The sequence below is a fragment of the Devosia lucknowensis genome, from assembly GCF_900177655.1.
GTDB lineage: Bacteria > Pseudomonadota > Alphaproteobacteria > Rhizobiales > Devosiaceae > Devosia > Devosia lucknowensis.
The window spans coordinates 1-111,604 of sequence record NZ_FXWK01000001.1 but is presented as its reverse complement, the minus strand read 5'-3'; the positions used below and the strand labels follow the sequence as shown (position 1 = coordinate 111,604).

The following is a 111,604-nucleotide window of genomic DNA, read 5'->3' as shown; positions in this document are numbered from 1 at the left end:
CGGTGGCCATGGCGGGGCTTTTGCTTCTCGCCCGGCCCGGTCTCCTGCCCTTTGCCGACAATGGTGGTGAGCGCCCGCCCGCGTTCATCGTCCCCCGAGGCGTGGTTCTGGCGATCGGCGTGCTCAGTCTTCTCGCCATGCTGGCCGAAGGCGGCGTGCTCGATTGGGGTGCCCTCTTCATGATCGAGGCGCACGATGCCGATCTCGGGCTGGCCGGCTTTGCCTATACCGCCTTTGCGATCACCATGACGGCGGGCCGATTGCTGGGCGACCGCCTCCGCACCGCGATCGGCGACCTCAGGCTGTTGATTGGCAGCGCGATGCTGGCGACGCTCGGTTTCCTTGTCAGCCTGCTCGTTACGTCACCCCTCATGGCGCTTGCTGGCTTCCTGCTGGTCGGAGCCGGCATTTCCAACATTGCTCCGATCCTCTTCACGCTGACCGGCAGAACCCGGCGCATGCCCGCCAATCTGGCCGTCGCATCGGTCCTGACGGTTGGCTATGTCGGCATCATCGCCGGCCCGGCCGCAATCGGCCTCATCGCCCACGCAACGAGCCTGCAGACCGCCTTCTTCACCCTCTGCGCAGCGATGGTGGTCATCGCGCTGTCGTCTCGCGCCATCTTCACCCGCGTCTGATCACGCGGCCTCATCCATACGAGTGTCTTTCATGTCCGACATAACCCATTCCACCGCACCCCTTCACGCGGCGACCGGCCAACGCGAGCAATGGGCCACGCGCGCCGTCTTCCTGGTGGCAGGTCTTGCCATGGCGGCCTGGGCGCCGCTCGTGCCTTTCGCCAAGGCACGGGTCGGCGTGGAAGATGGCGCCCTTGGCCTGCTGCTCCTGTGCCTTGGTCTGGGATCAATCATCGCCATGCCGATCACCGGCATCCTTGCCAGCCGTTTCGGTTGCCGCGCCGTGATCGTCGCCAGTTCGATTGCCGTTGCCATCGTCCTGCCGTTCCTCGCCATCGTCGACACCGTAGCCGGCCTCGCTATTGCATTGGCGCTCTTCGGGGCCAGCGTCGGCACGGTCGACGTGGCCATGAACATTCAGGCCGTCATGGTGGAAAAGGACAGCGGCCGCACCATGATGCCGGGCTTCCATGGCCTGTTCAGCCTCGGCGGCATCGTCGGTGCGGGCGGGGTGAGCCTCATTCTCGCGGCGGGCATGGCCCCGCTGGCGGCGACATTGGTCATCAGCGCCATGCTTGTCGGGCTTCTGGTGTTCTCCTTCCCCGGGCTCCTGCCCTATGGCAACCAGGAGGCCGGGGACACGCCCCTCTTCGTGGTTCCCAAGGGCATCGTCATCTTCATCGGCCTCCTGTGCTTCCTGGTTTTCCTCGGCGAAGGCGCCATCCTCGACTGGAGCGCGCTGTTCCTGATCGGCACGCATCAGGTGGACCCTGCGCAGGCGGGCTTCGGCTACACCATGTTCGCCATCGCCATGACGCTGGGCCGACTGACCGGGGATGTCATCGTCCGCACGCTGGGCGGCATGAAGGTCGTGGTGGGGGGCGGTCTCGTAGCGGCGGCCGGCTTCCTGCTGGCCGTCTTTGCGCCGGCGCAACCGCTTGCCTTTGCAGGCTTCCTGCTCGTGGGGATCGGCGCATCCAATATCGTGCCGGTGCTGTTCACCGCAGCCGGCAACCAGACCCGCATGCCCCCCAGTCTGGCGATCGCCGCCATTACCACTCTTGGCTATGCAGGCATCCTTGCCGGTCCCGCTGCCATCGGCTTCGTGGCCCAGCACTGGAGCCTCGGGATAGCCTTCGTCCTGGTGGCGGCCGGCCTGCTGTTCGTCGCCGTCAGCTGGCCCATCGCCAGACGGCGCTGACGGGAACTAGAGCCGGGTCGCGACAAACCGGTCGCGGCCATCGCTCTTGGCCTGATAGAGCGCCGCATCGGCGGCCTTGAGGAGTTCGGTCGCGCCGGAATGGATCACGTCGCCACTGGCAATGCCAATGCTGACGCTGACGACACCGGAGGCGCTCGCTTCATGCGGTATCTGCATCCCGGCGATGGCCTTGAGCAGGTTCCCCGCAACCACGGCCGCGCCGGTGGGATCAGTGCCCGGCAGGATCACCGCGAATTCCTCCCCGCCATAGCGCGCGGCGACGTCGCCCTCGCGCTTGCAGGCCTGGCCGATGCATTCGGCCACCCGCCTGAGGCATTCGTCGCCCGCCAGGTGACCGTAGAAGTCATTGAACTTCTTGAAGTGATCGATGTCGATCATCAGGAGGCTGATGATGCCGTGTCCGGCGCGTCCGCCGCTGAACTCGCGCGCCAGGGCCTCGTCGAAGTCGCGACGATTGTGCAGGCCCGTCAGGCCGTCCGTCGTCGCCAGCAGCCGGAATTGCCGCGCCGCCGCAGTCTGCTCGAACTCCGCGCGCTTGAACGCGCTCACGTCGGAAACGATGACCACAGCGCCTCCACCCATCAGCGGCTGGGTCCGGATGCGAAGCCAGCGGCCGTCGGCCATCTGCACCTGCTCTTCGCCGCCGGTGACTGTATTGGCGAGCACCCGCGCCTTCCATTCCGCACGCATCTCCGGATCGACGATCTGTTCTCCACTGGCGAGCACGGCATCGAGAATGTCCGCAAGGGCAGCTCCGGGCCGTCGGGCCGCCCCGGTCTTGGGGAAGAGCCCGGCATAATTGGCATTCTGGAACATGAGGCGGTTGTCCTGGTCGAACCGCGCGATGCCATCCGACATGCCGCTCAAAACCACGTCGAGGTCGTCCTGCTGCTCCTGGAGCCGACGCTCGAGCGCCACGCGCTCGGTGAAGTCCTTGGTGAAGCCCACGAGGCCCGCCACCGAACCATCGGCATTGCGGATGGCCGATTTCGTGGTGACATAGGTTCGCACCGTGCCATCGTGTGAGCGGATCGTTTCTTCCAGGTCGACGATCGGCTCGCCTGTCCGCATCACCTCTTGTTCGGCATCGAACAGGACGGCCGCGTGGTCGGGGGCGTCGAAATCGAAGTCTGTCTTGCCGAGCGCGTCATCGATATCGCGGGCGCCGAGGGCCCGGACGGCGCCGGAATTGGCCAGCACGAATCGACTGTTCCGATCCTTGATATAGAAGGAATCCGGCGCCTGACGGATGGCGTCCTTGAGCATATTGGCCAGCCAGCCCCTTCGGCGGCTCAGCTCGATACCATTGCCCGACAGCAGCGCTGCCAGGAACGACCACGCCATCAGCGGGAGAAAGACACCGTAAAACGCCAGCGCCCTGATCTCTGCGGGCAGGAACAGCATGGCACTGAGGGGAACCGACGCCTGCAACACCGAAAAGACAGTGAGTGCCGCTGGCCACGACCCGAATTGCTTGCGCAGGGCAAAGGCGATCCACCCGGACAGGCACCCGGCGGCAATGGTGACAAGCCCGGCTGTCAGTCCAGGACCACCCAACCAGATGCGATAGGCGGCCGCGATCACCCCTGAAATCACTGCCGCAACCGGCCCGCCGAATAGTCCCGCGAGGCCGAGCACGACGCTGCGCAGATCGAAGAGGACGCCGACGGTGAAGTGAACGGCCATCATCATGGAGACGACTGCAGCCAGGCCCATGTAGAGCCCGGCGCCGAGCATGCGCCACCGGCGCGGCCACGTCCGTATCCATTCCTGGCTCAGCGCCCAGATGGCAACGAAGAGGGCGACGACCGCAAAACTGGCGAACAGGTCCCTGGACATTGGCCCCACCTTTTCCGGGATGGTAGCGGATACGCCTTAGAAAATAACTATAATTTCCAGACAAATACAGTCCAAGCCCAGTCTGCGCCAGAACATTCGGTCGAGACCGCAACCGCCACTGAGACGCACCGAACATCCGCGCAAGGAGATCGTGGCGCGCTAGTGCCGCCACCTGCAGGCGTCGCCGCGGGTGCTTTTCGCCCACGCGGCTCAACTGGTGAGCACGATCCGCATCAGGTCGGCTGTATTGCGGGCGCCCAGTTTTTCCATGACGCGGGCGCGGTGCACTTCGATCGTCCTGGGCGAAATGCCCAGTTCGCGCCCCGCCTCCTTGTTGGACTGACCATTGGTGATCAGCTGCAACACTTCGCGCTCGCGCGGCGTCAGTTGAGAGAAACCGCGCACCTCCACCGGACGCGAGCCCGATTGCATGGCGCCCAGATGCACATCCTTGCGCAATGCATCGCGGACGATGGTGAGCAGGTGCTCGCTGTCGATGGGTCGCGTCAGAACGTCGGTCGCGCCCATTTTCATGGCGGTGACGGCGGCCTCGACCATGGGCTCGTTGGCCAGCATCACCACCGGCACGCCGGTGCGCATGGATTTCACGCGCCGCAGGATGGCGAGACCGCTTTCCTCGCCCTGTTCGAGATTGGCGATGACCACGTCGGGGTGGCGACGCTCGAGCGCGGCATGGAAATGCGCGGTTTCGAGCGAGAAAATGGTCTGGAAACCCTCGAGCCGGAACAGGACACTGAGCGCTTCGCAGACACTGGGATCGGGATCGGCAATGTGGACCAGGCGGTCCCGATTGAGAAAGGCGTGGTAGTATGTATGCGTGTTCATGCCATGGCCTCTTCGGCAGGTTCATCCAGAACTGGACAAGACCAGGCGCACAACGAGCCGCTCGGCAAACCGGAAGGCCGCCGCCGTTGCACCTCCGCCCAGGTGTCCCGCAAGTGTAGATTGACCTAAGTGGTGGCTCTGTCCGATACGGATGAACACGCAATAAACATAGGATCAACTACCTACGTATAGGGATATTTTCATTCAAATGCAAAGTCAATGACTTTATTCCTAAATCCCACGTAAAAGAAAGCCGGCGCGCGGCCGGCTCGTTGTTTCAGGGATTGCGGGCGCGCAGCGCGTCGCGGATTTCGGTGAGAAGCACCTCTTCCTTGGTCGGTGCAGGCGTTGTTTCCACCGGCTCCTTGGCGGCTTCGCGCTTCATGGAGTTGATGCCCTTGACCACCATGAAGAGCACGAAGGCGATGATCGTGAACTTCACCACGGCGTTGATGAAGAGGCCGACATTGAGCGTGGCCACGCCTGCCGCCTTGGCCGCGGCGACGGACGGAACGGCGACATTGTCCGGGTTGGAGAGGACGATGAACAGGTTGGAAAAGTCGATGCCGCCGATGATCAGGCCGATCAGCGGCATGAAGATGTCGTCGACAATGGAGGAGACGATGGCGCCGAAAGCGGCGCCGATGATCACGCCGATGGCGAGATCGATCATATTGCCCTTGATGGCAAAATCGCGGAATTCCTTGAACACGCTCATTTCAACCCCCTGAGGTTCCCTCGTGCGCCATGCATCGAGCCGGAATGGTAGCCCGAGCGAGGATTGCAGCGGTTCGAGGGCAAATGCAATGGGCCCAATGGCGGTCTTGCGCCGATGCCGGGCGGGGTCGATAACAGCGGCACACGCCGACCAGGAGGGCGAAGCCGCCCATGACGCTGCTAGACCACGATCCGGTGCGGGCCTTCAGCCTCGCCATGGACCATATTCCGCAAGGCGTCGCCGTGTTCGATGCCGGAATGCGGCTGGTCGCGTCGAACCGGCGCTACAATACGCTGCTCGACCTGCCGGCCGATCTGGTCCGTCCGGGATCGGCGTTGTTCGACATTGCCCTCTTCATGGCCGAGCGCGGCGATCTGGGACAAGGTGATGCGGCACAACTGGCCATCGACCGGATCAGGGTGCTGACCGGTGCGCCGACCACGGTCACCCAGCGCACCGCCAATGCCGGCCAATCGCTGGAATTCCATTCGAGCCGTCTGCCCGATGGGGGCCTGGTCGTCAGCTTCACCGATGTCACCGCACGGGTGCGCGCCGAACAGCAGCTCGAACAGATCAACCAGACGCTGGAGCTGCGCGTCGAAGAGCGCACGTCGGCGCTCAAGCAGGTCAATTCCGAGCTGGAACTGGCCCGCGCCAAGGCCGACGCCTCCAACCACGACAAGACGCGCTTTCTCGCCGCCGCCAGCCATGATCTGCTGCAGCCGCTCAATGCGGCGCGCCTCTACACCTCGACGCTGATCGAGCGCGCCAAGTCCACCGCCTTCGCCGAACTGGCCAATTCCATCGAGGCGTCGCTGACGGCGGTGGAAGACATCATGTCGGCGCTGCTCGACATTTCCCGCATCGACAGCGGCGCGCTCAAGCCTGCCCCGACGCCGATCCAGGCACAGGACCTGCTCAAGAAGATCGAGGTGGAATTCGGCCCCATGGCGCGCGAGCGCTCTATCTCGCTGCGCATCGTGCCCACCCGTGGGGCCATCCTGGCCGATCGGTCGTTGGTCGGGCGCATTGTCCAGAACCTGGTCTCCAACGCCATCAAGTACACGCCGGTGGGCGGGAAGGTTCTGGTGGGCCTGCGGCGGCGCGGCAACCGGCTGCGGCTCGATGTCGTCGATACCGGCATCGGCTTCAATCGCGATCAGCACCGCCTGCTGTTCGCCGAATTCTCGCGGCTCGAGCGGGGCGCGCGCATGGCCCAGGGGCTGGGGCTGGGGCTCTCGATCGTGCAGCGCCTGGTCGCAGCGCTCAAGCTCACGCTCGAACTCGACAGCAACGAGGGCCGCGGCTCGCGCTTTTCGCTCTACCTGCCTGCGGTGCGCAATGCGCGCCCGTCCAGCGAGGTGCAGGGCCCCGTCAACGAGCCTGGCTTCGGCACGCTCAATCTCCGGGTTCTGTGCGTCGATAACGAGCGGGCCATCCTCGAGGCCATGGAGGGGCTCCTCGTCCATTGGGGCTGCGACGTGCGCACCGCCCTGTCGCTCAAGCAGATCGATCGCGAGCGCCTGCTCGAGGGCTGGTATCCCGATCTGGTGCTGATGGACTACCATCTCGATCAGACGTCCGGCCTCGATGCCATCGAGTGGCTGCGCCACAATCTGGGCGGCCACCTGCCCGCGGCCCTCGTTACCGCCGATCGCAGCCCGGCGGTGCGCACGCTGGCGGAGGATCGCGGCATCGCCGTGGTCACCAAACCGGTCAAGCCCGCCGCCCTCAGGGCGACGATCAGCGGCCTCGCCAACCAGAGCGGGCGGTCGGGCTAGAAAGCGTCACGCCGTTGGCGGCGGCGTTTCGGGGCTGGCGTCGGGCGTTGCCGTCGCCTTGTCGGCCACGGGCGCCACCGGCGTTACCCGCGGCATGCGGTTCCAGGCGTCGAGCGCGGCGATCTTGTAAGCCTCGGCAAGCGTGGGATAGTTGAAGGTGTTCTCGACGAAATAGTCGAGCGTGGCGCCCAGGTTCAGCACCGCCTGGCCGATATGGATGAGTTCGGTCGCGCCCTCGCCCACGATATGGACGCCGAGCAGCTTACGCGTATCGAGCGCCACAATCATCTTCATCATACCCGATTGCAGGCCCATGATGTGGCCGCGCGAGGTCTCGCGAAAACGGGCGACGCCGCACTCATAGGGAATCTTCTTCTCGCGCACCTGCTGCTCGGTGAGGCCGATGGTCGAAATCTCGGGCACGGCATAAATGCCATAGGGGAAAAAGTCGGGTGCGGGCGGCATTCTTGCGCCGAAGGCGTGCAGCGCGGCAATGCGCCCCTGCTCCATCGAGGTCGAGGCCAGCGCGGGGAAACCGATGACGTCACCCGCAGCGTAGATATGGGGAATCTGCGTCTGGAAGGTGTCGGGATTGACCTTGAGCCGGCCCCGCTCGTCCGGCACCACGCCGCAGGCCTCGAGCCCGAGATCCGCGGTGGCGCCCACCCGGCCTGCCGCGTAGAGCAGCATGTCGGAGCGGATCTGCCTGCCATCGCCGAGATGGGCGATGGCCCAGCCCTGTGCGTCCTTCTCGACCCGTTCCACCTTGCCGCCCAGCCGCATGGTGACGCCGCGCTGGCGCAGGTCGTGGGTGAATTCCTCGATGATCTCGCGATCGATGAAATCGAGGAAGTTGTCGCGCGGCTCGATAATCGTCACCGGCACGTCCAGCGCCGAAAAGATGGTCGCATATTCGATGCCGATGACGCCGGCGCCGACCACGGTGAGGCTGCGCGGCACGCGCAGTTCGGTCACCAGCGTGTCGCTGTCCATCACCGTATGGCCGTCGAACTCGATATTGGCGGGGCGATAGGGCGCGGTGCCGACCGCGATGATGGCATGATCGAAGGCGAAGCCGTGCGTTTCGCCATGGTGGTCGGTGACGGTGACGTGGTGATCGTCCCTGAACCGCGCCATGCCGCCGAAGGTGCGCACGCCATTGCGGGCGAACTGGTGTTCGAGCACTTCGATTTCATAGTCCAGCGTCTTGCGCAGCCGCGCGCCCAGGTCCTTGCCTTCGATATCCTTCTTGACCCGGTAGGACAGGCCATAAAAGCCCCGCTCGCGCCAGCCCGAGAGGTTGAGCACCGTCTCGCGGAGCGTCTTGGACGGGATCGTGCCGGTATGCACCGAGACGCCGCCCAGTTGCAGGCGGTTTTCGATGACCAGCACGGACTTGCCCAGCTTGGCCGCCTGAATGGCGGCGCGCCGGCCGGCGGGTCCCGAACCGATGACGACGAGATTGAAACGTTCCACGAGCATGCCCCAGTTTGCGTCGGGCCACCTTAGAACCAGAGTGTGGCATTGCCGTTAAGCCGGCCGGGGCAACCGTGTTTCAGTCGCCGCGGGGGCTCGGCTCGCCCATCTGCGGAAGGTTGTAGAACTGGCGCACCACGTCCCATCCCTCCTCGGCCGTGTCGACCACGGTGAAGAGATTGGGATCGTCGGGGGCGATGGTGCCCGCTTCGGCCAGCGCATCGAGGTTGATGACCTTGGTCCAGAATTCCTTGCCGAACAGCAGCATGGGGATCTTGTCCATGCGCCCGGTCTGGATCAGCGTCAGCGCTTCGAAAAATTCGTCCAGCGTGCCGAAGCCACCAGGGAAGACGGCGACCGTCTTGGCGCGCATCAGGAAGTGGATCTTGCGCGTCGCGAAATAGTGGAAGTTGAAGCTCAGGTCGGGCGTCACATAAAGGTTCGGCGCCTGCTCGTGCGGCAGCACGATGTTGAGGCCGATGGAGGGCGCGCCCATGTCCGTGGCGCCGCGATTGCCTGCCTCCATCACGCCCGGGCCGCCCCCGGTCGTCACCACGAATTCCTTGTAACCGAGCGAAGCCGAGGTCTGGGAAGCGTACTGGGCGAACTTGCGCGCCTCCTCGTAGTATCGTGACGCGGCCTCGAGGTTCTTGCGCTGGGTTTCGTTCTTGGCGGCCCAGGCCGGCTTGCCGGGTTCGGGAATGCGCGCACCGCCGAACAGCACCACCGTCGAATTGATGCCGTGCTCACGCAGGCGGAATTCGGGCTTGAGATATTCGAGCTGAAACCGGACCCCGCGGGTGTCCTCCGAGGTCATGAATTCGTCGTCGGCGAAGGCCAGCCGATAGGCGGCGCTGCGCGTCTGCGGGGTATCCGGGGCCTTGCGCGAAACGGCAATGTCCTCGCCCGAGGTGCGCAGGGATGTCGGGTGGCGGCGTTTGGACAAGGCGAACTCCTGGATGTCAGGCGGCGCGCCACAATTCGGCGCGGATTGTAGATTGGCTTGGGCGCAAGGTGATCACCTTCTCCCGCCAATGTCTAAAAGGGCATAAACGCACGGAATGGTCGGGGCAAGGACGGGCATGGCCAATCGGTTCACGAGTGTGGAAGCGGCGATCGACCATGCCGCGCATGGCATTCTGGCCCGCATGCCGCGCGGACGCTTGGCCGACGGGTTCGTCGAATTCCTGGTCTTCGGCTGCAAGCAGGCCTGGGCCTGTCTTTTCGGTGGCCTGATGCTGGGCATGATCCTCGTCAGCCGTCTGTGGTGGCCCGATATCGGCATCCACCGCTACGACTTCTGGTTCGTCGCGGCGCTCGCGATCCAGGCGGCCATGATCGTCTTCAAGCTCGAAACGCTGGAAGAAGCGCGCGTCATTCTCATCTTCCACATCGTCGGCACCGGCATGGAGATCTTCAAGACGGCGGTCGGGTCCTGGATCTACCCCGACGACGCCCTCATCCGCATTGCCGGCGTGCCGCTGTTTTCGGGCTTCATGTATGCCTGCGTCGGCAGCTACATGGCGCGTATCCAGCGCATCTTCGACATCACCTTCACGCGCTATCCACCGGTCTGGATCACGGCCGTGGTCGCGGTCGCAATCTACGTGAATTTCTTCACACACCACTACCTGTTCGATTTCCGCTGGCTGCTGTTCGCCGCCATTGCCCTGCTCTACGCGCGCAGCTGGATGCACTACCGCGTGTTCCGGTTTCGCCATCGCATGCCCATGCTTCTGGCATTCCTGCTGGTGGCGCTGTTCATCTGGATCGCCGAGAACATCGGCACCTGGTCCCGCGCGTGGATATACCCCGATCAGGCCGACGGCTGGTCCATGGTCAGCTGGAGCAAGCTCGGCTCCTGGTACCTGCTGATGATGATTTCGGTGGTCCTGGTGACCCTCGTCCATCCGCCGCGGCGTTACGTTCCAACCTAGTGGAGGCCGGCAGAACTCGTCGATTTCAAATTTGGGTACGAAAATGACCGCGCCTGCCCACCCAAACGAATGGTAACAATAGCGGGTCGTACATCTAGGCTTCTCGCGCTGCTGCAAGGGGGCTTGTTGTAGCGCATGAGATCGAGGGTGGGGCGGGTCTCTTCAACCTGGCCAACCTCATCCTCTGACTGCACAGGGGCAATTGTGCAGTCCTCAAATGGACAGGCTGGTTTGAGCTCCAGCCTGTCCTTTTTTCATCCCCGATTGGGCAGTAGGTGGTGGCCGAGAAAGGCCAGCGATAGCGCAACCCACTCAGCGTGGTTTTTCCGCAGCAGATCGGTGGGCATCGGCACGCCGTTGCGCACCAGCATCAGACCCTTCTGTTCGCCCATGGCGATCAACTGGGTCACCTGGCTCTTTGTCAGGCCATAGCGCGATGCCATTTCGCTGCGGCTCAAAGGCGGCTGGCCCTGGGCATCGGCGACGAGCAGGCCCATGGTAAAACTGGCCCCACCTTCCTTGCGGCCGTAAAATTCCTGGAAGTCGGCCTGCATGGTCTGGGGTTGCGTGCCAGCGGCGAACTCGCGGCCGGCACTGCGCAGGAAATGCACCAGCGCTCCAGAGTCCTGGGCCAGGCGGCCGGACCGGTCCTGGCCCGGAAACAAAGCGTCGAGCGCGTTGGCCGCCGGCATCAGCCATTGCTGCGGAAAGGCAATCATCGCCGGCGTGGGTATGTATAGCCAGCTCCGTCCATCGGCAGGATTGGGCCGGCGCTCGAGAAATCCATAGAGTGTCGCCAGCGACAGCGTGGTCTTGAGGATCCGCGGCGAGATCTCGCCGCGACGGCAGATTTCGTGCAGTTCCCCATAGGTCATCGAGCCATCGAGGCCGTGACCCACCTTCTCCGCCCAGATCGTGAACAGGAAATTGAGCGCGCGATAGCGGTCCTCATTGGCGATCAGCTTGGCAAAGGGCCGGCTGGCTTCGCGGTAGAACGAGAGCGATGTCGTGTACCGATCATGGATCAGACCAAAGTCCGGATGATCGAGAACCGCGGCAGTATCTTTGCGGAACTGCTCTTCGGTGCGGGGTTGAGCAAGGGGCTCGGCATGCGTCATGGGCAAATGGCGACTTGGACTGTTGAGCGGGGTTGGTGATCCGGCCACAGGCCCGCGACCGCCGTCGAGGTCAAATGATCTCTGTGTGACCGCATGGTCAGGCCTGGTTTTCCACCGGTGTGGGCATGACCTTGCCGCGGCGCTGCAGCACGACGGCGACGGCGCTGCAGAGCAATGCCCAGGCGGCGCCGAGGCACCATCCGGCGAGGACGTCGCTGGGGAAGTGGACGCCCATATAGATGCGGCTCATGCCCACGATCAGCGTCAGAAAGATCGCGGTGCTGAAGATGTAGATGCGCTTGCTGCGGCTCGGGGCAAGCCGGGCCAGAAGCGCGCCCAGCGTCAGGAAGGTCACCGCGGAGAGCATCGCGTGGCCGCTGGGAAAGCTGGCGGTGAACTGGTGCGACATGGCAGTCAGGTCCGGTCGTGGCCTGTCATAGGTCATCTTGAGCAGCGTACTGATCAGCGTGCCGCCCAGCACCGATACGAGGATCAGCAGCGCCTCGGCCTTGAGTCTCAGCATCAGCAGATAGCCGCAGACGCCGACCACGATGAAGCCGAGGAGGATGAAGCTCCCCAGCGCCGTGATGTCTCGGACCATTTCATGCAGCCAGACCGGACCGATGACGTTGTCGATGTTGGTGGGGTCGCGGAACATCATCAGGATGGCGTTGTCGAACGCCACCAGATCGTCGTCGGCCACACCGTCAGCAATATTGAGGAATGCAAGCACGAGACCACTGACGATGGCGATTGACGCCAAGAGGCCTGCTTCTGCGGTGATGAACTTTTGAATACGGCGGATCGGGGTTGAGCGGACCAGTCGGTTGAGCATCGCAGATTTCCAGTTGTCGCTTACGCAACGCATTTCGCGCGCTATGCGTTGCTGACCAGCCCCACCGGACCGAGATCAGATGACCAGCCAGCGCTTCTACGTTCTCCTAAACGAAAACTCCGGAACAGCCCATGCCCTCGGCGTCACCAGGGAAACCTTGGGCGAACTGTTCGAGAAAAATGGGCTCGACGCGCGTATCGACGCAGACTGCAGCCGCAGCATGGACGAACGGATCGCCGATGCGGTTAGCAGTGATGCTGAAATCGTCGTCGCCGCGGGGGGCGACGGCACAATTACCGCGCTGGCCGGAGCGCTCGTCGGTTCGGAAAAACACCTGGCCATCCTGCCGCTGGGCACATTCAATGCCGTCGCCAAGGACCTGCACCTCCCCCTCGATCTGCCGGGCGCCGTCGCCGCCCTGACCCATCCGAGCAGCCAGCGCATCGACGTCGCCGACGTCAATGGCCGGGTATTCCTGCAGAAAGTCGTCATCGGCCTCATTCCCAGCTTGGCCGCGGGACGCGAGCACCTGCGCGGCCGGGAGACGCTTCCGGTCAAGATTGCCTTCATGCGGTTCCTGTTCCGGCGGCTGGCGCGGGCGCGACGGCTGGCTGTCGTCATCGACCCCAGCGATGGCGAGCGGCGTGTCGAGCGTATCCAGGCGCTGGCCGTGGCCTGCAATGCCTATGACGAGGGCTTGGGCAAGTTCTTCGCCCGCGAAAGCCTCGATCGCGGCACGCTGACGCTCTACATCCTCAAGCACCTGCGGGCGCGCGACTTCTTCCGCCTGGCGACCGGCATGATGCTGGGTCGCTGGCGTGACCACGAGGCGCTCAGCATGGAGAGCATTCAGCAGATCACCATCGACACCCGCAAGCCGCTGATCAAGGTGATGTTCGACGGCGAGATCGAGACCTTCCAGACGCCGCTGACCTTCACCATCCGGCCCAAGGCGCTGTCGGTGATCGTGCCGGCGGAAGTTTCGGCCGAAACCGAGACGGTGGTGGCCGCATGAAGATTCTGCACATCTCGGACCTGCATTTCGGACATCACGACCCGGCCCTCGCCGCCGGCTTTGCCGACGACATCAATGCCCAACGCCCCGATCTCATCGTCGCCAGCGGCGATTTCACCCAGATCGGCACCAAGGAGGAGTTCGAGCAGGCGCGCGAATTCCTCGACAAGCTCCATGCTCCGATCTTCGCAGTGCCCGGCAATCACGACGTGCCGGCGGTCAACATCCTGCGTCGCTTCCTCAACCCATACGGGCTCTACAAGAAATACATCGCGCGCGATCTCGAGCCCTATCTCGAAATGAATGGGGTCGTGCTCGTCGGCATGCGCACCTCGCGCCGGGCGCGGCTCGAATGGAACTGGGGCCACGGCACGATTTCGCGCAGCCAGCTCGAGGATCTCGAGGAACGCTTCAACCGTGCGTCGCCCGATGCGGTGCGCGTGATCGTCGCCCACCACCCGCTGCTGTTCCCCACCGAGCCGATGATGCAGAAGACCAAGCGCGTGAAGCGGGCCGACGAGGCTCTTGAATGCTTCGCCTCGCTCGGCGTGCGCCTGGTGCTGTCGGGGCATTTCCACCTGTCCTATGTGCGCAAGCACGAGGCCAGGGATGCGGCGCGCGAAGGGCAGCCGATGGGCCTGAGCAAGGCCGTTTCGGCGCCCATCCTCGTGGCGCAGGCCTCCTCGGCCATATCGACGCGCCTGCGCGGCGAGGCGAACGCCTACAATCTCATCGACATCGGCGATCAGATATCGGTCACGGTGCGGGAATGGCGCGATGGTCAGTGGCGGACGCGCGACAAGGCGACGGAGCCGGTCTGACCGGCCCTGCCACCGTCAAGCCTGCGGAGCGGGACGGCCCGAATAGGCGTCGACATTGTCGGAAAGCTGCGACACCGGCGCCTTGAGTTCGTAGAGAATGCCGCCGGGACGGAAATCAACCTGGGCCGTGCCGCCCAGTTCCGCCGAGGCGATGTTTTCGATCACCCGCGAGCCGAAGCCGCGGCGCTGTGGCGGCAAGACCGGCGGCCCGCCCATTTCGCTCCAGTGGAAGCGCAGCGTTTCGGTCTCCCCGGGGAGGAGATCCCAGGTGATGGTGACGCTGCCGTCTTCGCTTGAGAGCGCGCCATACTTGATGGAATTGGTCGCCAGTTCGTGAATGGTCAGCGACAGTGTCGAGACCGCCTTGGCGCCGAGCAGGACGCGCGGACCGGCAATGCGGAAATCGGCGCCTTCGAAGGGCGCGAGCGAGCGCTCCACCACATCGGACAGCGTGGCGCTGCTCCAGCCTTCCTGGGTCAGGAGGTCCTGCGCCGTCGCCAGCGAATGAATGCGGCCAACGGCGATCTGCTGTGCGTCGTCGAGCGACTTGGCCGAGCGCAGCGATTGCACGAACACCGACTGGGCGGTCGCCAGCATGTTCTTGACCCGGTGATTGAGCTCGCGCGAGAGCAGCTTGCGGTGTTCCTCGGCTTCCTTGCGCTCGGTGATTTCCATGGAGACGCCCGACATGATCGAGGGCGTATCGGTCAGATCGCGGTTGACCTGCCCGCGCACTTCCACCCAGCGCAGCTCGCCGTCGGGCGTGCGGATACGGTACTCGATCGAGAATTCGCCGCCGCTCTCGATGGCCTCGTCGATCACCTGGGTCCAGCGCAGCCGATCCTCCTCGACAATGGACGCCTTGAGATCTTCGTAGCTGAACGGCGCGTGCGGATGGCGGCCGAAATTGACCTTGCACTGGGGCGAGGAGATCAGCCGGCCCGATGTCAGGTCCAGCGTCCAGATGCCCATGCGCGCGGCATTGAGGATGAAGCGGATGCGCGTCTCGTTGGCCATGAGGTCGAGCATGCGCCGCTCGATTTCGCTTTCGAGTTCGCTGTGCGACAGCTGCAGTTCGGAAACGCGGTTGCGCTCGGGCGAAACGTCGAACTGCGAGGCGAAGAAATAGCTCAGTTCCCCGGCCTCGTTGAACACGGGCGAAATCAGCAACCGGTTCCAGAACGAGGTGCCGTCCTTGCGATAGTTGAGCAGGTCGATCTCGATCGACTCGCGCCGGGCAATGGCATTGCGGATGCGGGTCACGTCTTCGCGGTTGGTGCCAGGCCCCTGGAGAAACCGGCAGTTCTGCCCCATCACCTCGGCGCGGGTATAGCCCGTGAGCTTGGTGAAGGCGTCGTTCATGAAGACGATGGGATTGTCCGGCTTGCTGGGGTCGGTGATCAACATCGGCATGCGCGTGGCGCGAACGGCCGAGGCAAAGGGATCGTTGGATGCTGAGATGCGATGCAGTTCGCTATCGATACGGTCTTCCTGCGTCGTCAACACACTCTCCTTGCCGCGCATGTCGCGGACCTTGCAGCACCAGAACCGTACTTGGGCGGTTTACGCAAGTGCTGTGGGGGCAAAACGCATGGGGATTGGCTTGGAGCCAGCCTTGCGGCTGAATTTATTCGCCGGGCAAGCGGAACCCTTGAGCTCAGAGGAATTCGCTGGCGAATTCGTCCCAGCCGCGCAATTTCTGCCCCGTCGCTTCGTCGCGACCGGACTCGGGCGGCACGGTCGCGTTCTTTTTCGCCTCGCGCTTGAGCTTGGCCTTCCACAGCGCGCGACGGCGGTTTTCCGCCTTGGTCTCGGCGTCTTCCTCGCGCCAGGTCTCGACGCGGTCGCTGTTGAGAAGGTCTTCGACCATGCGCGGATCGAAGATATGGAAGGTGATCTTGCGCGCCCGGCCACGCAGCTTCACGGTCCTTGTGCCGGCGCTGGGCAGGCGCCCGTCCTTGAGCCAGCGATGCCGCTCGCTGGTCTTGATGGTGAGAATATCCTCGATCTCGCGAGGGATGACTTCGAGGCTCTCGATGCCGACCAGCGCCTTTTCGACACTCACCGACACAGCGGCGAAGTCAGCCTCCGCACCCTCCTCCATGCCCAGGACCAGCTCCGAGCCGCGCACGTCGAGACACTTGCGCAGCTTCACGGGCAGCCGGGCGCGGATTTCGAGGAGGATGCCCTTGGCGCGCACCGACGAGCCCAGCGTCGCCGCGGGCGGCAGCGACCATTCCGCGACAAGCGTGATATTGGGTTCGGGCTTCTTCTTGGCAATGCGGGGCATGACGCTCAAATAGCTGCGATTTCACACCGAGGGGAGAGGCGACACGAGGTAGTGATGCGGCTCGCCTCGGCTTCCTTCACTGCCCAAGCCGGAACGCGTCGTCGACCGTGCCGGCTCTGGCCCGCGCTACACTGGCCAGCCACTCGGCCCATATGGCATCGTCGGCTGGCCTGCCATCGGCCATGAGGCTCATGCTCCCCAGCAAAGCCCCGACATCGTCGGATTTGGTCCGCCGGTAATAGTCGTCGAGAAATGCGAACATCGCGCTATAGGCTTCTGCCTCGGTCATCATCGTCACGCTCCTCATCGCTTGTGGCAACCGTTGCTATCCTCATACCCGCTGGCGGTCGACCCCGACGGCCCGCAGGCTCCAGTCCAGCACCGCGTCCGACAGGATTGGGTCGGCGGCGTCGCCGCGAACAGGTCGTTGGCGGCCATCTTCGAAATAAGCGCCGCTGACATGCGCCACCGCCTCGGACAGCGCCAGCTTCACCAGGGTTTCAGCCGCCTTTTCGGGCGAACGTGCAAAGAGGCGCCGGGTCAGCTGGTAGTATGGCTCGAGCAGTCCGCCCTGCCCGCGTCCGAAACCGGTATTCACGAAGCCGGGGCTGAAGGCGTTGACCGTTATTCCAAGATCGCCCCAGCGCCGGGCCAGCGCGCGCGTGAACATGAGATTGTAAAGCTTGGTCGCGGCATAACTGCCATTGGTGGAAAAGCGACGCTCCGACTGCATGTTGTCCGGGCGGTAGCGGGCGCTCCTGTAGACGAACGAGCCGGTATTGATCACCCGTGCCGCCTGCGCCCGCAGCAGCAGCGGCTTGAGACCCAGCGTCAGGCCGACATAGGCGAGGTGGTTCACCGCCATTGTCCGCTCCACGCCGTCGACGGTCACGTCCCGGCGCTGAAACCAGGTGCCGGCATTGTTGGCCAGCACGTCGATGGCATCCTCGGACTTCGTCAGTTCGGTCACAACTGACCCGACCCCTTGTCGTATCGACAGGTCGGCAGGGAGGTAGCGGTGTCCGCCCTCCGCCGGCGGCGCCAGTCGGGACAGGGCCTCCGCCCCCCGCCCATGGTCGCGGCCTATGAGGATCAGCCGGTGTCCGCGCGCGGCAATGGCCGTGGCGGCAGCCAGACCGATACCGGCGGTGCCACCGGTGATCACAACAGTTTTCGGGGACATGTCCTCACCTTCGTCATTGCGATGAGGACGTGCTATAAACCCTCAACCACACTTGAGGGTCAAGGCAAAAACATGCGCATCGGCGAGCTTGCCCGTCGCACCGGACTATCGGTCTCCCGCATCCGCTTCTACGAGGCACAGGGACTGATCTCGCCTCCGTCGCGGGAGCGGAACGGCTATCGGAGCTATGCCGACGGTGCTGTCGCGCGCCTCGTGTTCATCGATCGGGCGCGGCTCCTTGGTTTCTCCCTGGCCGAGATCGGCGGCGAGCTTCCCGATGCCCGATCCCTGCCGGATCCCCAGGCCATCGTCTCCGCCCTGATCGAAAAGCAGCTTGATCTCGATCGCATCATTGCCGACGCCCAGGCGCGCAAGCGGTCCATCGCGGCGCTTGTGGAAGAACTCAGCTGCGCGCTCTAGTCAGCGGTTCACAACCCCGATCCTTGCGCTTTCCGTTAACCCCCTTTGGCCAGAATGTCCGTTCGTGACGAAAGGCGTGTCTATGGCCAGGAAAAAGCAGCAACAGGGTTCGAACGTCATCGGTCTTGCCATTCTCGGGGCTCTTGGCTTCGGCATCTATCAGTTCGGCATTGTCGGCAATCCCGATCGCCCCTCGGCTTCCCTAGCGCGGCCGGCCAGCGTCGCATCCGCCACACCATCGCGCACCACGCCGACCCCTGCGCCGGCGCCAGCGCCAGCGGCCCTCGATGCGCCGCGCTTCGTCAATGTTGCCGAGCTCAACGTTCGCCACACTCCCAGCACGTCGGGTCCGCTGATCATGACCCTGCCGCGCGGCACCCAGCTCAAGGTGCTCGGGCGCAAGGACGGCTGGTTGCTGATCGACGTGAACCCCACGCTCGAAGGCTGGGTTTCAGAACAGCTGACCACGACAAGGACCCCGCAGCCGTCCCTTCGCCCGCCGGAGCCGCTGAAGGCGTCACGGTAGAGTACGTCCGACGTTAAGCAGTGTCGCCGGTTGTCAGGCGGTTCCGAGGTGACAACGGTTTGAACAAGCCGTCAAACTGCTCCTTGTCACAAGCGTTGCCTCGGACTAAGTTTACTAAACTAAGTCGAGGCTTGAACAATGACACTTACCGTGAACATTCACGACGCGAAGACCCATTTGTCGAGGCTGGTGGAACGGGCAGCGAATGGCGAGGCATTCGTCATCGCCAAGGCAGGTAAACCGATGGTCAAGGTAGTCCCCCTCGACCAACCCAGTCAGGTACGCCGCCTGGGCTTCATGAGAGGGCAGTTTACCGTGCCTGACGATTTCGATCGCATGGGCGAGGCCGAAATAGCTGCCCTCTTCGGCGAGACAGAATGAAGGTCTTGTTGGATACCCACATTCTGCTGTGGGCCGCAGCAGAGCCTGAGCGTTTGCCGTCGGCAGCGCGTGTCCTGCTTGACGCTCCGGAAACGGAACCCGTGTTCAGCGCGGCAAGCCTTTGGGAGGTTGCCATCAAACACGGGCTCGGTCGGGACGATTTCCGCGCCGACCCGCGTCTGTTGCGACGCGGGCTTGTCGACAATGGCTACGACGAGTTACCGATCACAAGCGAGCACGCAGTCGCCATTCTTGGCCTTCCCTTGATCCACAGGGATCCTTTCGATCGCATGCTGATTGCGCAGGCGACCGTTGTCGGCATCGAGCTGATAACCGTGGACGAGACCGTGGCGCGCTATCCGGGCCCGATCAGGCTTATCTGACCCTGCCTCTTGCATCCTGCCCGCAAAATCCGCATATAGGCCGCGGGAGGTTGGCGCGGACGTGTTCCTCGCCAACCGGGTCAGGTCCGGAAGGAAGCAGCCCCAACGAGATCCTCACGGGTCGATGCCAGCCTCCTATTCAATTCTCTGTTCGTATCTGGCGATTTGGGCCGCAGGCTTTTGCGGGACGGGCACCATTGCCCTATGGTCTGGGCATGACGACAGGCAGATTCCCTTTCATGCGAGGCAAGGACCGGCAGGATGGCTGAAAACCAGACCTCTCCCTATCTGGTCCTCGCGCGCAAATATCGCCCGCGCGATTTTTCGACCCTGGTCGGGCAGGATGCGATGGTGCAGACGCTGGGCAATGCTTTCGCGCAGAACCGCATCCACCATGCTTTCATCCTCACCGGCGTGCGCGGCGTGGGCAAGACCACCACGGCGCGCATCCTCGCCCGCGCCTTCAACTATGAAGACGAGACCGGCCGTCACCCGACGCTCGACCTCTCGAAGGAAGGCACGCATTGCCGCGCCATCATCGAGGGTCGGCATGTCGACGTGGTCGAGATGGACGCCGCTTCCAACACCGGCATCGGCGATATCCGCGAGATCATCGACTCGGTGAAATACGGTCCGGTTTCGGCACCCTACAAGGTCTACGTCATCGACGAGGTGCACATGCTCTCGACGGCGGCCTTCAACGGCCTGCTGAAGACGCTCGAAGAGCCGCCGCCTTATGTGAAGTTCATCTTTGCGACGACCGAGATCCGCAAGGTCCCGATCACCATCCTGTCCCGTTGCCAGCGCTTCGACCTCAGGCGCATTCCGGCCGAGGTGATGTCGGACTATCTCGAGACCATCCTCGGACACGAGGGCATTGGCTTTGAGGCCGATGCGCTGGCCATGATCGTCCGTGCCGGCGAAGGCTCCGCCCGCGACTCGCTCAGCCTGCTCGACCAGGCCATTGCCCACGGCAACGGCACGGTCACTTCGGCAACGGTCAAGGCCATGCTGGGCCTGGGGGACCGGGCGCGCATCATCGATCTCTTCGAAGATCTGATGGGTGGCCGCATCGCCGAGGCGTTGACGGCGCTGCGCGAGCTCTATGACCTCGGGGCCGATCCACAGACGTTGCTGGCCGATCTCGCCGAATTCACCCATCTCGTTACCCGCATCAAGGTTGTGCCGGCCGCGGCGGACGATGCCTCGCTGACGCCGGACGAGCGCACCCGCGGACGCGACCTCGCCAACCGTCTGCCGATGCGCGCGCTGACCCGCGCCTGGCAGATCCTGTTCAAGGGCAACGAGGAAACCGGCCGCGCCGGAAATGCGCTGCAGGCCGCCGAGATGACCCTGATCCGCCTTGCCTATGCGGCCGATCTGCCCAGCCCCGACGAGGTGATCACCAGGCTCACCCAGCAGGGCACGCTGCCGCAGGGTTCGTCCACGCCGCAATTGCCGTCGCGTTCGCCCTCGGGTGGGGCGTCGGCTATGCGCGTCGAGGCGCTCGATACCGCGCCGATGGAGTCTCCGGCGCCATCCCCCGTGCCGGCTTCGCGCCCGCAGGCCGTTGCCCAGCCACAGGTCATCGCGCAACCCCAGGCCCAACCGGCCGTACTGCCGGCGCTGGCGACCGTCGCGAGCTACAAGGACCTCATCGCCCTTGCCGCGGCCAAGCGCGACGTGCTGGTCAAGCTGGCGCTCGAAAGCACGATGCGTCCGGTGTCGTTCGAACAGGGCCGCATCGAGGTCGCGCTCAGCGACGGCGCCGATCCGGGCATGATCGCGACCCTCTCGGCGCGGCTGCAGACCTGGACCGGCCAGCGCTGGCTGGTCATGGTGTCGACCAAGGCTCCCGAGGGCCTGACCATCCGCCAGGAAAAGGAACAGCGGCAGCAGGCGGCGACGCAGGCCGCGCATGACGACCCGCTGGTCAAGGCGATCATGGAAACATTTCCCGGCGCCAAGCTTGTCAATGTAACGGTGCGCGAAGAAGCCACCGCTCCCGAACTTTCCCCGCCCCCGTTTGAAGAGGACGACGAATGAAAGACATCATGGGCATGATGAAGGCCGCCAGCGAGATGAAGGCCAAAATGGAGACCATGCAGGCCGAGTTGGCCGACCTGGTCGTCGAAGGCCGGTCCGGTGGCGGCATGGTCAGTGTCTCGCTTTCGGGCAAGGGCGACATGCGCGGTCTCAAGATCGACCGGTCGCTGCTCAAGCCGGAAGATGCCGAGGTGGTCGAAGACCTGATCGTCGCCGCCTACAATGACGCCAAGGCGAAAAGCGAAGCCGAGGCCCAGCGCAAGATGGCCGAAGTTACGGCAGGTCTGCCCATCCCCCCGGGCATGAAACTGCCGTTCTAGTCTCCTGTCACGCATTGGCGTGGCCAAACGTTAGCAGTCTGCTAGCAAATTCCCTCTTGCGGTGACGATCCGATGCCTTCCGGCGGACCAGAAATCGAACAATTGATCCAATTGCTGGCAAGATTGCCAGGTTTGGGTCCCCGTTCGGCCCGCCGGGCCGTCCTGCACCTGATCAAGAAGAAAGAGCAGCTGATGCTGCCCCTTTCCGCGGCGTTGGACCGGGCGGTCGAAGCCGTCCGGACCTGTGAGGTATGCGGCAATGTCGATACCATCAGTCCCTGCTCCATCTGCGCCGACGCGCGGCGCGGCGAGAGCGGAATTCTCATTGTGGTAGAAGATGTTGCTGACCTCTGGGCGCTCGAGCGCGCCGGCGTCGGACAGGTGCGTTACCATGTCCTGGGGGGCGTGCTGTCCCCACTCGACGGCGTCGGGCCCGACGATCTCAACCTCGATGGATTGATCGGCCGTGCCCATGACTACACCGAAATCGTCCTGGCGATGAACGCCACGGTCGAAGGGCAGACCACCGCCCATTACATCACCGACCGGTTGGCGGGCACCCAGATCAGGGTCACCCGCCTCGCGCATGGCGTACCGGTCGGCGGCGAGCTCGACTACCTCGACGAAGGCACGCTAAGTCAAGCACTTAGGGCGCGTACCGAGATCTAGTGAAGGTCGAGCTTGAACTCGTCGCTGCCGTGCCAGGCATTGTCGTCGTCCGCCGGACCTTCCTCTTCCTCGTCATAAAATTCTTCTTCTCCGATAAGGGCTTGCCGCGCATCGACGTCGTCGGGCGATAGCGCGTCGAGGTGGTCGGCAGGGTCGATATCGACAGCCGCATCAAGCTCGCCATTCTCGTTGGCTTGCTCGGAGTCGGCACTTAACTCAGTGATGGCGCGATCGATTTCGCCGATCATGTCCCTGGGATCCTGATCTCCGAAGTCACCGCTTTCGCGCGTAGCGAGCTCAGCCCGCATTTCCTTGAGCCGGTCGATCCGCTCCTCGACCGGACGATCGCTTCCATAGAGCAGGTCTTCGATCTCGTCCTGGCTATAGGGCAGGCCAAGGGAAATCTGCTCGGTCGCGTCGAAAGTAGCGTCATAGGGCATGAGCGGATCGGAATTGTCGTGATGCTGAACCATGGTCGGTCTCCCGTTTGGTGTTCGCTTCACAATGAACGCCGCGGCTTCCGAAGCGTTTCGCCAGAGAAAAGGATTGTGATCGGAGACAAGAATGGCTTTTCGCAAGGGTTCGAAAGTCAGCTGGGCCTGGGGTGCCCACACGGCATCAGGCAAGATCGTCGAGCGCTTCACCCAGAAAGTGACGCGCACCATCAAGGGTACAGAGGTAACCCGCGAGGCGAGCAGCAAGGAGCCGGCCTACCTGATCGAGCAGGAGGATGGGGATAAAGTACTGAAAAGCCGCAGCGAACTCAGCGCGGCCAAGAGTTAGTTGAGATCGCCCGGATCGTCACCGACGACGCGCAAGGCCGGCTTTTCGTCGGTGCCGCCGTCCCAGCCGCCAGGAATGGACTTGCTCGATTTGGCGCCGAGTTCGCGCAGCATCTCGACCTGACGCACGACATTGCCACGGCCCGAGGAAAGCTGGTTGCGCGCGTCGTCGAAGCTGGAGCGTGCCTTGTCGAGGTGTCCGCCGAGTTTGTCCATCGTGCCCAGGAACCCGGCGACCTTGTCGTAGAGCTGCCCTGCGCGTTCGGCGATCTCCTCGGCATTCTGGTGGCGCTTTTCGATGTCCCAGACATTGCGCACGGTCCGCAATACGGTCATCAGCGTGGTCGGCGTCGTCAGCATCACGCCTTTTCCCATGCCGAATTCGACCAGCTTGGCATCGTGCTGAATGGCGGTTGCAAGGGCACTCTCGATAGGCACGAACATCATCACGTAGTCGAGGCTGGATTTGGCAGCGCGGTGATAGGTCTTTTCGCCCAGCGTCGTGATATGGCCGCGCACCGAAGTGATGTGGGCGCGCAGGTGCTGATCGCGGTCGAGGTCCTCGCTGTTGACGAAGGCCTCGAAGGCGGTCAGCGACACCTTGGAGTCGATCACCAGTCGATCGCCATTGGGCATCAGGATCTCGACATCTGTGCGGACGCGCTGTCCATCCTCGCCGGTATGGCTCTGCTGGGTGAAATACTGTTCGCCCTCGCGCAGGCCCGACTGTTCGAGGATGGTCGAGAGGATCATCTCGCCCCAAGCGCCCTGGGTCTGCGAGTTGCCCTTGAGGGCCCGCGTCAGGTTCTGCGCCTCGGTCGTGATCTGAAGATTGCTCTCCGCCAGGGCACGGATGCGCTCGCCCATGGCCGACCGATCCTCGAGCAGGTTCTTGTGGAACTCGGTGATCTTGTCCTGCAAGGGTTTGAGCAGGGTATCGACCTGATCCCGGTTCTGCTTGGTGAAGGTTTCGCTGTGAGAGCGCAGCACATCGCCGGCGATCGCCTTAAACTCATCCGTCATCTGCTGGCGCGCCTCCAGGAAGCGCTTGAGGTTTGCCTCGTTCTGCCGCGCCTGCTCATCGAGCCGGGTGCGCATTGCTGCAAGCTCGGACTGCAGTCCGCCGGACTTCTCGCGCTCGGCGTCAAGAAGGTCGCCTAATCGCTCGCGTTCTCGTTCGACTTGAATTTCGAGGTCCCTGATGCGGACGTCGCGGGTAGCCACCTGTTCGAGGAAATTGGCCTTCAGGTTCTCGCTGGCCTCGCGGGCGGCGATATCTGCCCGCAGCGCACTGTTGCGGGCCGACGTAACGAGGAAGGCGACAAGCGTGACGAGCAGCACCACGCCGCCTGCCAGCAAAGCCAGCCTGAAAGTAACGGGCAAGTCGCCCAGCATGAAGAGAATGGTGTCGAGATCGCGCATGCCGGCAGTCTATTCCGATTCTCGCGTTCTTAAAATGTTCCCGATCTCGTCGCGCATCCGGCGCTCCGGAGTTGACCGCGAAGGCGGAAATGGCCATATCGGGAGCAATCCTTTCTCCGCCGGACTTTTGCCATGGCCATCCGCCCAATTCTCGTCATTCCCGATGCCCGACTGCGCGCTGTCGCCGACCCGATCATCGAGGTCGATGACGAAATCAAGACGCTCGCCAAGGACATGCTGGATACGATGTATGATGCTCCCGGCATCGGCCTTGCTGCGCCGCAGATCGGCGTCATGAAGCGGATCGTGGTGATGGACCTGGCCGGCGAAGGCGAACCCGCCGCACCGCTGGTGATGATCAATCCCGAGATCACCCATTTCGGCGATCAGATGCAGGTTACCGAAGAGGGGTGCCTCTCCATTCCCGAGCTCTATTACGAAGTCGAGCGACCCAACGACGTGACGGTGAAATACACGGATCTCGAGGGCAAGGAAGTCACCAAGGAAGCGGAAGGAAAGCTGGCCGTCTGCATCCAGCACGAACTCGACCACCTCGATGGCGTGCTCTACATCGACTATCTCAGCCGCCTCAAGCGCGACCGCGTGATCAAGAAGTTCGACAAGCAGGCAAAGCTGGCTGCGCGGTAAGCGCGCCAGAACACCTTGGCCGCTCCTCGGTCATCACCGGGCCTGTCCCGGTGATCCATGCGATGCCCAGAGTGGATTGCCCGAACAAGCCGGGCAATGACGAAGACGGGGGTATCGAAGTTCAGTGAGGCTTTAAATGCGCGTCGTCTTCATGGGAACGCCGGATTTTTCCGTTCCGACCCTGACCGAGATCGTTTCGGCGGGACACGAGGTCGTAGCGGTCTATACCCGCGCACCCAAGCCGGCCGGACGCGGCCAGGCCGAGCGCAAGTCGCCCGTGCATGAAACGGCCGAGGCCTTCGGCATTCCCGTGTTCACGCCGCGCTCGCTCAAGGGCGAGACGGAACAGGCGCAGTTTGCGTCCCTCGGCGCCGAAGTGGCCGTGGTCGTTGCCTACGGGTTGATCCTGCCCAAGGCGGTTCTCGATGCGCCGGAATACGGATGTCTCAATCTTCACGGCTCGCTGCTACCGCGCTGGCGCGGCGCCGCGCCCATTCAACGGGCGATCATGGCTGGCGACTCCCAGACCGGCATCGTCGTCATGCAGATGGATGAGGGCCTCGATACCGGCGCGATGGGCCCTACCGAAATCATCCCGATTGCACCCGACATGACGGCCGGCGAACTGCATGACCAGATGATGCGCGTTGGTGCCGATCTGATGGGTCGGGCCCTCGCGGCGCTCGAACGCGGCAGCCTCGATTTTACTCCGCAGCCCAACAGCGGCGAAACCTATGCCGCCAAAATCGACAAGGCAGAGGCCAGGATCGATTTCGCCAAATCTTCGGAAGAGGTGCACAATCTTGTTCGCGGTCTTTCGCCATTTCCGGGCGCCTGGTTCGAAATGGAACTCGGCGGCAAGACCGTGCGCATCAAGGCGCTCCGGTCGAGCATTGCGGAGGGCATCGGCCAGCCCGGCGCATTGCTCGGCGACAATCTGGTGATCGCCTGCGGCAACGGTGCCATCCGGCTTACCCAGGTGCAGCGCGAAGGCAAGGGTATGATGGATGCCGCAACCTTCCTGCGGGGCGCGGGCCCTCTGCCAGCCAAAGTCAGCTAATGGCGCGCTTCAAGCTCATAATAGAATATGACGGCACGCCGTTCTGCGGCTGGCAACGCCAGGCTGACAGGATGAGCGTCCAGCAGGCGCTGGAAGAGGCGATCGAGCGGTTCTCGGGCGAAACCGTGACCACGCAGGCCGCGGGAAGGACCGACGCCGGTGTGCATGCACTCGGCCAGGTCGCGCATTTCGATTTATCGAAGGATTGGGATCCGTTCCGCGTTCGCGAGGCGCTCAATTACCACCTCAGGCCGCATCCGGTCGTGGTCATCGATTGCCAGGGTGTCGGACACGATTTCGAAGCACGGTTCTCTGCGACGGCGCGGCACTACGAGTACCGCATCCTCAACCGCAGAGCGCCAGCAGCGATCGAGCGCAACCAGGTCTGGCATGTGCCCATGCCGCTCGACCCGACGCGCATGCACAAGGCCGCGCAGCTGATCCTGGGACACCACGATTTCTCGACTTTTCGCTCATCGGAATGCCAGGCCAATTCGCCGATCCGCACGCTGGACGCTTTCGATGTGTCCGGCGACGGCGAGGTGATTTCCATTACCGCCAGCGCGCGCAGCTTCCTCCACCACCAGGTCCGGTCGATGGTCGGCTCACTCAAGCTGGTGGGCGACGGAAAATGGAGCCCGGCCGATTTCCGCGCCGCTCTCGATGCCGCCGATCGCCGGCGTTGCGGCCCGATGGCGCCGTCGAGCGGCCTTTACCTGACCGGCGTCGACTATGATGCCGCGGGCAGTGGCCCAAGGGCCTGAAGCATAAGACCACCGAACAGCAGCAGGCCGATGAAGTTGGCCACCACCTGCGCGACGATGAAGATGGCAATCTGCATCGGCGCCAAGGTAACGATGCGCCGCGCGATATTGACCTCGATGATGATGGCGACGATGCCCATGACGATGAGCATGATATCGCTGCCACCCAGAAAGATGATGGCGATGGATCCTGCCAGGGCGACGAAGAAGTTCACCCAGTTATCGGCAACCAGATAGGGCATGAAGCCGTCGAGCCGACCCATCATGTTGAGCACGACATAGGCCGCGCCGATCTGGAAGACATAGAGGACGACCGACAGCATCGTCATGCTGGTGGCGGCTCCGGCGGGCGATGCCACGCCAACGAGCATCGGCCCAAAGACGCTGACCCCAATGCCGATGATCAGTGCAATGAAGCTGCCGATGACACCGCGCATCGAGAAATCGAAGTAACGCGGGGCTTCCTGGCGACCCAGGACCAGCGCCCATGTACCGAGGGCTGCGTCGCGGGCTTCTTCGAGAAAACTTAAATTGGGCTGGGGCAAGGCGGGACTCGTCTCAGGCGGCGGGAACGGGCGCTGGCATCATGTAGAGCGCGATGGGCGTCCCGACAAGAAGAAGCACGGTCAACACTCCGAAAGCTGCCGAAACGCCGAAGCTCCAGTTGCCGGCCACACGGCCGAGCCTGAAAAGCATAACGATCAGGCCCAGCCAGAGCAGCGGTAGAAGGAAAGGGATCGCCAACGAAACAAGCGCGCCGAGGATGAGGTAGAAGGTGAGCGCGTAAACGCCGGGAACGAGCAGAGGCAGTACCGGACCGCGGTCCTTGATGGCAAAGCGCGTGCCGAAGACGCCGATCAGCAAGGAGGCCAGCCACAGTGACTGATAGAGGAGAAACACCACGAAGCCCATCGCCGTGGGCACGCCCATGTCGAGTGACGCGAGAACCACAGCGAGAATGGCGAAGACATAAAACAGCACCAGCGCGGTGGCGAGGCCGGGGATCGTCAACCGGAAGCGATCCTGCCACAGGAGTTCGCCGCGGATGATCATGATCCAGCCGTAGAAGGCCTGCTGAAGCGCCCTCAAGATCGTCATGCGCGGCTTTCCGTGAAAAAGCGGCGGATGAAGCTAGCATAGATTTCGGTCAGGCCCGTAAGGTCGGCAATGGCAATGTGCTCATCGGCCTTGTGCATGGATGGGCCGACGAGACCGCACTCCACTACCGGTCCGTATTGGGCGATGAAGCGGGCATCGGATGTGCCGCCGCCGGTGGAATATTCCGGCACCTTGCCGGTGCGTTCAGCGAGGACGGCCGAAAGCGTGTCGATGTCGCTGCCCAGCGGCGAAAGGAACGAGCGCGAGGGAACGCCGGATACTTCGAAGTCGATCTCTGTGCCCCTCGCGTCAACCGAGGCCAGTCGATCCCGTACCCAGTCGGCCAGGGACTCTGGCGTCCAGAGGTCATTGTAGCGGATGTTGAAACGCAACGTGCCGCTCATGGGGATGACGTTGGACACTGGATTTGCGACGTCAATAGTGGTCAGTTCCAGATTGCTGGCCGGAAAATGCGCCGTCCCGTCGTCTAGTTTCTCAGTCGACAGGGCCGTGGCAACCGCCGCCAGAACGGGCAGCGGGTTGTTGGCCTTGTGTGGATAGGCGACATGGCCTTGCGTACCCGTTACCGTGATCTTGCCCGAGAACGAGCCGCGTCGGCCGATCTTGATGCTGTCGCCCAGCGTTTCGGTGGAGCTGGGTTCGCCGACGATGGCGAAATCGAAGCCGTGGTCGTTGTTCGCCATCCAGCGCACCAGCTTTTCCGTGCCGTTAACGGCATCGGCTTCCTCGTCATTGGTGATGGCGAGCTGGATGGTACCGGCTTCGGGCGGAATGGCGGCACAGGCCGCCACGAAGGCGGCGATGCCGGATTTCATGTCGGCAGCGCCGCGACCATATATGCGCCCGTCGGCAATGCGCGGCACGAACGGATCGGACGTCCAGTGAACGGTATCGCCGGGCGGAACCACATCGGTATGCCCGGCAAAAAGCAGACGGCGACCGCCCTGCCCGCGCGTCGCAAAAAGATTGTCGACCGGATATGATCCGTCGCCGTCGAAGGGCAGGCGCGTCACCGAAAAGCCGATCGCCTCGAGTTCGGCCTGCAGCAGGTCGAGCGCACCGGCTTCTTCGGGCGTCACCGAAGGGCAGGAAATCAGGCGCCCGAGAAGATCGACAGGGTCGATTGCCATGGAGGTCGCCTAGTCGCGCAACAAATCGTTGATGCCGGTCTTGGACCGCGTCTGGGCATCGACTGTCTTGACGATGACGGCGCAATAGAGGTTCGGGCCGGGGCTGCCATCGGGCAGCGGCTTGCCGGGCAGGCTGCCCGAAACCACGACGGAATAGGGCGGCACATAGCCCATGTGGATCTCGCCGGTCTGGCGGTTCACCACCTTGGTGGAGGCACCGATGAAGACGCCCATGGACACGACCGAGCCCTCGCCCACGACCACGCCTTCGACGATTTCCGAACGTGCACCGATGAAGCAGTTGTCTTCGATGATGGTGGGGCCCGCCTGCAGGGGCTCAAGCACGCCACCAATGCCTACGCCGCCGGACAGGTGAACGTTTTTGCCGATTTGGGCGCATGAGCCGACCGTCACCCAGGTGTCGACCATGGTGCCTTCATCGACATAGGCGCCCAGATTGACGAAACTCGGCATCAGGATGGCGCCCTTGCCGACAAAGGCAGACTTGCGGACGATGGATCCGGGCACGGCGCGGAAACCAGCGGTGCGCCAGGTGTTCTCGCTCCAGCCCTCGAACTTGGTGGGGACCTTGTCCCACCAGGTCGACTGCTGCGGGCCACCCGACATCGGCACGTTATCGTTGAGGCGGAACGAGAGCAGCACCGCGCGCTTGAGCCACTGGTTGACCTGCCACTTGCCATCCACCTTCTCGGCCACACGGGCCTGACCGCTATCAAGCAGGTTCAGGGCCTCGTTGACGGCATCGCGCACCTCGCCCTGCGTGCCGAAGTTGATCTCGGCGCGGTTCTCGAAGGCGGTGTCGATGATCTGAGCGAGTTGGGCGTGCGACATGGGCGATCCTGAAGGGAATTCAATCGCGCGGACCATAACCGGGACGTCCGGCGTGTCAACGCATAAGCTTGGAACCACCCGCCCCCGATGCCATTACGCGCTGTGTGCTTTTCGCCCGCCTCCCAGGACCGCAAATGATCAATCCCATCCCCTCGGCGACCTATCGCATCCAGTTTCGCGAAGGGGTAACCTTTGAACGGATCGAAAAGCAGCTCCGCTACATCAAAGAGTTGGGCATTTCGCACCTTTACCTGTCGCCGATCTTTCGTGCTCCGGCAGGATCGACGCACGGCTATGACGTGCTCGGCCCCACGGTGGTGGACCCATCCCTGGGAGGGATCGAGGGTTTCGAGCGGTTGGCGCAGTCCGCCCATACGACCGGGCTCGGGCTCATTCTCGACATCGTCCCCAACCACACTGCCTTCGTGCTGGAAAACCAGTGGCTCGCGGATGTCCTGCGGCATGGGCAGGCGAGCGAGTATGCCCCCTACTTCGATATAGATTGGTCAAGGGGGCCACTGGTTCTGCCGTTCCTGCCCGAACCGATTGGGCAGATGATTTCCCTCGGCCAACTGCAAGCGCGGAGCGGCTATCTGGAATTTGGCGAGACACGGGTACCGCTATCGGCGACGGGACCGCAGGCTGCGCAGTCTTCCCAAGACCTCGAGGACCTCTTGCGTGCGCAGCATTGGCGGCTCCGGCATTGGGAGACGGAACGCGACGGCATCACGCATCGACGGTTCTTCAATGTCACCTCGCTGATCGGCATGAGGGTGGAAGACCCGGATGTGTTCGCCGCCACCCACAAACTTATCCTCAAGCTTGTGCGACAGGGATTGGTCGACGGATTGCGGGTCGACCACATCGATGGGCTGTCCGATCCCAAAGGCTACCTCGAGAGGCTGAGTCCCGCCCTGCCTGACACGCCGATCTGGGTAGAAAAAATCCTGGTCGGTCAGGAAACACTCGACCCGGCGTGGAAAACCGTGGGCACGACGGGCTATGAGGCGGCGCGTCTCATAGCGCGGCTTCTGACCGACCGGGACGGGATTGCGCGGATAGACACGCATTGGCGCAATTATACCGGGCTTGGCGAGAATTTCCGCGAGGCCCTCACCACGGCCAAGCGCGATATTCTCCAGTTCGACCTTTCTGCCGAGCTCCACCAGCTGGTGAACCTGGCTGATGCAGCGCTTGCCGACGACGGTAGCGTCGAGGCCGGCCCGGAGGCACTGCGCGAAGCAATCTGCGAGCTGCTGATCTGCATGCCGCGCTACCGGACCTATGTAGACGCCAAAGGTGCTTCGGGGGAGGACAAATCCCTGATCGACGCGATCGTCGATCAGGCCGCGTCACGGTTGCGATCATCGCGGGTCGTTCGGAGATTGGGCGAACACATCAAGCAGCCGGTTACCGATAGCGACATGCGGTTCGCTATCCGCCTGCAGCAGGTTTCGGGCGCGCTGCTCGCCAAGGCGCAGGAAGACACGGCAGGGTTTCGCTGGTCGCGCTATCTTGCCGCAAACGAAGTGGGCGCCGAACCCGACGAGCCCACGGTGTCCGACGCCGAGGCAAACGCATTTCTGGCCAGTCGCCGCGCGAGCGAAATGACGCTGACCTCGACGCACGATACCAAGCGTTCGGAAGACAGTCGCATGCGCCTTGTCGCCATCAGCCATCATGCCGATGCGTTCGACAGGTTGGTGCGGGATGCGGATCGGTTGGCGCCAGCAGAACTCTCGCCGCGATGGCGCTGGTACATCGTGCAGTCGGTGCTCGCCCTCTGGGGGGAGGACCCGCACACGCTGGCGGACCGGTTGCACCAACACAACCAGAAGGCACTGCGCGAAGCCAAGCTCGAAAGCTTCTGGACCAAGCCCGACGAACAGATCGAGAGTGCGGCGGACCGCTTCACCGATGCCCTTCTGTCCGAGTGGCGAGACCGCACGCCCGGAGAACTGAGCGCGATCATCGAGACGGCGAACGCCCTGTCCCTGGCACAAGTCGCGCTCAAATGCCTGCTACCCGGTTTTCCGGATATCTATCGTGGCGGCGAGGGAGCCTTCTTTGCGCTGACTGATCCAGACAATCGCCTGGCTGTCGACTGGGATGTTCTAGCGAAATTGGCAGCCGGCGCCGAGGGCTTTGCCAGGCACAAGGCCGCGCTGACCCGCCTTCTGCTTGCCCTGCGCAGGGATGAGGCCGACTTCTTTGACAAGGCCCTGTCGCATGTACAACAGGACCATGGTCTGACGCTGCGCCGTGCACTGAACGGCCGCGCGCTGCAGCTTACCTTCGGCAAGGAAACCGAAGGCCACGCCCTCTGGAGGAGCGGTGCGGGCCGAAGCGCCCTCGCCATCGCGTGGGCCTAGGGACAGCGACTGCCGACCAGCCTCAGTCCGCCGCGGGATAGACGCCGAGGATGCGGAAGTAATCGGTGAAAAAGCCGAGCTCTTCAAAGGCATGCTGGACGCTGACGTCGTCGGGGTGACCTTCTATGTCCGCATAGAACTGCGTGGCCGTGAAGGCGCCGCCGACCATGTAGCTCTCGAGCTTGGTCATGTTGACGCCATTGGTGGCGAAGCCGCCCATGGCCTTGTAGAGCGCCGCCGGCACGTTGCGCACGCGGAAGACGAAGGTGGTCTTCACCTTGCCCTGGTTGGAGGCCAGCTTTTCCTTGGGCGAAAGAACCAGGAAGCGCGTGGTATTGTGGTCGGCGTCCTCGATGTTTTCGGCGAGGACGTTGAGGCCGTAGATTTCGCCCGCGAAGCGCGAGGCAATTGCTGCCACGGACTTTTCGCCCTTCTGCGCCACTTCGCGCGCCGAGCCGGCGGTGTCGACCGCATTGATGGTGCGCAGACCGCGGCTCGAAATGAACTTGCGGCATTGGCCCAATGCGACGGAGAGCGACTGGACCGCCGTGATGTCCTCAAGGCGCGCTCCGGGCACGCCGAGCAGCGTCATCTCAACGCGAAGATAGGTCTCGCCGATGATATGGAGGCCGCTTTCGGGCAGAAGGTGGTGAATGTCGGTTATGCGGCCGTAGAGCGAATTCTCGACTGGCACGACGGCGAAGTCGGCCTTGCCGGTCTGCACGGCATTAAGGGTCTCCTCGAACGTAACGCAGCCCAGAAATTCCTCACCGGGAAAGACATTGGCCGACGCCGCGTGGCTGAAGGCACCGGGCTCACCCTGGAATGCGATTTTCTTGGTCATGGGAGACATCATCCGTGGAAGTAAAGTCGAGCGGGGTTTTGGCGCGGGGCTTGGGGAGAGTCAATGTGGCCGCCGGGGGATCGCCGCTGCGGGCCGGTCCAAACTTGCGTCGCGTCGGCGATTGCCGTTGATGCTTCAGAGATTTGACACTGCGCTGGTTTGACCTGTTGCACCTGCACTCGTCTTGATACTATGTTCCGCGCGCGTCGCACCGGCCGGTTGAGGCGGATTCCCCTTTGGGGGATTTCATGTTTGGCCGGTTCGGATAATTGTCCACGGGGATGGACCGGCAGAGAGACCAAATGGATTCGTTTGAGCTAAACAAGATCATCGGCGCCGTGCTCGGCACCCTGTTGTTCGTCATGGGTGTGGGCTTCCTGGCCGAAGCCATCTATCACCCGATCGAAAATCGCGGCCCAGGCTATGCGCTGCCGGAACCGGAAGTCGCTGCAGCCGGCGCTGCCGTTGAAGAAGCTCCGGCGGTTCCGCTGGCCGTGCTGCTGACGACTGCCAGCGTCGATCGCGGTGCATCCGCGGTCCGCAAGTGCCAGTCGTGCCACACCTTCGGCGAAGGCGAAGCCAACAAGCAGGGCCCGAACCTTTACGGCATCGTGGGCAATGCCCAGGCGCATCTCGACAACTTCGCCTATTCGGACATCTTCGTGCAGCACCACGAGGAAGGCCGGACCTGGACCTATGAAGACCTCGACGCCTTCCTGACCAATCCCAAGGGCTATTCGCCGGGCACCAAGATGGCCTTCGCCGGCGTGCGTTCGCCGGAAGAGCGCGCCGACATCCTGGCCTATCTGCAGACGCTTTCGGCCAGCCCCGTGCCGTTCCCCGCCCCTGAAGCTGCCGCGGCTCCCGCCGAAGGAGAAGCAGCACCCGCTGCCGAAGGCACTGCGGTGGAAGACGCACCCGCAGGCGAAGTCGCTCCGACCGAAGTGACCGCTCCGGCGTCGGAGACGACCCAGGCTCCGGCCGCCGTCACCGACACGCCGACCACGACGCAGACCGAGACCAATGTGCAGGGCACGCCGACCACCAGCGGCACCGCGCCCGCACCGGCCCCGGCGACGTCTCCGGCGGCCCCTGCCGCACCTGCCAACCAGTAAGTCCGGCAGGTCCGTACCGAATGATATGAGGGCCGCGCCGCAAGCGCGGCCTTTTCGTTGATGGAGTTCTTCGATGCTGTTGCTGCACCTGTCCGATATCGACGAAGCCAGCTGGGCCCGCGCCTTTGCCCAGGCCCTGGCACCTTACCCCGTCGTGCGGCGCGGCGATGACTTCGATCCGGCCGACATCCGTTACATCTTCGTGTGGAAGCCCAAGCCGGACGCTTTCGATGGCCTCGACAATCTCAAGGCAGTGCTGTCGCTGGGCGCCGGTGTCGATGCCCTGCTCAAGCATCCCAAGCTTCCGGATGCACCAATCGTGCGTTTCGTCGACAGCGACCTGAGCCAGCGCATGAGCGACTATGTAGTGGCGCATGTGACCATGCATCACCGGCAATTCAGCCGGTTCCGCGACGATCAGGACGCGCGGCGATGGAGCCAGTTCTATCCGCCGGCAGCTGGTGAAACCACGGTGGGGATCATGGGCATGGGCGTGCTGGGGCAAGATGCCGCCGCCCGCTTGAGGCCGCTGGGATTCGATCTCAGGAGCTGGAGCCGCACCGCCAAGTCGATCGAAGGTGTTCAGGGGTTCACCGGCCAGGCGGAGTTCGACGCCTTTCTGGCCGGCACGGACATCCTGGTGAACCTGTTGCCCCTGACACCGGAGACGACGGGTATCCTCAACCTCGAAACTTTCGGCAAACTGCGGCGGGATAAGCTCGCCGGCGGGCCGGTCATCGTCAATGCCGCCCGCGGTGGGCATCAGAAGGAGGCCGATATCGTCGCTGCCCTTCGCGACGGGGTTCTGGGTGCCGCGAGCCTCGATGTGTTCGAAGTCGAGCCGCTGCCTGCCGACAGCCCCCTATGGACGCAGAAGAACTGCTACATCACCCCGCACATCGCGGCGATTTCCAACGAACAGAGCGGTGTCGCCTATTTTTCGCGCGTCCTGAGGGATCACGAGGCGGGGAAGGCGCTGGTCAATGTCGTGGACCGCGCGCGCGGCTACTGACACGTAAATTTCACTGGCGCGACCGTGGAATGTGTTCGAACATGGCCACGAAGCCTAACTATGAGTTCGCATGACTGAGACCACCGCCGCTCCGGCAAAGCTGAGCCTCTACGATCGTCTGAAGCTCGCAACCAAACATCGCTTTGCCGAACCGATCCTGGCGGCGCTGTGTTTCCTCGAAGCAATGATCATCCCGGTCTTTCCAGAAATCATGCTGGCTCCGATGATCATTGCCGACCGCATGCGGGCCTGGCGGCTTGCGGCGATCTGCACCGTCTCGTCGGTGGCGGGTGGCCTCGCTGGCTACGCGATCGGCTATTTCCTGTTCGACAGCGTCGGACGGGCAATCATCGATTTCTACGGGGCGGCAAATGGCTTCGAGAGCCTGCGGCAGAGCTTCGTCGACAACGGTCCGTTGATGATCCTGATCGGCGCGCTCTCCCCTATCCCCTACAAGGTGATCACCATTACCTCGGGAGTCGCGGGCCTCGATCTCTGGACCTTCGTGATCTACGGGATCATCGGGCGTGGCCTGCGCTACTTCGTGCCGTGCGGCCTGTTCTACTTCTTCGGTCCGGCGGCGGGCGAATTCATCGAGAAGCACAAGAAGTGGGCCGGCATCGGCATGATCGTGCTGGTCGTCGTGGGCTTTGCCATGGCACCGCTGCTGTTCCCCAAGAGCCACGGACCGGCAACCGATGCGGCCGTCGAACAGATGACGGCCGTCGATAGCTTAGTGCCCAACGAACTGATCCCGGGCGCTCCCACCTCAAGCGAAGCCCCCGGCCAGTAGGCTTCAGCCGCGATAACGCTGACGCAGCAGGCCATAGACGGCGCGGATGCCCTGGTCAGTCGCACCCACCGGACGGCCCGGGCGGGCTTCCGGCGCCCAGCCAAAAATGTCGAGATGCACCCAGGCGCCAGCGTTCTTGACGAAGCGGCGCAGGAACAGTGCCGCCGTCACCGAGCCTGCATAGCCGCCGGAGCCGGCATTGTTGACGTCGGCGATCTTGGACGACATCTGCGCGTCGTAATTGTGCCAGAGCGGCATGGGCCAGAGCGGATCCTCGGCGGCGAGACCAGCGGTGACGAGGCCGGCTGAAACGGCGTCATCCGTCGAATAGAGCGCCGGAAGATCAGGACCCAAGGCTACGCGTGCAGCGCCTGTCAGGGTCGCCATGTCGATCAGCAGGTCGGGGTTTTCCTCGTCGGCGAGCGTCAGCGCATCGGCGAGGATGAGCCGGCCCTCGGCGTCGGTATTGCCGATCTCGACCGTGATTCCGGCACGGGAGCGCAACACGTCGCCCGGACGGAAGGCATTCCCGGCAATGGCGTTCTCGACCACCGGGAGCAGCACGCGCAGGCGGACGGGCAAACTGGCGGACATGATCGTGTGCGCAAGCCCCAGAATGTTGGCGGCGCCGCCCATATCCTTTTTCATCATCAGCATGCCGGCGGCGGATTTGATGTCGAGACCACCGGTATCGAACGTCACGCCCTTGCCAACGAGAGTGACCTTGGGGTGGCTTGCATTCCCCCAGGCGAGATCGATGAGGCGCGGTGCCTGGGCGCTGGCCCGACCTACGGCATGGATCATTGGGAAGTTGGCGCTGAGTAGATCGTCGCCAGCGGTCACGGTGATGGACATGCCGTGGCGCCGGGCAAAGTCGCGCACCGCCGATTCCAGCGCGTCGGGGCCGAGGTCATTTGCCGGCGTGTTGATGAGATCACGCGCCAGCACTGCGGCTTCGACCTGACGGTCGACTTCAGCTTCGTCTGCCGCTTCAGGCAACACCAGCGTGGGCACCGTCTGGCCGTCGCGGTAGCGATCAAAGCGATAGGCGCCGAGGCGAAATCCGATGGAAGCCAAGGTCGGATCGCCCAGATCGCCGGCGAGGCTATAGTTGCCTGCTGGCAGAGCGGTTGCGGCAAGACCCGCCAAAAAAGGAGAGCGACCAGCGGGTTTGCCCGTTCCGAAAAGATAGCCATCGAGCGCGCCCCGCTCGCCCGGCAACGCCAGCAGGCGTCCGCGTTGACCCGTAAAGCCATTGGCGCGTGCCCAGCCCAGATGCGCCTCGGAAATGCTTGAGCCATCGAGCCCGCCATCAGCCAGGAAATGGATGGGAGTGGGAGACGAAGACGACATGGGAGAACTCCTGTGATGCGCCCTCTTCTAGCCCCTGCCACCGGTGTCGGCAACGCTGCGACAGCCCGGTTTAACCGTGCGTTAGGGTTAATGATCTATTGCTCGGGATCATGTTTTACGGCTCGGCCAGAGCCGGGAGTGCGCCCGTGACCAAGTTCGTTAAAATCGCCCGGTCGATGCGGCCGCTGCTGCTGGCAGGCGTTGCCGCCCTGGCTCTTTCGGCCTGTGCATCCAATCGCGGTCAACTGGGGTCCACAGACTATTCGGGAATGAGCGCCGCACAGAGCCAAGCCAATCTTGGCCAGCTGACCGAGCGCTATCGCCGCAATCCGGGCGATCGAAATGTCGTGATCCAGTACGCCGCAGCGCTACGGGCCGCCGGCCAGCCGCAGCAGGCGACTGCCGCGCTGGAGCAGGCCATTAGCCGCAATCCGGGAGACATCGCGCTATCGGTCGCATATGCCAAGGCGCTGACGGCTTCGGGACGGCTGGAGCAATCCCTGCAGCTCCTGCAGAATGTCATTCGCCCCGATGCGCCCGACTGGAACGCGCTGCTCGTGATGGGTGCGACACTCGACCAGATGGGTCGCCATGATGAGGCTCGCAAGACCTATCAGCAGGCAGCCGTGATCGCGCCTGGCGAAGCGTCCGTCGAGACCAATCTGGGCCTCAGCTTCGCCATGACCAATGAACTCCGCACGGCCGAAACGCACCTGCGGCGCGCCACGCAGATGCGCGGTGCCAACTCGCAGACACGACAAAACCTGGCCCTCGTCATCGGGCTGCAGGGGCGTTTCGATGAGGCGAGAGCCATCTACGCGGCCGAACTGCCGCCCGAACAGGTCGAGAGCAACATGGCCTATGTCCGGGCGCTCCTGACCCAGCAGAACCGCTGGGACCTAATCGAGAAGGGCTAGGCTCCTCTACCGTCCCTGAAACAAAAGGCCCGGCATGCGCCGGGCTTTTTGTTTGATTGGTGGCGCTGCGGATCACCCGCCAACGGTGCTGGCGACCGACCCAGAGAAGACCTTGATCATGGCCGGCGACAGGATGACGATGAACAAGACAGGCAGGAAGAACACGATCAGCGGCACGGTCAGTTTAGGCGGCAGGGCGGCAGCCTTCTTTTCGGCGTCCATCATGCGCGCCTCGCGGCCCTCCTCGGCCATGACGCGCAGCGCCTGACCGACCGAGGTGCCATAGCGATCGGCCTGGATCAGGGCTGTCATCACGGCCTTGACGTTATCTAGGCCCGTGCGGCGACCGAGATTGTCGTAGGCGCGGGTACGATCCTCGAGGAAGGACAGCTCGGCAGTCGTCAGGGTCAGCTCCTCGGCGAGCTCGACCGATTGCGAGCCGATTTCCTTGGCGACGCGCTTGAAGGCGTGTTCCATGGACATGCCCGCTTCCACGCACAGCAACAGAAGGTCGAGACAGTCAGGCCAGGAGCGACGGATCGAGGCTTGGCGCTTCTGCGTCTTGTTCTTGAGCAGCAGCACCGGCATGTAGGCGCCCAGCAGGCCTGCGCCGATGGCGTAGACGACGTTGAGATAGAGCGGTCGGTCGCCGGGAGCCATGATCAGCAGGTACACGGCCGCGACGATGAAAATCACCACTGGATAGGCCAGGCGCTGGAACAGGAACTTGGTCAGTTCCCCCTGCCCGCGCAGGCCGGCCATGGCCAGCTTGTCGACGGTCGAATCGTCCTGGAAAGCCTTCTTGAGGTCGAAACGTTCGACCGCGCGCTTCATGTAGGACTTCGCCTCGGTGCCGCGACGGATGGAGACGCGACCATCGGCATTGCTGCTGACGTTGCCACGCAGACGCGCCATTTCTTCGGCTCGCATCCTGTCGCGCTCGACGGCAACGCGCTTGATGCGGCCGCGCATTTCCTGGCGCACGATCATCGAAGAGCCGAAGGTGAAGACGACGGCCGCTGCCGATATGGCCGCGAGGACGGCGATGAGAAATTCACGCTGGGTCAGCAGTTCGACGATGTTCATGGACCACGACCTCTCAATTCTTGCCGCCCGGCCTCATGACCAAGGCGCTCCGGCTCGACTGCCAGGCTACATCTCAAACTGAATCATGCGGTTCATCACGAAGACACCCGCGGCCATCATGATGACGGCTATGCCGAGGCAGAGATTGCCCACGGGCGTCGAAAACAGCGGCTGCAGATAGGCCGGGGAGACGAGCGACACCAGAATGGCGACGATGATCGGCAGCGACCCGATGATGCCGGCCGAGGCCTTGGCTTCGGCGGACATGGCTTTGACCTTCTGCTTCATCTTCTTGCGGTTGCGCAGCACCCGCGCCAGGTTGCCCAGCGCCTCCGAGAGATTGCCGCCGGCCTGCTGCTGGACCGAGATAACGACTACGAAGAAATTGACTTCCGGCAGGGGCACACGCTCGAGCAAGACCTGCACGGACTCGGTCATGGAAAAGCCAAAGCTCTGCTGGTCGAGAACGCGGGCAAACTCGGACTTGACCGGTTCCTTGGTGTCCTTGGCCACGACGCGCATGCTATCGTTGAGGGGCAGACCGGTCTTGACGCCGCGGACGATGGCTTCGATGGCGTTTGGCAGTTCGTCCAGATAGCGATCCTGATAGCGCTTGCGCTTGCGTGAGACGTACATGCGCGGCAACAGGTAGGCGCCGGCCACTGCGAAGATGGCGGCGAAATAGAAAGGCACCTGCGCCACGACGAGGATCAGGAACAGCGCGACGCCGAAGATGATGCTGTTGCGGATGAAGGTCGCGGGCTTGATGGTCATGCCGGACTGGAAAATCAGGTCCGAGAGGCTCAGGCGCTTCTTCGCATTGAGCTCGTCTGTCTGTGACTTGAGCGCCTGCTGCACGTTCTTGCGGCGATTTTCACGGACCCGGTTGGCGTCGGCACTTTGACGGTTGGCGCGGATGTCGCCCTGGAAGGCTTTCATGCGCGCTTCTGCCCGCTTGTTGCCCAGCGCCGATGGCACGAGAGCAAAGCCTGCGGCACCAATGGTGATGGCAAACAGGATGACGAGCAGAAGCATGTTCATGGTCAGCGTCCCAGGATCTCGTGCTGCTCGACATTTGCCTTTTCGAGCGCTTCGACGAGGTTGGCTTCCTCGTTGAAATAGCGCGCGCGCTCGGTGAATTGCGGCTTGGTGATGCCGGTGGAGCGGTGCTTGCCGATGAGCATGCCGTTCGCGTCCTCGCCCATGATGTCGTAGACGAAGATGTCCTGGGTGACGATCACGTCGCCTTCCATGCCGAGCACCTCGGTGATGTGGGTGATGCGGCGCGAGCCATCGCGCAGGCGTGCCGCCTGGACGATGACATCGATGGAGGACACGACCATTTCGCGGATGGTGCGGCTGGGCAGCGAATAGCCGCCCATGGTGATCATGGATTCAAGGCGACTCAGGGCTTCGCGCGGGCTGTTAGCGTGCAGAGTGCCCATCGAGCCGTCGTGACCCGTGTTCATGGCCTGGAGAAGGTCGAAGCTCTCCGGGCCGCGAACTTCGCCGACGATGATGCGTTCGGGACGCATACGCAGGCAGTTCTTGATGAGATCACGCATGGTGATCTCGCCTTCGCCTTCGAGATTGGGCGGGCGGGTTTCGAGGCGTACGACGTGCGGCTGCTGCAGCTGCAGTTCCGCCGAGTCCTCGCAGGTGATGACGCGCTCGTCCTTCTCGATGAAGGCCGTCAGGCAATTGAGCAGCGTCGTCTTGCCCGAGCCGGTACCGCCCGAGATCAGCACATTGGCGCGCACCCGACCCAGGATGCGCAGCACCTCGGCGCCTTCGGGCGAGATGGAATTGTATTTGACCAACTGCTGAAGGGTCAGCTTGTCCTTCTTGAACTTACGGATGGTGAGCGCGGCGCCATCGATGGCCAGCGGCGGCGCGATGACGTTGACGCGCGAACCGTCGGGGAGACGGGCGTCGCAGATGGGCGAGCCTTCGTCGACGCGGCGGCCGACCTGTGACACGATGCGCTGGCAGACGTTCATCAAATGCGCATCGTCACGGAAGCGCACGTTGGTGAGGCGAACCTTGCCTGCCACTTCGATGTAGCACTTCTGCGATCCGTTCACCATGATGTCGGCGATGTCGTCGCGTGCCAGGAGCGGCTCGAGCGGGCCATAACCCAGGACGTCATTACAGATGTCCTCGAGCAGATCTTCCTGCTCGGAAATAGACATGACGATCGACTTGAGCGCGATGATTTCGGCGACGATATCGCGGATTTCCTCGCGTGCCGCCTGCGATTCCATGGTGGCGAGCTGGCTGAGATCGATCGAGTCGATGAGCGCGTTGAAGATGGCTGACTTGGTCTGGAAATATTCCTTCGCACGCTGCGCGTCGGCCGGTGCGCGCACATCGAGCACCTCGTCGGTGGTGCGCATGCGGGTCGCCATGCCGTCGCCATCGGAGGCGCGGCGTTGTTGTGTGGGCGCAACCGGCGGCGGGCTGGCCACCGGGCGGGGTGCTTCGCTCAGTCCCGGGGTGTTACCGCCGAATGTGGTGCGCTTGCCGAACATCTACTTCCCCAAGTCCCTGGTGGCGCGCCTAGGCCCGCTTTTTGAACAGCGACGGCAGTTTGAGCAGGCTGGCCGCCTTGCCGCCGGAATGGCTGACGTGGCGCCCGGTCACCTGCATGCCGATGGCTGAAAAGGTCTCGATCAGCTTGTTGTTGGCCGAGACCTCGGCAATCATCTGGCCATTGTTGGCCGCGGTGCCGAAAAGGGCAGCGTCGAAGCCGATGTGCCCAATGAGATTGCATTCCACCGATGAGGCGAATTCCTGGGCGCCGATTTCCGGGCGACGCGGCACGCCGAGCTTGTTGATGACGAGCTTGGGCGCGTTGTCGGTCGGGCGAAGCTGCTTGACCGCGTCCGCCAGGTTCTTGGCGTTGCGCAGGTTGGCGAGGTCGGGTTCGGCAACGATGACAACGTCGTCTATCGATGCCAGTGTCTGGCGCGTCCAGGCGTTCCAGGTGTGCGGGATGTCGAGCACGATCACCGGCACGCTCTTCTGGCAGATTTCGATGACCTGTTCGAATTCGCGCTCATCGAAGTCCCAGGTCTGGTCAAGGGTGGCGGGTGCGGTGAGCAGGTTGATGTGGTTGGCGGCCTTGCTCATCAGGCGATCCAGCATGGTCTGGTCGACCTTCTGGTTGGCCAGAACGGCATCGGCCAGGCCGTGCGGCGGGTCCTGGTTGAAGTTCAGCCCGGCGGTGCCGAAGGCGAGGTCCATGTCAACGATCAGGCAATCCTGGCGCAGGCCGGTGGCGATCGCCCAGGCGACGTTGTGGGCAATGGTCGAACTGCCAGCGCCGCCCTTGGCGGAAATGAACCCGACGGTGCGCCCGATCGGAGCGGCGCCTTCGGCTGCATAGAGTTCGGTGATGGCGGTGACGATCTCGGCCGACGTTGCGGGCAGCACGATATATTCGGAAATGCCGGAGCGGATGAGCTCGCGATAGAGCAGCACGTCGTTGACATGGCCGAGCACGATCACGCGGGTCGATGCATCGCACACTTCGGCCAACCGGCTGAGGCTTTCCGGAATCTGCTCGGGCGCCAGGGTCGTTTCGACCATGATCAAGTTCGGCGTGGGGTTGGACTTGTAGGTCTCGACTGCGCCCTCAATGCCACCATTATGCGTGGTCAGGGCAACCTTGGACATCCGCCGGTCGTGCATGGCGCTCTCGACCAGTTGCGCCGTCTGCGAATTCTCGCAGAAGGCCTGGATCGTGATGCGCGGAACCAGCCGGGCGCCAGAGGCGATCTCGGCTGCCGGTTCTTCGATCTGGGGCTTATCAGGGGTGAGGAAACTCATTTACAGAACTGCTCCTGACCGGCGGTCAATCGAGGACGAAACCGACGGAGCCCGAGAAGCTCCCGCGGAACTCGCCCGTGGCACCGACGCCATACTGCTTTTCGATGGCACCGAGGAAAATGCCCTCGGCATCGGTGGCTGGGTAGGATGTGTCGGTGGGGACGGCGATGGTGTTGGCCGGTGAGGGCGATACCAGATAGGGCGTCACCAGGATCACCAGTTCGGTCTGCTGGGTCTGGTAGTCTCGGGAGCGGAACAGCGCACCCAGGATCGGGATATCGCCCAGCACCGGAAGCTGGTCGATCTGCTGGCGTGTGGTTTCCTGCAGGAGCCCACCAATGGCGAGCGTCGACCCGGAGGGCAGTTCCACCGAGGTGTCGGCTTCGCGCTTGGACAGCGACCCACTGGTCTGCGGCTCCGAAACCGCTGTGCTGACCTTTAGCGAAATCGTGCCGTTGGAGCGGACGACCGGCGTGAATGCCAGTTCCACGCCATAGGGGCGGAAAATGACCGTACGGTTGCCGTTGTTATCGGTAGTGCCGTACGGAATTTCACCGCCGGCGAGGAACGTCGCTTCCTGCCCGGAAATGGCCGTGAGGGTGGGCTGCGCGAGAATACGAAGCCCGCCGCGGGTTTCGAGCGCCCGGATGGCGGCGTTGATGTCCATGCCCCCCAGACCCGTGGCATTGAGACCGTTGGCAGTGGTCATGCCGGCGCCGGTGACATTGTTGTTGAAGGCCAGGTTGACATTGCCCACGCTGAGAGCGCCGGAGAGGTTGATACCGAACTGCTTGGCGACATCGCGCTGCACTTCGGACACGGTGACCTGGAGCATGACCTGCTGCGGGCCGACGACCTGGATCAGGCTTCCGCCCTCGCCGTCGTTTTCGGAAATGGCCCAGGCCATGGCTTCGGCATTTGCCTTGTCCTCGGCGGTCAGCACCGTACCGGTCAACACGAAGTAGACCTTGTCGTTCACCGAATTGTTGGTGAGGGTTTCGACACGAATATTGGAGCCCGGGATCACCCGCGCGAGGGTCGCTTCGAGCGCGCGCCCGACCTGCAGTGGTGGCAGGATGATATCGACATCAAGCACGCTGATGGTGCGGCCGGCATCGTCGATGAAGATGATGTTGGTCGAGCCTTCCTCGAGCCCCTGGATGATGGCTCGCGTGCGGCTGCGCATGATGGCGGCTGCCAGATTGGGCTGCGACACGACGACCTCGGCAACCCCCGCGGGCAGGTCGACGATCATCGATTTGTTCATCTCGACTTCGACCTTGCGTACCGCGCCGTAGGCGGTGCCGGCGATCGTCAGTTGCGCGTCGGCCTGTGCAACGGTCGGCGCCGCGGACATAACCGACACCCCGAGGGCCAGCAGACCGGCGGCGAGAGTGGTGCGAAACGCGGGGCGGGAGCGGAAGGCAGATTTGGTGTGCATCGTCATCGCGCCCCTATTGCGGCAGGACTTGCGGCGCTTCTGGCGCCATGGGCATCTGGGAGGAGTCCGGCATGCCGGACGAACTGGTACCGGCGTTGGCGGTCGCCGTGCTGCCGGCCATGACACTCTGCTCGCGGCCATAGCGGATCAGCCGAACAGCCTGGTTGGTGGTGGCCGCCTGCGGATCGGCACGGTTGAAATCGGCAACGGAGCGCAGTGTCAGGCTCAGTTGCCCGCGGGTCGATGCGTTGACCAGCGTTTCGGCCTGGCCCGGATCGAGTTCGAGCGTGGCGATGGTGCTGTCGTCGAAGGTAATGGGCGTTGGGCTGGCTTGGGTGCCCTCGGCATCGCCACCGCTGACGCCCATTTCGCCCAGCCGCTTGCCGATGGCGAGGACGCGGACGTCGGACAGGATCACTTCGGACTGCTGCCCGAGCGCGGACGAGGTGGTAAGCAGCACATCGACCCGGTCATTGGGAATAACGAAACCGCCGGCGCTGGAGGCCGCGGTGACGGTGACCGAGACGCCGCGCTTGCCCGGGGCGAGTACAGCGGAAAGGTAACCCTGGTCGGATCGCACGAGCTTGGCTTCGCGAATGGGCTCACCGGGGAAAAATTCGAAGCGGGCAACGGCGCCGTTCAGCTCCACTGGAGCGTCGGGCATGGCCGAGATCGTCACGTATTCCGGGCGAAGGGCTCCCTCCGGCCAGTCCTGCCACTCGACACGATCCTCCGACAGGCGCTCGCCAATGCCGATCGGTGCCCGGGCCACCAGAATCTGGGTCTTGGGTTCCTCGACCACCTGGGTAACGGTTTGGCTTTCAGGCGCAGGAGCCCTGTTTCCGCGCGTCACGAGAAACGCTGCGAGCAACCCGGCCACCAGGGCAACCACCAACAGGATAATACGCGCCGGTCTCATGACCTACTCCGGTTGTGCCGGAGCGACTGAGGCCGTCTTGGGCTTCTGCCGCTCCATCCATTTGCGGGTGCATCGGCGATCGTGACAAACAGGCTGCCCGGATCACCAGATGCTTGGTCGGGCAAGAAAACGCCCAATTCCACCAGCTGGACTATGGAGCCAAAGGGTCAAAGTTTAGTTAACCAGAACTTTGCAGGATGCGTTAACAAGTTATGAATGCTTGCTTTTTGCAAGTGCTTGCAGCGCAGATGCTGAAGCGGCACGCGCGATGTCTCGCCGAGCGGATCGCATATTGTCCGTGGTCAGACTAGGCTGAGAGATAACCGAAGATCGACGTGTTGGAGTAGACGAGGATCCCTGCCAGCGCCATGGCGACGCCATAGGGGACGCCCTGCTTGGGATCGTGCAGGCGGTTGAGCCAGTTGAGCCAGGGGCGCCCGTAAAAGACGCCGTCGAGCGGAATTCGGCGCAGCATGAGAATGGCGAGCGTCAGCAGCCCACCGAAGATCGCGGTGTAGGCCAGGTAGGTCATCAGCGACGGCTGGCCCGATGAGTTCGCGAAACCGAGCCACAGCGCCGTGGCTGCCGCAAGCTTGGCATCGCCGCCACCGATCCAGCGCAGCGCGAACATGACGAAGGCCACCACCAGGACGATCGCAGCACAAAGCACATGCATGGCAAATTGCTGAAGGGGCATCTCGACCAACAGGGCGATCCCCACAAAGCCCGCTGCCAGGAGGAGGACCAGCTTGTTGGAAATGCGCATGGTCAGAAGATCCGACGACGCAGCAAAGGCCATGAGCAGTGGAAAGAAAAGGATGGCAATATTGGGCATGGCGCGGCTCCCAAAAGTATTCCTGGCTGCGGGCAGCGTGTCAGAGGGAGTTTAAAAAAGCGGAAAGGGAAGGCCAAAGACCTTCCCTTTCCCAATTCCGAGATGATCTCGAATGCTTACGGCATATTGTTTTCAAGGGTATCGGAGATACCGTTGAAGAGGTCACCGAGGCTGTTACCGAGGGCGGTAGCAGCAAGGATGATACCCACAGAGATGAGTGCGGCGATCAGGCCGTACTCGATTGCAGTCGCGCCCGACTCGTCCTGCGCGAAACGTGCGAAAATGTTCATTCCCAGGCTCCTTTACACGTTCTCAGTGACTGCAGCGTCGGACCACGTCACACATCGAACATGAGACAAAAGCTAGCTACCACAGGTTGAAATAGCGTTAATCGGAAGGCCCGCGCATTGCTTGCTGACAAAGCCATTTTTCTTGATGTTCAAAGTCTTAATCAAGTAAATAAAACTTTACGAAGACCCTCGTGGGAGTCTATTCCCTTCACAAACAATGACGAACAGCGGCGGCAGGTCAAAAGCAGCGGTCATGTTTCTTAATGTGGGTTAACCATAATTTTGGGCGCTGGCTGAAATGCGCTTCATGATGCGCGTTTGCCAAGTATTTACCATTCCAGGTGATCGTAGGGAAAAGCGTATCAGTACACGGATTCCGCCATGCTCCGCCCAGCCGCTATCGCCATGTTGCTCTCTGCAACCCTTGCGGCCCCAATGCCGGCCGTGGCCCAGGATGGGGCACCTATCAACGTCAACGTCAACATGGCGCGCGTCCTGCGCATCAGTGCACCGGCAGCGACCGTCATCGTGGGCAATCCCGGCATTGCCGACGTGACGATCCAGGACCCGCAGACGCTGATCCTCACCGGCAAGAGCTATGGCCAAACCAACCTGATCGTGCTCGACAGCCGCGGTGAACCGGTCGCCGATACGCTCGTGGAAGTTGTGCAGATGACGGCCGGCACGATGACGGTCTATCAGGGTCAAAACCGTACCAGCCTCGCCTGCGCCCCGGTCTGCCAGCCAATCATCATGATGGGTGACGACCCGGGCTTCGCAGGGCAGGCACTCGCCTCGTCCCAGCTGGTCCAATCCGCGGCCAACTAGCCTGGCCCAAAGCCTTAATCCCGGATTCACCACGTAAACGTTCGAGGCGAGTTGCCCGGTCCATCCTAACCATTGGGTTAGTGTATCCCCATAGTGTGGCCCTGTAGGACATGCGATGGGAATGAGATGGACGTGCTCGGCACTGCCGGACTGATCCTGAAGGCCAGGCTCGAACGACTGCGGCGCGACGAACGTGGCGTGACTGCGGTCGAGTTCGGCCTTTTGGCCCTGCCCTTCTTCGCCATCATTGGCGCCATTCTTCAGACCTCGATCATTTTCCTGGCGTCCCAGGTGCTGGAAAGCGCGGTCCATGACGCTTCGCGCACCATTCGAACGGGACAGGCCCAGAGCCTGTCGCTCGAGCAATTCCGTACGGAAGTCTGTGACCGGCTGTATGGCCTGTTTCCTGATTGTGCAGGCCTGCATGTGCGTGTGAACGTAGTGTCCAATTTTCAATCTGCGACCGTAGCGCCGCCGCTGTCGCAACCTTGCGCGGCGCCATGCAACTGGTCCCAACCGGAAAGCTGGGCAACGGGCACGCGCGAGTCGGTTGTGCTTGTGCAGGTTTACTACCGCTATCCAGTCATCGTGCAGCTTGGGCCGTTGGGGCTTTCCAACATGAGCGATGGAAGACGGCTCATGGGCTCGGCGACTGTGTTCAAGAACGAGCCATTCTGATGCGAGGAGTGGGGAATACGCTACGGTCGGCTTGGCGGCGCCTCCAGCACAGTGAACGCGGCGCCGCAGCGGTCGAGTTCGCACTGATCCTTCCACTGATGCTTCTGGTCTACATAGGATCGCTCGAAGCCAGTACGCTGATCACCATGGACCGCAAGGTACAGTCGGTGGCCGGAGCAGTCGGCGATCTTGTCGCCCGGTCCGAAAAAACAATCAGGGCGAGCGACCTGCAGGACTATTTCCGTGCCGCCGCAGGCATCATGACCCCCTTTTCGCCCACAGGCGTTACGCAGGTGATCACCGCGGTGAAAGTGCAAGGAGGCGTGCCGCGCGTGGTCTGGACCCGGCAATATCTCAACGGAACGTATTCGAGCACGACGCCATACACCGCCGGCAACCCGTATCCTCTGCCCACCGAAATGCGCAACATCGCCGGCACGAAGATGGTCATCGCCGCTGAGGCGACCTACACCTACACCCCGCTTTTGGGGATCGTGCTGGATACGCCGGTCAATCTCTATCGGTCGAGCTTCTTCATGACCCGTTTCGGCGACGATATCGCCGCCCCCTGACCGCAGCTGCTTGCCCGCCGGAAGGTGCCGTGGCACAAGCCGGCATCCATTCTACCGGGCAGGATCCAGCATGAGCGAGCACGACACCATCATCCCCGTCTTCGACCTGGGCGGCGTTTTCGTCGACTGGAACCCAATGTACCTGTTCCGCAAGCTGTTCGAGAGCGAGGAGGATGCGCTGTGGTTTCATCAGAACATCTGCACCAGCGACTGGAATCTCGAATTCGACGCCGGCGAAATCTATGCCGAGGGCGTCGCCAAGCTGGTGACGCGCTTTCCGAAATACTGGCGTGAAATCAAGGCATTCGACGAGCGCTGGACCGAGACCTTCGGCCCGATGATCCAGGGCACGATCGATATTCACAACGAGCTGATCGACCAGGATATCCCGACCTTTGCCATCACAAACTTCTCTTGGGAGAAATGGATGACCCGGCTTGGCGAGTGGCCGTTCCTCGAAAAGTTCGACGGTGTCATCGTCTCCGGCCTCGAAGGCCTGGTAAAGCCGGATCCGCGCATCTATCGGGTGTTTTGCGAGCGCTATGGCCTTGCCCCGGATGCCTGTGTCTTCATCGACGACAGCGAACCCAATATCGTGGCCGCTCGCAAATTCGGCATGCACGGAATTCATTTCAAGGACCCCGGGCATCTCCGAGTCGATCTGATCGCGCTGGGACTGCCGCTCAAGGCCAAGTAAAAATGCAAAAACCCCGGAGCGATCCGGGGTTATTCTTTTACTGGAACCGGCCACCACGCTGGATGACTTCGATCTTGTAGCCATCGGGATCGGTGGCGAAGAAGAATTTGGCAACCGGAACATCGCCGTTCTTGAAGTCTACCAGCTTGCCCGCGGTCAGGCCCTCGGCCGTGAACCGGGCATGCTCAGCCTCCACATCCTCGACCACGACGGCCAGATGACCATAGCCATCGCCGAGCGCGTAGGGCTCGGTACGGTCCTTGTTGATCGTCAGTTCCAGCTCGAAGCCGACCGCGTCGCCCGCCATGTAGACGAGGGCGAAGGTCTCGAAATCCAGCCGATCGACGATGTGAAGGCCGAACGCATTTTCATAGAAGGCCACCGAGCGCGCCTCGTCGAGCACGCGGATCATCGAATGGACGAGCTTGGCCATCAGCGGGTGCCATACATGCGGTCGCCGGCGTCGCCCAGGCCTGGGACGATGTAGCCCTTTTCGTTGAGGTGACTGTCGATGGACGCGGTGAAGACCGGCACATCAGGATGGGCCTTATTGAAGTTCTCGATTCCTTCGGGCGCGGCGAGAAGGCAAAGGAAGCGAATATTGTTGGCGCCGCGTTCCTTGAGCTTTTCGATTGCGGCAGTCGCCGAATTGCCGGTTGCCAGCATCGGATCGACGACGATGATCAGACGATCCTCGAGGGCGCTCGGGGCCTTGAAGTAATATTCCACCGGTTCGAGCGTCTCGTGGTCACGATAGATACCGATATGGGCGACACGGGCGGCGGGAACCAGATCAAGCATGCCGTCGAGAAGACCGTTACCAGCGCGCAGGATGGAGGCGAAAACCAGCTTCTTGCCCTTGATGGCCGGGGAGTTCATCTCCGACATCGGCGTCTCGATCGGGATCATTTCCAACTCGAGATCGCGCGTGACCTCGTAGCACATCAGGTGCGCGATCTCGCGCAGGAGACGCCGAAAACCGGCGATGGAGGTCTCCTTGTTGCGCATGATGGTCAGCTTGTGCTGGATCAGGGGGTGATCGATGACCGTCACATTGCCTTCGGTTATGCTCATCTGGGTCACCTTGTCGATCTAGAGAAATGTTTTGCCGTGGCGGCCGGGGGCGAGGCCCAGCCAGGCAGCGATGGTTTCACCTATATCAGCGAAGCTCTGGCGAATGCCAATCTCTCCTTGCGGGAGGGCTGGGGAAAAGACCAGTATCGGCACCTGTTCGCGCGTGTGGTCGGTTCCCGGCCAGGTCGGGTCGTTGCCGTGATCGGCCGTAAGGATAAGCAGGTCGTCCTGTCGCATGGCGGCGATGATTTCGGGTAGACGCCGATCAAAGAGTTCAAGCGCGGCAGCATAGCCCGGCACGTCGCGGCGGTGGCCGTATTCGCTGTCGAAATCGACGAAGTTGGTCATGATGAACGCCCGGTCGGCGGCCATTTCCATGGCCTCCAGCGTCTTGTCGAACAACTGCGGAATGCCGGTGCCCTTGAGTTTGTGGGTGACGCCCGACCCGGCATAGATGTCGGAAATCTTGCCGATGGCGAAGACCTGATTGCCGGCTGCGGCGTTCCGATCGAGAAGGGTCGGCTCGGGCGGCGAGATGGCGAAATCCCGCCGGTTGCCGGTGCGCTTGAAGCTCTCCGATGTCTCGCCGACGAACGGCCGGGCGATGACGCGGCCGATCTTGAGCGGCGCGGTCAGCTCGAAGACTTGTCTGCAGATCTCGTAGAGACGATCGAGTCCGAAATGGGTTTCATGCGCCGCGATCTGGAACACGCTGTCCACCGAGGTGTAGCAGATGGGTTTGCCCGACCGGATGTGTTCGGCCCCCAGCTCAGCGATGATGTCTGTGCCAGAGGCATGCTTGTCGCCCAGAATGCCCGGCAGCCCCGTCCGTTCGAGGAACGCGGCGATCAGGTCCGGAGGAAATGCCGGTTCTTCATGAGGGAAATAGCCCCACTCGAACGGCACTGGCACGCCGGCAATCTCCCAGTGGCCGGACGGCGTATCTTTGCCCTTGGAGACTTCGCGCCCGACTCCGAAACGGCCGCCTCTGGGTGTGGCGGAAAGATTGGGCGGCAGGTTGCCGGTCGAGAGTTTCACCGCCGCGCCAAGACCCATCGCATCCATGTTTGGCACATTGAGCGGACCTGCGCGCAGACCATCGCGGTCTGCCTTCCCCGCCGCCGCCCATTCAGCAATGTGACCGACCGTATTGGCGCCCTCGTCGCCATAGGCTGTGGCGTCGGGGGCGCCGCCAATCCCAACGCTGTCAAGCAGGCAAACTATGGCGCGGGGCATGACTATTCCTTGGGCTCGATGCGGGCAGCGATCAGCGGATTGTTCGGCACACTTCCGCCCAGTCCATAGGCGCGCCGAAGTCTGGCCTCGGCGTCCTTAGCGCTCACTTCGTCGGCGGCATGGATGCGGGCGATCGGTGTCCTTGCATCGGCCATGGCACCCAGTGGCGCGAGGCGATCAAAGCCCACACGATGGTCGATGACGTCGGTCGGGGTCGCACGACCGCCGCCGAGCGCCACCACGGCCATGCCGACACCGCGCGTATCGATAGAGCAAATGGTCCCCTGCCCGTCCGCGAAGACGTCGCGGATGATGGGGGCGGGCGCAAGATGAGCATCCATGTTGTCGACGAAGTCGGCAGGTCCGCCAAGCGCCGTGACCATCTTGCCGAAGTGCTCAGTCGCGCGACCGCTATCGAGAGCTTCGTCGACCATAGCGTGCGCTGTCTCAAGTATTGCCGCCTTGCCTGTCATCAGCACGATCTCGGCACACAGCGCAAGCGTGACGTCGCGCAGACGCGCGTCCTGATGCGTGCCGGTCAGGAAGTCGACGGCGTTCCGCACCTCGAGCCCATTGCCTGCGGCCGAGGCGAGCGGTTCATTCATATCCGTGATGAGCGCACCGGTCTTCAGGCCGGCGCCATTGGCAACCGAGACAAGGCTTTCAGCCAGCGCGCGCGATTTTTCCAGCGTGGGCATGAAGGCGCCCGTGCCTGTCTTGACGTCGAGCACCAAAGCGCCGAGGCCGGCCGCGAGCTTTTTGGACAGGATGGACGCGGTGATGAGGGCAATGGATTCCACCGTGCCAGTCACATCGCGGATGGCGTAGAGCATCTTGTCGGCCGGCGCGAGATCCGCCGTCTGGCCGATGATGGCGCACCCGGCCTCTTTCACCACCTTGCGAAAAAGAGCGTTGTCGGGACTGGTGGTGTAGCCGGGAATGGCGTCGAACTTGTCTAACGTACCGCCCGTATGGCCAAGACCGCGACCGGAGATCATCGGCACATAGATGCCCAGGGCCGCCAGGATCGGCGCCAGCATCAGGCTGACATTGTCGCCGACACCGCCGGTGGAATGCTTGTCGGCCACTGGGCCATCGAGGTCGGACCAGTCGAGCACACTGCCACTGTCGCGCATGGCCAGTGTCAGCGCCACCCGCTCGTCCATCGTCATGTCCTGGAAGTACACTGCCATGGCGAAAGCCGCAGCCTGCGCATGCGACACCGATCCATCGGCAAAGCCGGCAATGAAATGCGCGATGCCCTCAGATGGAAGGACGTCGCCGTTGCGCTTTTTGAGGATGACTTCTTGCGGGAGGAAGACCATTTTGCCTGCCTAGTGGAAGGCCCCCTCACCCGGCCCGCTGGGCCGACCTCTCCCCCAGAGGGAGAGGTGAAGAGGGCTCGGTGCCATACCTCTCCCTCTGGGGGCGAGGTCGCCGCGCAGCGGCGGGTGAGGGGGCCTTTAGTTACGCCCCGTACGGGATCCAGACGTTTTTCACCTGCGTCGCCTTGCTCAGGAAATAGGTGTCGGCAAAGCGCGGATCGGCGAGGTCATAGGTGAGGCCGCGGGTGGTCCAGGTCTGCTTGAGATTGCCCACCGAGGCCTTTTCGACCATGGCGGAGTTTTCGGCGGAGCCCGCGAACCAAATGCCATCGACGCCATCGTGTTCAGCCAGGGTCTTGGCCAGGGTGGCGCTGTCGCCGGTAACGATGTTGACCACGCCTGAGGGCATGTCGGAGGTTTCGAGTACCTGGTAGAAATCGGTGATCGACAGGGGCGACCGGTCGGAAGGGACCAGGACCACGGTATTGCCCATGGCGATCGCCGGCGCCAGCAGCGCCACCGACCCCAGCAGCGGCTGGCTGGCCGGTGCAACGATGCCCATCACACCCAGCGGCTCGACCATTGCCGCCGCCACGGCGCGCATGGGCGGATTGTGTACCGAGCCGTCATACTTGTCGGCCCAGCCGGCAAAAGCGAAGAGCCGCTCGATAGAGGCCTGCACCTCCTTCTTGCCGTCCTCGCCCGTCTGCGCTTTGAGGCGGGCGGCAAACTCATCGCGGCGATAGTCCAGGTTCTCGGCGAGGAAGTAGAGTATCTGCGCACGGGAATGAGCTGATGTCGTGGCCCAGCCATGGGCCGCGCGCGCCGCCTCGACGGCGTTGCGGATATCCTTGCGATTGCCCTCGCCGACTTCACCGACAAGGTCACCCTTGGCATTGAGCACCGGGCGGTTGTAGCCAGAGTCGGGGCGGGCCTGCTTGCCGCCGATATACATCTTCGCAGTCTGGTCAAGGCTGCCGCTGTCGAGGGGGTTGGCATTGGCCTTTGGCAGGGCCGCCAATGCCGGAGCCGCTTTCAGCGTCTTCTCCCAGCCTGGCTTGAGATAGGCACTCATGCCTTCGCGACCACCTTCACGGCCAAAGCCGCTTTCCTTGTAGCCTCCGAAGCCGACGGCGGCGTCGAAATTGTTGGTGCCGTTGATCCAGACGACGCCGGCCTTGAGTTTGGGCGCGATATCGAGAGCAAGATTGATGTTCTCGCTCCAGAGCGTAGCCGCGAGGCCGTATTTGGAATTGTTGGCCAGCGCCACCGCCTCCTCGGGCGTGCGGAAGCTCATGGCGACAAGCACAGGGCCGAAGATTTCCTCGGAGACGAGCGTATTGGCCGGGGACACGTTGGTGACGAGCGCTGGCTTGAGGAAGCAGCCATTGGCCGGGAGCACGCCATCGGGCTCGTAGACATGCGCGCCTTCGGCGACACCGCGCTTCATCAGGTCGCGAATGCGCTCGACCTGCACCGGCGCCACCAGCGCACCGATATCGATGGACTTGTCGAGCGGATCGCCGACGCGCAGCTTGGCCATGCGCGCGCGAACCTTGGCGAGGAAGCGATCCTCGATGCTTTCCTGCACAAGCAGGCGCGAACCGGCGCAGCAGACCTGGCCCTGGTTGAACCAGATCGCTTCGACGAGGCCCTCGACGGCGCTGTCGAGATCGGCGTCCTCGAAGACGATATAGGGCGACTTGCCGCCCAGCTCGAGCGACAGGCCCTTGCCCGATCCGGCCGTGGCGGCGCGGATGATCTTGCCGACTTCCGTCGAGCCGGTGAACGCGATCTTATCGACATCGGGATGATTGACGATGGCAGCGCCGGTGTCGCCCTCACCAGTCACGATGTTGACCACGCCCTTGGGCAGGCCGATGCGCTCACAGATTTCGGCAAAGAGCAGAGCGGTGAGCGAGGTAAACTCCGCTGGCTTCAGCACGACCGTATTGCCCGCTGCCAAGGCCGGTGCGATCTTCCAGGCCAGCATCAGCAGGGGGAAATTCCACGGGATGATCTGGCCGCAGACGCCATAGGGCACATGGTCGGGGAACTGGGCGGAGAGATGCGTCGCCCAACCCGCGTGGTGATAGAAATGGCGCGCCACCAAGGGAATATCGGCGTCGCGGCTCTCACGAATGGGCTTGCCGTTGTCCATGCTCTCGAGCACGGCGAACAGGCGTGCATGCTTCTGCACGGCGCGGGCGATCGCGTAGAGATACTTGCCGCGTTCGTAACCGGGCAGCGTGCTCCAGCCCTTGAACGCCGCGCGGGCAGCCTTCACGGCCGCGTCGACATCTGCAGCGGTGCCGTCGGTGATGTCGGCCAGCTTTTGCCCGTTGGCCGGATTGTCACTGGCAAAGGTCTTGCCAGGCTTGGTCCACTTGCCATCGATAAAATGGCCGAAGGTCCGCCCGTGGCTGTCGAGCCAGGCATTGGCCTGATCGGGCGTCTCGGGCGCCGGGCCGTAGTCGAGGGTGTCGAAGATTTGCGCGATCTTGTTCATGCTTTCCTCCGGATAGGTGCCTTCGGCCCCACCCTCATCCGCCCTTCAGGCACCTTCTCCTATTTAGGGGAAGGCGACTGCGGAGAGCTCGGTTCTGTTCCCTTCTCCCCTTGTGGAAGAAGGTGGCGCGTAACGCCGGATGAGGGGGATGCCCTCTAAACTCATCACACCATTGGCTGGCGATAATCCGTCGCATAATGGCCCGTCAGGCCATGCTCAAGCTGGCGTTCGATGTCGGTCAGCAGCGAACTCGCGCCGAAGCGGAAGAGGTGTGGCTGCAGCCACTGGTTGCCCAGTTCTTCCTTCATCAGCGCCATATATTTGAGCGCATCACCGGCCGTGGCGATGCCGCCGGCGGGCTTGTAGCCGATCTCGATGCCGGTCTCTTCGGCGAACCAGCGGATCATGCGGATCATCGTCAGCGAGGTGACGAGATTGGCGTTGACCTTCTCCTTGCCGGTCGAGGTCTTGATGAAATCGGCGCCGGCCAGCATGCAAACGAGCGAGGCCTTGGCGATATTGGTCTGGGTGGCCAGTTCGCCCGTGCCAAGGATGGTCTTGATATGCGCGTCGCCGCAGGCCTTGCGGAAGGCCTTCACCTGATCGTAGAGCGCCTGCCAGTCGCCGCGCAGGACCATGCCGCGTTCGATGACGATGTCGATCTCCTTGGCGCCGTCCTTCACCGAAGCCTCGATCTCGGCGATCTTGGTTTCGACCGGCGCGAGACCGTGCGGGAAGGCGGTGGACACCGCGGCAACCGGAATGCCGGTCCCATCGAGTGCGCGCACGGCCGTACCGACGAAGGTGTGATAGACGCAGACTGCGCCGGGCAGGACGCGATGCTCGCTCATGCCGAGCTGGTCGAGGATGTCTCGGCGGATCGGGTTCCGAGCCTTGGCGCAGAGGCGCTCGACGCGGCCGTCGGTATCGTCGGCGTTGAGCGTCGTCAGGTCGATCATGGTGATCGCCTTTAGCAGCCACGCCAACTGATAATCCTTCTTGACTGTGCGGCGCGCGCCGATGGAGCCGGCACGGCGTTCCAGCGCCGAGCGGTTCATGCGAACGCGTTCGACCCAATCGAGATCGAGTGGATAGCCGGGATTGCGCTTGTGCGCAGGCTCGTGGTTCTTCGTGTTGTCGACGACCTTGAGGCTCATAATTCCTCCACCAGCGCGGGAATGAGCTTTTTGAGCTTCTCCGCGCCCTGAACTGCCATGTGCTTGGTGTGCTTATGGCTGATATTTTCACTCGACAGGCCTGCGCCCATATTGGTGACGGACGAGCAGGCCCAGACCCTGAGGCCGAGGAAGCGGCCAAGAATGACTTCCGGCGCCGTCGACATGCCTACGGCGTTGGCGCCCAGGCGGATCGCCATCTGGATCTCGGCGACCGTCTCGAAGCTGGGTCCGGAATACCACAGGTAGACCCCCTCGCCGAGCGTGTAGTCGAACCCCTGCGCCAGCCGCGTCGCCTTGGCGCGCAGGTCGAGGTCGTAGCAATTGACCATGTTCACAAAACGGCGGTCGGTAGGCTCACCGATCAACGGGTTCATGCCGGCATAATTGATGTGATCCGATATCAGCATCAAATCGCCGGGCTGGAATCGGCTATCGACCGAGCCGGCCGAATTGGTCAGCAGCAGGGTTTGGGCGCCGAGATCGGCCATGGTCTCCAGCGCCGGGCGCATGGCCGAGGCGTTGCCGTGCTCGTAATAGTGCTCGCGACCGGTGAGCACGGCAATGCGCTTGCCTCCCATGAAGCCGATCAGCAGGTCGCGGCCGTGGCCCGACACGCCACCGCCCGGGAAACCCTTGAGTTCAGAATATGGAATGGTGACCGTATCGGTCATCAGCTCGCCGATGGACGAGAGCCCGGAGCCGAGCACCAGGGCAGCCGCGATGGGCTCGTTGCCGGCAATCTTGCGAATGGTCTTGGCGGGCTTGCTCATTTCCCCAGAAACTCCGGACCAAAACTGTGCGGCAACAATTGCCCGAGTGTCTGCACCAGGGGAGTGCCGTCGACGCCGTGGGAAATGACCTCCACGTCGAGGTCGGCGAATTCCCGGATGCGCTGGCGGCAGCCGCCACAGGGCGTCACCGGCATGGAGCCGGGGCCAGTGACATAGATGCGGCGGATGCGCTTGCCGCCACCCGCGATCATGGCCGCGATGGCGCTTGGTTCGGCGCAGTTGCCGACCGGATAGGCCGCGTTTTCGACATTGCAGCCAACATAGATCTTGCCGTCATCGGCCAGGATGGCCGCGCCGACCTGGAACTTCGAATAGGGCGCGTAGGCCCGCGCGCGAACGGCTTCGGCGGCCTCGAAGAGGGCCTTGTCTGTGTCTTGCATCGTCATCGCTTTCGGCGCGAGGCCCCTGGCCTAGCGCTCCTTGGTATAGGGAATACCCGCGGCCCTGGGCGCCACGGCGCGGCCGATGAAGCCAGCCAGCAGGATCACCGTCAGCACATAGGGCAGCGCCTGGATGGCCTGCACCGGGACTTCGCCGATGATTGGGAAGACCTGGCCCTGGATGCGGAATTGCACCGCATCGAGGAAGCCGAACATCAGGCACACGAGCAGCGCCGGACCCGGACGCCACTTGGCGAAGATCAGCGCCGCCAACGCGATATATCCACGACCCGCCGACATGTTGTTGTTGAAGCCGGCCGACTGCGCAATCGAGAGGTAGGCGCCGCCGATGCCGACAAGGACAGCGGTGATGATCAGGGCCTGATAGCGCAGCAGCGTCACCGAAATCCCGGCGGTATCGATGGCCTTGGGGTTCTCTCCCACGGCGCGCAGCCTGAGGCCGAAGCGGGTACGGAACAGTACCCAGGCCGTTACCGGCACGGCGATGAAAGCGGCGTAGGTAATGATGTTGTGGCCCGATATCAGCTCGAAGTAGATCTGGCCGATGACCGGGACCTCACGCAATTCGTTGGCGAAGGGCAGCGTGATCGGATTGAACCGCTGGTCGCCGGACAGCTGGGGCGTATAGCCGCCGCGCTTGAACCAGGATTGACCGAGGAAGGTGGTCAGGCCGGCGGCGAGGAAGTTGAGCGCCACGCCCGAAATGGTCTGGTTGCCCTTGAAGTTGATCGAGGCCAGACCGTGAATGCCGGAGAACAGCAGCGCGGCGCCGATGCCAGCCAGGAGGCCAAGCCATGCCGAACCGGTGACCGCCGACATGGCGGCAGCGGCGAAAGCACCCGCCAGCAACTTACCCTCGAGACCGATGTCGACAATGCCGGCGCGTTCCGAATAAAGACCGGCCAGACACGCGAGGATCAGCGGCACTGCCAGGCGCACGGTGGAATCGAGGATAAGGGTGATGTCGACGAGATAGGCGTCCATCATTTGGCTCCCGTCGGTGCTGCGGTTCGGGTCAGCAGGCGTGCCAGCGGCTTGCGCAGCATGTCGCCCATGGCGCCGGTAAAGAGGATGACCAGGGCCTGGATGGTGACGATCATCTCGCGGGTGATGCCCGGCATCTGGAAGGCCAGTTCCTGCCCGCCCTGATAGAGAATGCCGAACAGCAGGGCGGAAAGCCCCACGCCGATAGGATGGCCCTTGCCCATGAACGCGACGGCGATACCCACGAAGCCGGCGCCGTTCACGAAGTTGAGGATCAGGCGGCCCTGGACGCCGCCGACATTGTTGACCGCCACCATGGCGGCGAGCATGCCGGCCATGGCCATGACGATCATGATCATCTTCTGGTTGGAAATGCCGGCATAATTGGCGGCTACCGGATTATGCCCCAGCGCCCGCACGGCATAGCCGAACTTGGTGCGCCAGATCAGCCAGTAGACGAGGAACAGCGCGGCAATCGCGAGGAAGAAGGTGAGGTTGACCGGCGAATTCTTGAACAGCTCGATGAAGGTGCGCAATTGCGGCACACGACTGATCGCCTCGAGCGGCGCGCTTTCGTCGGAATTGACCCCGGCAGGTTTCAGCACACGGCTGATGAGGAAGCCCATCAGCGCCGTGGCGATGAAGTTGAACAGAATCGTGGTGATGACGATGTGGCTGCCGCGCTTGGCCTGAAGGTAACCGGGCACGAAAGCCCAGACCGCGCCGAAAGCAGCACCGCAGATGATCATCAGCGGAAAAACCAGCGCCCAATGCATGCCGTTGAGTGCAAGGCCAATGAGAATGACGCCAAGGCCGGCGACATAGGCCTGGCCCTCTGGCCCGATATTGAACAGCCCCGCGTGGTAGGCCAGCGACACGGCAAGACCGGCGAAGATGAAGTCGGTGGTATAGTAGAGCGTGTAGCCGAAGCCCGATCCATAGCCGAAGGCGCCGTAGAGCATGATGCCCACGGCCTGCAGCGGGTTCTGCCCCACGGCGAGGACGATAAGGCCACCGACGAGGAAAGCCAGGACGACATTGAGCAGGGGCAGGAGGACGACGTCGGCCCAGCGCGGCAATGGGGTCATCAGTTGGTATCCCTGCCAGTATTGTTCTTGGGGCTCATCTCAACCAGCGTCTGCTGAATGGGCGTTTCGTGTGCGGGCAGCGTGCCGGGCTCGGTCACCGTTTCGGTGCTGCTGGGATGCGATCCGGTCATCAGCAGGCCGAGTTCGGTTTCATCGGCCGTGGCCGGATCGGCTTCGCCCACGAGATGACCGTCGAACAGCACGAGGATGCGATCCGACAGCGATCGGATTTCATCGAGTTCGACAGAAACGAGCAGGATGGCCTTGCCCGCGTCGCGCATCTTGATGATCTGGTTATGGATGAACTCGATGGCGCCGATATCGACGCCGCGGGTCGGCTGGCCAACGATGAGCACGTCAGGATCGCGCTCCATCTCGCGCGCCAGCACAATCTTCTGCTGGTTGCCGCCCGAGAAATTCGCCGACTTGAGATCAAGATTGGCGGGGCGGACGTCGAATTTCTTGAGGTATTCCTCAGCCGTGGCGCGCGCCTTGCCGATGTCGAGACCCGGCCCGTCGCCATACTTGTCCTGGTAGCCGAGGATGGCGTTTTCCCAGGCCATGAAGTTGGTGACGAGGCCCATGCGCAGCCGGTCTTCGGGCACATGCGCAAGCCCGGCCAGACGGGCGCGGGCGGCGCCGTCATCGCCATCCAGCGACAGGGGCTGGCCATTGACCGAAATGGTGCCGCCCAGCTGGTCTCGCATGCCTGCGATGGATTCAAGCAATTCGGACTGACCATTGCCGGCAACGCCGGCGATACCGACGATTTCGCCGGCGCGAACCTGGAAGCTGATGTTCTTGACGCGCGGCACCTTGAAATCGTCGGTGACAATGAGGTTCTTGACGTCGAGCAGGACCTTGCCCGGATTGGCCGGACCCTTTTCGACGCGCAGCAGAACGCGGCGACCGACCATGAGCTCTGCCAGTTCGCCGGGTGAGGTGTCCTTGGTCTGGAGCGTGCGGACCATGGCACCCTGCCGCATCACCGAGACTTCGTCGGTAATGGCCATGATCTCGCGCAGTTTGTGCGTGATCAGGATGATGGTCTTGCCTTCCGCGCGCAGCTTGCCAAGGATGCGGAACAGGTGATCGGCTTCGGCGGGGGTAAGCACGCCGGTGGGCTCGTCGAGAATGAGCGTCTCGGCGCCTCGATAGAGCGCCTTCAGGATTTCGACGCGCTGCTGCTGACCCACGGAAAGATTTTCGACGATCGCATCGGGATCGACTTCGAGACCATAGTCGCGTGCCAGCGCCTTGAGTTGATCGCGCGCGCGGGCCAGAGTCGGCCGCAGCAGCGCTGAATCCTCGGCACCGAGGACGACGTTCTCGAGGACGGAGAAATTGTCGACCAGCATGAAATGCTGGTGCACCATGCCGATGCCCAGCCCCAGAGCGTGGCGACTGTCGGTTATGGTCTGTGGGGTGCCGTTGACCCGGATTTCACCGCTGTCGGCGGTATAGAAACCATAGAGGATCGACATCAGCGTCGACTTGCCGGCGCCATTTTCGCCCACGATGCCATGCACCGTGCCGCGCTTGACGGCGAGGTGGATGTCCTTGTTGGCGTGAACCGGACCGAAATGCTTGTTGATGCCGACAAGCTCGATAGCGAGCGCAGAGGCAGCGGCCCCGGAGGACCGCTGCTCGTTTGTCGGGTTAAGACCTGTCATAGCAGTCTAACCCCTTGTTTTACGCGTCAGAGCGCTTCGCAGGTCTTGTCGGTGCGGTAGTCGTGCACGGTGACAGCACCCGAGATGATGTCGGCGGTGGCCTTGTCGACCGCAGCCTTCATTTCGTCGGTGATGAGCGAGGCGTTGTTATCGTCGAATGCTGCACCGACACCCTCTTCGGCGAGGCCGAGGGTGATCACGCCAGGGGCCCAGGTGCCATCTTCGACGCCCTTCATGGCGTTATAGGTGGCAACGTCGACGCGCTTGAGCATCGAGGTCAAGACCGAACCGGGATGCAGATGGTTCTGGTTGCTGTCCACGCCAATCGAGTACTTGCCCGCGTCGGCAGCAGCCTGGAGCACACCGGCGCCAGCACCACCGGCGACCTGGAAGATCACGTCCACGCCCTGGTCGAGCTGCGAACGGGCGACTTCGGTGGCCTTGACCGGGTCGTTGAAGGCTTCAAAACCGGTACCAACATAGGTCTCGACGACTTCGATGTCCGGATTGACCGACTTGGCGCCCTGGGCATAGCCGCAGGCAAAGGCTTCGAGCAGGTCGAAATTGAAGGCCGGCACAACGCCGATCTTGCCCGATTCCGACTGCATGGCGGCGAGGATGCCCACAAGGTAGGAACCTTCGTGTTCCTTGAAGACCACGGACTGCACGTTCGGCAGGTCGACGACAGTGTCGATGATGGTGAACTTGGTATCGGGGAATTCCGGCGCGACGGCGCGCAGTGCGGTTTCCCACGAGAAGCCCGGCAGGACGATCGGGTTGTTGCCGCGCGAGGCGAACTGGCGCACAGCCTGTTCGCGCATGGCGTCGCCCGAAATTTCCAGGTCCTGATAGGCGCCGCCTTCGGCCTTGAAGCGTTCGGCACCGGTGTAGGCGGCCTCGTTGAACGACTTGTCGAACTTGCCGCCACCGTCATAGACGAGCGCACCGTCGGCAAGAGCTGCACCAGCCATTACGGCACCGAGTGCAACACCGCCGACGATGGCCTTCGAAAGCATCGAAAATTTCATTGATTTGATCTCCCTGTGTCGCGGCAGCATCGGGACCGAGCCCGCTGATCCAACTGCCTGCGCTAACAAGGGATAAAATCGTGCAATGGCTTCTGCCGCAAGAGGGAACGCGCGAAATTTATCCGGTTGGTCAAAATTCGCTTGGGGACAAACGCACCCTCGAACGTACCGGACCGCGCACCTGCCTAAAACCGCGCCAGGATGCTCTGGAACAGGACATTCAGGTCGATGTCTGCGTACATCGTCACGATCACCGCAAGGGCGGCGATGGCGTAGAGGGCGAGGCTGTCGCGAGTCTGGGTGGACATGATCGGATTTGAATAAATTTGCGTTGAACCGTTCCCTGTGTAGCGGATCGGTCGCGGCGGAATCATGGCGCAGTTGCGACACCTTGCGGCGTGGTTAAGCAGAGATGAACGGTGCGTGTCAGGCTGGCCCCAGCGGAGTGATGGCAACGCCCATGGCGGCAGCGAAACGCTCGAAGAACCCGTCGATGATCTTCTGCGCGGAATTGCCCACGATGGCCTTGCCGAGTTTCATGATCTGACCCGAAGCACCGCCTTCGGCCTTGAAGGCCAGGAGCGTGGCCGGTCCGTCGTCGGCGAGTGTGATATCGGCTGCACCCTCGGCCAGACCCATCAGCCCACCCTTGCCCTTTCCGGACAGCGTGTAACTCTCGGCGGGGACCACATTGGACAGGGCTAGCTCACCTTTGAAGGTGGGTTTTACCACGCCGAGATTGACGGTGATGGAGAGGTCCAGGCTCGAAGGCCCCGACCACTGGATGTGGCTGCAGCCGGGAATGGCCGCCTTGAGCATTTCGGGATCGTTGAGCGCGGCCCATACCGTCTCGCGGCTGGCCTCGATCCGATAGCGTCCACCGAAATCCATCAGGCTGTCGCTCCCGGGAGAAACGCGGCCGAATACGAAGCGCGCCTTCTAGACTTCATGGTGTCGATCCCACTCTTTACGTGCGGCTTTTTCGCACCAATATGGACTAAATAGTTGCCGGAGGCCGCAGTTGCAATTGTCAGGCCGGGCAGCAAAAGCAATCTAGGACCGACAGGCAACTTCGCCATACCGGCCCAGTCCAGAGGGAGCCCAGCATGACCGACCCAGTGACCACGACTGCCCCTGCCGCAACGACCACAACCGTTCTGGCCGAAAGGCCGTTGCAGTACCTGGACAAGGCCGTCAATGCCATCCGGGATCTGGGCATCTGGCCCGAACAGCAGGGCGAACAGCCGATCACCGGCCTCTTGCAGCAGATCACCGAACTCGACGAAACGCGCGTCATCCTGATCGGCCGGACATTGTCGCAGGCCAGCGCCTTCAACGAGGTGGTGCGCGAACAGGTCGCGGCCATGAAGATCGGTGAACGCTACGAAGACATCACCAAGGGCTTCGACTCCATCCGCGACGACGCCAAGGGAATGGTCGATCAGCTTCAGGACAACAAGATCGATCTGCTCGAGCGGGCCTCCAATGTCTGGATGAAGGTCAGCCGTGGCGATATCGCGACGCGCTTCAACAAGATCCGCGACACCTATCTCGCCGTCACCAAGGACACCAAGGACCAGATCGATCGCGAGCACACAATCCTGGAGGCCTATCGCGACTTCCGCAGCGCGCTCAAGCAGGCCGAGGTGATGGCGCTCGAGGTTCTGGCGACTGCCGAAAAGCGCCTCGAGGAAAAGAAGAACGTTCTCCAGAAATCCGCCGACGAGCTGGCGGCGTATGCCGGCACCGTTCCGGCCGATCGCGCCCGCCTCGAAATGGCGCGCGACGAGCGCCTGCGTGAAATGCAGAACGAGGAGAAGCGATACCAGATCGCCAAGGACCTCTCCGACAATCTCACCATTTCCTACAATACGTCGGAAGTGGTGATGGCGCGCCTGATGCAGACCACAAATGCCAAGGAACGCGTCTATCAGCAGTCGATTTCCTTCTTCTCGACCAACGAGACGGTTCTGACGGCGCTCAGCGCTTCGTTCACCGGCATGTTCGGCCTGCATGAATCGACCGAGACTCTCAACGCCATGAAGGAGGGGATGAGCAAGTCGCTCGAGACCCTCAGCGAAATCGGCGACAAGGTGCAGGAGGAGGCCGTGCGCGCAGGCTACGGACCGACAGTGCGTGCGGACGCGGTGAAGAAGCTCGTCGACTCGGTCGTCAACTTTCAGGAAAAGAGCCGCACCATCATCAACGAGATGCGCGTCGCTTCCACCAAGAACTCGGCGGAAATCCGGGACGCGGTTGAAGACGGCAAGCGCCGTCTCGCCACCCTGGCCGCTGAGGGTAACGCCCTCCTGCTCGAAACCCCTAACTGAGGCGCAATCGCACCGTGGTGAAGGCCCTCAATGAGTGACGCTTCGGCAAAGACCGTCGCCCCTCTCGACGAAGTCATGCTGGCGATGGACGTGGTCGACACGCTCCGTCACCGTCAGGACTTGGTGACGCGCGAGCTTGACGGGGCGTCGCGCGAGCAGCAGCTCATCGAAAAGCTGCGCTCGGTCTACCACCAGCAGGGCATCGAAGTACCTGACCACATTCTCAAGGAAGGCGTCGCGGCGCTGGCCGAAAGCCGGTTCACCTACGAGCCCCCCGCCCCCGGCCTGAACACCACGCTGGCGCGTCTGTACGTCAGCCGCAGGCGCTGGGGACGGCCGGTGATGGCGGTGCTTGCGGCGATCCTTATCGCAGGCGTCGGCTATTTCGGCGTGTGGCAGCCGTTTCAGCGCGGCCAGGCCGAACAGGCCCAGGTGGAGTTGAGCCAGGGCCTGCCGGCGCAGATGGACGCGCTCTACCAGACCATCTACGACGAAACCAAGGTGCAGCAGGCCGTGACGCAGGCTGAAGCCTTGGTTACCCGCGGCAAGGCTTTTGCAGCGGAAAACAACCGCATCGGAGCCGAGGATGCCGTAGCGCGCCTTACGGCCCTGCGCGATCAGCTGCGGCAGGAATACACCCTGCGCATCGTCAATCGCCAGGGCGTCCAGTCCGGGTTCTGGACCTTCCCCGAAATCAATACCGACGCGACCAACTATTATGTCGTGGTGGAGGCGCTCAATCCCGACGGCCAGGCGGTATCGCTGCCCATCCTCAACGAGGAAAGCGGCCAGACCGACACGGTATCGATGTGGGGCGTGCGGGTTCCCGAGGCCGTCTACAATGCCGTTGCGGCGGACAAGCAGGACGACGGCATCATCCAGGGCAACATGGTGGGGCGGAAGTCCGCTGGTTTCCTCGACGTTCAATATGCCGTCCCGGTCTTGGGCGGCGCCGTGACCCAATGGTAGGCCGATGAGCATACGTGGTCCCCAGGCATTGGCCAGCCTAGAAGAGGCGATGCGTGACATCCGCCGCGAGGAAGACGAGGTCTCCAAGCGCGTGGCGCGGGCTGCTGAACGCCTAAGCAAGACGCGCGAGCATGAAGCCGAGCTGTTCCGCCAGCTGTCGCGCCTCAGGCTCGATCCGACCCTGCAGGGCGAGCTCGACGGGCAGATTTCGGGGGCCGAGGCCAGGGCGCGCGACACGCTCAAGGCCCATGCCCGCGACGTCACCAAGGCCGAGAAAGCCATGAACGACCTCGACGCGCGCCGGACTGCGCTTTCCGAGCGACGCGCTGCGGCACTGGCGACGCTGGAAGGCCAGCAGCAGCGTCTCGCCGCCCTCACTCGGGACCAATCGGCGCGCCTTGCCGCCGACCCGGCGTATCTGGCCCAGCGTCAGGAAACCGAGGAACTCGACCGCATCGCCGAGCAGTCGATGCGCAAGACCGAACAGGCCGAGGCCGATCGTGAGGCCAAGGGGCAGCCCTACCGCGACGATCCGCTGTTCATGTATCTGTGGGATGCGGGTTACGGCACGTCCAGCTACAAGGCCAACAACCTCGTCCGCTATTTCGACGGCATGGTCGCCAACCTGGTTGGATTTTCCAAGGCGCGGCCCAATTATGCCATGCTCAATGAAATTCCGCTGCGCCTGCGTGAGCATGCCGAGCTGCAGGAGGCCAATGTCACCGCGTCGGAGGCCCGGCTGGCGGCGCTCGAAACCGCTGCGGTCGATGCGGCCGGCGGCAAGCCGATCCGCGATGCGGTGCAGGCCGCCCATGCCGAAATCGAGCAGATCGATGCCGAGATGATCGCGATCGAAGACCAGCGCGACGATGCCGCGGCAGCGCTCCAGTCCCTCGCCGAAGGCCGCGATCCGGCATTCGAGAGCGCCGCGAACGAGCTGGCAGCGGCGCTGGCGCGCGAAGATATCCAGACCCTGCTCGCAGAAGCGCGGCAGACCCGCACCGGCCAGGACGACACCATCGTCGCCCAGATCGACGACGTGCGGTCGCGGCTGCGCGAAGAGCAGGCCGAGAATCGCGAGCAGCAGGAGCGGCTCAAGACCCTTGCCGCGCGGCGCCGCGAGCTTGAGGATATCCAGTGGGAATTCAAGAAGCAGCGCTTCGATGATCCCGGCTCGAGCTTCCGCGAGGATCGTCTGGTGGGCGACCTGCTCAACGATTTCCTGCGTGGCGGCATTTCGGCCGCAAGCTATTGGGACCAGTGGCGCAAGAGCCAGAACTGGGCGCCCGGCTCGGAATGGGGTGCAGGCTACCGGCCGACCCGCGAAAGCCGCTCGAACAATCCCTGGCCGCCAAGCGGCGGCTTTTCGTGGCCCGAAGGCAGCATCGGCGGTTCGTCGACGCGCAAGAGCCGGCCATCGGGCGGTGGTTTCGGCGGCGGCTGGGGCGGCGGTGGATCGTCCGGCGGCGGCTTTTCACGCCCGCGCACGGGATCGTCCGGCACACGCAAGCACGGCGGCTTCAAGACCGGGGGCGGGTTCTAGGATGAGCACCAATCATCCCAACCGAAATTCGCTTTCGCGAATGCGGTGAACCTTGGGGCACCTTCTCCCCCAGGGGACAAGGCGATACTGACATCGCCCGCCCCCCCGACACGGTCCAGCGGTTTGGCGAGGAGCGTGAAAAGGGCGACTAGTTGGCCTTTGGCTGGGCCATCAGCTCCCAGACATTGCCTTCGCTGTCTTCGAAATAGGCCGAATAGCCCCATTCGGACTCTGTGCCGGGCGTGATGACCGCGCCGCCAGCCACCAGCACGCGTGCCAGGATGTCGTCGACCGCCTCGGGGCTTTCCGCGCGATGGCTGAGCACGAAACCGGGCGTGCCCTCGAGGCTTTCCGGCTTGCCTGCCGTCTGGGCGATCTGCTCGCGCGGGAACAGCACAAACGAGAACTTGTCGTCAAAGAAGAAGGCAACGTGATCCTCGCCGGCGCCGATCTGCTCGTCCGAAATGTCGAACAACGCCCGGTAGAAGGCAAAGGCACGCTCGAGGTCGTCGACGCCCACGGTGATGATGGAAATTTCGGGCTTCATGCGTCAGGCCTTGTCGCCGGAGGGAGAGAACAGCGCCTCGAACTGGCCTTCCTCGATCCGCGAGGCGGCAATCACTGCCTGCGTCCGGCTGTCGACGTCGAGCTTTTGCAGGATGGCCGAGACGTGCGCTTTCACGGTCGCCTCGGAAATATTGAGTTCATAGGCGATCTGTTTGTTCATCAGGCCGTCGCTGAGCATCATCAGCACGCGCACCTGCTGCGGTGTCAGAGTGGAGAGACGCTTCATCAGCGCCGTATGGTCGTCCTCCCCACCCAGCGTGGTGCCAACGGGCACGAACACTTCGCCCGAGAGCACCGTTTCGATGGCTCGGCGGATTTCGGTCGGACCGACCGACTTGTGCAGGTAGCCGGCGGCGCCCAGCTCGAAGGCGCGGCGGATCACGGTTGCGTCTTCCACGGCCGAAATGATCATTACAGGAATGTCTGGATACTGGGCGCGGAGCAGCAACAGGCCCGAGAAGCCCCGTACGCCCGGCATGTTGAGGTCGAGCAGCACCAGATCGCAGTCGCGGTCGGCGTCGAGGGCTTGGCTCAGACTGTTGAGATCGCCCGCCTCCTCCACGCTGACCGTCGCATCGCCACCGGCCAGCGTCTGGCGGAGTGCCGCGCGGAACAGCGGGTGATCGTCAACGATGATGATGCGGCGACGCGTCATGAATCAAACCTGTAATTGTGATCGTCGGGCGACCTGAATCGCACGGATTTCCAGCGGCTGCCCTTGCATATTGCGACAATGCTTAACGGGTTCTTTACCATGTTTTCTCAAGAGTAACCGTCATACCTTCGTGTTGAATCGCGAGGGGTCCGTCTGTTTTGACGAAGGACCTGTCATGCCCCGCGCCTACAGCCACTCCAATTACGACGAACAGGCTCAAGATCCCGGAGCCGGTGAATGGCAAGCCTTGCGCGGAGAACTGGTGGCGCTGCTCGATAAGGTCGAGAGCCATTACGGCCCTGTCGATGACGAACCTGCGCCCCCCGCGATGACTGGTCTGGCACAGCGCGTTCGGCAGCTGCGCGATCAGGTCGGCACACCCGAGCCAAGCAACCGCCGCCGCGAGGCGCTGCGCACGGTCAAGCGGGCGGTCGACCGGTTCAGCGAACGCGATGCACACCCGGCCGAGGCCGAGGAACAGGATGACCTGACGGCCGCAATCGCCCAGATCCGCAGCCGACAGGGCCCGGCGCCGATGCCCGTGCCTGCCCGTCGTTCCAGCGACATGCCGGAAATTCGCGAACTCGGTTCGCTGGTGGGTGGCATGAGCCAGCGTCTCGAACGGCTCGAAGGCGAACTCAAGTCGCAGCGTTCGAATGGCGAACATGTGCGCGAAGTGGCCAGCCAGGTCGAACAGCTGACCCAGGTGGTCGAACTCCTCGCCGGCGCGGTGGGCGAGACCGGACAGGTCAAGCGCCTCGAGTCGCAGATCGCCGCGCTCGGCGCCATGATCGAGGAGGGTCCGCGCAACGACCTGCATGTCATCAATGCCCGGCTCGACGATGTATCGACCACCGTGGGCAAGCTGGCCGAATTGCAGGCCCAGCAGATGGAGCGCGAGATTGCCCGCGAAGAGCGCCGTGGCCTTGAAGGCAAATCCGAGGTCGCGGCTCTGGCTCCGGCCATGCAGTCGATCGAAGCCAGCATGCGCAACGTCTATGACCGCATCGACGTCATTGAGCGCAGCGTGTCGCTGTCATCGGGCGAATTCGAGCGCCTGACCAGCGACATGGCCGCCCTGACGGCGGCCGTGCAGAACAATTCCAGCAATCCCGGCGATCTGGCCGAGCGGATCGAGGAGCTGGTCGCCCGGCTCGACACGTCGGCCGGCGGAAATGCCGATGTCGCGGCCCTCACCGCCGAAATGGGGGTGCTGCGCCAGGCCGTCCTGTCGGGCATGGAGCCGCGCTTCGCGAAGATCGAAGAACAGATCGAGGCGCTGAGTGAGCGCATCTCTCCGGTCGACAGCAAGGCCGTCGAAAACCAGCTCAAGCTGCTGATGGACCGCATGGACGATGCCGGCGCCCAGCTCGACGGACTCGCCCGGCTCTATCATGCCGCCGAAGAACGGCCGGACATGAATGCGCTCGCCGACCTGGTTGCCGAGCGCACGAGCGAAGTCTTCAAGAAGGCGCCCGCCCCTGTCGCCATGTTCGGGCCCGAAAGCCTCAAGAGCATAGAAGACCGCATGACCGGCCTCATCAAGTCGGCAGGCAAGACGCCGGACTATGAGCAGCTGGCAGAAATTGTCGCCACACGCACGTCCGAGGCTTTGCGCACGCCTGGTGCAAGTGGTCTCAGCGACGAGAACATGGCGGTTCTCGAAAAGCGCATGACCGCGCTGTTCAACACCGCAGGCAAGGACACGGCCGAACGCCTCACGCGCCTCGAGGCGGTGCTGGCAGCCAAGTCCGAACAGGCGGCCGCGCCTGCGCCTGCCGCCAAGGCTGCCACCCCGGCCGCCGCGACGCCGGCCAAACCGTCCCAGCCCGATGCCGAGTTTGAACAGGCCCTGCGAGGCGACGTCGTTTCCAGCGGTCGGCTCAATGCCATCCTCAGCGGTCTCGGCGAAGATCGCCGCGACACAATGCCGAGCAATCCGGCCGACGATGGGCCGCTGATCGATCCGGGCTTCCGCGACAATGCACCGGTTCGCTCCGCCCTGGCCGGAAAGGCCATTGCCGGCGAAGCGGCCAAGCCATTGGTGGAGAAGCCCGCCGCCCCGAAGACTGCCACCGGCTTCGATCCCGCTCAGGCCGAACGGCCGCCGCGCCCCCGCTCGAGCTTTGCCGAACTGGATACCGATCCGTTCGCGCCCGCGCCCAAGCCCGCTCAGGACAAGCTGGCCGAGCCTGCTGCCGCGGCTTCGAGCACCAGCACCTTTGTCGCTGCGGCCCGTCGGGCCCAGCGCGCCAAGCAGGAAGAAGTGCAGGCGACGGAGAACAACTCGATTATCGCCCGCGCACTTTCGCGCGTTCGCAACCGCAAGGACGCGGGCGCCGAGACAGCCGATGCCAAGCCAGTTGCCGCACCAAAGGTCGACGCGAAAAGCGATCCGAAACCCTCACGTCGTGACCGCAAGGCGGAAAAGGCCGCCAAGCGCGAGCCCGTGCTCGCGCCCGAGCAGAAGGCCCCTGCCCTTCCCGAAGCCAAGGACGACGGCCCGGGCTTCCTCACACGGCATCGTCGGCCGCTGCTACTTGCAGCGACGCTGGTCGCGGTTTCCATGCTAGCCCTCAACCTCGTCATGCAGCGCATGAATGCCGCAAGTCCGGCTCCTGAACCGGCACCGGCGGCCGCGGCTCCTGCCGCGCAGAACAATCCGCCGCCATCCGATGATGTGTCGTCGGTCGTGCCACCCCGGGTCATCGACATGGTCGATGTCACGGCTACCGGCTCGATCAATCCGGGCGAGCCGATGAGCTTCGGTCACGCAACCACGCTGGCGACATCGACGCCCATTCCGCCGGCGCTGACGGCTTCCAATGGCCGGATCTCGGCGGCGACATCCGGATCCGGCGCGGCGCCCTCAACAACCCCGGACGTGACGGGCTCGATCACCCCGGCGGCTGCTAGCACAGCGACAGACGAAACGTTTGACCTGCCGCCCGAGGCGGTTGGTCCGCAGGAACTGCGCGAGGCCGCCGCCGCCGGCAATGCCACGGCCCAGTTCGAAGTTGCGGCTATTCTGGGCGAAGGCCGCGTACTCGAGAAGAACCCTGAAGAGGCGGCGCGCTGGTACGAGCGATCGGCCGCGCAGGGCTTCGTTCCAGCACAATACCGGCTGGGTAACCTCTTCGAAATGGGAGCGGGTGTCGAAAAGGACCTGGAACAGGCCCGGCTCTGGTATCAGCGTGCTGCCGAAGCGGGCAACCGCATGGCCATGCACAACCTGGCCGCCCTCTATGCAGGGGGCGAGATGGGCGAGCAGCAGTTCGAACTGGCCGCCGAGTGGTTTGCCCGCGCGGCCGAACGCGGCATGACCGACAGCCAGTTCAACCTGGGCATGCTCCATGCACGCGGTCTTGGTGTCGAGCAGGACTTCGAGCAGTCGTTCAAGTGGTTCTCGCTGGCGGCCCGCAACGGCGACCAGGACGCGGCCAAGGCCCGCGACGATATCGCCAAGTCGCTTTCAGCCGAAGCCGTCAGCCGCATCAATGCTCAGATCGAAAGCTGGAAAATGCAGCCGGTGGAGCTCGCCGCCAATTTTGCTCCCATCGGAACATGGTCGTCGACCTTCGACCCGGGCCAGCCAATCAGCAGCAGAGACGTCATCGCCAAGGTGCAATCGGCTCTTAGCAAGCTCGGCTTCGACGTCGGCACGCCCGATGGCGTCGCCGGACCCAAGACCAGCGATGCCATCAGGTCGTTCGAGAAAGCTACCGGCATGAGCGAGAGCGGCGTCATCAACCCAAGGCTTCTGGCCGTCCTAGGCAGCCAGCCCGTGTAAATTCGGGTCGATCATTTGACAGCGCCATGGCCCGGACATATGCCCGGGCCATTACTGTTTTTTGCCGTGCTTCGGCCTGGCCTTACCTCTTGTTGACGGACCATCCCTTAGGATGGTCCGCAAGACCATTACGGGACCCAGGATCTTGCAGATTTACCTGCCGATCGCCGAGCTTTCCGTGAACCTCTTCTTCCTCATCGGGATCGGAGGGGCCGTCGGCTTTCTGTCGGGTCTGTTTGGCGTGGGTGGCGGGTTCCTGCTGACGCCATTGCTGATCTTTTCCGGAGTGCCCACCGCGGTGGCCGTCGCTTCGGTGACCGGACAGGTCGTGGCAGCGTCGACCTCAGGTGCCCTCAGTCACTACCGGCGCGGGGGCGTCGACCTGCATCTGGCGATGTATCTGGTGCTGTCGGGCATCTTGGGCGCCTTCGGTGGTGTTGCGGCGTTCGACCTGCTGCGGCGGGCTGGCCAGCTCGATCTGGTCATCGCCCTTGGTTTCCTCGTACTCTTGGGCTCCGTAGGCATTTTGATGCTGCAGGAGGCCGTCCGCGCCCTGCTCAAGCGCCGCCAGGGCGTTGTCGTTCGCGAACGCCTGCCTAACCAGCACAACTGGATCCATGGCCTGCCGATGCGCGTGCGCTTCAAGAAGAGCCGCCTTTACATCAGCGTGCTGCCGGTGTTGGTCATCGGTCTCTTCATCGGTTTCGTGGGCTCGCTGCTGGGTATCGGCGGCGGCTTCATCATGGTGCCGGCGCTGGTCTACCTGCTCCGCGTGCCGGGCAGTGTCGTTATCGGCACCTCGCTTGCCCAAGTGGTGGCGATGATGGCGGCCACAACGGTGCTCCATGCAGTGCAGAGCCAGAGCGTCGACATCCTCCTTGCCTTCTGCCTCATGGTGGGCGGCACGGCCGGGGCGCAGTTCGGCGCGGCTGCCGGCAAGCATCTGCGCGGCGAACAGTTGCGGGGACTTCTGGCGCTGCTGGTGCTGGCCGTCGCGATCCGCTTCGGCCTGTCGCTGGTGCTCACGCCGAGCGACATCTATTCGATGGCCGTCGGGAGCGTGACGCGATGATCCGTCTGCTTGTCTGCATCGCCATCCTTCTCGCCGGCATGCTGCCTGCGCAGGCAGAACGGTTGATTTCGGGGATTTCCAACGACACGGTGCAGATCACCTCGAGCTTCGACGGCGAGCGCATGACCTTCTTCGGGACGATTGCGCCTGAGGCTGGTGCCGAGCAGCGCTATGTCGAGGGGCCGTACCAGGTGGTAATCGTGGTCCTCGGCCCGACGCAGGATCGCGTCGCGCGCAAGAAGACCAACAATTTCGGCATTTGGCTCAATACCGAACAGGTCGAGTTCAAGCGCTTCCCGAGCTATTTCCACGTGCTGTCGAGCAAGCGCCTGCTCGAGATCACCGATATCGCGACGCTCAATCAGAATTTCATCCTGCCCGAGTCCCATGCCATGGTCCCGAACCAGGCCGGCTTCATGAAGACGCTGAACTTCGGGCGGGAGCTCATCCGCCTGATGTCGGGCGAAGGGCTCTTCGGCGTGCAGGAGAGCGGCGTGCAGTTTATGTCGGACAATTTCTACCAGGCGCAACTTATCCTGCCGAGCAGCGCTCCGCCAGGGCCATACATCGCGCAAACCTACGTGTTCAAGAACGGCGCGCTCATCGCGCGGAAATCCGACGGATTTGCCGTGCGCAAGATCGGATTCGAGCGGTTCCTCGCGCTGTCGTCTACGCAGCAGCCGCTGCTCTATGGTCTGGCTTGCGTCGTGCTGGCCCTGTTCACTGGCTGGCTCGGCGGCGTGCTGTTCCGCCGCTAACCGCCAACCAGGCGCTTGACCGGGACCGGATAGGCCCGTTCGCGCCCGAGCATGACGACTTCGAGTGCCGGCCAGTGAAAGAGACCCAGGAACGCCTGCGACAGGATATTGATCGCGCCGGTCGAGCTGCCATAGGCGGGCAGGATGAGGAGCCGGCTATCATGGACGAAGCAGGGCTTGCGCGTGCTGCGGCCGTCCATGGCAATCCGCGCCGCCGGATGCAGGTGGCCGGCGACGAGGCCGGTGCGCCCCTTCTGCGGCTCGTGGGTCAGAAACAGGCCATCGAGTTCGAGCTCCGGCAGGCAGATGCCTCCAATGGAGTGGGGAACGGGATCGTGGTTGCCTGACAACCACAGGCATTCCACGGTTTCGGTGATGGCATCGAGCCGCATGCGGTCGGCTGGCGTCAGCAAGCCGGCGGAGTCTGGACGGTGGAAGCTGTCTCCCAGCGCCACGAGGCGCCTGGCCCCGGTGCGCCGCAGATCGGTCTCGAGCCGGGTCAGCGTCATCGCCGTATCGTAGGGCGGCAGCATCTGGCCGCGCCGCGCGAAGCTCGCCATCTTCTCGAGATGGAGGTCGGCGACCAGCAGCGTTTCGCGCGACCGCCAATACAGCGCGCCCGACGGGAGAGGCTCGAAATTATGGCCGGCGAAGCGCAACAAGACGGTGTCCGGAGTGATGTCGGCGAGGGCAGCGTTGTTCATATAAGACATCGGTCCGAGAAGCGAAGGCCGTTCACCGAGGCGTGCAGCGGGCTCAGATTTCGCCCACTGCCTCGCGCAGCAGTTCCGCGGCTGCATCAGCCATAGCTGATTCCCTGGCTTCCCCGAAAATCGGTTCCTTGCCGATATCGAGCATGACCGGCACGGCGAGCGGCGAAATCTGGTGTAGCGGCTTGTGCACGATGTGATGCCGGATGCGCGCAAGCATCTGGCCAAGCCGCTCGATATCGAGCAGCCCCCGCGCCGCATCGCGCCGCGTCGCCTCGATCAGGATGTGGTCGGGCTCGTGCTGGTAGAGCACATCGTAGATGATGTCCGAGCTCATGGTGATCTGGCGGCCGGTCTTCTCCTTGCCCGGATGGCGGCGCTCGATCAGGCCGGCAATGATGGCGCAGTTGCGGAAGGTGCGCTTCATCAGCGCCGACTCATCGAGCCAGGATTCGAGATCATCGCCAAGCATGTCCTCGTCGAACAGCTGGTCGAGCGACAGCCGACCGGTGCGGATCAGCGCCGACAGATCCCCGAGGCCCCAGATGGCGAGGGCATATTCCGAGGCGACGAAGCCGAGCGGGCGCGCCCGCTCCCGTTCCAGCCGCCGTGTCAGAAGCATGCCCAGGGTCTGGTGCGCGAGCCGCCCCTCGAACGGATAGCAGACGAGGAAGTGCTGCGTTCCACGGGGGAATGTCTCTACCAGCAGGCTGTCGCGGCGGGGCAGCACGGAAAAGTCGCGTTGCAGGCGCAGCCAGTCGCTGACCTGGTTGGGCAGCTTGTGCCAGTCGTCGGGCGTGTCCATGATGCGGCGCACGCGCTCGGCAAGATAGGTCGAGAGGGGAAACTTGCCGCCCATGTAGGACGGTATCTTGGGGTCTTTGGCAAAGGCGCGGGACACGAAGGCCTCGTTGTCCTTCATGCCCTCGAAGGCGACGATCTCGCCGCCGAACATGAATGTGTCGCCGGGCGACAGCGTGCCGAAGAAATATTCTTCCATTTCGCCCAGTACGCGGCCCCCCGCGCCGATCGGCCCGGTCGTGCGTCCTTCCTTTTGCCCTCTCGCGCGCACGAGGCGCACGCGAACCATCGGCTCTTCGATGATGGTGCCGATGTTGAGCCGGTATTGCTGGGCCACCTGCGGATGCGCGATGCGCCATTTGCCGTCGTCCATCTGCTTGAGCCGGGCATAGCGCTCGTAAGCGCGCAGGGCGTAGCCACCGGTGGCGACGAAATCGAGCACCTTGTCGAATTTTGCGCGGGGCAACTGGCGATAAGGCCACGCCCGCAGAACTTCCGCGTAGAGTTCCTCGGCCAGGAAGGCGTCGGCACAGGCCATGCCCAGCACATGCTGGGCGAGCACGTCGTAGCCGCCGGGCAGCGGATCCTCGCTATCCTGATGCCCTTCCGACACGGCCTCGACCGCCGCTTCACACTCTAACACCTCGAAGCGATTGGACGGCACCAGCAAGGCGCGGGAGGGCTCATCGAGCCGGTGGTTGGCGCGGCCGATGCGCTGCAACATGCGGGACGACCCCTTGGGCGCGCCGACCTGCACGACGAGATCGACATCGCCCCAGTCGATGCCGAGGTCGAGCGTGGAGGTGCAGACCACGGCCTTGAGCTTCCCGACGCCCATGGCGGACTCGACCTTGCGGCGCTGCTCCACCGAGAGCGATCCGTGATGCAGGGCGATGGGTAGCATCTCGTCATTGATGCTCCACAGGCCCTGGAACAGGAGCTCGGCCTGGGATCGGGTGTTGACGAAGAGCAGCGTCGTCTTGTGCTTCTTGATGGTCTCGTAAAGTTCGTGATGGGCATAGACGGCTGAGTGGCCCGCCCAGGGGAGGCGCTCTTCGGTCTCGAGGATCTGTAACTCCGGCGGCGCCCCGCCCACCATGCGCAGGAGATCGGTGCGCCGGTCCGGATTGGGCTGCGCGATCCACTCCTGCAAGAGGTCGGGTCGAGCGACAGTGGCCGAAAGCGCCGTGATCCGCACTTCCGGCGCCAGTTTGGCGAGACGAGCCAGACCCAGCGAAAGGAGATCGCCGCGCTTGGAGGTCACCAGCGCATGCAATTCATCGAGCACGATGCGCCTGAGCGATCCCAACATCAGCTCGGCCTGCGGATGCGAGATCAGCAGTGCCAGCTGCTCGGGCGTGGTCAGCAGCACGTGGGGCGGCTTTACCCGCTGCCGCGCCCGCTTGGAGGCGGGGGTATCGCCGGTTCGCGCCTCGACGCGAATGGGCAGGCGCATCTGCGAAATCGGAGTGGAAAGATTGCGCTCGACGTCCACCGCCAGCGCCTTGAGCGGGGAGATATAGAGCGTGTGCAGGCCTTCGAAATCGCCGTCGACAAGGTCGGTCAGGGTTGGCAGGAAGCCGGCCAGGGTCTTGCCAGCGCCGGTGGGTGCGATCAGCAGCTGGCTGGCGCCTTCCTGGTAGCTGCCGAGCACGGCGAGCTGATGCTCGCGCGGTGCCCAGCCGCGGGAGGCGAACCAGTCGCTGATGATGGTTGGGACAAAAGCGGGCAAAGTTGACAGGAAGCACCTAATACAAATCGCTCAAGAGCCTATATGATGGCTTTGCCCCTGCCAAACGGAGTGGACGAATGACAGAAGACTATCGACCCGAACAGCGTTCCGCGCTGACGCGGTTTATGGGCGGTAGCCCGGTTTCGGTCATCATCAGGCTGGTGCTGATTTCGCTTCTGGTAGGTTTCGTCATGTCCGTGTTTGGCTTCAATGCTGCTGACCTTCTCCGCGGCGTGGTGGACATGGTCCGGGACGCGCTTCGCGACGGTGCCGGAGTGTTCAGGCAGATGGGCGGCTATATCCTCGCCGGCGCCGCCATCGTGGTGCCAGTCTGGCTGTTGCTTCGCCTCACCCGGGCTCGCTGACCCATGGTCGATACGCTCCGACTCACGCCGCCAAGCGCCCTGTCCCGGCTCGTGCCGCACATCCTCGAAATGGAGAGTGCGGCGCACGGGAAGCGGATCGCCATAGGCATGGCGGGCGGACCGGGCACCGGTAAATCCACGCTCGCCGCCGAGCTTGTGGCCATGCTCAATGCGGTCAAGCCAGGCAGCGCCGCCCTTGTGCCCATGGATGGCTTCCATATGAAGCACGCCAAGATCGAAGCGATGGGCGTCGCCGATCGCAAGGGCGCACCGCATACATTCGAGGGTGCCGCATTTGTCAGCTTTCTGCATCGACTCAAGCATGCCGATGAATCGGTGAGCGGTCCTGGCTATAGCCGAAAGATCGAGGACACGATCGACGATGCATTCACGGTGCCCGTGGACGCGAAGGTGCTCGTGGTCGAGGGCAATTATCTGCTTTTGACCGAAGGCCCTTGGGCAGGGGTCAAGTCGCTGCTCGACTATGCGGTTTTCATTCACGTGCCGCGCGAACTCGTGCGCAACCGACTGATGAAGCGTCACGGCGAGGAAGGTCTCTTCACCGAGGAACGGAACCGCGCCCATATCGAGCGGAATGATCTTCCCAATTACGATCTCGTCGAACAGTCTCGCGAGCGGGCCGACGTGATCTTCGAGCTCGACGTCGAGCGATGACGTCAGGGCCCGCTTCGCCTCCGCGGGCTTGCGGGCCCGGTCGCGAGGTGAGCAAGTAGGCGCGCCTCACGCCCGCCGAGTCCACCGATGACACCCTCCCGTACCCAGCATCCCTTCCACGTAAGCAGCAGGGATGTCTGGTCCATCGCACTGCCCGCGTCCATCGCATTCATCACCGAGCCCTTGGTGGGCCTGGTCGACATCACCGTCATTGGGCGGCTGGGCGATGCGGCGCTCTTGGGTGGGCTCGTGCTCGGCGCGCTGGTCTTCGATGTCGTCTTCTCACTCGCCTATTTCCTCCGCATCGGAACGGCCGGACTGGTCGCCCAGTCCGTTGGCGCCAGGGACCCGCGCGACGGGCTGTTGCATCTCAGCCGGGCTCTCGTGCTGGGCGTCGGCATCGGCATCGCGATGATCGCACTGGCAGCGCCCATTCTCTGGCTCGCCGTTCGTCTTCTGGCCCCGGAGACCGGCGTCGAAGCGGCCCTCTCCGATTACTTTCACTGGCGGATCTGGTCGGCCCCCTTTTCCCTGATCAACTACGCCTTGCTGGGATGGTTCTACGGCCGCGCAGCCGCCAGGACCGGCATGATGCTGCAGTTGCTGCTGCATCTCGTTGACATAGCCCTCTCCATCTGGTTCGTGCATGGCCTGGGCTGGGGCGTCGCCGGGGCGGCCGCGGGCACGGTCATCGCCCAGGTGGTGGCCACATGTACTGGACTTTGGCTGGTGACCCGCCACTATGGTGGTCTTGGCTCATTGCTCCGGCGCATCGCTCCAGGCGAATTGAGCGATACGGCAGCGATCCGTCGCATGTTTGGTCTCAGCCGGGATCTGATGATCCGCTCCATGGCGCTCATGGGTGCCTATGCGTGGTTCGCGGCGCAGGGCTCCCGCATGGGCGAGGTGGCCCTCGCGGCAAATGCAGTCCTGCTCAATCTCCTGATGGTCGTGGGCTTTTTCCTCGACGGCATAGCGCAGGCCGCCGAACAGCTGACCGGCAAGGCGGTCGGCGCCAACTGGCGGCCTGCCTTCGAGCGGGCCTACGGACTATCCATGCTGTGGGGATTGGGCCTCGCGGTCGGGCTGGGCGTCGTGTGGTATCTGGCCGGCCCCTGGGTCATCGGCTTCATGACAACCAATGAAGCCGTGCGGGCGGAGGCCCTCGCCTACTTGCCGATCGCGGCGCTCTGCACCGTCACCTTCATGCCCGCCTTTGTCTATGACGGCATCCTCATCGGCGCCACCCTCAACACCACGATGCGCAATGGAATGGTGGTGTCGTTGTTGGCGTTTCTCGCAGCGGCGACGCTGCTGCAGCCGGTATGGGGCAATTGGGGACTTTGGGCCGCGCTCCACGTCTGGTTCCTGGCGCGCGGCGCCATTTACTGGTGGGCGCTGGAGCGACGAAAGGCAGGGCTATTCGGCGCGGCCTGAGCTCCAGTCATCCGTTTTCGTTCCGACCAGTTCGGCAATGTTGGTCTTGCCTGCAGCCCGTACCGCTGCGACCAGTCCGCGCTTGATCCGGTCGAGCAGATCGAGCCCGCCGAAAACCAGCGCGGAATAGAGTTGCACGGCATCGGCGCCAGCCTCGAACTTCTGCACCGCTGACTGCGGCGAGTGGATGCCGCCGACACCGACCAGTGGCAGAGTTCCGACCCGTTGGCGCATCTGCGCCAGGCGCTGCGTCGCGAGGTTGAAGAGCGGCTTGCCCGAAAGACCGCCGGTCTCGTCGGCATTTTCCATGCCGGCGACGGCCTCGCGGGAGATCGTCGTGTTGGAAACGATCAGACCATCAAGGTCTGTCTCCAGGATAACGCGCGCCACAGCATCGAGACCCGCTTCGTCGAGATCGGGAGCAATCTTGAGGAGAACCGGCACCCGCGTCTTTGCCTTGGCGCGGGCTGCCAGCACTTCGCCCAGAAGGCGCCGGAGGGCCTCGTCGGCCTGGAGATTGCGCAGGCCGGGCGTATTGGGTGAAGAGACATTAACGGTCAGGTAGTCAGCGAGATCGGCGAAGCGGCTTACCCCCAACACATAGTCGGCAACGAAATCCTCGGAATCCTTGTTGGCGCCGATATTGACGCCCAGCGCCGCAGGCACGCGCAGGCCCCTCAACCGTTCGAACGCCGCCTCGTGGCCTTCGTTGTTGAACCCCATCCGGTTGATGACGCCATCGGCACCAGCGATGCGGAACAGTCGCGGCTTGGCGTTACCGGCCTGCGGGCGCGGTGTCACGGTGCCGATCTCGACCATGCCGAAACCCATCAGCGCAAGCGGGCGCGGCACTTCGGCATTCTTGTCGAAGCCGGCAGCAATGCCCACAGGGTTTCTGAGATCAAGGCCGCAGAGGTTCGTCGCTAGCTCCGGCGGGTCGGGATGCTCCTGCTGGGGTGCAAGGCCAAGGCGCAGGGCGGTAATCGTCGCGCCGTGGGCTGTCTCGGGGTCCATGCGCAGCAGCGCATCCCTGGTGAGATTCGCGAGCGCCGCAGTGCGCAGCAGAGGAGAGAAGGCAGACAGGATCATTGCACGGCCTCGGGAAGAACGCAGTTGCCTTCTGCATCCACGCTGATGGTTTCCTCCCACTCGACGCGATCCATGTCGAGTGGGCCATTGTAGAGGTGCGGAAAGAGCTGGCCGCCACGCGACGGCTCCCAGACCAGGTCATTGTCCAACTCGTCTGCGCGGATCGCCAGCAGCGCAAGGTTGTCCTGACCCTTGAAATGCAGGCGAAGGGTTTCGGCCAGTTGCGCTGCGGTTGAAAAATGCATGTAGCCGTCGGCCACATCTATGGGCATGCCGCCATACTGACCGCTCAGGCGAGCGGGCGCGAGGCTCGCAGGCGTCGCGATCTTGTAAATTATCACGGGCGCATCTGGCATGGGGCGGAACCTCGAGCTCAATAGGACGGCAAGACCGTGCCTAATAGGGCCGAGCCCGCTTTACAAGCTAGAGCGGAGCCGATAGTCTAGGATTGTTTTCCGCCATAAGAAGTAATTCCTTTCCGGTGCAGCCATGCTTTCACATCGGGCCATTTGGGACGGCATAGACGGACTGGCGCGCCGCCAGGGTGTTTCCGTCTCTGCGCTGGCCAAGCTGGCCGGTCTCGATGCCACCGCATTCAATGTGTCCAAGCGCGTCAGCAAGGACGGTCGCGAGCGGTGGCCATCAACTGAAAGCATCGCCAAGATCCTGGAAGCGACCAACGAGAGTTTCGACAGCTTTCTGTCCGGGACAGGCGCCTTTCTGTCAGTCCATAGCGGCTTTGCGGAAAGCGACCTGCGCAACATTCCCCTGCTTGGCCTGGCACAGGCCGGCAGCGGGGGCTTCTTCGACAGTGCGGGATTTCCCGTCGGTCACGGCTGGGACGAGGTTGCCCTGCCCACGCCCGATGACAATGGTATCTACGCTCTGGAAATCTCTGGCGACAGCATGGAGCCGCTGTACCGGGAGGGCGATCGCATCGTCGTGTCGCCGACCGAGCAGGTTCGCCGGGGCGACAGGGTCGTGGTCAAGACGCGCGATGGCGAAGTCATGGCCAAAATTCTGGCGCGCCAGTCGGCCAAGCAGATCGAGCTGCATTCGATCAATCCGGCCTACGAGCCACGCATCCTCGACATTGTCGACGTGGAGTGGATGGCTCGGATCATCTGGGCAAGTCAGTGAGAATTGCACGCGCCATTACGTCCGATGCGCACGAATGGGTGGCGATGCGCACGGCGCTCTGGCCCAGTGGTGGCGGTGGCGCGCATGCGGCCGAGATCGCCGCCTTGCTGGGTGACGCGGGGGCGACGATCAACCTGATTGCTCGCGATAACGAGATGGCGCTGGGCTTTGCCGAGGCTTCGTTAAGGCATGACTATGTCAATGGCTGCAAGACGTCGCCGGTGGCGTTTCTCGAAAGCATCTATGTTGTGCCCGAGGCGCGCGGCCGAGGCGTGGCCCGGGCGCTGGTCGCCGCAGTCGAGAACTGGGCACAGGAACAAGGCTGCAAGGAATTCGCTTCCGATGCGCCGGTTGGAAACGTTGCAAGCTTCGACATGCATCAAGCGCTGGGTTTTGTGGAAACCCAGCGCGTCGTGTTTTTCAGGAAGGTTTTAAGCTGAGGCAACCGGTGTCCGACCTGGCGGCCCGAGAAATCCGTCAGTTGCAGCCCGCGCGGGCGAACATGTCGGCGACCAAAAGCGGCGTTGCGGGGGTCTCCTGCCGCTGGGCACTCGCCGTCGCCGACAGGGCGATGAGGGCCGCTTCGCTCGAAATGCCGAGCGTTGACCGGCAGACCAATCCACCTTCGAGGCGCCGGGCGGATTCGGCGACGAGCAGGCTCGTCGCCTCACCCACACCGGCGAGATATGCCATTACGGCGTTGCGGGCGGCATTGTCGGTTGATGACCTCTCGATGAGATTGATGACCTGAGTAACTGAAATCTGCCCCGTGCTGGTAGACGATGCGGCCACCGCGGGAGCAGCGGAAAGGCTCAGAAGAGCCAGGACTTTAAGCGTACGCATTTGATAGACTCCTTATCGTGTAGCGATAATTTATACTCCTCATATGAAGTTTTATTATTGTCAAACGATAATTATTGTGCGATCTCCTGATCATTGAAATGAGAGGGCGGTTCATGACCAGGTCCATAGGCGCCGGTTTTGGCGACGAGACATGCGTGCCGGTAACACCGCGCATGGCGCTGCTGTTCAACGGGCTGGCGGTGGGAGCGGTGACGATGGCAACGCTGCTGCCGGTAGCAGCGCTGGGATACTGGCTGCTGATCGGAGATGGCGACATCAGGCAGATGGTGGGCCTTAGCGCAGAGGCATTGCCCGTGATTGCCGTGGGGCAACGGTTGGGTGCGGCGCTGGTCGCCTTGCTGACCATACTGCCATTGGCATGGGCGCTGGTGCGGCTGCGAGTCTGTCTCGTGTGCTTTTCTCGCGGAAAACCATTTGCAAGCGAGGGGATCCGGGCACTGCGGGACTTTGCGCTCGGCTCCATGCTGGCAAGCATCGCGCAGTTTTTCAGCCACGCGGCGATGAGCTTGGTGCTTACTGCCACGGCCATAGCCGGCCACAAACAGATATCGCTCGGCATCAGCAGTCAGATGCTGCTGATGATCATGTTTGCCGGGGTCATCGCCGCCCTTGCCTGGGCCATGGAAAAGGCTGCCGCGATTGCTGAAGAAAACAGCCAGTTCATCTGACCATGGCAATCAAGGTGAAACTGGGCGTCGTACTGGCTCAGCGCAATGTAAAGTCGAAGGACCTGGCCGAATACATCGGCATTACGGAAGCTAACCTGAGCCTGCTCAAGCAGGGGAAGGTGAAGGGTATTCGCTTCGATACCCTAGAGGCGATTTGCCGGCACCTGCAGTGCCAGCCGGGCGATATTTTGACCCTTGAAGACAACCCGGCAGACGCCGCGGAGTAGACCGACCCAGAGACGTGGAGAGTGGAATGCGGCTTCTTGTGAGCGCCGTGGCGTTACTTCTTACCCTGCCGCCTGCACTCGCGGGGGCTCTGACGGTGGAGCGGGGCGATGGCAGCGTGGTTCACTATACGCTCGACCGGCCGAACAACGATGCGGAAGGGCTGTTGCTGATCGTCCAAGGCTCGGGATGCGCGCCGGGGGCGACAAATCCGAACATGGCGATGGTGCGAGCGGCGTTTGCCAACTATGCGACGGTGATTGTCGAAAAGATTGGGGTGTCGCCCGACTTGGTCATCGCAGACGAACCAACCGACTGTCCGGCCGAGTTCGTGACAAACTACACCTTCAGCCAGAGGCTGAGCGACTATCGGCGTGTGCTGGAGGCACTGGCGGAGGACGACACCCTGCCCGAGCGGCTGGTGATGTTTGGCGGCTCGGAAGGTGGGCTGGCTGTAGCGGCGCTGGCGGGAGAGTTCAAAGCGGACGCTGCGATTTTGCTGTCATCGGCGACCGGACCGAGCTTTGGCGAGATGGTGAAAGCGACTGTGCCGCAGGAAGCGCATCCGCATTTTGACGCCGCTTTTGCTGCGGCGCGTGCCAATCCGGACAGCCGCGAGGTGTTCGGTGGGTATCCCCTCAAATTCTGGGCGGACATCATCGATGTGAGCACGGCCGAGCGGATGGCGCGAGGCGATGGGCCATATCTGATCATTCAGGGTGGCCAGGATGAAGCCAACCCGCTGGCCCTGGCGCGGCAAACGGTGGATGCGTATTCGTCTGCCGGCGGTTGCGGTTTGACCTACTGGGAGTTCCCGCTACTCGATCACAGCATGGCGCCGCCGGATGGGACTTCGCGATTGGCAGAGGTCATGACCTCGGCAGCGGAATGGGCCGAGGCGCCTATGGCAGATTGCTGAGAAGCCGGACACAAATCCGGCCGAAGGGCCGGTAAAGGGTGCGGCGCGTGATCCCGTAGTCCACGCGTCGCACTTTCGAATGTTCAGGACTGTGCGGTCATCAACCGGCCGGCCAAGGCGTCAGCGATCAGACGGCGCGTATTGTCGATGCCGTAGAGTGCTGCGAAGGATCCGAAGCGCGGCCCGCGTTCCTGCCCGATCAGCACCTGGTAGAGCATCTGGAAAAAGTCACCGGAGACGCCCGGACCGCCATTTGGGCCCGTCTTGGTGTGATCCTGATAACGCTCGATGCCGCGGGCGACGTCCAGAGCCGCATTCTGAATGGTCTCGTTGTCGGCATCTGCCGGCAGGTCGGCAAAGGCAGCTGAAAGCGCTTCAAGCGCTGCCCGTTCAACGTCGTCGGGCGCACGATACGTCTTTGCCACGAAATCGCGGAAGTAGCGCATGGCGTAGCCAACCAAAGCATCGAGATGCGGATGGGTCTTGGCTGAAACGCCCGGGGCGTAAGCCGAGATATAGCCCCACATAACTTCCGGAGTTTCTGGGTTCGATGCCGTGGCGAGATTGAGCAGAAGCGCAAAGGTGACTGGCATGTCGACCTTGGGCACATTGCCGAAGTGGACGTGGAAGGCCGGATTTTCGAGCCGCGCGGTCGCGTCCTGCCGCTCATATGCGGAAACGAAGTTGGCATATTCGTCGACGGCGCGCGGAATGACGTCGAAATGCAGACGCTTGGCTACCCGCGGCTTCTGGAACATGTAGAGGCCGAGGCTCTCGGTCGGCGCATAGGTCAGCCATTCGTCGATAGTGAGGCCATTGCCCTTGGACTTCGATATCTTCTGACCTTCGGCATCGAGAAACAGCTCGAAAACATAGTGCTCAGGCGGGGTGCCGCCCAGGATCGCGCAGATCTTGTCGTAGATATGCTGATTGGTCTGGTGGTCCTTGCCGAACATCTCGAAGTCAACGTCGAGCGCTGCCCAGCGCATCCCGAAGTCAGGCTTCCACTGCATTTTCACGTTGCCGCCGGTGACAGGCACGGTGGTGTCGCGTCCATCTTCGTCGGTGAAGGTGACCGTGCCGTCCTTGGCATTGACTTCCTTCATCGGCACATAGAGCACACGGCCCGAAATCGGCGAGATCGGCAGGAAGGGCGAATAGGTCGCCTGACGCTCGGCGCCGAGAGTGGGCAGCATCACGGCCATGATGTCGTCATAACGCTCAGCTGCGAGCCGAAGCACGTGATCAAACTTGCCGGACCGGTAGTAGTCGGTCGCGCTCGCGAACTCATAGTCGAACCCGAAGGTATCGAGGAAACGGCGGAGCATGGCGTTGTTGTGATGGCCAAAGCTGTCGTATTCGTTGGTCCAGGGATCGGGAACCGAGGTCAGCGGCTTTTGCAGATGCGGCTCCATGGCCTCCTTGGAGGGCACGGTATCCGGAATCTTGCGCATGCCGTCGAGATCGTCGGAGAAGCAGAGCAGGCGCGTCGGAACCTGGTCGCGCGTCAGCAGGCGAAACGCCGTGCGCACCATAGTAGTGCGTGCCACTTCGCCAAAGGTGCCGATATGGGGTAGACCCGAGGGGCCATAGCCGGTCTCGAACAGGGCTTCGCCCTTGCCGGACTTTTCGAGCCGTTTGACGATCTTGCGTGCTTCTTCAAAAGGCCAGGCGCGAGCAGTCTGCGCGGGCTCGAAAAAGGACGGATCAAGTTCAGGCAAAGCGGCAGGCGACACGGGGCAGCAGCCTTTCGGGACGGAAGGGAAACAACGAGGCCGGTCATTGCACCGGAACCGGGTAGACGTCAATGTCGCAGGTGGTTGCGGAAGGCGGTCGCACATCCTAGTTCTTGAAGCCAAACCGCAATCGGGATCGAGAAATGACCACTGCCCATGACGCCCTCATCCACCTGATGATCGTGGCCGCCACGTCCGACAGTGCCATGAGCGAAAAGGAGCTGAAGCGCATTACGGCCCTGATCGACAGGCTGCCGGTGTTCGAGGGCTTCGACAGAAGCCGGCTCGAAAGCGTGGCCAATGACTGTGCCGATATTCTGAACGGCCCGGACGGGCTCGACCGGGTCATGGACGAGGCCATCGCCGCACTGCCGATCAAGCTGCAAGACACAGCCTATGCCGTGGCCGTGGAAGTCGCCGCCGTGGATTTGTTCCTGGAGCAGGAGGAGCTGCGCTTCCTCGAAATGCTGCGTGACAAGCTCAGCCTCGACCGGCTGACGACTGCCGCAATCGAAGTCGCCGCACGCGCACGCCACCGTCGCTTGCCGAGCTGACGAACCGCCCGGCAATGGAAACCGCGCTCTACCTTCCCGTCAAAGCCTTTCTCGAAGCGGCAGGCTACGTGGTTAAAGGCGAGATCGGTGGGTGCGATCTCGTCGGTATCAGCGAAACGGATCCACGCGTGATCGTGGTGTGCGAATTGAAGCTCAGCTTCAACCTCGAGCTCATCCTTCAGGCTGTCGATCGCGCGACGGTTGCGGATGAGGTCTGGATTGCCGCCCGGATATCCAGCACCGGGCGCGGCCGGGAGGCCGACAAGCGCTATCGCCAGCTGTGCCGCAGACTGGGTATCGGTATGCTGGGGGTGACGGACCAAGGGATGGTCAGCGTTATCGTCAGCTCGGTTTCACCGATGCCACGCACCAATCCCAAACGCCGCTCGCGGCTGGTGCGCGAGCATCAAAGACGACAAGGCGACCCGGCACTGGGTGGCAGTACACGCGTGCCCATCATGACGGCGTATCGCCAGCAGGCGCTGGTGTGCGCCTGGGCGCTGCTGGACGGCCCTCTTCGGCCGCGAGACATGCGGGCCGCAGCGCCCGATGCCGGAAAGATTCTGTTGAGCAACGTTTATGGCTGGTTCGAACGCGTCAGCCCGGGCATTTACAAACTCACGGAGACCGGGCGCAGCGCCGCCGAGCAGAACCCCGCCCCGGTGGCTCAGGGCAACTAGTAGAAACCCACGGGAAACCAGCGCAGGTAGAGTTCGTCGAGCGCACCATTCTCCTGCAAGCGGACCAGAGCCCAGTCGATTGCGTGCCGAACCGGATCGTGTCCCGCCGGCATGGCGATAGTGAAGCCCTCGCCGAACAGGTGAGGCCGAAAATAAGCTTCGCCAGCGAAGCCGCAACAGCCCAGATTGTCATTGAGCCAGAACGAGGCGCGCATCGCGTCACCGAACCAGGCATCGACCCGGCCGGCCTTGACCGCCTCCAGTCCCTCGATCTCGCTGTCGAACGTGATGGTCTCAATGCCAGGCAGGTAGCGCTCCAGGAAGGCGGCATGGGCGCTGCCAGCGCGCACTGCAACTTGTGCTTCATTCAGAGCGTCAGCACGAAAATCCTCGACGTCTTCAGCCTGTGTGACGAAGCGGCCCGGCAAGGCGAGGTAGGTCGAGGAATAGTCGAAAAGAGCGCCATTTTCTTCTGACATGGCCAATCCGGCGATCAGCGCGTCGCCCTGGCTGTCACTCAAGGCATTGGCAGCCTGATTCCAGGGCCAGGCCTGAATGGTACAAGCCACATTGATCTCGGCGCAGATGCGTTTGGCCAGATCGATGTTGAACCCCACCAACTCGCCGCTCACATCGCGGAAATTGAAGGGAGGGAAATCAGCGGTGGTCAGGAAACGGATGGCCGGGATCGGCGTCAGGCTGGGGAGCATTTCCCGAGCGTCCGGATCGGCATGATGTGGAAGCGGCTGCGCGAGAGCAGGAGTGGCGAAGGCGAGTGTCGCGGCAAAAACCGCGACCCCAATCGCACGGACCCACCCCCACCCGGCCTCCCCCATTGGGAGTGAGGCCTCTGCTGCCCTCTGCATCACACCTGATCCAGACCATACATCAGGTCGGCAACGAGATCGTCTGGATCTTCCAGGCCGACCGAAAGGCGCAGCAGACCCGGCGTGACCCCGGTCTCCAGCCGCACCTGCTCGGTGAGCCGCGCATGGGTAGTGGTCCTTGGATGGGTGATGAGGGACTTCGCGTCGCCCAGGTTGTTTGAGATGAGAACGACGGCCAGATTGTCGGACAGCGCAAATGCGCCCGTCTGACCGCCTTTCACGTCTATCGCGAGCAAAGTCGACCCACGGGTCATCTGCCGCCTGGCCAAGTCAAACTGGGGGTGGCTTGGATGGTGAGGATAGATAATCCGTTCGATTTTTGGATGCCCAGCCAGCGCGGCCGCTACCTTTTCGGCAGAGTCGGTCATCCGCTCGACGCGGAGGCTATAGGATTCGAGGCCCTTGAGCAGGACCCAGGCATTGAAGGCACTGAGGGTTGCGCCGGTCTGGCGCAGGAACGTGTGCACGTCGCCCTCGATCAATTCCTTTGATCCCAGGACAACTCCGCCGAGCACCCTGCCCTGACCATCGATATGCTTGGTGGCGGAATAAGTTACGAGATCAGCTCCGAGCTCGAGCGGCTTCTGATAAAGCGCCGTCGAGAAGACATTGTCGACGATGAGCTTGGCTCCATGGGCGTGGGCAATATCGGCCACGGCCTTGATGTCCACCAGTTCAAGCGTCGGATTGGTGGGGGTCTCGATGAAGACCACCTTGGTGTTGGGCTGCATGGCCCGGGCGAAATTCTCCGGGTCACGCCCATCGACCAGCGTGGACGCCACGCCGAAACGTGGGGCATAGTCCTCGACGACATAACGGCAGCCGCCAAACAGCGCTTGGGCGGCCACGATGTGGTCGCCTGCCCGCACCTGGCTCATCACCGCATTGGTGACGGCGGCCATGCCCGAGGCAAAGGCCTTGCCAGCTTCAGCGCCTTCAAGCAGGGCCATCCGATCTTCAAACATGTCGACGGTGGGATTGGCGAAGCGGGAGTAATTGTGCGCGCCGGGGATCTTGTTCTGGAACAGCAGCTCGGCATGTTCGGACGACGGGTAAGAGTAGCCCGAATTGAGGAAAATAGCCTCGCTGGTCTCGTTGAAGCCCGAACGCATGCCGCCGCCATGAACCATCTGCGTCGCTGCCGAGAGCTTCCTGGGATCGTTCAAAGGATTGTCGTTCTTGGACATGGTCACGCTTTCAAACAAAAAACCGGCACGCACTGGCGGCCGGTTCACGACGGTCTTTAGCACTTATCGTTCGAGACTGCTGTCTCAAGTGGCTGCAAGCGACCGGCCAAATCACCACTGAGGCTACGTTAGTGCGAACTCGGCGCGGCCGTCAATCGCGGCTTGTTGGGGAATAAACCCATTCGCCGCCATCCTATCGTCACAGCCCGGCTTGTCCGGGCAATCCAGACTTGGCACAAGAATGCTGGATCGCCCGGATGAGCTCGGCGAACACGGCGCGGGAAGCGCGGGACACGCTCGCGAAGGTAGAAAGCAGAACGATGACCGAAACCTGGCCCAAGGGTGTCTTCACGGCACGGTTGATCGAAAAGCTTCATGACGAGGGTGCCATCATCGCATCGCGGCCGTTCGATGCGGATCAGGTGCAGCCGGCAAGCCTGGATCTTCGTCTCGGCAAGACTGCGTTCCGCGTTCGCTCCAGCTTTCTTCCCGGTCCGAGCCATTCGGTCGCCGAACGCATTGAAGCGCTCAAGCTTCACGAAATCGACCTCACGAAAGGCGCCGTGCTCGAACGCGGCTGCGTCTACCTCGTGCCGCTCGAGGAGAGCCTCCGGCTGCCAGCGGACGTCAGTGCCTCAGCCAATCCCAAGAGTTCGACTGGCCGTCTCGACGTGTTCACACGCATTATTGGAGACCGGGCCCGAGGCTTCGACCAGTTGCCGCAAGGCTATTCCGGCCCACTCTATCTCGAGATCAGTCCTCGCACCTTCCCGGTGCTCGTGCGGACCGGCTCGCGCCTGACACAAATGCGGTTCCGCAGTGGAGACGCGCGCCTGTCGGTAGCGCAGCATCAGGCGCTGCATGCTTCCGACACGCTGGTGGTGGGGGGCGACCAGCCGGTCGACAATGGCGTGGCGCTTTCCATCGATCTCGAGGGCCAGGGCCGCGACGGGCTTATCGGTTTCCGCTCCAAGCGCCACACCGCGGTGGTCGACGTGGACAAAAAGTCCGCACTCGACGTGCTGGACTTCTGGGAGCCGCTTTATGCACGCGGCCGCAGCGAGCTGATCCTTGACCCCGATGAGTTCTACATCCTCGTAAGCCTTGAATCGGTTCACGTGCCGCCCACCCATGCTGCGGAAATGGTGCCATTTGACCCGCTGGTCGGTGAATTCCGTGTCCACTACGCCGGCTTCTTCGATCCTGGGTTTGGCCACTCGGCCGCGGGCGGTAGTGGGAGCCGCGCCGTTCTAGAGGTGCGCAGCCGCGAAGTACCGTTCCTGCTTGGTCACGGCCAGAACATCGGCCGGCTGATCTATGAAGAGCTGGCAGAAAAGCCGGACCGGCTCTATGGAAGCGCCTTTGGCTCCAATTACCAGGCTCAGACCCTCAAGCTCTCAAAGCATTTCAGGCCATTTGCAGGCTGAAGCCGGCGCGCGGGTAGCACACCGGCTTCAATGGACGGCAGGAGGACAAGTGCCGGCCAAGGTGTTTCCACAGCGCCCTACGCTGCGGCCGACGTCGCTCCGGGCGCGGCCTTTGCTCCAGTCATGAACGCGACCGCATCGGACATCGTGTAGTCTTTGGGATCGATCACGCAGAGACGACGGCCCAGCCGATGAACGTGGATGCGGTTGGCGACCTCGAACACATGCGGCATGTTGTGGCTGATCAGGATGATCGGAATGCCGCGTGAGCGGACATCCTGGATAAGGTCCAGTACCTTGCGCGACTCCTTGACGCCCAATGCGGCGGTCGGCTCGTCGAGGATGATGACTTTGGAACCAAAGGCTGCGGCCCTTGCCACCGCAACCCCCTGTCGCTGGCCGCCCGACAATGTTTCCACGGCCTGGTTGATATTCTGGATGGTCATCAGCCCCAGCTCGCTGAGCTTTTTCCGCGCGATCCGTTCCATTGCCGGGCGGTCAAGCTGCCGAAGCACCTTGCCCATGAAGCCGGGTTTGCGCAGTTCGCGGCCCATGAACATGTTATCTGCAATCGACAGCGCCGGTGACATGGCCAGCGTCTGGTAGACCGTTTCGACACCCGCCAAGCGCGCATCGATCGGCGACGAAAACGCTACGCGCTGTCCTTCCAGGAAAATGTCGCCGCTGTCGGGACGTATCGCCCCAGACAGCGCCTTGATCAGCGACGACTTACCAGCGCCGTTATCACCAATGACGGCCAGGATTTCGCCGGGCATCAGATCGAAGTCGCAATTGTCGAGCGCGGTCACGCGGCCATAGCGCTTGTTCAGGTTACGGGCGTAGAGAATGGGTTCCATCACGCAGACACCTTCCTGATCCACTGATCCACCGCGACGGCGGCGATGATCAGCGCGCCAATGAGCAAGTATGTCCACTGGGCGTCGGCACCAAGCAGACGCAAACCCAGTGAAAAAACCCCGACGATCAAGGCGCCGAAGAACATGCCGAGGATCGATCCACGGCCTCCAAAAAGCGAAATTCCGCCAATCACCACCGCAGTGATGCTTTCGATGTTGGCCGATTGGCCCGACGTGGGCGAAACCGAGCCGATGCGTCCGATCAGCACCCATCCGGCAAAGGCACAGATGAGGCCGGACAGGGCATAGACCGAAATCAGGATGCGCTTGGTGTTGACGCCAGAAAGCGCCGCCGCGTCAGGATCGTCACCCACCGCGTAGACATGCCGGCCCCAGGCCGTGTGGCGCAGCACATAAGCCAGGATCAGGACGATCCCAATGAAAAAGATCACCCCGTAGGTGAATACGGCGCCGCCGACGGAGAAGGACTGGCCGAAAAACTGCAACAGCGGCGCGTTGACCTCGATCTCCTGCGCCCGGATGGTTTCGTTGCCCGAATAGAGGAAATTGGTGGCCAGAGCGATTTGCCACATGCCCAGGGTGACGATGAACGGGGGCAGCTTGATGCGGGCGATCAGCCAGCCGTTGATGAAACCGATGAAGGTGCCGACCACAAGCCCACAGGCAATCGCGACGGCGGGCGGAAGGCCCAATTTGAAGGTGAACTGGCCCATGATCACCGAACTGAGCACCATGATGGCGCCGACCGAAAGATCGATACCGGCCGTCAGAATAACCAGGGACTGCGCCGTTCCGACGATGCCGACAATGGCAACCTGCTGAAGAATGAGCGTCAGGGCGAAAGAAGAAAAGAATTTTCCGCCCAGAAGAACCCCGAACACCAGCACCGATGCCACGAGGACAATCAGCGGTACGAGCGCGGGATTGGAGTGCAGCGCGTGTTGCACACGCGAAAGCAGGGTGTTTTCATGCTCGAAGCTTGCGACCGCCTCGCTTTGTCCCAATAGCCCTCTGTCGGCCTCGGTCTGGTTTGTCATGGGTGTCCTCCCCGGTTCCCAGTCGGTGCAGGGCCATTCACGGCCCTGCACTCATAAAAGCATCGCTCGGGATCAACCCCAGCAGAGAGATTCGCCTTCCGCGGTATCAATGGAGTCCACGCCTTCCACGGGCTGGTCGGTCACAAGCTTTACGCCCGTGTCGAAGAAGTCCTTGCCTTCCGTGGGTGCTGGCTTGGCGCCGTTGTCCGCCCAGGCCTTGATGGCCTCAACGCCGAGCGCTGCCATCTGGAGGGGGTATTGCTGCGAGGTTGCACCGATCACGCCGTCCTTGACGTTTGCAACGCCGGGACAACCGCCATCCACGGAGACAATGGTTACGTCGTTCTCGCGACCGATGGACTTGAGCGCTTCGTATGCACCGGCTGCGGACGGCTCGTTGATGGTGTAGACCATGTTGATCATCGGATCCTTGGCGAGCAGGTTCTCCATTGCCTTGCGGCCACCCTCCTCGTTGCCGGCGGTGACGTCGTGGCCCACGATACGCGGGTCGGACTCATCGCCCCACTTGTTCGCATCGCCCACGTCGATGCCGAAACCGGTCAGGAAACCCTGATCGCGAAGAACGTCGACGCTGGGCTGGCTGACTGCGAGGTCTAGCATTGCAATCTTGGCATTCGCCGCTTCTGCGCCGAGCTTGCCCGCCGCCCACTTGCCGATCAGTTCACCGGCCAGGAAATTATCGGTAGCAAAGGTCGCGTCAGCCGCATCGATGGGATTGAGCGGCGTGTCGAGCGCGATAACCAAGAGGCCTGCATCGCGAGCCTTCTGAACTGACTGGACGATAGCGGAGGTGTCAGACGCAGCAATCAGGATCCCCTTGGCGCCATCGGCGATACAGGTCTCGATTGCAGCCACCTGGGTCTCGTGGTCGCCATCGATCTTGCCGGCGAAAGACTTGAGCGTGACGCCCAATTCGGCCGCCTTTGCCTCGGCGCCTTCTTTCATCTTGACGAAAAACGGATTGGTGTCGGTCTTGGTGATCAGGCACGCAGATACGGCGTCCTGCGCAAAAACCACAGACGGCATGGCAGCCGGCGCCATGGCGGCGACGCACAAAGCGGTGCCGATAAGCAGCTTCTTCATCTCTACTCTCCCGGTATGCAGGCCAATCGCGGCAGGGCTCCTCCCCTGCGGCTCCTCCGAGCCTGCTCATTTGACAAGGCCATCGTGTCGGGCTTTCAGGCCACCGTCAATATATAAATCTATTTTATTTATTTATTTTGACTCGCGCATCTTTCGCGCTGCTGGACGTGTCTCTATGGTGCGCCGCATGGGAGAACCAGTTATCCGAAGCCTCAGTCGAGGCGTAAATCAGAGCGGGGTCAGGGACCACAACGAGCGGCTGCTTCTCACATTGCTGCAGCGCAATGGTCCTATGGCTGGAAGCGACCTCGCCCGCCTCGCAAACCTCTCGCCGCAAACAGTTTCAATCATCTTGAGAGAAATGGAGCGTGAGGGCCTTCTGGCGCGAGGAGCGCCGGTAAAAGGCAAGGTTGGCAAGCCCTCCGTTCCGATGAGTCTGGCCGAAGGGGGCGTCCTTTCCTTTGGGTGCAAGATCGGTCGCCGCAGCGCGGTCCTGTTGCTGGCCGACTTTCGCGGCACCGTCCGACACCAGCTTCAAACCACCTATCAATATCCCCTGCCCGGCCCGATCTTCGAATTCCTGCGCAAGGGCATTGCCGAGATTCTTGATCGGTGCAGCCCTTCCGAGCAGAAGCGCATCTGCGGCATTGGCATCGGCACGCCGTTCGAGCTCTGGAAATGGAATGAGATCGTCGGTGCTCCGCCGGACGAATTCTCGTCATGGCGCGATATCGACATCGTCGCCGAGGTCAACACGTTCTCCGAGCTGCCCGTCTACATGGTCAACGATGCCACGGCAGGTTGCCAGGCGGAACACATTTACGGCCGCGGCAAAGAATTCCGCGACTATGCCTACTTCTTTATCGGAGCCTTCATTGGTGGTGGCATCGTCCTCAACCACTCGGTGTATCAGGGCTATCAGGGCAATGCCGGCGCATTGGGATCACTGCGGAGTTTCGGGCCACAGGGTGAAAGCCAGCAACTGATCGACACGGCCTCGATTCACCTGCTTGAGGCGCGCCTCGCCGAGAACGGTCACAACCCTGCAGAACTTTGGGTCCAGCCCCAGGATTGGGACCGGTATGCCCGTTTCGTCGAACCCTGGATCGGCCGCACGGCGCAGGAACTGGCGCGCGCCAGCCTTTCGGTCTGCGCCGTGATCGATTTCGAGGCGATCCTGATCGATGGGGCATTCCCCGCTGCGGTCAAGCAGGAGCTTGTCGACCGGACGAGGCGCTATCTCGTCAATCAGGATATGCGCGGACTGATCGCCCCAAGGGTCGAGGCGGCCACCGTGGGCTTCAATGCGCGCGCCATTGGGGCCGCGACGACACCGCTATTCGAGCGCTATTTCATGAACAGCGGCCAGTTGCTGCAGTAGGCTTCAGCGGATACGCCGTCCGTCGACGCCGAATACAAGTGCGTCCGCCGGATCAAACCTGGCGGCGTGACGATCGCCTTTCTTGAGCAAGCGATTATTGTCGGTGGCTATGGTCAGGAGTTCCGCACCCTTGTCGCGGGCGTAGGCATAGGTTTCCCCGCCCAGGTGCTCGACGATTTCCACCGTCACGTCGAGCGAAGCACTGCCTTCGTCGGTGAAATGCTCAGGGCGTATGCCCACGGTCACCGTTTCACCGGCTGTGAGCTGGACCGGTGACGGGATGACCTGCCCAGGGAAGTCGACGAGCCGGATGCCGCTGCCCTCAGCCGTGCCCTTGAGGAAGTTCATCTTGGGCGAACCGATAAAGCCGGCAACGAAGATATTGTCGGGATTGTCATAGAGCTCGAGTGGCGAACCGACCTGCTCAATCAGGCCGTCGCGCAGGACAACGATCTTGTCGGCCAGGGTCATGGCTTCAACCTGATCGTGGGTCACGTAAATGATCGTGGTCTGGAGCTCCTGATGGAGCCGGGCAATCTCGATGCGCATGTGCACGCGCAGTTCCGCGTCGAGATTGGACAGCGGCTCGTCGAAAAGGAACACCTCCGGATGGCGAACGATGGCACGTCCGATGGCGACACGCTGGCGCTGGCCGCCTGACAACTGTCCCGGGCGACGATCAAGCAATGGCCCGAGTTCCAGGATACGCGCGGCTTCTGCAACCCGCTGTTCGATCTCCGCCTTCGGCGCGCCAGCAAATTTCAGCGCGAAGCCCATATTCTCCCGCACGGTCATATGCGGATAGAGGGCGTAGGTCTGGAAGACCATGGCGATGCCGCGCTGCGATGGATCGATATCGTTGACCCGCTTGTCGCCAATGAAAAGATCACCGCTGGAAATCTGCTCCAGGCCGGCAATCATGCGGAGCAAGGTGGACTTGCCGCAGCCCGATGGGCCGACGAAGACCACGAACTCCTTGTCGGCGATCTCAAGATCCACGCCCTTGATGACCTGGACGGACCCGAAGGACTTCTTGACGTTGGTCAGCTTCAATCCGGACATGGAAAGGTTTCCTCAGCTTGCGGAGAGAGTTGAGACAGCGCGCCCCAGGCGGTCGCTGGTGACGGTGACGGTGACCGAGCCCTTGCCTGTCGAGCGGAGCCAGAAGCCGGTCGAGCCGGCCCGCAGCGGAACCAGACCTGGCCCGAGACGCTCGGCGGCGCCCGAAACCTCGACTGACACGGGTTCGGGGAAGAATGGCAACTTCTTGCCGGACTGATCCAGGGCCCGGATCATCACACGCACGGTATCGCCATCGGCGCCGATTTCGGTCACATCCGGTTCGACCTGCAGTTCGTGTGCGATCGGGTCAGCTATGAAGTTGACCGTCTTGACGACCTTACCGTCGACATAGCCGGTGACAGTGGCATCCTCCCAGCTCATGCCCCAGAGCCCGAGCTCCTCGTCGGTCAGGTGTGCGCGGGTGATGACGACGGGCGCATGCGGCAGGTGCGGAAACTTTTCGCGATCAGGCCTGAAGCGCTTGGGAGCGTTCTTGCCGTAAGTCAGCTCGACCTCATCGCAATTGGTGAGGATCATCAGTGGCAGCACGCCGCCGATGTTGCGCTCACCACGGGCCCAGAAAGTGACCGGCTTGAGAATGACTTCGTCTTCGGGGTCGCACTGGCTGATATAGGCATAGGCAGCAAATTTGGGCTCGCGGAACATGTCCATGACGCCATGGTGGCAGATGCGGTCGCCGGAGCCGAAGTCCTTGTGCGTGTTGTAGTCGAAAGCGCACCAGCCAATGCAGCCGGCTATTTGCGGATCGCCATAAGCCGCGTTCATGACTTCGAGGTGCCGCAGCACATGTTCAGCCTGACGCTGTTCCTGATCCCAGGACTTCGTCGGGTACATGTGCCCGCCATATTCGGTGATCATGTAGGGCACGATGCGATGAAGACCGGTCACTTCCTGCTGCGGCCTGAGGGGCGTGCGCGGGCGATTACCACCCCATTCCTCGTTGCCGAGGATGAAGTCGTTCATCGTATAGACGTCTTCGAGCAGTTCGCTGTCGGTGATGTAGCGCACGCCGCCGGTCGAGCGGGTCGAGTCCAGCTCATGCGCCAGCTTGTTGGTGCGAACATAAAAATCGTGGTCGTCCTGCGACTCGTTGATGCGCACGCCCCAGATGACGATGGAGGGGTGGTTCCAGTCACGGGTGATCATGCGCCGAACGTTTTCGACGCTTTCATCTTTCCAGCTCTCTCCGCCTATATGCTGCCAGCCCGGAATTTCCTCAAATACCAGGAGGCCGAGCTCGTCGCAGCGGTCGAGGAAATAGTGGCTTTGCGGATAGTGCGAGGTGCGCACCATGTTGAGCTTGAGCTCGCGCTTGAGGATTTCGGCGTCGCGTTCCTGAGCCGACTTGCCCAGGGCATAACCGACATAGGGAAACGACTGGTGGCGATTGAGGCCACGGAGCTTCAACACCTTGCCGTTGAGCATGAAGCCCTCGGTGGTGAATTCGGCGGTGCGGAAACCGAAACGGAAAGTGGCTTCGTCCTGTCCGGCTGATGTGTCCAGCTTGAGCGACAGGGTGTAAAGCGCGGGATTGTTCAGGTCCCAGAGCTCTATCTTGGTCAGGTCATCAAAGGCGATCGACACGGCCGCGCCGGTGACCTCTACCGATAGCGGAGCGCCGACCAGCTCTCCGGATGCATCGAGTATCTGCGCATCCATCGCACCCTTGAGGGGCAGGTTTTGCGGGTTGGCCAGGGTAACGCGGGCGGTCACCGACTTTCTATCGGCAAGCGCGTTGGGGGTCTCGATCTTCGCATTTTCGATAAACACCGGCGCAGTTATGCGCAGCCATGCCTCGCGATAGATGCCGGCGTAGGTGAGATAGTCGATCTGCCCACCGAAGGGCGGGATTTCGGGGTTTTCGCTGCCGTCGATGGTAACGGTAAGAACATTCTCGCCTGGTTCGAGACGATCGGTGAGGCGCGCTTCGAAAGGCGTATAGCCATCCTTGTGGGCAGCGACTTCGAAGCCGTTGAGGCTCACCTTTGCATTGGCCATGGCGCCGTCGAACACCACAGAAACGTCCTTGCCATGCCAAGTTGCATCGGCAGTGAAGCGCTTCTCGTAGGTGAAGACACGCTGATACGCCTTCTCGTCGAAATAGGTGAAGGGCAGTTCCACCGCCGTATGCGGCAGGCGGACGGTGTCCTTGCCTTCGAACAGCCAGCCAGAATTGAAATCGATAAGGGGACGCATGGATAACTCTATTTGACGGCCCCCAGCATGCCTTCGACGAAGCGACGCTGGAGCAGGAAGAAGATAATGAGGGTGGGCAAGGTCGCAAAAATCGCACCGACCATGACGACGCCGAAATCAGGCGTGTAGGCAGATGTGAGACCGGCGACCACGAGGGTCAGGGTCTTCATCTCATTGGTCTGCAGCACAATCAGCGGCCAAAGGTAGTTGTTCCAATTGGTCATGAAGACGATGATGGTCGCCGCCGCGTAGGTCGAGCGCATCACCGGCATGTAGACGAACAGGAAAATCTGCCATTCCTTGAGACCATCGATGCGTGCGGCATCGCGCAACTCGTGCGGAAATGCCTTCGTGGCCTGACGGAAGTAGAAGACGATGAAGATCGACGCCACGGTGGGCAGGATGATTGCCTGATAGGTGTTAATCATCTTGAGGTTCGCCATCATGATGAAAAGCGGAACCATGAGCGCGGCAAACGGGATCGACAGCATCAGCAAGAGCCCGCCGAAGATCTTCTCGCGGAAGCGACTGCGGAACATCTCGAAGCCATAGCCTGCCAACGACGACACGAGCAGCGTCAGTGCGGTCCCCACTCCTGCAATGAAGAAGGAGTTGAAGAGGATACGCGGCATGTCCACCGAGCTGAAAAAGTTGACGGCGTTGGTCCAGAGCGCACTGCCCGGCGTCACCTTGCCCTTGATGATCTCGGCCGAGGTGTTTGTTGCGCCCACAACCATCCAGAAGAATGGGAAGACCGAAACAAAAGCTGCGAGAAGCAGGAGAGCGTATGTCGCGGCGCGGCCGACGAGAGCGATGGGGTTGCTCATGTGCGGCGCTCCCGGGCAGCCAGGAACTGGATCAGGGTCATAATGCCCACCAGGACCACGATCACGTAGGACACGGTCGAGGCGTAGCCAAAGCTCGGCATGAACTTGAAGCTCAGATTGAAGATGTAGAGCGACAGGGTGAGCGTCGAGTCCGATGGGGCGCCAGGCGTGGACGGGATGAGGTTGGGCTCGTCAAACAGCTGCAGCGTACCGATGGTGGAGATGACGGTTGTAAAAAGGATCACGGGCTTGAGCATCGGCACGGTGATGTACCAGAAGCGCGCCCAGGCGGGGACACCGTCGATCTTGGCGGCCTCATAGATCGAACGATCGATGTTCTGCATGGCCGCGAGGTAGAAGATCATGTTGTAGCCGGTCCAGCGCCAGGTGATGGCACTGATGATCACGACCTTGGCCCAGAAGGGATCGGCCATCCACGGAATGGGGCCAGAGATGATGTGCAGACCCATCAGCATCTGATTGATGATGCCGTCTTGGGCAAACATGGAGCGGAAGACCACGGAATAGGCGACGAGCGAGGTCACACAGGGCAGAAAGATCGCGGTCCTGAACCAGCTCCGGCCCCAGAGCTTGCTGTCATTGAGCGCATTGGCGAACAACAACGCCAGCACCAGCATGATCGGCACCTGGATGGCCAGGAAGATCAGGGTATTGGTGAGGGCCCGGATGAAAACCGGATCCTGCGTGAGGCGGATTATGTTGGTAAACCCGCCAAAGCTGAGGTTCATGCCGCGTCCGACCTGGAAGCTCATCCAGAGCGACCAGATGATCGGATAGATCATGAAGACGCCCAGGAGGACCAGCGCCGGCAGCACAAACAGCCAGCCACTCACCTGCGCGGAGCGCTCATATCCCGATTTCGCCACACCAACCTCCAAATGCCGGAGCCAAAAATCGCCGATGACCCCCGCGCGTCAGCACGAGGGTCTCGGGGAGGCCGAAGACGGCAAGCCGCCTTCGGTGATCCGTTGTTACTGGACCTGCTGGTTGACCTGGGCTTCGATCGCCGCAGCGATCTCGTCGATGTTGCCACCGCTGGTCAGGGCCGGGATCTGCGCCACGACAGCCGCATCGGCTTCGTTGGTGAAGATGCCGTAGTTGACGGCCGGGATGGCTGCGAGCCAATCGGAGAAGTGCTGCCAGACGGGCGCCCCACCGAAGAAATCGTCGTTAGCCGAGTAAGCCTCGCCTTCACGAGCGGCCAGCAGCGAGCCGACGGCGCCCTGATTGACCAGGATTTCCTGATAGAAGTTCACGTCCTGAGCCCAGACGGTATTGAGGAAGTCGATGGCCTCTTCCTTGTTCGGAGCGGAGGACATGACATACCAGCTCGAGCCGCCGAGGTTGGATGCGTTGGTTGCACCCTCAACACCGTCAAGAGCCGGAATGGGGGCAACGCCCCACTTGCCGGACTGGTCGGCATTGGCCTTGATCGTGCCCGTCATCCACACACCTGTGACGGTGCCGACGGTATCACCCGAGGTGAACGACCCGGTGTATTCGGTCCAGCCGGCGACCGGCTTGGTGATGCCTGATGCAATGAGATCCTGGTAGGTCTTCAGAGCGGCCTTGAACACGTCGTTATTAGCAATGTTCACGCTGCCATCGGCATTGAAGTACCAGGAGCCTGCGGACTGCATCATGATGCGGAAGATACCAGCATCATTGGGATCGATCGGGAACATGATCTGCCCGGTCTTTTCCTTGATGTCCTTGCCGATCTCGATCATGCGGCTCCAGGTGATGCCTTCGAGGTCCGCGGCAGTGTAGCCGGCCTCTTCCAGGATATCGGAGCGGTAAAACAGGCCAGTCACACCGGAGTCGAAGGGCAGCGAATAGCCCTGACCATTTAGCGTGGCGAGCTCAACCTTGTAAGGTGCGAAGCCTGAGAGATCGATCTTGTCGGAGAGGGGCTCGAACGCGCCCGGGAACGACTGCAGGTACTTCTGTGCACCGTAGTCTTCGATCAGCACGATGTCGGGCAGACCATCGGTGGTGCCGGAGGCCAGCTGCGCCTGCAACTTGGTCTCGAGGTCGGCCTTGGCGAAGTCGACCACGGTGACGGTGGTATCCGGATGGTTGGCCTTATAGATTTCGGCAGCCTTGTTCATGGTGGCGCCGTTGAAGTTCGGGTCCCAAGCCCATACGGTGATTTCGCCAGCATAGGCGGCGGTAACGGTCATGGCAGAGACGCTGGCCAGAACGATGGCGAGCGAACGCTTGAGGCCGGTAGACATGCGGGTCATTGCTAATCCTCCCAATTGGGTGTTTCCTTCTCACCCTGAGAGCAGACTAATATGACTTTTGAGCCGGGCGCAAGAATTTCAGTAAATTTTTACTGCGAAAAATTTACTACGCGGTTTCACCCGGCATAACGCGCGTACTGGCGCGCCATACGATCCGCGATGCCAGATTGATCTGCTTGGCCAATTCCCGTCCGCCAACGCGTTCGAGCAACAGTTCGACCGCAGCCTCGCCAATCTCCTCGGCCGGCAAATGCACGGTCGTGAGAGGCGGATTAAGGAATTGCGCGACCGAGATATCGTTGAAACTCGCGACGCCAATATCCTGCGGGATCGATAGGCCCGCTTCGTGCAAGGCGCGGTATACGCCAATGGCCATGGAGTCGTTGAAGGTGACGATGGCGTCGAACGGGCGACGCTGCGCGATGATGTCGCGGGTCAGGCGGTAGCCACCCTCCTCGGTGTTGTCACCACTACGGAACAGCCGGTCATCGAACCATCCAGCAGCAGTCATCCACTGTACGAAGGCCTGGGCGCGCCGATCTCCCCAGCCGATATAGGCGATCCGCCGATAACCACGCTGGGCGAGCGCTGCCAGCAGCTTCTCCATGGCGGCACGCAGATCGGCGGAAACTGAGTCGATCTGGTCATCGTAGGGCACGTGATCGGCAAAGACGATCTGGCGCGAATTGCGGTGCAGCCAATCGGTCTCGTCCTCATCGTGGCGGCCGATGACGATGGTGCCCGATGCCTCCTGAAGCAGCTTCGCATCGGGCTTGGCATCGGTGTGATAGACCTTCACCGTCTCGATCTTCAGAGCCGCGCAGCGGCGCTCGATGCCGAGACGCAAGGCAACGTAGTAAGGATCGACAAGCTCGCGTTCGGGCGCCAGGAAATGCACCAATGCGACTTTGGTCAAGCCTTGCTGGTTGGCGCGGGCACGGTTGCGAGGCGTTGCATAGTTAAGCGCTTCGGCCGTCTCGATGATCGCCTGGCGCTTTCGATTGGAGATCGAAAGGGTCGAGTCGTAGTTGAGAACACGGGACACCGTGGCGCTCGAAACGCCCACAGCAGCCGCTATTTCTTTGATCGTTACCATGGCCGCACGCTACTTCCCGGCGCAGCGCATGGTCAACTTAAATGCCGAAACAGCCTCAGGCTCGCATCCCCAGCTCAAGTCGGTCACTCCAGTCGATGGCGCCGGGACGTCCCAACAGGAAGCCCTGCGCTTCCGTACAGCCTTCCTTGCGCAGAACGTCGAGTTGCGCGCTCGTCTCGACGCCTTCTGCCAGAACCGGGACGGAGAGGCTGCGACCCAGCGCGAGTATGGCGCGGACGATGGCCTTGGACTGCTCGTTGCTCTCGACTTCGCTCATGAACGACCGATCGAGCTTGATCTTGTCGAATGGGAAGGCGCGCAAGGTTTCGAGCGATGAATATCCAGTGCCGAAATCGTCAATGGCGATGGATACGCCGAGCGCCTTAATCTGGCGCAGGATATGCAGCGCGCGCTGCTTGTCGCCAATGATGGATGTCTCGGTGACTTCGAGCTCGAGGCGATGCGGCGCAAGTCCGGACATCAGCAACGTGTTGCGAACGGTAGCGATCAGCTCGATCTGCGAGAGTTGCAGACCGGAGACGTTGACGGCGATCTTGAACGGCTCGGGCCATGACGCCGCCTCGAGACACGCCACCTTGAGAACCCAGACGCCGATGGCGTTGATGGCCCCACACTCTTCGGCCACCGGAATGAAGTCCGCCGGCGACACTTCGCCATATCCGGGCCGGTTCCAACGGAGCAGCACTTCGTAGCCGGTGATCTCGCTGGTCGCGACGGACTTTTGCACTTGATAGGCAAGGTGGAAGCCGTCATTCTCGACGGCAGTCCACAGATCACGCGCCATGTCGCGGCGTTCGCGCGCCTGCTCGTCCATGTCCCGCTCATAGTAGCAGATGCGCCGATCGAATTCGGCTTTTGCCCGATACATGGCAAGATCGGCATTGCTCATCAGCTTGGAAATATCGCGCCCATCATCGGGCCACACAGCGACGCCGATGCTGCCGCCCGTAGCTATTGTGATGCCGTCGTTGTCGACCGGACGCGTCAAGGCTTCTTCCAGTCGTCCCAGGAAGTCACGCAGACCATCCATGCTGGCGAAGACCTTGATGGCAGCGAACTCGTCGCCGCCCAGGCGCGCAACGGTTTCCCCTTCGCGCAGAACAGCATTGAAGCGACTGGCGAGCGTCTTCAGCACAAGGTCGCCGGCGGCGTGTCCGTGGTTGTCGTTGATTTCCTTGAAGTGATCGAGGTCGATCGCGATGATCGCTACTTTGCCGCGAACCTCGCCTGCCTTCTCAAGCGCCAATTCGAAAGATTCGTGATAGCGCGCCCGGTTGGGAAGGCCGGTCAAACCATCATGCCTCGCCAAGTGAGCGATGGCGCGCTGCGAGCGGTGCCGCTCGGTAATGTCGTCTACGGTCGTCACCCAGGAGCCATCGCCCACCGGGCTATGGCTCACCTGGAGGACCCTGTCTTCGGCAAAGGGTATGACGATTTCACCGCCGCCAGCGATCAGCGGCCCGTGGGTTGCCAAGGTCGCTTCGACGCGTTCGTCGACCAGTTCCGGCACTATACCCGCGGCGACGATGGTTCTTCGGCACGTTTCACGAAAGCTCGACCCGGTAAGATCGTTCGCGGCATCCATGCCCAGCAATGACGGAAACCGCTGGTTGTAAAGCTGCAGGCGTCCATCGGCGCCGTAAAGCCCCAGACCCTGCGCCATGTGCGTCATAGCCAGCTCGAGCTTCTGCGTCACAGCAAGGATTTGAGCAGCGTCGCGCAATTCGCGTTCCTGTTCGCGTTGGGTGCGGCGACGATCCGCTTCGTCCAGCACCGAACTCCCGAGTGCCAGGCCAAGGAGGATCAGCGAAATCACCGTGAGCAGGATCGACATCCAGAACCCGTTGAGCTCGCCATCGGCCAGCAACGGAAAGCAGAGAGTGAAATCGGCGGCGGCCATGGCGGTGAAATGCATGGCGCAGATAGCCAATGTAAGCAGCAGGGCGCCGCTCAGCGTACGTCGGATATTGCCACCCATGCCAGTCGTGAAGGCAAGGCCGCCCAAAACTATCCCTGCAAGGATGGACAGCGAAACCAACGCCGGATTCCATTGCAGCCGGCCGCCCATGATCAGCGACGCCATGCCGATATAGTGCATCGACGAGATGGCAAGACCCACCACGGCGCCACCAAGGAACTGATCGCGCCGGTTCTCGCCACGAATGGCCATCGCGATGCCGGTGCCGCACACAACAATAGCGACAAGCATGGAAAGAAGCGTGAGGCCGAGGTCGTAGTGCAGGGTAAACCCGGGGCGGTATGCCAGCACGGCGACGAAGTGGGTTGCCCAGATACCAAAACCGACTGCTGCAGCCGCAACGCCGGTCCAGACATTTCGCATGTGTCCGCCGGCACGCCGGGCGTGACGCAGAAGGCCTATGCAGGCATACGAAGAAATCAGGCAAATCGCGGCGGCGAGCACGATCAGGCCAGGCTCGTGCGCCATGAAAAAGAAGTCGATGACCGCCAACGTAAATATCCTGATACAATCCGCATAAGTACGGCGAACATCAAGCTGCAAAGGTCATTACAGAAGCGTCACCAACCTCGCAGGGACCGTGAAGATGCGCAAAATCCGCGTGAACATCGCTAATAATTCGTCTTCGCACTCGCCCCCCAATGCAGGCAAAGACAATTCAGCCGACGCTGCCGACGCTTCAGGCACCGGGGCGGAAAGAGGTGCTGAAGGAAGCACGGAAGGCCTCAGCCTCGAAGACAAACAGCGTCAGGCCCAACAGCAACAGCAGCAATGATCGCACGTGCAGGCCGCTTGACGGTCGATCCGATTTCCAGCATCTAGAGACCGTCGCGGGTGTAGCTCAATGGTAGAGCAGAAGCTTCCCAAGCTTACGACGAGGGTTCGATTCCCTTCACCCGCTCCATCCATATCTCTCGGTAACCAAGGACCGTCGGCCGATTTGCCTTGCGCTCAGGCGGACGCTTCGGGTGCTGCTTTGACGTTGTCGGCCTGGCCGCGCAGAGCGTGAGCTGCTCAACGATTGTCTGGCGCCTCACAGTCCGTCCCACAGGTCCTGCAATGGATATGGCAGGACCTTGCGCAATTGGGCAGCTTCAAAAGGTTCGCTTTCGGTTTTGATTACCCAAAGCACGTCACCGGAAATGTTTTCCGGCATGTGGATATGGGGCAGCAGCCTTTGCGCCAGGGCCGTCTCGAATTCGCCGAGCGACACGCAGGGCACAGGCGGGGCTGGCAGCCAGTCCTGATAGAATACACCGCGCTGGACGGCGGGCAGGCGATTACCAAAACGAGCGATGTCGTCGACGCTCAAGCGCGCTCTGATTTCGTGCAGAAAACCGCGCAAGCAGGCAAATGCGATATTGTTGGTTTCCAGCAGTGCTCGTTGTTTCAACGCATCCTGCCATCGCGCAATGCTTTGGTTGGCATATTTGACGTCGCGAGGATTTGTCATTTTGGTGCTCTCACTCCAACGCTCCACCGTTCCACGTTGCGCGTTCCACCTAGCCAGCCGAATTCGCGTCGCTGATCGAAGCCCCGCGAAAAGGGGACGCAAGCAATGCCAAGCCGGTTCCGATCATGATGGCGCCCGCAAGTGAAAGCGTTGGGCCTGTTCCGATCCGGGTCGCGACCCAGCCCCCGAGCGGCGCGGCGACCGCGATTAAGCCCCAGTTGATGGAACGGATCGTTGTGTTCATGCGCCCGCGCAACGCCGAAGGCGTCAGCGTATTGCGCAGAGTCATCTCGAGCGGGCCGCGCATTCCAAGCCCGAAGCCGTAGATGAACTGTGCCGCGCATAGTATCGGCAAAGCAAAATCCATCTGTGAAAATGCAGCCAGAATCCACGCTGCACCCGTGATGAAATCAGCGCTCAGGATCGCAATCCCCCAGCCGATCCTGCGCGATATCGGCTCGGCCAATGCGGCTCCCGCAATACCAGCCAGACCGGCGCATGCCAGCGTCAAGCCAATCTGAGCCGGATTGAGGCCCAGGCTGGTCGCGTGGAAAACGAAAATCGTGCCCGCAATCGCGTTCCCGATGAACCAGAGATGGAGACACCAGGCATAGGGTGCGAGCAGACGGTGGCCATAGACCCAGGATATCCCCTCCCGAAGCTCCACAGCGAGCGACCGCGTTTGGGGCGGCACGTGCCGTGTGGGTTGGGGCACGCGCATCAACAGCAGCGCGGATGCGCCATAGGACAGGGCATTCGCGAGCAATGCCAGTGGCGCACCGACGGTGCGAACAAGCAACCCGCCGAGTAGGGGACCCAATGTTTGGGCGGCGGTGTAAGTCTGGCTCAATTTCACATTGCCCGCGGTCAGCAGCTCGGTCGGCAGCATGTCGGCCAGAAAGGACTGGTGGGCACCGCCTTGAAAGACCGCAGCAGTGCCGAGACCAAAGACAAGGGCTGCGAGCAAAATCGGGTTGAGGTGCCCCGTCATCGCCAGGGCGGCAATGAGCAGAAGCAAGGCGCAACTGATCAAATCCGCAGTGATCAGCAGCCGCTTTCTGGGCAGCCGGTCGATCACAACGCCGGCGGCAAGCCCGAACAACAGAGACGGAAGCCATTGCGCGGACCGGACCCAGCCGATCTCGAGCGGCCCGGCGCTCATCACGTCGATGAGCAGCAATTGAAGCGACAGTGTAAAAACGAAGATGCCGACATTGGAAAGGCTGTCCGCCAACCAAAATGCTGCGAAACCGGGATAGCCGAGCAGTCTTGGGAAGGTCGAGCGAGGGAAGTGATCGCGACTGGTCTTGGTCATGTCCCGTGCCGAATTGTGATTTTACGAAAGTAAACGGTCCCCGGCCAGAACGACAACCCCGGAGACAAATGCCGAGGCTGTCTGTCTCACTCGGAAGCCGTGCGCCAGGGCCTGAACAATTCCAAGGCTGTCCGATGTCGCGCCAAGCGGCTTGTACTCTGAGCCCACCCAGCCGTCGTAGACGGTAAACATGGGCGCTGAAAAAGGCTTGCACTGGACAAGGCGCACAACCCTTGCCACACCAGCCATGGCGCCTGCGGGCGTCGAGAACGGAGGTAAGCATGAGGCGAGAAGGAACGAGCGACACACTCACCGTCGCCTTGGCCCGCCTCGGCGTATTCGTCGTTCTCATCTGCCTGTGGTGGGTCGCGTCGCAGACAGTCAGTCGCAACCTGATCCCGACGCCGCTCGACACGGCTCTCGCCGCGGGACGTCTCTGGGCCGAGGGCAAATTGCCGGCGGCCCTGGGGACGAGCCTCACCACCTATCTCGGTGGCGTCACGATTGCGGTGGCGGTGGGCCTGCCTCTCGGCGTCCTCATGGGAGCCTTCGGGCTTCTGGGTCGAACGCTTGAAATCTACATCTATGGTTTGGCAGCGACACCTCGTGTCGCCTTTATACCCCTGGTCATCGTGCTCCTCGGGCTCGGCCTCGAGGCCAAGCTCTTCATTGTGTTTTTAGGCGCCATCATGCCAATCGTCATCAATACCTACGCCGGCGTGCGACAGGCAGATGCGGATCTCGTGGAAATGGCGCGGTCGGTCGGCGCCGGACGTGCCCGCATCTTTCGCGCTATCGTCCTGCCCGGCGCAGTACCCTATATCCTTACGGGATTGCGCATTGGCGCCACGATCGGTCTCATCAACACGGTCGTCGCCGAACTCTACACCGCCGTGAGCGGCCTTGGCGGGCTGCTCGCACTCTATGGGAACAGTTTCCGCATGGCCGAGTATTTCGTCATCGTCCTGACGCTTGCCTGCGTCGGCGTCGTCGTCACCGAATTGCTCCGCCTGCTCGAAGCGCGCCTTACGCGCTGGTCAACCTGAAATGCGCTCTTCAATGTTCACCACATCCCTCAAAGCCTTGTTCATCGCCATTGTTGTGGCGTCTCTTGCGGCCGTGCCGGTGCTGGCGCAATCCGACCGGCCATTTCGGCTCATAGTGACGCATCTGGAGCCGCCGCTGGTCCCGAACTCCGTCATGGACCTGGCGGTTACACTGGGCTACTTCGAGCGCGAAGGCGTGGACGTTGAACTGGTGCGCGTCCAGCAGACACCGTCGGCACTGGCCGCGCTGCAGGCGGGCGAGGGCGAGATGGCCAATATCGGCGTCGACGCATTGCTGCTGGCCTATGCCTCGGGCGCCGATGACCTGAGGGCGGTGACGTCGCCGAACACCTCCCTGCCCTTCCTGATCGCGTCTAAGGACAACATAGCTGATGTCGCCGATCTCGCCGGTGCCCGCTTTGGTGTCGGACGGATCGGCAGCATCGATCATTCGCTATCCAACCTCGTGCTCACCGAACTGGGCGGCGACCTGGATGCATCACAGGTCGTCAGCCTCGGACAGCCGAATGTGCGGGCTCAGGCCCTGATTGCCGGACAGATCGACGCGACCACACTCTCGATCGGCACATGGGCATCCCTACCCGATATCACCGGCCTGCATATCCTTGTCGAAGCAGCGGACTATTACGCAGCCGCTCCGCTGGTAAACAAGGTGAATGTCGTTCCCCAGACCGTCCTCGACACCAGGTTCGACGAGGTGGTCGCAGTCGTCCGCGCGCTGATCCGCATCAGCCGTGACATGGCTGACGATCCGAAGAAATGGGTCGAGGCAATGGAACGCGTACTGCCCGGCACCGACAGGGCCCTTCTCGAGGGCCTTGCGCCCCGGTTTGCCACAAGCTGGGCCGTCAACGGCGGCATGAGTGCGCAAGATCTGCGGCAGACGTCAACCTGGATGCAGCAGACCGAGGACTTCTCTGCAATCTCGGTGCCCCCTCTCGCGGACTGGGCGGACTTTCGTGCCGTGGATGCGGCCTTGGCTACGCTGGGGATCGAGGACGGCCTGGATCGCGCCGATCGATGAGCGGCGCGCGCGGCAAGCCTCTCCGGTTCGAACGTGTCAGCAAGTCGTTCGCACTTCAGGGTGGCGGTTGCAAGAGGGCCGTGGACTCCCTGGAGCTCGACATCGGCGCCGGTGAGTTCGTAGCGATCGTGGGGCCGTCCGGCTGCGGGAAGAGTACCCTGCTTCGGCTTGCGGACGGTCTCATTGCGCCCGACACAGGTCGCGTCTCCGTCGACGGCTCAGAGCCTCGGCCGGGGCCGGACATCGGTTTTGTGTTCCAGAATTTTCGGCTCATTCCGTGGCGGACCGTTTCTGACAATGTCGGCTTCGCTCTTGAAGCCAGCATGAGAAGCACGTCTGAGCGCCGTCGCGCGGCCCTTGATGCGCTCGATCATGTCGGCCTTGCCGATTGGGCGGACCAATATCCCTCGCAACTGTCGGGCGGCATGCGGCAACGCGTTGCTCTTGCACGCGTCCTCGTCGGGAAACCTCAGATTTTGCTGATGGACGAACCCTTTGCCAGCCTCGATGCTCAGACACGCGAGTTCATGCAGGAAGATCTTGTGGCCCTCTGTGAACAAGCCAAACCCACGGTATTGTTCGTGACGCATAGTATCGACGAGGCCTTGCTGCTGGCCGACCGCGTTATCGTCATGGCTGAGGGGCGGGTGGTCAATGATATCGACGTCTCGCTTCCAAGACCGCGTTCGACCGCATCGGTTCAGACTGATCCGGCCTATGCAGGCATCCGGAATGCGTTGTGGCGGGAGGTTAAGGCGTTGGCTTTGGGACGAAGTGCCTTCGACCGAGCCACTGAAGCAACCTGATAGACGGCGCAGATCATCGTACAAACGCCAACGCCCCGTCTTTTGGACGGGGCGTTGGTGATTTTGGTATTGTGGAGAGGAAGTATGTTTTTGGCAGACCTTGCAGTGACCTACTCTCCCAAGTCTTGAGACTTAGTACCATTGGCGCGGAGGGATTTGACGGTCGAGTTCGGGATGGGA

At 62.5% G+C, this 111,604-nt stretch carries 110 protein-coding genes, 1 tRNA gene, 1 rRNA gene, 1 other RNA gene and 2 pseudogenes (1 of these 115 cut by a window edge); 51 read left to right on the top strand and 64 right to left on the bottom strand.

Annotated features, from left to right (window positions below):
• Together CCK88_RS00555 and CCK88_RS00550 are read left to right on the top strand one after the other, a co-directional pair.
• A protein-coding gene (locus CCK88_RS00555) for an MFS transporter (protein WP_086468620.1) crosses the window boundary here: on the top strand, nt 1-638 show its 3' portion. Its footprint begins 511 nt before the window's first position; the window shows 638 of its 1,149 coding nt (coding positions 512-1,149); the start codon falls outside the window, past its left edge; the stop codon is at nt 636-638.
• 31 nt (nt 639-669) lie between these two features.
• Nucleotides 670-1,839 (top strand): MFS transporter, encoded by a 1,170-nt coding sequence (locus CCK88_RS00550; RefSeq protein ID WP_086468619.1) that lies wholly within the window; start codon nt 670-672, stop codon nt 1,837-1,839.
• Nucleotides 1,840-1,845: 6 nt separating this feature from the next.
• On the opposite strand, the gene CCK88_RS00545 is transcribed toward CCK88_RS00550, so the two are convergent.
• The 3 genes from CCK88_RS00545 to mscL all read right to left on the bottom strand — a co-directional run bounded on the left by CCK88_RS00545 (nt 1,846) and on the right by mscL (nt 5,257).
• A complete protein-coding gene (locus tag CCK88_RS00545; RefSeq protein WP_086468618.1) occupies nt 1,846-3,699 on the bottom strand; it encodes a diguanylate cyclase in 1,854 nt (617 codons plus the stop codon).
• Between the two features lie 210 nt (nt 3,700-3,909).
• Nucleotides 3,910-4,545 carry a response regulator transcription factor gene (locus CCK88_RS00540; protein WP_086468617.1) on the bottom strand — a complete coding sequence of 212 codons (636 nt, stop codon included), beginning with the start codon at nt 4,543-4,545 and terminating at the stop codon, nt 3,910-3,912.
• A gap of 277 nt (nt 4,546-4,822) precedes the next feature.
• Nucleotides 4,823-5,257 carry a large conductance mechanosensitive channel protein MscL gene (gene mscL / locus CCK88_RS00535; protein WP_170926462.1) on the bottom strand — a complete coding sequence of 145 codons (435 nt, stop codon included), beginning with the start codon at nt 5,255-5,257 and terminating at the stop codon, nt 4,823-4,825.
• A gap of 176 nt (nt 5,258-5,433) precedes the next feature.
• Between mscL and CCK88_RS00530 the strand changes: the two genes are divergently transcribed.
• Nucleotides 5,434-7,044: an ATP-binding response regulator gene (locus tag CCK88_RS00530; RefSeq protein ID WP_086468615.1), complete on the top strand. Its 1,611-nt coding sequence runs from the start codon at nt 5,434-5,436 to the stop codon at nt 7,042-7,044.
• 6 nt (nt 7,045-7,050) lie between these two features.
• Here the strand turns inward: CCK88_RS00530 and sthA are convergent, their stop codons facing one another.
• Both sthA and CCK88_RS00520 read right to left on the bottom strand, forming a co-directional pair.
• Nucleotides 7,051-8,520 (bottom strand): Si-specific NAD(P)(+) transhydrogenase, encoded by a 1,470-nt coding sequence (sthA, locus tag CCK88_RS00525; protein ID WP_086470736.1) that lies wholly within the window; start codon nt 8,518-8,520, stop codon nt 7,051-7,053.
• A gap of 79 nt (nt 8,521-8,599) precedes the next feature.
• Entirely contained in the window at nt 8,600-9,466 is an 867-nt protein-coding gene (locus tag CCK88_RS00520; protein ID WP_086468614.1) for an LOG family protein, read from the bottom strand.
• Between the two features lie 136 nt (nt 9,467-9,602).
• Here CCK88_RS00520 and CCK88_RS00515 point away from each other — a divergent pair, with 136 nt between their 5' ends.
• Nucleotides 9,603-10,457 (top strand): DUF817 domain-containing protein, encoded by an 855-nt coding sequence (locus CCK88_RS00515; RefSeq protein ID WP_086468613.1) that lies wholly within the window; start codon nt 9,603-9,605, stop codon nt 10,455-10,457.
• A 254-nt stretch (nt 10,458-10,711) separates the two neighbouring features.
• Here CCK88_RS00515 and CCK88_RS00510 read toward each other — a convergent pair whose 3' ends face one another.
• A complete protein-coding gene (locus CCK88_RS00510) occupies nt 10,712-11,575 on the bottom strand; it encodes a hypothetical protein (protein ID WP_086468612.1) in 864 nt (287 codons plus the stop codon).
• A 97-nt stretch (nt 11,576-11,672) separates the two neighbouring features.
• The gene (locus tag CCK88_RS00505) at nt 11,673-12,410 is read right to left on the bottom strand and encodes a phosphatase PAP2 family protein (protein ID WP_086468611.1); all 738 of its coding nucleotides are present in this window, start codon (nt 12,408-12,410) and stop codon (nt 11,673-11,675) included.
• A 79-nt stretch (nt 12,411-12,489) separates the two neighbouring features.
• Between CCK88_RS00505 and CCK88_RS00500 the strand changes: the two genes are divergently transcribed.
• Together CCK88_RS00500 and CCK88_RS00495 are read left to right on the top strand one after the other, a co-directional pair.
• Entirely contained in the window at nt 12,490-13,425 is a 936-nt protein-coding gene (locus CCK88_RS00500; RefSeq protein WP_086468610.1) for a diacylglycerol/lipid kinase family protein, read from the top strand.
• Nucleotides 13,422-14,246: a metallophosphoesterase family protein gene (locus CCK88_RS00495; protein ID WP_086468609.1), complete on the top strand. Its 825-nt coding sequence runs from the start codon at nt 13,422-13,424 to the stop codon at nt 14,244-14,246. The genes CCK88_RS00500 and CCK88_RS00495 overlap by 4 nt, the downstream gene beginning before the upstream one ends.
• Nucleotides 14,247-14,261: 15 nt before the next feature.
• On the opposite strand, the gene CCK88_RS00490 is transcribed toward CCK88_RS00495, so the two are convergent.
• The 4 genes from CCK88_RS00490 to CCK88_RS00475 form a co-directional block, all read right to left on the bottom strand.
• Nucleotides 14,262-15,752, bottom strand: coding sequence for a PAS domain-containing protein (locus CCK88_RS00490; protein WP_342068313.1), 1,491 nt, complete (start codon nt 15,750-15,752; stop codon nt 14,262-14,264).
• A gap of 151 nt (nt 15,753-15,903) precedes the next feature.
• Nucleotides 15,904-16,536, bottom strand: coding sequence for a hypothetical protein (locus CCK88_RS00485; protein ID WP_086468607.1), 633 nt, complete (start codon nt 16,534-16,536; stop codon nt 15,904-15,906).
• Nucleotides 16,537-16,612: 76 nt separating this feature from the next.
• On the bottom strand, nt 16,613-16,828 hold the full coding sequence (locus CCK88_RS00480; RefSeq protein ID WP_210189889.1) for a hypothetical protein: 216 nt from the start codon (nt 16,826-16,828) through the stop codon (nt 16,613-16,615).
• Nucleotides 16,829-16,867: 39 nt separating this feature from the next.
• Nucleotides 16,868-17,719, bottom strand: coding sequence for an SDR family NAD(P)-dependent oxidoreductase (locus CCK88_RS00475; RefSeq protein ID WP_086468605.1), 852 nt, complete (start codon nt 17,717-17,719; stop codon nt 16,868-16,870).
• A gap of 72 nt (nt 17,720-17,791) precedes the next feature.
• Between CCK88_RS00475 and CCK88_RS00470 the strand changes: the two genes are divergently transcribed.
• From CCK88_RS00470 to recR, 8 genes are all read left to right on the top strand, one after another.
• Nucleotides 17,792-18,139: a MerR family transcriptional regulator gene (locus CCK88_RS00470; RefSeq protein WP_086468604.1), complete on the top strand. Its 348-nt coding sequence runs from the start codon at nt 17,792-17,794 to the stop codon at nt 18,137-18,139.
• Nucleotides 18,140-18,221: 82 nt separating this feature from the next.
• Complete coding sequence (locus CCK88_RS00465; RefSeq protein WP_086468603.1) at nt 18,222-18,665, top strand: SH3 domain-containing protein; 444 nt, start codon at nt 18,222-18,224, stop codon at nt 18,663-18,665.
• A gap of 138 nt (nt 18,666-18,803) precedes the next feature.
• On the top strand, nt 18,804-19,046 hold the full coding sequence (locus CCK88_RS00460) for a type II toxin-antitoxin system Phd/YefM family antitoxin (protein ID WP_086468602.1): 243 nt from the start codon (nt 18,804-18,806) through the stop codon (nt 19,044-19,046).
• Nucleotides 19,043-19,429 (top strand): type II toxin-antitoxin system VapC family toxin, encoded by a 387-nt coding sequence (locus tag CCK88_RS00455; RefSeq protein ID WP_086468601.1) that lies wholly within the window; start codon nt 19,043-19,045, stop codon nt 19,427-19,429. Before CCK88_RS00460 ends, CCK88_RS00455 begins: the two co-directional genes overlap by 4 nt.
• 44 nt (nt 19,430-19,473) lie before the next feature.
• An RNA gene (gene ffs / locus CCK88_RS00450) (signal recognition particle sRNA small type) lies at nt 19,474-19,569 on the top strand.
• 121 nt (nt 19,570-19,690) lie between these two features.
• Complete coding sequence (locus CCK88_RS00445) at nt 19,691-21,475, top strand: DNA polymerase III subunit gamma/tau (protein ID WP_086468600.1); 1,785 nt, start codon at nt 19,691-19,693, stop codon at nt 21,473-21,475.
• On the top strand, nt 21,472-21,795 hold the full coding sequence (locus CCK88_RS00440; protein WP_086468599.1) for a YbaB/EbfC family nucleoid-associated protein: 324 nt from the start codon (nt 21,472-21,474) through the stop codon (nt 21,793-21,795). The genes CCK88_RS00445 and CCK88_RS00440 overlap by 4 nt, the downstream gene beginning before the upstream one ends.
• Nucleotides 21,796-21,867: 72 nt before the next feature.
• On the top strand, nt 21,868-22,464 hold the full coding sequence (gene recR / locus CCK88_RS00435; RefSeq protein ID WP_086468598.1) for a recombination mediator RecR: 597 nt from the start codon (nt 21,868-21,870) through the stop codon (nt 22,462-22,464).
• Here recR and CCK88_RS00430 read toward each other — a convergent pair.
• Entirely contained in the window at nt 22,461-22,937 is a 477-nt protein-coding gene (locus tag CCK88_RS00430; protein WP_086468597.1) for a hypothetical protein, read from the bottom strand. The two genes, recR and CCK88_RS00430, sit on opposite strands and share 4 nt — an antisense overlap.
• Before the next feature lie 91 nt (nt 22,938-23,028).
• Here CCK88_RS00430 and CCK88_RS00425 point away from each other — a divergent pair, with 91 nt between their 5' ends.
• Nucleotides 23,029-23,247 (top strand): hypervirulence associated TUDOR domain-containing protein, encoded by a 219-nt coding sequence (locus CCK88_RS00425; protein WP_086468596.1) that lies wholly within the window; start codon nt 23,029-23,031, stop codon nt 23,245-23,247.
• On the opposite strand, the gene CCK88_RS00420 is transcribed toward CCK88_RS00425, so the two are convergent.
• Nucleotides 23,244-24,668, bottom strand: a complete 1,425-nt coding sequence (locus tag CCK88_RS00420; RefSeq protein ID WP_086468595.1) for a DNA recombination protein RmuC — start codon at nt 24,666-24,668, stop codon at nt 23,244-23,246. The two genes, CCK88_RS00425 and CCK88_RS00420, sit on opposite strands and share 4 nt — an antisense overlap.
• Before the next feature lie 132 nt (nt 24,669-24,800).
• On the opposite strand from CCK88_RS00420, the gene def reads away from it, so the two are divergent.
• From def to truA, 3 genes are all read left to right on the top strand, one after another.
• Nucleotides 24,801-25,316, top strand: coding sequence for a peptide deformylase (gene def / locus CCK88_RS00415; protein ID WP_086468594.1), 516 nt, complete (start codon nt 24,801-24,803; stop codon nt 25,314-25,316).
• A gap of 136 nt (nt 25,317-25,452) precedes the next feature.
• Nucleotides 25,453-26,376 (top strand): methionyl-tRNA formyltransferase, encoded by a 924-nt coding sequence (gene fmt, locus CCK88_RS00410; protein WP_086468593.1) that lies wholly within the window; start codon nt 25,453-25,455, stop codon nt 26,374-26,376.
• Complete coding sequence (gene truA / locus CCK88_RS00405) at nt 26,376-27,140, top strand: tRNA pseudouridine(38-40) synthase TruA (protein ID WP_086468592.1); 765 nt, start codon at nt 26,376-26,378, stop codon at nt 27,138-27,140. The genes fmt and truA overlap by 1 nt, the downstream gene beginning before the upstream one ends.
• On the opposite strand, the gene CCK88_RS00400 is transcribed toward truA, so the two are convergent.
• From CCK88_RS00400 to dapD, 4 genes are read right to left on the bottom strand one after another with little or no spacing between them, the layout of a single operon-like run.
• A complete protein-coding gene (locus CCK88_RS00400) occupies nt 27,107-27,685 on the bottom strand; it encodes a hypothetical protein (RefSeq protein ID WP_086468591.1) in 579 nt (192 codons plus the stop codon). The genes truA and CCK88_RS00400 overlap by 34 nt on opposite strands.
• 13 nt (nt 27,686-27,698) lie before the next feature.
• Nucleotides 27,699-28,238: a hypothetical protein gene (locus CCK88_RS00395; protein ID WP_086468590.1), complete on the bottom strand. Its 540-nt coding sequence runs from the start codon at nt 28,236-28,238 to the stop codon at nt 27,699-27,701.
• Nucleotides 28,235-29,389 carry a succinyl-diaminopimelate desuccinylase gene (gene dapE, locus CCK88_RS00390; protein ID WP_086468589.1) on the bottom strand — a complete coding sequence of 385 codons (1,155 nt, stop codon included), beginning with the start codon at nt 29,387-29,389 and terminating at the stop codon, nt 28,235-28,237. Before dapE ends, CCK88_RS00395 begins: the two co-directional genes overlap by 4 nt.
• Nucleotides 29,390-29,398: 9 nt before the next feature.
• Entirely contained in the window at nt 29,399-30,241 is an 843-nt protein-coding gene (gene dapD, locus CCK88_RS00385) for a 2,3,4,5-tetrahydropyridine-2,6-dicarboxylate N-succinyltransferase (RefSeq protein ID WP_086468588.1), read from the bottom strand.
• Between the two features lie 134 nt (nt 30,242-30,375).
• Between dapD and treY the strand changes: the two genes are divergently transcribed.
• Nucleotides 30,376-32,613 (top strand): malto-oligosyltrehalose synthase, encoded by a 2,238-nt coding sequence (gene treY / locus CCK88_RS00380; RefSeq protein ID WP_086468587.1) that lies wholly within the window; start codon nt 30,376-30,378, stop codon nt 32,611-32,613.
• A gap of 22 nt (nt 32,614-32,635) precedes the next feature.
• Here the strand turns inward: treY and CCK88_RS00375 are convergent, their stop codons facing one another.
• Nucleotides 32,636-33,457 carry a prephenate dehydratase gene (locus tag CCK88_RS00375; RefSeq protein ID WP_086468586.1) on the bottom strand — a complete coding sequence of 274 codons (822 nt, stop codon included), beginning with the start codon at nt 33,455-33,457 and terminating at the stop codon, nt 32,636-32,638.
• Between the two features lie 302 nt (nt 33,458-33,759).
• On the opposite strand from CCK88_RS00375, the gene CCK88_RS00370 reads away from it, so the two are divergent.
• The 3 genes from CCK88_RS00370 (at nt 33,760) to CCK88_RS00360 (ending at nt 36,377) form a co-directional block, all read left to right on the top strand.
• The gene (locus tag CCK88_RS00370) at nt 33,760-34,572 is read left to right on the top strand and encodes a c-type cytochrome (protein WP_086468585.1); all 813 of its coding nucleotides are present in this window, start codon (nt 33,760-33,762) and stop codon (nt 34,570-34,572) included.
• Between the two features lie 73 nt (nt 34,573-34,645).
• On the top strand, nt 34,646-35,584 hold the full coding sequence (locus tag CCK88_RS00365; RefSeq protein ID WP_086468584.1) for a 2-hydroxyacid dehydrogenase: 939 nt from the start codon (nt 34,646-34,648) through the stop codon (nt 35,582-35,584).
• 70 nt (nt 35,585-35,654) lie between these two features.
• Entirely contained in the window at nt 35,655-36,377 is a 723-nt protein-coding gene (locus tag CCK88_RS00360; RefSeq protein ID WP_086468583.1) for a YqaA family protein, read from the top strand.
• Nucleotides 36,378-36,380: 3 nt separating this feature from the next.
• On the opposite strand, the gene CCK88_RS00355 is transcribed toward CCK88_RS00360, so the two are convergent.
• Nucleotides 36,381-37,730: a leucyl aminopeptidase family protein gene (locus CCK88_RS00355; protein ID WP_086468582.1), complete on the bottom strand. Its 1,350-nt coding sequence runs from the start codon at nt 37,728-37,730 to the stop codon at nt 36,381-36,383.
• Nucleotides 37,731-37,876: 146 nt separating this feature from the next.
• Between CCK88_RS00355 and CCK88_RS00350 the strand changes: the two genes are divergently transcribed.
• Nucleotides 37,877-38,647 carry a tetratricopeptide repeat protein gene (locus CCK88_RS00350; RefSeq protein WP_170926297.1) on the top strand — a complete coding sequence of 257 codons (771 nt, stop codon included), beginning with the start codon at nt 37,877-37,879 and terminating at the stop codon, nt 38,645-38,647.
• Between the two features lie 72 nt (nt 38,648-38,719).
• On the opposite strand, the gene CCK88_RS00345 is transcribed toward CCK88_RS00350, so the two are convergent.
• From CCK88_RS00345 to CCK88_RS00310, 8 genes are all read right to left on the bottom strand, one after another.
• Nucleotides 38,720-39,733, bottom strand: coding sequence for a type II secretion system F family protein (locus CCK88_RS00345; protein ID WP_086468580.1), 1,014 nt, complete (start codon nt 39,731-39,733; stop codon nt 38,720-38,722).
• Between the two features lie 66 nt (nt 39,734-39,799).
• The gene (locus tag CCK88_RS00340) at nt 39,800-40,774 is read right to left on the bottom strand and encodes a type II secretion system F family protein (RefSeq protein WP_086468579.1); all 975 of its coding nucleotides are present in this window, start codon (nt 40,772-40,774) and stop codon (nt 39,800-39,802) included.
• Nucleotides 40,775-40,776: 2 nt separating this feature from the next.
• Nucleotides 40,777-42,264, bottom strand: a complete 1,488-nt coding sequence (locus tag CCK88_RS00335) for a TadA family conjugal transfer-associated ATPase (protein ID WP_244557394.1) — start codon at nt 42,262-42,264, stop codon at nt 40,777-40,779.
• 28 nt (nt 42,265-42,292) lie between these two features.
• Complete coding sequence (locus CCK88_RS00330; RefSeq protein WP_086468578.1) at nt 42,293-43,564, bottom strand: CpaE/TadZ family protein; 1,272 nt, start codon at nt 43,562-43,564, stop codon at nt 42,293-42,295.
• 25 nt (nt 43,565-43,589) lie between these two features.
• Nucleotides 43,590-45,005, bottom strand: coding sequence for a type II and III secretion system protein family protein (locus CCK88_RS00325; RefSeq protein WP_170926296.1), 1,416 nt, complete (start codon nt 45,003-45,005; stop codon nt 43,590-43,592).
• Between the two features lie 13 nt (nt 45,006-45,018).
• Entirely contained in the window at nt 45,019-45,924 is a 906-nt protein-coding gene (gene cpaB / locus CCK88_RS00320; protein WP_086468576.1) for a Flp pilus assembly protein CpaB, read from the bottom strand.
• A gap of 307 nt (nt 45,925-46,231) precedes the next feature.
• Complete coding sequence (locus tag CCK88_RS00315; RefSeq protein ID WP_086468575.1) at nt 46,232-46,759, bottom strand: A24 family peptidase; 528 nt, start codon at nt 46,757-46,759, stop codon at nt 46,232-46,234.
• A 116-nt stretch (nt 46,760-46,875) separates the two neighbouring features.
• Nucleotides 46,876-47,049 (bottom strand): Flp family type IVb pilin, encoded by a 174-nt coding sequence (locus tag CCK88_RS00310; protein WP_086468574.1) that lies wholly within the window; start codon nt 47,047-47,049, stop codon nt 46,876-46,878.
• Nucleotides 47,050-47,430: 381 nt separating this feature from the next.
• Between CCK88_RS00310 and CCK88_RS00305 the strand changes: the two genes are divergently transcribed.
• The 4 genes from CCK88_RS00305 to CCK88_RS00290 all read left to right on the top strand — a co-directional run bounded on the left by CCK88_RS00305 (nt 47,431) and on the right by CCK88_RS00290 (nt 49,824).
• Nucleotides 47,431-47,877: a pilus assembly protein N-terminal domain-containing protein gene (locus CCK88_RS00305; protein ID WP_086468573.1), complete on the top strand. Its 447-nt coding sequence runs from the start codon at nt 47,431-47,433 to the stop codon at nt 47,875-47,877.
• 132 nt (nt 47,878-48,009) lie between these two features.
• On the top strand, nt 48,010-48,555 hold the full coding sequence (locus tag CCK88_RS00300; RefSeq protein WP_170926295.1) for a TadE/TadG family type IV pilus assembly protein: 546 nt from the start codon (nt 48,010-48,012) through the stop codon (nt 48,553-48,555).
• The gene (locus CCK88_RS18310) at nt 48,555-49,127 is read left to right on the top strand and encodes a TadE/TadG family type IV pilus assembly protein (protein ID WP_280173787.1); all 573 of its coding nucleotides are present in this window, start codon (nt 48,555-48,557) and stop codon (nt 49,125-49,127) included. Before CCK88_RS00300 ends, CCK88_RS18310 begins: the two co-directional genes overlap by 1 nt.
• Nucleotides 49,128-49,197: 70 nt before the next feature.
• The gene (locus CCK88_RS00290) at nt 49,198-49,824 is read left to right on the top strand and encodes an HAD family hydrolase (RefSeq protein ID WP_086468570.1); all 627 of its coding nucleotides are present in this window, start codon (nt 49,198-49,200) and stop codon (nt 49,822-49,824) included.
• Nucleotides 49,825-49,861: 37 nt separating this feature from the next.
• On the opposite strand, the gene CCK88_RS00285 is transcribed toward CCK88_RS00290, so the two are convergent.
• The 14 genes and pseudogenes from CCK88_RS00285 to CCK88_RS00225 all read right to left on the bottom strand — a co-directional run bounded on the left by CCK88_RS00285 (nt 49,862) and on the right by CCK88_RS00225 (nt 64,002).
• A complete protein-coding gene (locus CCK88_RS00285) occupies nt 49,862-50,257 on the bottom strand; it encodes a VOC family protein (protein ID WP_086468569.1) in 396 nt (131 codons plus the stop codon).
• The gene (gene upp / locus CCK88_RS00280; RefSeq protein ID WP_086468568.1) at nt 50,257-50,898 is read right to left on the bottom strand and encodes a uracil phosphoribosyltransferase; all 642 of its coding nucleotides are present in this window, start codon (nt 50,896-50,898) and stop codon (nt 50,257-50,259) included. Before upp ends, CCK88_RS00285 begins: the two co-directional genes overlap by 1 nt.
• An 18-nt stretch (nt 50,899-50,916) precedes the next feature.
• Nucleotides 50,917-52,134, bottom strand: coding sequence for a phosphopentomutase (locus CCK88_RS00275; protein WP_086468567.1), 1,218 nt, complete (start codon nt 52,132-52,134; stop codon nt 50,917-50,919).
• Nucleotides 52,135-52,136: 2 nt separating this feature from the next.
• Nucleotides 52,137-53,459 (bottom strand): thymidine phosphorylase, encoded by a 1,323-nt coding sequence (deoA, locus tag CCK88_RS00270; RefSeq protein ID WP_086468566.1) that lies wholly within the window; start codon nt 53,457-53,459, stop codon nt 52,137-52,139.
• A gap of 142 nt (nt 53,460-53,601) precedes the next feature.
• Nucleotides 53,602-55,968, bottom strand: coding sequence for an aldehyde dehydrogenase family protein (locus tag CCK88_RS00265; protein WP_086468565.1), 2,367 nt, complete (start codon nt 55,966-55,968; stop codon nt 53,602-53,604).
• 164 nt (nt 55,969-56,132) lie between these two features.
• Complete coding sequence (gene deoC, locus CCK88_RS00260) at nt 56,133-57,125, bottom strand: deoxyribose-phosphate aldolase (RefSeq protein ID WP_086468564.1); 993 nt, start codon at nt 57,123-57,125, stop codon at nt 56,133-56,135.
• Nucleotides 57,122-57,916 (bottom strand): purine-nucleoside phosphorylase, encoded by a 795-nt coding sequence (locus CCK88_RS00255; RefSeq protein WP_086468563.1) that lies wholly within the window; start codon nt 57,914-57,916, stop codon nt 57,122-57,124. Before CCK88_RS00255 ends, deoC begins: the two co-directional genes overlap by 4 nt.
• Nucleotides 57,913-58,323: a cytidine deaminase gene (locus tag CCK88_RS00250; RefSeq protein WP_086468562.1), complete on the bottom strand. Its 411-nt coding sequence runs from the start codon at nt 58,321-58,323 to the stop codon at nt 57,913-57,915. The genes CCK88_RS00255 and CCK88_RS00250 overlap by 4 nt, the downstream gene beginning before the upstream one ends.
• A 24-nt stretch (nt 58,324-58,347) precedes the next feature.
• Complete coding sequence (locus tag CCK88_RS00245) at nt 58,348-59,322, bottom strand: ABC transporter permease (protein WP_086468561.1); 975 nt, start codon at nt 59,320-59,322, stop codon at nt 58,348-58,350.
• Nucleotides 59,322-60,410 (bottom strand): ABC transporter permease, encoded by a 1,089-nt coding sequence (locus CCK88_RS00240; protein WP_086468560.1) that lies wholly within the window; start codon nt 60,408-60,410, stop codon nt 59,322-59,324. The genes CCK88_RS00245 and CCK88_RS00240 overlap by 1 nt, the downstream gene beginning before the upstream one ends.
• 122 nt (nt 60,411-60,532) lie before the next feature.
• Nucleotides 60,533-62,083: pseudogene (locus CCK88_RS00235) on the bottom strand (ABC transporter ATP-binding protein); the annotation flags it as partial.
• 26 nt (nt 62,084-62,109) lie between these two features.
• Nucleotides 62,110-63,111 carry a BMP family lipoprotein gene (locus CCK88_RS00230; RefSeq protein WP_425290601.1) on the bottom strand — a complete coding sequence of 334 codons (1,002 nt, stop codon included), beginning with the start codon at nt 63,109-63,111 and terminating at the stop codon, nt 62,110-62,112.
• Nucleotides 63,112-63,296: 185 nt separating this feature from the next.
• Nucleotides 63,297-63,419: a hypothetical protein gene (locus tag CCK88_RS18730; protein WP_280173783.1), complete on the bottom strand. Its 123-nt coding sequence runs from the start codon at nt 63,417-63,419 to the stop codon at nt 63,297-63,299.
• A 118-nt stretch (nt 63,420-63,537) separates the two neighbouring features.
• Nucleotides 63,538-64,002, bottom strand: a complete 465-nt coding sequence (locus tag CCK88_RS00225; RefSeq protein WP_086468558.1) for an SRPBCC family protein — start codon at nt 64,000-64,002, stop codon at nt 63,538-63,540.
• Between the two features lie 215 nt (nt 64,003-64,217).
• Here CCK88_RS00225 and CCK88_RS00220 point away from each other — a divergent pair, with 215 nt between their 5' ends.
• Genes CCK88_RS00220 through CCK88_RS00210 form a run of 3 tightly spaced genes read left to right on the top strand, consistent with a single transcriptional unit; the run spans nt 64,218 to nt 67,953 of the window.
• Nucleotides 64,218-65,441, top strand: coding sequence for a cell surface protein (locus CCK88_RS00220; RefSeq protein ID WP_086468557.1), 1,224 nt, complete (start codon nt 64,218-64,220; stop codon nt 65,439-65,441).
• Nucleotides 65,442-65,471: 30 nt separating this feature from the next.
• Nucleotides 65,472-66,410, top strand: coding sequence for a DUF6384 family protein (locus tag CCK88_RS00215; protein WP_086468556.1), 939 nt, complete (start codon nt 65,472-65,474; stop codon nt 66,408-66,410).
• Nucleotides 66,411-66,459: 49 nt separating this feature from the next.
• Complete coding sequence (locus tag CCK88_RS00210) at nt 66,460-67,953, top strand: coiled-coil domain-containing protein (protein ID WP_086468555.1); 1,494 nt, start codon at nt 66,460-66,462, stop codon at nt 67,951-67,953.
• Between the two features lie 148 nt (nt 67,954-68,101).
• Here the strand turns inward: CCK88_RS00210 and CCK88_RS00205 are convergent, their stop codons facing one another.
• Both CCK88_RS00205 and CCK88_RS00200 read right to left on the bottom strand, forming a co-directional pair.
• Nucleotides 68,102-68,500, bottom strand: coding sequence for a VOC family protein (locus CCK88_RS00205; RefSeq protein ID WP_086468554.1), 399 nt, complete (start codon nt 68,498-68,500; stop codon nt 68,102-68,104).
• A gap of 3 nt (nt 68,501-68,503) precedes the next feature.
• Entirely contained in the window at nt 68,504-69,175 is a 672-nt protein-coding gene (locus CCK88_RS00200; RefSeq protein ID WP_086468553.1) for a response regulator, read from the bottom strand.
• Between the two features lie 175 nt (nt 69,176-69,350).
• On the opposite strand from CCK88_RS00200, the gene CCK88_RS00195 reads away from it, so the two are divergent.
• The 3 genes from CCK88_RS00195 (at nt 69,351) to CCK88_RS00185 (ending at nt 74,795) form a co-directional block, all read left to right on the top strand.
• A complete protein-coding gene (locus tag CCK88_RS00195) occupies nt 69,351-72,965 on the top strand; it encodes an SEL1-like repeat protein (protein ID WP_086468552.1) in 3,615 nt (1,204 codons plus the stop codon).
• A gap of 145 nt (nt 72,966-73,110) precedes the next feature.
• A complete protein-coding gene (locus CCK88_RS00190) occupies nt 73,111-74,037 on the top strand; it encodes a sulfite exporter TauE/SafE family protein (protein WP_086470733.1) in 927 nt (308 codons plus the stop codon).
• The gene (locus CCK88_RS00185; RefSeq protein ID WP_086468551.1) at nt 74,034-74,795 is read left to right on the top strand and encodes a TIGR02186 family protein; all 762 of its coding nucleotides are present in this window, start codon (nt 74,034-74,036) and stop codon (nt 74,793-74,795) included. The genes CCK88_RS00190 and CCK88_RS00185 overlap by 4 nt, the downstream gene beginning before the upstream one ends.
• Here the strand turns inward: CCK88_RS00185 and pdeM are convergent.
• Both pdeM and CCK88_RS00175 read right to left on the bottom strand, forming a co-directional pair.
• Nucleotides 74,792-75,499, bottom strand: coding sequence for a ligase-associated DNA damage response endonuclease PdeM (pdeM, locus tag CCK88_RS00180; protein WP_170926293.1), 708 nt, complete (start codon nt 75,497-75,499; stop codon nt 74,792-74,794). The two genes, CCK88_RS00185 and pdeM, sit on opposite strands and share 4 nt — an antisense overlap.
• Nucleotides 75,500-75,551: 52 nt before the next feature.
• A complete protein-coding gene (locus CCK88_RS00175) occupies nt 75,552-78,038 on the bottom strand; it encodes a ligase-associated DNA damage response DEXH box helicase (protein WP_086468549.1) in 2,487 nt (828 codons plus the stop codon).
• Between the two features lie 77 nt (nt 78,039-78,115).
• Between CCK88_RS00175 and CCK88_RS00170 the strand changes: the two genes are divergently transcribed.
• The 3 genes from CCK88_RS00170 to CCK88_RS00160 all read left to right on the top strand — a co-directional run bounded on the left by CCK88_RS00170 (nt 78,116) and on the right by CCK88_RS00160 (nt 80,515).
• A complete protein-coding gene (locus CCK88_RS00170) occupies nt 78,116-78,403 on the top strand; it encodes a DUF6460 domain-containing protein (RefSeq protein WP_086468548.1) in 288 nt (95 codons plus the stop codon).
• Nucleotides 78,404-78,406: 3 nt separating this feature from the next.
• Nucleotides 78,407-79,078 carry a nucleoside/nucleotide kinase family protein gene (locus tag CCK88_RS00165; RefSeq protein WP_086468547.1) on the top strand — a complete coding sequence of 224 codons (672 nt, stop codon included), beginning with the start codon at nt 78,407-78,409 and terminating at the stop codon, nt 79,076-79,078.
• An 87-nt stretch (nt 79,079-79,165) separates the two neighbouring features.
• Entirely contained in the window at nt 79,166-80,515 is a 1,350-nt protein-coding gene (locus tag CCK88_RS00160) for an MATE family efflux transporter (RefSeq protein ID WP_086468546.1), read from the top strand.
• Here CCK88_RS00160 and CCK88_RS00155 read toward each other — a convergent pair.
• Both CCK88_RS00155 and CCK88_RS00150 read right to left on the bottom strand, forming a co-directional pair.
• Complete coding sequence (locus tag CCK88_RS00155) at nt 80,498-81,604, bottom strand: quinone-dependent dihydroorotate dehydrogenase (RefSeq protein WP_086468545.1); 1,107 nt, start codon at nt 81,602-81,604, stop codon at nt 80,498-80,500. The two genes, CCK88_RS00160 and CCK88_RS00155, sit on opposite strands and share 18 nt — an antisense overlap.
• Complete coding sequence (locus CCK88_RS00150) at nt 81,601-81,960, bottom strand: DUF952 domain-containing protein (protein ID WP_086468544.1); 360 nt, start codon at nt 81,958-81,960, stop codon at nt 81,601-81,603. The genes CCK88_RS00155 and CCK88_RS00150 overlap by 4 nt, the downstream gene beginning before the upstream one ends.
• Nucleotides 81,961-82,093: 133 nt before the next feature.
• On the opposite strand from CCK88_RS00150, the gene CCK88_RS00145 reads away from it, so the two are divergent.
• Nucleotides 82,094-82,744, top strand: coding sequence for a S24 family peptidase (locus CCK88_RS00145; protein ID WP_086468543.1), 651 nt, complete (start codon nt 82,094-82,096; stop codon nt 82,742-82,744).
• A 2-nt stretch (nt 82,745-82,746) separates the two neighbouring features.
• Nucleotides 82,747-83,184 (top strand): aminoglycoside 6'-N-acetyltransferase, encoded by a 438-nt coding sequence (gene aac(6') / locus CCK88_RS00140; protein WP_425290624.1) that lies wholly within the window; start codon nt 82,747-82,749, stop codon nt 83,182-83,184.
• 37 nt (nt 83,185-83,221) lie between these two features.
• Here aac(6') and CCK88_RS00135 read toward each other — a convergent pair whose 3' ends face one another.
• On the bottom strand, nt 83,222-83,587 hold the full coding sequence (locus CCK88_RS00135) for a chlorophyllide reductase (RefSeq protein ID WP_140048840.1): 366 nt from the start codon (nt 83,585-83,587) through the stop codon (nt 83,222-83,224).
• A gap of 173 nt (nt 83,588-83,760) precedes the next feature.
• Between CCK88_RS00135 and CCK88_RS00130 the strand changes: the two genes are divergently transcribed.
• From CCK88_RS00130 to CCK88_RS00120, 3 genes are read left to right on the top strand one after another with little or no spacing between them, the layout of a single operon-like run.
• The gene (locus CCK88_RS00130) at nt 83,761-84,276 is read left to right on the top strand and encodes a DUF2975 domain-containing protein (RefSeq protein WP_086468540.1); all 516 of its coding nucleotides are present in this window, start codon (nt 83,761-83,763) and stop codon (nt 84,274-84,276) included.
• 2 nt (nt 84,277-84,278) lie between these two features.
• Nucleotides 84,279-84,503, top strand: a complete 225-nt coding sequence (locus tag CCK88_RS00125) for a helix-turn-helix domain-containing protein (protein ID WP_086468539.1) — start codon at nt 84,279-84,281, stop codon at nt 84,501-84,503.
• Nucleotides 84,504-84,541: 38 nt separating this feature from the next.
• Nucleotides 84,542-85,420: an alpha/beta hydrolase family protein gene (locus CCK88_RS00120; protein WP_140048839.1), complete on the top strand. Its 879-nt coding sequence runs from the start codon at nt 84,542-84,544 to the stop codon at nt 85,418-85,420.
• An 83-nt stretch (nt 85,421-85,503) separates the two neighbouring features.
• On the opposite strand, the gene CCK88_RS00115 is transcribed toward CCK88_RS00120, so the two are convergent.
• On the bottom strand, nt 85,504-87,156 hold the full coding sequence (locus tag CCK88_RS00115) for a lysine--tRNA ligase (protein WP_244557393.1): 1,653 nt from the start codon (nt 87,154-87,156) through the stop codon (nt 85,504-85,506).
• 143 nt (nt 87,157-87,299) lie between these two features.
• On the opposite strand from CCK88_RS00115, the gene CCK88_RS00110 reads away from it, so the two are divergent.
• Together CCK88_RS00110 and CCK88_RS00105 are read left to right on the top strand one after the other, a co-directional pair.
• Entirely contained in the window at nt 87,300-87,710 is a 411-nt protein-coding gene (locus CCK88_RS00110) for a tellurite resistance TerB family protein (protein WP_086468536.1), read from the top strand.
• A gap of 14 nt (nt 87,711-87,724) precedes the next feature.
• The gene (locus CCK88_RS00105) at nt 87,725-88,390 is read left to right on the top strand and encodes a DUF2161 domain-containing phosphodiesterase (RefSeq protein ID WP_086468535.1); all 666 of its coding nucleotides are present in this window, start codon (nt 87,725-87,727) and stop codon (nt 88,388-88,390) included.
• On the opposite strand, the gene CCK88_RS00100 is transcribed toward CCK88_RS00105, so the two are convergent.
• Both CCK88_RS00100 and metZ read right to left on the bottom strand, forming a co-directional pair.
• Nucleotides 88,387-89,100, bottom strand: coding sequence for a transporter substrate-binding domain-containing protein (locus CCK88_RS00100; RefSeq protein WP_170926292.1), 714 nt, complete (start codon nt 89,098-89,100; stop codon nt 88,387-88,389). The two genes, CCK88_RS00105 and CCK88_RS00100, sit on opposite strands and share 4 nt — an antisense overlap.
• A 155-nt stretch (nt 89,101-89,255) precedes the next feature.
• Nucleotides 89,256-90,464: an O-succinylhomoserine sulfhydrylase gene (gene metZ / locus CCK88_RS00095; RefSeq protein ID WP_086470732.1), complete on the bottom strand. Its 1,209-nt coding sequence runs from the start codon at nt 90,462-90,464 to the stop codon at nt 89,256-89,258.
• Between the two features lie 320 nt (nt 90,465-90,784).
• Between metZ and CCK88_RS00090 the strand changes: the two genes are divergently transcribed.
• Nucleotides 90,785-91,891, top strand: a complete 1,107-nt coding sequence (locus CCK88_RS00090; protein WP_086470731.1) for a 2'-deoxycytidine 5'-triphosphate deaminase — start codon at nt 90,785-90,787, stop codon at nt 91,889-91,891.
• A gap of 77 nt (nt 91,892-91,968) precedes the next feature.
• Here CCK88_RS00090 and CCK88_RS00085 read toward each other — a convergent pair whose 3' ends face one another.
• The 3 genes from CCK88_RS00085 to CCK88_RS00075 form a co-directional block, all read right to left on the bottom strand.
• Nucleotides 91,969-92,748 (bottom strand): ATP-binding cassette domain-containing protein, encoded by a 780-nt coding sequence (locus CCK88_RS00085; protein ID WP_086468533.1) that lies wholly within the window; start codon nt 92,746-92,748, stop codon nt 91,969-91,971.
• Nucleotides 92,748-93,806 (bottom strand): ABC transporter permease, encoded by a 1,059-nt coding sequence (locus CCK88_RS00080; protein ID WP_086468532.1) that lies wholly within the window; start codon nt 93,804-93,806, stop codon nt 92,748-92,750. The genes CCK88_RS00085 and CCK88_RS00080 overlap by 1 nt, the downstream gene beginning before the upstream one ends.
• Nucleotides 93,807-93,878: 72 nt before the next feature.
• Entirely contained in the window at nt 93,879-94,910 is a 1,032-nt protein-coding gene (locus tag CCK88_RS00075) for a sugar ABC transporter substrate-binding protein (RefSeq protein ID WP_086468531.1), read from the bottom strand.
• Here CCK88_RS00075 and CCK88_RS18820 point away from each other — a divergent pair.
• Both CCK88_RS18820 and CCK88_RS00070 read left to right on the top strand, forming a co-directional pair.
• Nucleotides 94,852-95,286, top strand: a pseudogene (locus CCK88_RS18820) (winged helix-turn-helix domain-containing protein); the annotation flags it as partial. The gene CCK88_RS00075 and the pseudogene CCK88_RS18820 overlap by 59 nt on opposite strands.
• Before the next feature lie 54 nt (nt 95,287-95,340).
• A complete protein-coding gene (locus tag CCK88_RS00070; protein WP_244557484.1) occupies nt 95,341-96,291 on the top strand; it encodes an ROK family protein in 951 nt (316 codons plus the stop codon).
• A gap of 3 nt (nt 96,292-96,294) precedes the next feature.
• On the opposite strand, the gene CCK88_RS00065 is transcribed toward CCK88_RS00070, so the two are convergent.
• From CCK88_RS00065 to CCK88_RS00035, 7 genes are all read right to left on the bottom strand, one after another.
• The gene (locus CCK88_RS00065; RefSeq protein ID WP_086468530.1) at nt 96,295-97,353 is read right to left on the bottom strand and encodes an ABC transporter ATP-binding protein; all 1,059 of its coding nucleotides are present in this window, start codon (nt 97,351-97,353) and stop codon (nt 96,295-96,297) included.
• Nucleotides 97,354-97,365: 12 nt separating this feature from the next.
• Nucleotides 97,366-99,570: a glycoside hydrolase family 2 protein gene (locus tag CCK88_RS00060; protein ID WP_086468529.1), complete on the bottom strand. Its 2,205-nt coding sequence runs from the start codon at nt 99,568-99,570 to the stop codon at nt 97,366-97,368.
• A gap of 8 nt (nt 99,571-99,578) precedes the next feature.
• Nucleotides 99,579-100,397: a carbohydrate ABC transporter permease gene (locus CCK88_RS00055; RefSeq protein ID WP_086468528.1), complete on the bottom strand. Its 819-nt coding sequence runs from the start codon at nt 100,395-100,397 to the stop codon at nt 99,579-99,581.
• A complete protein-coding gene (locus tag CCK88_RS00050; RefSeq protein ID WP_244557392.1) occupies nt 100,394-101,284 on the bottom strand; it encodes a carbohydrate ABC transporter permease in 891 nt (296 codons plus the stop codon). The genes CCK88_RS00055 and CCK88_RS00050 overlap by 4 nt, the downstream gene beginning before the upstream one ends.
• A 105-nt stretch (nt 101,285-101,389) precedes the next feature.
• Nucleotides 101,390-102,664, bottom strand: a complete 1,275-nt coding sequence (locus tag CCK88_RS00045; protein ID WP_210189887.1) for an ABC transporter substrate-binding protein — start codon at nt 102,662-102,664, stop codon at nt 101,390-101,392.
• 106 nt (nt 102,665-102,770) lie between these two features.
• Complete coding sequence (locus CCK88_RS00040; RefSeq protein WP_086468527.1) at nt 102,771-103,760, bottom strand: LacI family DNA-binding transcriptional regulator; 990 nt, start codon at nt 103,758-103,760, stop codon at nt 102,771-102,773.
• Nucleotides 103,761-103,815: 55 nt separating this feature from the next.
• Nucleotides 103,816-106,251 carry an EAL domain-containing protein gene (locus CCK88_RS00035; protein WP_210189886.1) on the bottom strand — a complete coding sequence of 812 codons (2,436 nt, stop codon included), beginning with the start codon at nt 106,249-106,251 and terminating at the stop codon, nt 103,816-103,818.
• 94 nt (nt 106,252-106,345) lie between these two features.
• On the opposite strand from CCK88_RS00035, the gene CCK88_RS18175 reads away from it, so the two are divergent.
• Both CCK88_RS18175 and CCK88_RS00030 read left to right on the top strand, forming a co-directional pair.
• Nucleotides 106,346-106,534, top strand: coding sequence for a hypothetical protein (locus tag CCK88_RS18175; protein ID WP_140048838.1), 189 nt, complete (start codon nt 106,346-106,348; stop codon nt 106,532-106,534).
• Between the two features lie 55 nt (nt 106,535-106,589).
• A tRNA-Gly gene (locus CCK88_RS00030) sits at nt 106,590-106,663 on the top strand.
• 129 nt (nt 106,664-106,792) lie between these two features.
• On the opposite strand, the gene CCK88_RS00025 is transcribed toward CCK88_RS00030, so the two are convergent.
• Both CCK88_RS00025 and CCK88_RS00020 read right to left on the bottom strand, forming a co-directional pair.
• A complete protein-coding gene (locus CCK88_RS00025) occupies nt 106,793-107,212 on the bottom strand; it encodes a DUF2267 domain-containing protein (protein WP_086468526.1) in 420 nt (139 codons plus the stop codon).
• A 49-nt stretch (nt 107,213-107,261) separates the two neighbouring features.
• Nucleotides 107,262-108,527, bottom strand: a complete 1,266-nt coding sequence (locus CCK88_RS00020; protein ID WP_086468525.1) for an MFS transporter — start codon at nt 108,525-108,527, stop codon at nt 107,262-107,264.
• A gap of 281 nt (nt 108,528-108,808) precedes the next feature.
• Between CCK88_RS00020 and CCK88_RS00015 the strand changes: the two genes are divergently transcribed.
• Genes CCK88_RS00015 through CCK88_RS00005 form a run of 3 tightly spaced genes read left to right on the top strand, consistent with a single transcriptional unit; the run spans nt 108,809 to nt 111,424 of the window.
• Nucleotides 108,809-109,573, top strand: a complete 765-nt coding sequence (locus CCK88_RS00015; protein WP_086468524.1) for an ABC transporter permease — start codon at nt 108,809-108,811, stop codon at nt 109,571-109,573.
• A gap of 13 nt (nt 109,574-109,586) precedes the next feature.
• Nucleotides 109,587-110,618 carry an ABC transporter substrate-binding protein gene (locus tag CCK88_RS00010; protein WP_086468523.1) on the top strand — a complete coding sequence of 344 codons (1,032 nt, stop codon included), beginning with the start codon at nt 109,587-109,589 and terminating at the stop codon, nt 110,616-110,618.
• A complete protein-coding gene (locus tag CCK88_RS00005; protein ID WP_086468522.1) occupies nt 110,615-111,424 on the top strand; it encodes an ABC transporter ATP-binding protein in 810 nt (269 codons plus the stop codon). Before CCK88_RS00010 ends, CCK88_RS00005 begins: the two co-directional genes overlap by 4 nt.
• 97 nt (nt 111,425-111,521) lie before the next feature.
• Here CCK88_RS00005 and rrf read toward each other — a convergent pair.
• Nucleotides 111,522-111,604, bottom strand: a 5S ribosomal RNA gene (gene rrf / locus CCK88_RS18860); the annotation flags it as partial.

Excerpts from the sequence above, each read along its gene's own strand:
- CCK88_RS00550 (WP_086468619.1), top strand. The coding sequence starts at position 670 with ATGTCCGACATAACCCATTCCACCGCACCCCTTCACGCGGCGACCGGC.
- CCK88_RS00545 (WP_086468618.1), bottom strand. The coding sequence starts at position 3,699 with ATGTCCAGGGACCTGTTCGCCAGTTTTGCGGTCGTCGCCCTCTTCGTT.
- CCK88_RS00540 (WP_086468617.1), bottom strand. The coding sequence starts at position 4,545 with ATGAACACGCATACATACTACCACGCCTTTCTCAATCGGGACCGCCTG.
- CCK88_RS00530 (WP_086468615.1), top strand. The coding sequence starts at position 5,434 with ATGACGCTGCTAGACCACGATCCGGTGCGGGCCTTCAGCCTCGCCATG.
- CCK88_RS00515 (WP_086468613.1), top strand. The coding sequence starts at position 9,603 with ATGGCCAATCGGTTCACGAGTGTGGAAGCGGCGATCGACCATGCCGCG.
- CCK88_RS00510 (WP_086468612.1), bottom strand. The coding sequence starts at position 11,575 with ATGACGCATGCCGAGCCCCTTGCTCAACCCCGCACCGAAGAGCAGTTC.
- CCK88_RS00505 (WP_086468611.1), bottom strand. The coding sequence starts at position 12,410 with ATGCTCAACCGACTGGTCCGCTCAACCCCGATCCGCCGTATTCAAAAG.
- CCK88_RS00500 (WP_086468610.1), top strand. The coding sequence starts at position 12,490 with ATGACCAGCCAGCGCTTCTACGTTCTCCTAAACGAAAACTCCGGAACA.
- CCK88_RS00495 (WP_086468609.1), top strand. The coding sequence starts at position 13,422 with ATGAAGATTCTGCACATCTCGGACCTGCATTTCGGACATCACGACCCG.
- CCK88_RS00485 (WP_086468607.1), bottom strand. The coding sequence starts at position 16,536 with ATGCCCCGCATTGCCAAGAAGAAGCCCGAACCCAATATCACGCTTGTC.
- CCK88_RS00480 (WP_210189889.1), bottom strand. The coding sequence starts at position 16,828 with ATGATGACCGAGGCAGAAGCCTATAGCGCGATGTTCGCATTTCTCGAC.
- CCK88_RS00475 (WP_086468605.1), bottom strand. The coding sequence starts at position 17,719 with ATGTCCCCGAAAACTGTTGTGATCACCGGTGGCACCGCCGGTATCGGT.
- CCK88_RS00470 (WP_086468604.1), top strand. The coding sequence starts at position 17,792 with ATGCGCATCGGCGAGCTTGCCCGTCGCACCGGACTATCGGTCTCCCGC.
- CCK88_RS00465 (WP_086468603.1), top strand. The coding sequence starts at position 18,222 with ATGGCCAGGAAAAAGCAGCAACAGGGTTCGAACGTCATCGGTCTTGCC.
- CCK88_RS00460 (WP_086468602.1), top strand. The coding sequence starts at position 18,804 with ATGACACTTACCGTGAACATTCACGACGCGAAGACCCATTTGTCGAGG.
- CCK88_RS00455 (WP_086468601.1), top strand. The coding sequence starts at position 19,043 with ATGAAGGTCTTGTTGGATACCCACATTCTGCTGTGGGCCGCAGCAGAG.
- CCK88_RS00445 (WP_086468600.1), top strand. The coding sequence starts at position 19,691 with ATGGCTGAAAACCAGACCTCTCCCTATCTGGTCCTCGCGCGCAAATAT.
- CCK88_RS00440 (WP_086468599.1), top strand. The coding sequence starts at position 21,472 with ATGAAAGACATCATGGGCATGATGAAGGCCGCCAGCGAGATGAAGGCC.
- recR (WP_086468598.1), top strand. The coding sequence starts at position 21,868 with ATGCCTTCCGGCGGACCAGAAATCGAACAATTGATCCAATTGCTGGCA.
- CCK88_RS00430 (WP_086468597.1), bottom strand. The coding sequence starts at position 22,937 with ATGGTTCAGCATCACGACAATTCCGATCCGCTCATGCCCTATGACGCT.
- CCK88_RS00425 (WP_086468596.1), top strand. The coding sequence starts at position 23,029 with ATGGCTTTTCGCAAGGGTTCGAAAGTCAGCTGGGCCTGGGGTGCCCAC.
- CCK88_RS00420 (WP_086468595.1), bottom strand. The coding sequence starts at position 24,668 with ATGCGCGATCTCGACACCATTCTCTTCATGCTGGGCGACTTGCCCGTT.
- def (WP_086468594.1), top strand. The coding sequence starts at position 24,801 with ATGGCCATCCGCCCAATTCTCGTCATTCCCGATGCCCGACTGCGCGCT.
- fmt (WP_086468593.1), top strand. The coding sequence starts at position 25,453 with ATGCGCGTCGTCTTCATGGGAACGCCGGATTTTTCCGTTCCGACCCTG.
- truA (WP_086468592.1), top strand. The coding sequence starts at position 26,376 with ATGGCGCGCTTCAAGCTCATAATAGAATATGACGGCACGCCGTTCTGC.
- CCK88_RS00395 (WP_086468590.1), bottom strand. The coding sequence starts at position 28,238 with ATGACGATCTTGAGGGCGCTTCAGCAGGCCTTCTACGGCTGGATCATG.
- dapE (WP_086468589.1), bottom strand. The coding sequence starts at position 29,389 with ATGGCAATCGACCCTGTCGATCTTCTCGGGCGCCTGATTTCCTGCCCT.
- dapD (WP_086468588.1), bottom strand. The coding sequence starts at position 30,241 with ATGTCGCACGCCCAACTCGCTCAGATCATCGACACCGCCTTCGAGAAC.
- treY (WP_086468587.1), top strand. The coding sequence starts at position 30,376 with ATGATCAATCCCATCCCCTCGGCGACCTATCGCATCCAGTTTCGCGAA.
- CCK88_RS00375 (WP_086468586.1), bottom strand. The coding sequence starts at position 33,457 with ATGACCAAGAAAATCGCATTCCAGGGTGAGCCCGGTGCCTTCAGCCAC.
- CCK88_RS00370 (WP_086468585.1), top strand. The coding sequence starts at position 33,760 with ATGGATTCGTTTGAGCTAAACAAGATCATCGGCGCCGTGCTCGGCACC.
- CCK88_RS00365 (WP_086468584.1), top strand. The coding sequence starts at position 34,646 with ATGCTGTTGCTGCACCTGTCCGATATCGACGAAGCCAGCTGGGCCCGC.
- CCK88_RS00360 (WP_086468583.1), top strand. The coding sequence starts at position 35,655 with ATGACTGAGACCACCGCCGCTCCGGCAAAGCTGAGCCTCTACGATCGT.
- CCK88_RS00355 (WP_086468582.1), bottom strand. The coding sequence starts at position 37,730 with ATGTCGTCTTCGTCTCCCACTCCCATCCATTTCCTGGCTGATGGCGGG.
- CCK88_RS00345 (WP_086468580.1), bottom strand. The coding sequence starts at position 39,733 with ATGAACATCGTCGAACTGCTGACCCAGCGTGAATTTCTCATCGCCGTC.
- CCK88_RS00340 (WP_086468579.1), bottom strand. The coding sequence starts at position 40,774 with ATGAACATGCTTCTGCTCGTCATCCTGTTTGCCATCACCATTGGTGCC.
- CCK88_RS00335 (WP_244557394.1), bottom strand. The coding sequence starts at position 42,264 with ATGTTCGGCAAGCGCACCACATTCGGCGGTAACACCCCGGGACTGAGC.
- CCK88_RS00330 (WP_086468578.1), bottom strand. The coding sequence starts at position 43,564 with ATGAGTTTCCTCACCCCTGATAAGCCCCAGATCGAAGAACCGGCAGCC.
- CCK88_RS00325 (WP_170926296.1), bottom strand. The coding sequence starts at position 45,005 with ATGCACACCAAATCTGCCTTCCGCTCCCGCCCCGCGTTTCGCACCACT.
- cpaB (WP_086468576.1), bottom strand. The coding sequence starts at position 45,924 with ATGAGACCGGCGCGTATTATCCTGTTGGTGGTTGCCCTGGTGGCCGGG.
- CCK88_RS00315 (WP_086468575.1), bottom strand. The coding sequence starts at position 46,759 with ATGCCCAATATTGCCATCCTTTTCTTTCCACTGCTCATGGCCTTTGCT.
- CCK88_RS00310 (WP_086468574.1), bottom strand. The coding sequence starts at position 47,049 with ATGAACATTTTCGCACGTTTCGCGCAGGACGAGTCGGGCGCGACTGCA.
- CCK88_RS00305 (WP_086468573.1), top strand. The coding sequence starts at position 47,431 with ATGCTCCGCCCAGCCGCTATCGCCATGTTGCTCTCTGCAACCCTTGCG.
- CCK88_RS18310 (WP_280173787.1), top strand. The coding sequence starts at position 48,555 with ATGCGAGGAGTGGGGAATACGCTACGGTCGGCTTGGCGGCGCCTCCAG.
- CCK88_RS00290 (WP_086468570.1), top strand. The coding sequence starts at position 49,198 with ATGAGCGAGCACGACACCATCATCCCCGTCTTCGACCTGGGCGGCGTT.
- CCK88_RS00285 (WP_086468569.1), bottom strand. The coding sequence starts at position 50,257 with ATGGCCAAGCTCGTCCATTCGATGATCCGCGTGCTCGACGAGGCGCGC.
- upp (WP_086468568.1), bottom strand. The coding sequence starts at position 50,898 with ATGAGCATAACCGAAGGCAATGTGACGGTCATCGATCACCCCCTGATC.
- CCK88_RS00275 (WP_086468567.1), bottom strand. The coding sequence starts at position 52,134 with ATGCCCCGCGCCATAGTTTGCCTGCTTGACAGCGTTGGGATTGGCGGC.
- deoA (WP_086468566.1), bottom strand. The coding sequence starts at position 53,459 with ATGGTCTTCCTCCCGCAAGAAGTCATCCTCAAAAAGCGCAACGGCGAC.
- CCK88_RS00265 (WP_086468565.1), bottom strand. The coding sequence starts at position 55,968 with ATGAACAAGATCGCGCAAATCTTCGACACCCTCGACTACGGCCCGGCG.
- deoC (WP_086468564.1), bottom strand. The coding sequence starts at position 57,125 with ATGAGCCTCAAGGTCGTCGACAACACGAAGAACCACGAGCCTGCGCAC.
- CCK88_RS00255 (WP_086468563.1), bottom strand. The coding sequence starts at position 57,916 with ATGAGCAAGCCCGCCAAGACCATTCGCAAGATTGCCGGCAACGAGCCC.
- CCK88_RS00250 (WP_086468562.1), bottom strand. The coding sequence starts at position 58,323 with ATGACGATGCAAGACACAGACAAGGCCCTCTTCGAGGCCGCCGAAGCC.
- CCK88_RS00245 (WP_086468561.1), bottom strand. The coding sequence starts at position 59,322 with ATGGACGCCTATCTCGTCGACATCACCCTTATCCTCGATTCCACCGTG.
- CCK88_RS00240 (WP_086468560.1), bottom strand. The coding sequence starts at position 60,410 with ATGACCCCATTGCCGCGCTGGGCCGACGTCGTCCTCCTGCCCCTGCTC.
- CCK88_RS00230 (WP_425290601.1), bottom strand. The coding sequence starts at position 63,111 with ATGAAATTTTCGATGCTTTCGAAGGCCATCGTCGGCGGTGTTGCACTC.
- CCK88_RS18730 (WP_280173783.1), bottom strand. The coding sequence starts at position 63,419 with ATGTCCACCCAGACTCGCGACAGCCTCGCCCTCTACGCCATCGCCGCC.
- CCK88_RS00225 (WP_086468558.1), bottom strand. The coding sequence starts at position 64,002 with ATGGATTTCGGTGGACGCTATCGGATCGAGGCCAGCCGCGAGACGGTA.
- CCK88_RS00220 (WP_086468557.1), top strand. The coding sequence starts at position 64,218 with ATGACCGACCCAGTGACCACGACTGCCCCTGCCGCAACGACCACAACC.
- CCK88_RS00215 (WP_086468556.1), top strand. The coding sequence starts at position 65,472 with ATGAGTGACGCTTCGGCAAAGACCGTCGCCCCTCTCGACGAAGTCATG.
- CCK88_RS00210 (WP_086468555.1), top strand. The coding sequence starts at position 66,460 with ATGCGTGACATCCGCCGCGAGGAAGACGAGGTCTCCAAGCGCGTGGCG.
- CCK88_RS00205 (WP_086468554.1), bottom strand. The coding sequence starts at position 68,500 with ATGAAGCCCGAAATTTCCATCATCACCGTGGGCGTCGACGACCTCGAG.
- CCK88_RS00200 (WP_086468553.1), bottom strand. The coding sequence starts at position 69,175 with ATGACGCGTCGCCGCATCATCATCGTTGACGATCACCCGCTGTTCCGC.
- CCK88_RS00195 (WP_086468552.1), top strand. The coding sequence starts at position 69,351 with ATGCCCCGCGCCTACAGCCACTCCAATTACGACGAACAGGCTCAAGAT.
- CCK88_RS00185 (WP_086468551.1), top strand. The coding sequence starts at position 74,034 with ATGATCCGTCTGCTTGTCTGCATCGCCATCCTTCTCGCCGGCATGCTG.
- pdeM (WP_170926293.1), bottom strand. The coding sequence starts at position 75,499 with ATGAACAACGCTGCCCTCGCCGACATCACTCCGGACACCGTCTTGTTG.
- CCK88_RS00170 (WP_086468548.1), top strand. The coding sequence starts at position 78,116 with ATGACAGAAGACTATCGACCCGAACAGCGTTCCGCGCTGACGCGGTTT.
- CCK88_RS00165 (WP_086468547.1), top strand. The coding sequence starts at position 78,407 with ATGGTCGATACGCTCCGACTCACGCCGCCAAGCGCCCTGTCCCGGCTC.
- CCK88_RS00160 (WP_086468546.1), top strand. The coding sequence starts at position 79,166 with ATGACACCCTCCCGTACCCAGCATCCCTTCCACGTAAGCAGCAGGGAT.
- CCK88_RS00155 (WP_086468545.1), bottom strand. The coding sequence starts at position 81,604 with ATGATCCTGTCTGCCTTCTCTCCTCTGCTGCGCACTGCGGCGCTCGCG.
- CCK88_RS00150 (WP_086468544.1), bottom strand. The coding sequence starts at position 81,960 with ATGCCAGATGCGCCCGTGATAATTTACAAGATCGCGACGCCTGCGAGC.
- CCK88_RS00145 (WP_086468543.1), top strand. The coding sequence starts at position 82,094 with ATGCTTTCACATCGGGCCATTTGGGACGGCATAGACGGACTGGCGCGC.
- CCK88_RS00135 (WP_140048840.1), bottom strand. The coding sequence starts at position 83,587 with ATGCGTACGCTTAAAGTCCTGGCTCTTCTGAGCCTTTCCGCTGCTCCC.
- CCK88_RS00130 (WP_086468540.1), top strand. The coding sequence starts at position 83,761 with ATGGCGCTGCTGTTCAACGGGCTGGCGGTGGGAGCGGTGACGATGGCA.
- CCK88_RS00125 (WP_086468539.1), top strand. The coding sequence starts at position 84,279 with ATGGCAATCAAGGTGAAACTGGGCGTCGTACTGGCTCAGCGCAATGTA.
- CCK88_RS00110 (WP_086468536.1), top strand. The coding sequence starts at position 87,300 with ATGACCACTGCCCATGACGCCCTCATCCACCTGATGATCGTGGCCGCC.
- CCK88_RS00105 (WP_086468535.1), top strand. The coding sequence starts at position 87,725 with ATGGAAACCGCGCTCTACCTTCCCGTCAAAGCCTTTCTCGAAGCGGCA.
- CCK88_RS00100 (WP_170926292.1), bottom strand. The coding sequence starts at position 89,100 with ATGCTCCCCAGCCTGACGCCGATCCCGGCCATCCGTTTCCTGACCACC.
- metZ (WP_086470732.1), bottom strand. The coding sequence starts at position 90,464 with ATGTCCAAGAACGACAATCCTTTGAACGATCCCAGGAAGCTCTCGGCA.
- CCK88_RS00090 (WP_086470731.1), top strand. The coding sequence starts at position 90,785 with ATGACCGAAACCTGGCCCAAGGGTGTCTTCACGGCACGGTTGATCGAA.
- CCK88_RS00085 (WP_086468533.1), bottom strand. The coding sequence starts at position 92,748 with ATGGAACCCATTCTCTACGCCCGTAACCTGAACAAGCGCTATGGCCGC.
- CCK88_RS00080 (WP_086468532.1), bottom strand. The coding sequence starts at position 93,806 with ATGACAAACCAGACCGAGGCCGACAGAGGGCTATTGGGACAAAGCGAG.
- CCK88_RS00075 (WP_086468531.1), bottom strand. The coding sequence starts at position 94,910 with ATGAAGAAGCTGCTTATCGGCACCGCTTTGTGCGTCGCCGCCATGGCG.
- CCK88_RS00070 (WP_244557484.1), top strand. The coding sequence starts at position 95,341 with ATGAGTCTGGCCGAAGGGGGCGTCCTTTCCTTTGGGTGCAAGATCGGT.
- CCK88_RS00065 (WP_086468530.1), bottom strand. The coding sequence starts at position 97,353 with ATGTCCGGATTGAAGCTGACCAACGTCAAGAAGTCCTTCGGGTCCGTC.
- CCK88_RS00060 (WP_086468529.1), bottom strand. The coding sequence starts at position 99,570 with ATGCGTCCCCTTATCGATTTCAATTCTGGCTGGCTGTTCGAAGGCAAG.
- CCK88_RS00055 (WP_086468528.1), bottom strand. The coding sequence starts at position 100,397 with ATGAGCAACCCCATCGCTCTCGTCGGCCGCGCCGCGACATACGCTCTC.
- CCK88_RS00045 (WP_210189887.1), bottom strand. The coding sequence starts at position 102,664 with ATGACCCGCATGTCTACCGGCCTCAAGCGTTCGCTCGCCATCGTTCTG.
- CCK88_RS00040 (WP_086468527.1), bottom strand. The coding sequence starts at position 103,760 with ATGGTAACGATCAAAGAAATAGCGGCTGCTGTGGGCGTTTCGAGCGCC.
- CCK88_RS18175 (WP_140048838.1), top strand. The coding sequence starts at position 106,346 with ATGCGCAAAATCCGCGTGAACATCGCTAATAATTCGTCTTCGCACTCG.
- CCK88_RS00025 (WP_086468526.1), bottom strand. The coding sequence starts at position 107,212 with ATGACAAATCCTCGCGACGTCAAATATGCCAACCAAAGCATTGCGCGA.
- CCK88_RS00020 (WP_086468525.1), bottom strand. The coding sequence starts at position 108,527 with ATGACCAAGACCAGTCGCGATCACTTCCCTCGCTCGACCTTCCCAAGA.
- CCK88_RS00015 (WP_086468524.1), top strand. The coding sequence starts at position 108,809 with ATGAGGCGAGAAGGAACGAGCGACACACTCACCGTCGCCTTGGCCCGC.
- CCK88_RS00010 (WP_086468523.1), top strand. The coding sequence starts at position 109,587 with ATGTTCACCACATCCCTCAAAGCCTTGTTCATCGCCATTGTTGTGGCG.
- CCK88_RS00005 (WP_086468522.1), top strand. The coding sequence starts at position 110,615 with ATGAGCGGCGCGCGCGGCAAGCCTCTCCGGTTCGAACGTGTCAGCAAG.